The following is a 111,838-nucleotide window of genomic DNA, read 5'->3' on the forward strand; positions in this document are numbered from 1 at the left end:
GAGGTTCCCGGACCGCGACGCGCCCGGCGAGCCGCGCAGCACCAGGACGGCGTCCAGGCCCAGCCGGGCGGCCGCGGCGGCGGTCAGCCGGGCGTGGTTGCTCTGCGGGGCGCCCGTGGTCACCAGGGTGTCCGCGCCCTCGGCGAGAGCCGCGCCCGCGGTCCACTCCAGCTTGCGGATCTTGTTGCCGCCACCGCCCAGACCGGTCAGGTCGTCCCGCTTGACCCAGAGGTCCTCCGGTCCGAGCCCGAGCGCCGCGGCCAGCCGGGGTGCCGGTTCGACGGGGGTGGGGAAGGTGCCGAGCGGCACGTGCGAGTGGGTCATGGCGTACGTCCGTACGGGTGGGTCATGGTGTACGTCCTTGTGGCGCGGGCGATGGGGGGGGCCGGGAGCGGGGCGGGATGAACCAGTCGATCATGCCCGACCGCCACAGCGGCCGCCCGTCACACCGGCAGCAGCCGTCCGATGATCGCGCCGAGCTGGCGGGCCGTGCGGCACTCGTGCATCTCCACCAGCTCGGCGTAGGCGGGCGCGGCGGAGTCGCCGGTGCCCCATTGGGTGCGGGGCTCGGGGTTCAGCCAGTAGACGCGGCGGGCGTGCCGGGCGAGCTCGCGGACGGCGGGCAGGTTCGGGTCGCTCATGTTCGTACGGGCGTCCCCGAGCACGAACACCGTGGTGCGCGGGCCGACCGCGGCACCGTACCGCTCGGCGAACTCCCCGAGCGCGACGCCGTAGTCGCTGCTGCCGTGCCAGCCGGTGAGCGTGGCCTCCGCGCGGATCCGGGTGCTCAGCCCGTCCGGGTCGGCGCGGCCGTGGTCGAGCAGGCCGGTCACCTCGTCCAGGCGGTTGACGAAGGCGAACACCCGCACCTTGCTGAACTGGTCGTGCAACGCCTGCACCAGCAGCATCGTGAAGTCGGAGAAGCCCGACACCGAGCCCGACACGTCGCACAGCAGCACCAGTTCGGGCCGGGCGGGGCGGCGCCTGCGCAGTACCGGCCGCATCGGCACCCCGCCGGTGGACAGCGAGGAGCGCACGGTGCGGCGCAGGTCGATCGTGCCGCGCGCGGCCCGGCGCCGGCGCGCGGCCAGCCGGGTCGCCAGCTTGCGGGCCAGCGGCTGCACGGTCCTGCGCAGCTCGGCGAGCTGGTCCCGGCCCGCGTACAGGAAGTCCACGCGGTCGGTGGTCGGACGGACGGCCCGTCGGGCGATCTGGTCCCGCCCGCGCAGCTCGGCGACCCGGCGCCGCGCCTCCGCCCCGACCAGCCGCCGGAACTCCTCGATACGGCGCCGGAGCTCGTCGTCCAGCAGCCGGTCCGCGAACCCCGGCTCCCCGCCCTGGCCACGGACGTCGGACCGCACCCGGGCCAGCAGGGTCCCCGGGCGGAGCCGCTCCAGGGTCTGGTACGCCGACCAGCCGTCCGAGCCCGGCGAACCCCCGTACCCGCCCATGCTGTCGACCGCCTCCACCGCCAGCCGCGCCATCAGCGACCGGTCGTCGGCGGCCAGCGCCTGCGCGAGCCGGTCGCGCAGCTCCTCACGGTCCGCCCGTTCCGTGCCGGGACCGCCGACGCCGTGCGGGAAGTACAGGTCGAAGACCGGGTCGAACACCGCCCGCTGGTTCTCCCCGTGCAGCAGGGTCGCGGCCAGCCCCTCGCGCAGCAGCTCCCGGTCGGCGAACCCCAGCGCCTCGGCCGCGAGGGCCGCGTCGACGGTCTCCCCGGTGCCGATCCGCACGCCGTGCGCGCGCAGCGCGCCGACCAGACCGGTGATCCGCCCTTCGACACCGCTCACACCGCTCGCATCGTTCATATCGCCCACAATGGTCTTATCGCTCACGGCGCTCGCATCGCTCACGGCGTTCACAGTGCGCTCAGGTCCAGCTTGGCGGCGGCCTTCTGCACGTCGTCCTGGTGCTTGAGGATCACCCCGAGGGTGTCCCGTACGACCATCTCGTCGAGCGTGCCGGCGCCGAGCGCGAGCAGCGTGCGCGCCCAGTCGATCGTCTCGGCGACGGACGGCACCTTGCGCAGGTCCATCGCGCGCAGCGCCCCCACCACCCGCACCACGGACTCGGCCAGCGCCTCGCCGAGCCCCGGCACCTTCAGCCGTACGATCCGCCGCTCCAGCTCCTCCTCGGGGAAGCCGATGTGCAGGAACAGACAGCGGCGGCGCAGCGCCTCGGACAGCTCCCGGCCGGCGTTGGAGGTGAGCACGACGAAGGGGCGGCGGGTCGCGGTGATCGTGCCCAGCTCGGGGACGGTGACCTGGAAGTCGCTGAGCACCTCCAGCAGGAGCCCCTCCATCTCCACGTCGGCCTTGTCGGTCTCGTCGATCAGCAGGACCGTCGGCTCGTCGCCGCGGATCGCGGTCAGCAGGGGGCGGGGGAGCAGGAACTCCTCGCTGAAGATGTCGGTGCGGGTCTCGTCCCAGCTCTCGTCGCGGCCCGCGCTGATACGCAGCAGCTGCTTGGCGTGGTTCCACTCGTACAGCGCGCGGGACTCGTCCACGCCCTCGTAGCACTGCAGCCGCACCAGCCGCGCGTCCGCGACCTGGGCGACGGCCTTGGCCAGCTCGGTCTTGCCGACCCCGGCGGGACCCTCCACCAGCAGCGGCTTGCCCAGCCGGGCGGCGAGGAAGACGGTGGTGGCCACGGCGGGCGAGGCGAGGTACCCGGTCTCGGCGAGACGGGCGGAGACGTCGTCGACGGACGTGAACAACGGGGCCTCCGGCGGGGTCGGGATCTGCGTTCCTTGTACGGGACGTACTCGGTGTCTGGAACCTATCTAAGCGCTTGTTCAGCACCCTGTCACGGAATTCCCCGGGCATCCCCGCCCACCCCGGACGGGTCACGCCAACGCGCCGACCCCCTCGCGCGCCCGGTGGAATGGAGTCGTGACCGCGGCCCCGGACGACTGCCTCGCGCGCAACGAGTGGATCTGCGGGGCCTATCTGAGGACCCGCCGGCAGATCCTGCTCGACGCGGTCGTCCAGCACCTCGAACTGACTGCGGTGTCGGTCCTCATCGGCCTGATGATCGCCCTGCCGCTCGCGGTGCTGGCCCGCCGCTGGGCCCTGGCGGCCGGCCCGGTCCTCGGCGTGACGACGATCCTCTACACCATCCCGTCCCTGGCGATGTTCTCCCTGCTGCTCCCCGTCTACGGCCTCTCGGCCACCCTCGTCGTCGCCGGACTGGTGCTGTACTCGCTCACCCTGCTCGTGCGCAACATCCTCGCCGGACTGCGCGCGGTCCCGCGGGAGACCCGGCAGGCGGCACGCGGCCTCGGCTACGGCCCGATCCGGCTGCTGCTCACCGTCGAACTGCCCCTCGCCCTGCCCGCCGCGATGGCCGGACTGCGCATCGCGGCGGTCTCGGCGGTCTCGCTGGTCACGGTCGGCGCGATCGTCGGCTTCGGGGGACTCGGCAACCTGATCTACGCGGGCATGAACACCTACTTCAAGGCCCAGGTGCTCACCGCGTCCGTGCTGTGCGTGCTGATCGCCGTCGCCGCCGACCTGCTCCTGCTGGGCGTGCAGTGGCTGATCACGCCCTGGGCCCGGGCGGGGGTCCGCGCATGAACACCCTGAACGCCGCATGGGGCTGGCTCGCCGACCCCGCGCACTGGTCGGGCGACGACGGCGTCTGGCACCGGCTGCTCCAGCATCTGGTGCTCACCGTCGTCTGCCTGTTCATCAGCTGCCTGATCGCACTCCCGGTCGCGCTGGTCCTCGGCCACCTCGGCAGGGGCGGCGCGCTCGCCGTCAACATCTCCAACGTGGGCCGGGCCGTCCCCACCTTCGCGGTGCTGGTCCTGTTGCTGCTGACCCCGGTCGGGAGGTGGGGCGAGGGGCCCACGGTGGTCGCCCTGGTCCTGTTCGCCGTACCGCCGCTGCTCACCAACGCCTACGTCGGCATGCGCGAGGTCGACCGCAGCGTCGTACAGGCGGCACGGGGCATGGGGATGACCGGGCGGCAGATGCTGTTTCACGTGGAACTGCCCCTTTCGCTCCCCATGGTGCTCAACGGCGTGCGGATCGCGGCCGTCCAGCTCGTCGCCACCGCCACCATCGCCGCGCTCGCGGGCGGCGGCGGACTGGGCCGGATCATCACGGCGGGCTTCAACCTGGCCAGCACGCCCCAGGTGGTCGCCGGCGCGCTCCTCGTCGCCGTGTTCGCCCTCGTCGTCGAGGCCGTCTTCGAGATCGCCGAACGCCTGGCACCCATGTGGGCCAGGGGCGGCCGATGAGGGGCGGCGCCGTGCCGACGGCGGCCGCGCTCCTCGCCCTGGCCGCCTGCACCACCGGCCCTTCCCTGGAGAACCGGGGCCAGGTCACCGCGCCGCCCGGCGACCGCCACCACCTCACCATCGGCTCGGCCGGCTTCACCGAGAGCGACCTGCTCGCCCAGATGTACGCGCAGTTGCTGAACCAGGCCGGCTACAAGACGTCCCTGATCAGCGTCAACAACCGGGAACTGTACGAGCCCGCCCTGGAGTCCGGCCAGATCGACGTGGTCCCGGAGTACGCGGCCACCTTCGCCGACTGGCTGAACGCCAAGACCCACGGCGCCGACGCGCGGCCGGTCGGCTCACCCGACCTCGACGCCACGATGAAAGCCCTGCGCGCACTCGCCACACCCCGGGGGCTCACGGTCCTGCCGCCCGGCCGGGCCGTGGACCAGAACGCCTTCGCGGTCGCCGGCGCCTACGCCCGGCAGCACCGCCTCAGCACCCTCAGCGACCTCGGCGCCTCGGGACTGAAGGTGCGGCTCGCCGCGGGCGACGAATGCGTGCAACGGCCGTACTGCGAGCCGGGACTGAAGAGGGTGTACGGCATCGACATCACCGGGATCGACCCGAAGGGCGTCGGCACCACCCAGGCCAAGCGGGCCGTGCAGTCCGGCCGGGACCAGATGGTGCTCACCACCACCACGGATGCCACCCTCGACCAGTTCGGCCTGGTCCTGCTCGCCGACGACAAGCACCTGCAGAACGCCGACTACGTCGTCCCCGTCGTCAACCGCTCCCGCGCCGGAAGCCCGAGGGTGGCGAAGGCGCTCGGCAAGCTCAACTCCGTGCTGACGACCGAGGACCTCGCCGACATGAACCGGCAGGTCGACAGCTGGCGCCGGCTCCCCGCCGACGTCGCACGCACCTACCTGAAGGACAAGGGCCTGCTGAAGTAGCGGCCGTGTCAGGCGTCCGAGACCGAGTCGAACGGCACCTGGCCGCGCGTGACGCCCCGTGCGTCCGCGTCCACCGAGCGGCGCAGTGCCTCGTGCAGTTTCGCCGGCGTCAGCACGCCCAGGAACCGCGCGCCGTCCAGGACCGCGACCCACCCGGCGTCGTACTGGAGCATCACTCCGAACGCCTGCTTCAGCGGGGCGCCCACAGGCACCCACGCGGTCATCCGGTGCGCGAGGTCCCCGACGGTGCCGCCGGCGGCCAGCTCGTCGATGCCGACCCAGCCGTGCAGATCGCCCTGCGTGTCGAGGACGACCGCCCACCGGGAGCCCTCGGCCCGCAGCCGCTCCACGGCACCTTCGGCGGGCTCGTCCAGGCGGGCCACGGGAGGCTGTTCCAGATCGTCCGGCTCGATCGCGGTGACCGACAGCCGCTTCAGCCCGCGGTCGGTGCCCACGAACGCGGCGACGTACGGCGTCGCCGGTGCCCCGAGCACCGCCCCCGGCGTGTCGAACTGCTCGATCCGGCCCTGCCCGTACACGGCGATCCGGTCGCCGAGCCGGACGGCCTCCTCGATGTCGTGCGTGACCAGCAGCACCGTCTTGCGCACCGCGTCCTGCATCCGCAGGAACTCGTCCTGCAGCTGCTCGCGCACCACCGGGTCGACCGCCCCGAACGGCTCGTCCATCAGCAGGACCGGCGGGTCGGCCGCGAGCGCCCGGGCCACGCCGACCCGCTGCCGCTGCCCGCCGGACAGCTGTTCCGGGTAGCGGGGCCCGTACGTCTTCGGGTCGAGCCCGACCAGATCGAGCAGTTCGGCGGCCCGCGCGCGGGCCTTGGCCCGCTTCCAGCCGAGCAGGGCCGGCACGGTCGCCGTGTTGTCCAGGACGGTGCGGTGCGGGAAGAGCCCGACCTGCTGGATGACGTACCCGATACGGCGGCGCAGCCGTACCGGGTCGACCTCGGCGATGTTCTCGCCGCCCACGAAGATCCGGCCGGAGGTCGGTTCGATGAGCCGGTTCACCATCATCATGGTGGTCGTCTTGCCGCAGCCGGACGGGCCGACCAGCGTGACGAGTTCGCCCTCGGACACCTCGAAGGAGAGGTCGTCCACCGCGGTCGTACCGTCCGGATACCGCTTGGTGACCTGCTCGAACCGGATCATTCCCTCAAGCTAGCCACTCGGTGTGCCGACCGCGCGCTCAGTCGCCCGAGGCGCTGAGCAGCACCACCTCCAGGGTGCGCGGCCCGTGCACGCCCTCCACCCGGTCCAGTTCGATGTCGCTGGTGGCGGAGGGGCCGGAGATCCAGGTCAGCGGGCGAGTGGGGTCGAGGCGTTCGAGGGCCTGCGGGACGGAGGAGACGACCTGGTCCGGCACCCTGACGACACAGATGTGGTGGTCGGGGATGAGAGAGATGCGGCGCCTGCCCTGGTCCGGGGAGCCGTCGAGGACGATCGTGCCGGTCTCGGCGATCGCCACCGCGCAGCCCGTGACCACGCTGCCCACCTGGTCGAGCCGGTGGGGTGTGACCGACGCCCGGTCGTGGATCCGCACCGGATCGGCGGCGGACAGCCACTCCGGAGGCAGCCATGGCGGCACCAGCATCTCCGGCGAGCCGCGCTCCGCCAGCAGCCGCATGATCAGATACGGCAGCTCCTCCTCGTCGGTGCGGTGCACGATCGCCCGGTAGTCCGCGAGGTTCTCGGCCAGCAGCTCCACCGTCTCCGCGACCGTGCGCTCGCCGTGCTCCCGCAGATAGTCCCTCGGCACAGCCTGCTCGTACGGCGTGTCGTCGGCCGGTACGTCGGCGAGCGCGCGCCGCACCCGGCCCAGGATCCGCTCCCTGCTGCTCATTCCGCCCCGTCCCTGCTGCTCACTTCGCCCGGTCCCTGCTGTTCACTTCGCCTCGTCCTTTCCGCCGCGCGTACGCTGCCACCAGTCCCGGAACGGCTCCTCCGGCACCGGCGGCAGGTCCCGGGTCCCGGTCCACGCCCGGCCGGGGCCGGGCAGCGAGCGCGGAAGCAGCCGGCGGGTGCGGGAGGCGAGCCGCTGGCCGGAGCGGAGCGCGCCCGGATGCGCGAACGTCCAGCGTGCCGCCCGCATGGCCGCGCGCTCGGCCGCGTGCCCCTTGGCCGGCTTCAGCACCACCCGGTTGCCCTGCCGGACCGCCGGACCGCCCTCGACCACCCGCTCCCGCAGATGCACCAGCACCTCGGGGATGTCGATGGCCACCGGGCACACCTCGTAGCAGGCCCCGCACAGCGAGGACGCATACGGCAGCGAGGCATCGATCTCGCTTGCCGTGCCCCGGAGTTGAGGGCTGAGGATGGCGCCGATCGGGCCGGGATACACCGAGCCGTAGGCATGGCCGCCGGCCCGCTCGTACACCGGGCACACGTTCAGGCAGGCCGAGCAGCGGATGCAGCGCAGCGCCTGGCGGCCGACCTCGTCGGCGAGCGTGTCCGTGCGGCCGTTGTCCAGCAGCACGAGGTGGAAGGCGCGCGGGCCGTCCTCGTCGGTCGTGCCGGTCCACATCGACGTGTACGGGTTCATGCGCTCCGCCGTCGAGGAGCGGGGGAGCGTCTGGAGGAAGACCTCCAGGTCCCGCCAGGTGGGCACGATCTTCTCGATGCCGACGACGGAGATCAGCGTCTCGGGCAGGGTCAGGCACATGCGGCCGTTGCCCTCGGACTCGACGACCACCAGCGTGCCGGTCTCGGCGACCATGAAGTTGGCGCCGGAGATCCCGACCTTGGCCCGCAGGAACTTCTCCCGCAGATGCAGGCGGGCCGCCTCGGCCAGGTCGGCGGGCGTGTCGGTCAGGTCCTCGGGGGCCGGGCGGCCCCATGCGCCCATCTCGGCGCGGAAGATGTCCCGGATCTCGCCCCGGTTGCGGTGGATGGCCGGGACCAGGATGTGCGAGGGGCGGTCCTTGCCCAACTGCACGATCAGTTCGGCGAGATCGGTCTCGTAGGCCCGGATGCCCTCCGCCTCGAGGGCCTCGTTGAGTCCGATCTCCTGCGTGGCCATCGACTTGACCTTGACGACCTCCGACTCGCCGGTGGCCTTGACCAGTTCGGCGACGATCCGGTTGGCCTCGTCCGCGTCCGCCGCCCAGTGCACGGTGCCGCCCGCCGCCGTGACCGACTCCTCCAACTCGACGAGATACCGGTCGAGATGGCGCAGCGTGTGGTCCTTGATCCGCCTGCCGGCCTCCCGCAGCGCGGCCCAGTCGGACAGCTCGGCCACGGCCTTCGCCCGCTTGGCGCGGATGGTGTGCGTGGCGTGCCGCAGATTGCCGCGCAGGGTGCGATCGCGCACCGTCTCGCGCGCGGCGACTGGAAACGCCGGCATTCCCACGAACGTCCCGCTCATACGGCCGGTTCCTCCTCCGTGCTCGCCAGGATCTCCGCGATGTGCACCGGCCGCATGCCCGTGCGCAGCCGGCTCATGGTGCCGCTGATGTGCATCAGACAGGAGTTGTCGGCGGCGCACAGCACCTCGGCGTCGGTCGACTCCGCGTTGCGTACCTTGTCCGCGCCCATCGCCGCCGACACCTCGGCGTTCTTCACCGCGAACGTTCCGCCGAACCCGCAGCACTCCTCGGCCCCCGGCAGCTCGACCAGCTCGAGACCCTTGACCGCGCGCAGCAGCCGGAGCGGACGGTCGCCGAGGCCCAAGGAGCGCAGCCCGTGGCAGGTCGGGTGGTAGGTGACGGTGTGCGGGTAGTAGGCACCCACGTCCGTCACGCCCAGCACGTCCACCAGGAACTCCGTCAGCTCGTACGTCTTCGGGACCACCGGCGCCAGGGTGGCCGCCAGCGCGTCCCCGCGCCTCTCGGCCCGCGCCCGCTCGCCCAGACGCGGATACAGCTCCCGCACCATCGCCCCGCACGATCCGGACGGGGTCACGATCGCCTCGTACTCCCCGAAGACCTCGGAGAACCGCCGGGCCAGCGGCTCCGCCTCGTGCCGGTAGCCGGTGTTGTAGTGCGCCTGTCCACAGCAGGTCTGGCCCATCGGGAAGTCGACGTCGACGCCCAGCCTGGTCAGCAGTTTCACCACCGCTCGGCCGGTGTCCGGATAGAGCGTGTCGTTGACACAGGTCAGGAACAGGGCGACACGCATCGCGGCTCCTCGTGGTCTGTCAGCGGACGACTGCAGGGTAAGGGGCGGACGCCGCCGAGGGCGGAGCGAGGCTCACCGCGCGGCGAGCCGGGCCTCCGCCTCCCGCCAGGGCGCGGTGTCGCCCCGGGGCGCGTACCGGGTCAGCGGCTGGGCACGGGTCAGCAGCCGATGTGGAGGAGACCGAGACCGAGGGCGGACCCAGCGCCCATGAGCACCGGCGCGTGGTGCTCCAGCCGGAGCTGGTGTCCGCCGTTCCAGCCTCGCCGGCCGCTGACCGGCTGTTCAGTGACAATCCATGATCCCGGGGGTCGGCCCCCGGCCTTCCATGTGCTGAACTGGGACTCGTCCGTCCCAACCGTCCCGGGAGACCCGTTGAGCCTCAGCTATCGCCAGCCCGGCGTCGTCCTCACCGACCGCCACTTCACCGTGCCCCTCGACCACGCCGACCCCGGCGGCGAGAGCATCGAGCTTTACGCCCGCGAGGCGGTGGCGAGCGACAAGGCGGGGCAGGACGACCTGCCGTGGCTGGTGTATCTGCAGGGCGGCCCCGGCTTCGGGGCGAATCGTTTCGTCGGACGGCAGTCCTGGCTCGACCGGGCCCTGAAGGACTACCGGGTCCTCCTCCTCGACCAGCGCGGCACCGGACGCTCCACGCCCGCCACCCGGCAGACCCTGCCCCTGCGCGGCGGCCCGGCGGAACAGGCCGCCTACCTCGGCCACTTCCGCGCCGACTCGATCGTCCGGGACTGCGAGGCCATCCGCCCCCAGGTGACCGGCGGCGCCCCCTGGACCGTGCTCGGCCAGAGCTTCGGCGGCTTCTGCACGGTGTCGTACCTCTCCCTGGCCCCCGAGGGCATCGACACCGCGATCATCACCGGCGGCCTGCCCTCCCTGCACGCCCACGCCGACGACGTCTACCGGGCCGCCTACCCGCGCATCGAACGCAAGGTGAACGCCCACTACGCCCGCTACCCGCAGGACGCCGAACGGGCCCGCCGCATCGCCGACCACCTGCTCACCCACGACGTCGTCCTGCCCGGCGGCTACCGCCTCACCGTCGAGGCCTTCCAGTCCCTCGGCCTGATGCTCGGCACGAGCGACGGCAGCCACCGTCTGCACTACCTCCTGGAGGACGCCCTCGTCCGCACCCCCGGCGGCATGGAACTCTCCGACGCCTTCCAGGAGCAGGTCCAGAGCCTCCTGTCGTACGCCGGCCACCCGCTGTACGCCCTCGTCCACGAGACGATCTACGGCCAGGACCCCCGCCCCACGGACTGGGCCGCCGAGCGCGTGCGCGCCGAGTTCCCGCAGTTCGACGCGGCCAAGGCACTCGCCGGCGACGCCCCGGTCCTGTTCACCGGCGAGACCGTCCACCCCTGGACCTTCGACAACGACCCCGCCCTGCGCCCGCTGCGGGAGACGGCCGACCTGCTCGCCGCCCGCACCGACTGGGAGCCCCTGTACGACCCCGCGCGCCTCGCCGCCAACGAGGTACGCGTCGCCGCGGCCGTCTACCACGACGACATGTACGTCGACACCGGGCACTCCCTGGAGACCGCCCGCGCCATCCGCGGCCTGCGCACCTGGGTCACCGACGAGTTCGAACACGACGGCCTGCGCACCGGCGCACCGCGGGTCCTGGACCGACTGCTCGCCCTCACTCGCGACGAGGTCTGAAGCACCGGGCACGGCAGCGCCCCTTCAGGGGCGCGGGGCTGTGTCCGATATGCGGCTCCGCCGCGTGGGCGCGACCAGCCACCGACGGCCCGCACCCGCCAGACGGCCGACGTAGGCAGACGATGGTGCGGTCTTTCGCGGCCCGACCCGCGGAGCGAATACGCTGGTCCGCCATGACCGAGGCGAAGATCAGTGAGTTGCAGCCCCTGCCCGACGACTGGCAGCGCGCCCTGGCCGTGGTGGCCCATCCCGACGACCTGGAGTACGGCTGCTCCGCGGCCGTCGCCGCCTGGAGCGACGCCGGCCGCGAGGTCGCCTACGTACTGGCGACCCGCGGCGAGGCCGGCATCGACACCCTCGAACCCGCCGTGTGCGGCCCGCTGCGCGAGCGCGAGCAGCGAGCCAGTGCCGCCGTGGTCGGCGTCACCACCGTGGAGTTCCTCGACCACCAGGACGGCGTCATCGAGTACGGCCCCGCGCTGCGCCGGGACATCGCCGCCGCGATCCGCCGGCACCGCCCCGAACTCGTCATCACCCTCAACCACCGTGACACCTGGGGCGGTGTCGCCTGGAACACCCCCGACCACGTCGCCGTCGGCCGCGCCACCCTGGACGCCGCAGCGGACGCCGGGAACCGCTGGATATTCCCCGAACTCGCCGAGCAGGGCCTCGAGCCCTGGAACGGCGTCCGCTGGGTGGCCGTCGCCGGCTCGAACCGGCCCACCCACGCCGTCGACGCCGGCCCCGGCCTGGAGCGGGCGGTGCGCTCCCTGCTCGAACACCGCACCTACATCGAGGCGTTGACCGCTCAGGACCCGGAGGCGTACGTCCGTGACTTCCTGACCGAGCACACCACGGCCGCTGCCCAGCACTTCGGAGGCAGGCCCGCGGTGACCTTCGAGGTGTTCGGCCGGTAGCACGACGGCCCCGGGGCCGACGCGAGTTGACCCTCCCCTTACGTCAGGCTTGAAGCTGTGAGCGGACGAAAGGGCAGGCACATGGGGTACTCGGTGGGGCAGGTGGCGGCGTTCGCGGGGGTGACCGTGCGGACGCTGCACCACTACGACAAGGCGGGGCTGCTCTCGCCCGGCGACCGCAGCCGCGCCGGCTACCGCCTCTACAGCGACGCCGACCTGGGCCGGCTCCAGCAGATCCTCTTCTACCGGGAACTCGGCTTCCCGCTCGACGAGATCACCGTCATCCTGCGCGACCCGGGGGCCAGCGCCCTGGACCATCTGCGGTCCCGGCAGCGGCAGTTGCGCGAGGAGATCGACCGGCTGGAACGCCTGGCCGAGGTGGCCGAGCAGGCCATCGAGGTGCAGCGGACCGGAGTGACGCTCACGCCCGAGGAACGGTTCGAGGTCTTCGGCGAGATCTCCTTCGACCTCAGCTACGCCACCGAGGCACAGCTGAAATGGCAGCACTCGGCCGCGTACCGCGAGGCCATGGCACGGGCCGGAGCCCACAGCAAGGAGGACTGGCGGCAGCTGATGAGCGAGGCCGCCGCCTGGCGGGTCGAACTGCTCGCCGCCTTCGACACCGGTGAACCCGCCGACGGGAAGCGCGCGACGGACCTCGCCGAGGAACACCGCCGCCACCTCACCCGCTGGTTCACCCCCTGCCCGCCGGACATGCACCGGCGCATCGCCGACGACGTCGCCGCCGACCCGCGCGCCTTCGCCCTCCTCGTCCCGCCGTCACAGCAACGCCCCGGCCTCGCCGCCTATGTGAGCAAGGCGATCCACGCCAACGCCTCCCGCCGTGACGGCTCCCGCACCGATGACGAGGAGCACCCATGAGAATCCTGATCGCCACGGCCGGCTCCCGCGGCGACGTCGCGCCCTACACCGGCCTGGGCGTCGCCCTGGCCGGCGCCGGACACGAGGTCACCCTGGCGACCACCGACACGTTCGCCGCCCTCGCGCACGACGCCGGGCTGGGCTTCACGCGGCTGCCCGCCGACCCGCGGGCCCACGGCGGAGCGGGCAGCGGACGCGAACTGATGCGTACGGCCGCCGCGTTCGTCACCGAACTCGGCCGGGGCTTCGCCGACGCGGTCGCCGAGGGCACGGACCTGCTCGTGCTGTCGGCCACGACGGCCCCGCTCGGCTGGCATCTGTCCGAGGCCGGAGGCATCCCGAGCCTGGGCGCGTATCTCCAGCCGAACGCGCCGACCGGCGACTTCCCGCCCCCCGTCATGGCCGCCCGCCCGCTGGGCCGGGCCGGCAACCGGCTGGCCGGCCGGTTCGCCCTGCGCATGGTCGACCGGATCTACGCGCAGGCGGTCACCGGGCTGCGCCGTGACCTCGGACTGGCGCCCCTGTCCGCGCGTGCGACGCGCCGGCGTCAGGAGCGTGCCGACTGGCCCGTGCTGCACGGCTTCAGCACGGCCCTCGTGCCCCGGCCCGCCGACTGGCGCCCCGGACTGCGGATCGCCGGCACCTTCTGGCCCCATGTTCCCGACGGCGAGCAACTCCCCACCGTCGTCGAGGACTTCCTGCGGGCCGGACCCCGGCCGGTCCTCGTCGGCTTCGGCAGCATGGCGAGCGGGGAGGGCGAACGGCTCGGCGAGATCGTCGTAGGGGCCCTGCGGCGGGCCGGGCTGCGCGGCATCCTGCAGTCCGGAGCCGCCGGGCTCGCCGCCGACGCGGACGACGTGCTCACCGTCGGGGACCTGCCGCACGCCCTGCTGTTCCCACGCCTGGCCGCGGTCGTCCACCACGCCGGGGCGGGCACCACGGCGGCCGCGCTGCGCGCCGGGGTGCCCTCGGTCGCGGTGCCGGTCACCGCCGACCAGCCGTTCTGGGCCGCCCGCCTCGCCGCGCTCGGGGCCGCCCCCGACCCGGTCCCGCTGCGCGCCCTCACCGCCGAGCGCCTCGCCGCCGCCCTGGAGCGGGTGACCGGCTCGCAGTCGTACGCGCGGGCCGCCGTACGGGCCGCGCAGCACATGGCGGGAGAGGACGGAACGGGGCTGGTGGTCAAGGCGATCGACCGGCTCGCCGGGGGATGAGTCCCTCGGATCGCCGGAGGCAGGGCCCGCCGCGGCCGTCGCCGCCGTGAACGGCCCGGCACGGGGCAGCCGCGCAGGTCAGTAGGCTTGACGGCATGCCGGAACAGATACCGACCGACCATGCCGACCTGCGCGGTGACTGCGGCCAGTGCTTCGGCCTGTGCTGCGTCGCGCTGCCCTTCGCGCGCTCCGCCGACTTCGCGCTCGACAAGCCCGCCGGCAAGCCCTGTCCGAACCTCCAGGGCGACCACCGCTGCGGCATCCACAGCGACCTGCGTGAGAAGGGCTTCACCGGCTGCACGGTCTACGACTGCTTCGGCGCGGGACAGAAGGTCTCGCAGATCACCTTCGGCGGGCAGGACTGGCGGACGGGGCCCAATGAGCACGCCCGCACGATGTTCGACGTGTTCCCCGTGGTCCGCCAGCTCCACGAACTGCTCTGGTACCTGACCGAGGCGCTCGGCCTGGACGCCGCCCGGCCCGTTCACGCCGACCTGCGCGCGGCACGGGAGAAGACGGAACGCCTGAGCCTCGGCACACCCGAGGAACTGGCCGCGCTGGACGTGGCCGCCCTCCGGCAGGAGGTCAACGTCCTTCTGCTGCGCACCAGCGAGCTGGCCCGTGCGGGCGTCACCGGCGACGACGGGAACAGGCAGGGCAAGGGAAACAAGCCCGGCAAGGGAAGCAAGGGCAAGAACGGCAACGGCAAGAACGGCAAGGGGAAGGACCGCAGGGGCGCGGACCTGATCGGCGCCCGGCTGCGGGGCGCCGACCTGCGCGGGGCCACCCTGCGCGGCGCCTACCTCATCGCCGCCGACCTCACCGGCGCCGATCTGCGCGACACGGACATGATCGGCGCCGACCTGCGCGACGCCGACCTGACCGACGCGGACCTCACCGGCGCCTTCTTCCTCACCCAGCCCCAGCTGAACGCGGCACGCGGCAGCGCCGGCACCCGGCTCCCGGCGTCACTCACCCGCCCCGTGCACTGGACAGCGCGCGGCTGACCCGGCGCCGTCGTCCGGCACGGTCACCGGGGCAGCGGTGCCAGCGGGCAGGGTGCGTCGCTCCAGGCCCAGCCGCAGCCCCTCCGGCATCACCGTCAGGCGTTCGGTGACCTGGAGCCGGTAGGCCGGGTCGGGCCGCAGCTCGTAGCGGCGCAGCAGCAGGCCGAGCACCAGGGTCGCCTCGTGCAGCGCGAACTGGCGGCCGATGCAGGCCCGCGCGCCGGTGCCGAACGGCTTGAAGGTGTGCGGCTGTCGGGCCCGTACGGCCTTGGCGTCGAACCGGTCGGGGTCGAAGCGCTCGGCGTCCTCGCCCCACACCTCGGGGTCGCGGTGCAGCAGCGGCAGCAGCACCAGCGTCCAGGCGCCCCGGCGCATCGGGTGCTCCCCGGCCAGCACCGTGTCGTGCCTGGCCTCGCGGGCGTAGGCCGGCGCGGTCGGCCACAGCCGCAGCGACTCGTCCAGCACCCGGCGCAGGTAGCGCAGCCTGGCGACCTGGTCGTAGCCCGGTGCGGGCGTGTCGCCCCAGACGCGGTCCACCTCGGCGCGGGCCCTGGCGGCGATCTCCGGATGCCGGGCGAGGTAGTACAGGGCGAAGGAGAGCGCGCCCGAGGTGGTCTCGTGCCCCGCGACCAGGAACGTGATCACCTGCCTGCGGACGTTCTCCGGCGACAGCCGCTCCCCGGTCTCGGGGTGGGCGGTCTCCAGCATGCGGTCCAGCAGGTCCCCGGCGCCGCTGCCGGAGCCGTGCCGGGTGGCCACCAGCTCGTCGACCGTCCGGTTCAGATAGGCGATGTCGGCCGCGTTGCGCCGGGCGGCGCCGCGCAGCAGCAGCGGGGCCAGCGGCCCGGGCACGCTGTTCAGCCGCTGGGCGTAGGTCAGCGTGCCCACCATCGCGGAGACGAAGGGATGCGGCCGGTCCCGCTCGAAGGAGCCGAAGTCGTGCCCGAACCCGGTGCGCGCGATCGTCTCCAGGGTCAGCTTGGTCATGTCCCCGGGCACGTCCACCGTGCGCCCGGCCGCCAGCTCGGTGTCCCAGTGGTCGGTCAGCCGCCCGGCGACCGACAGCATCATCCCGTGGTACGTCTCCATGGCCTCCCGGCTGAACCCGGGCGCGAGGACGTCGTGCGCGAGCTGCCAGTTCGGCTCGTGGTTGTACGCCGTGAACAGCCCGTCCCCGACGACCGGCCGCAGGTTGGCGACCCCGAGGCCCACGTGCTTGGCGAACCGGGACTCGTCCGCGAGGTCGGCGGCGAGCCGCGCACCCCACACGAAGACGAACTCGTTGCCGAACGCCCGGCGCCGGAAGATCGGGCCCAGCTCGCGCCCGAAGCGCATCGAGTCCTGCAGGGGCCGGCGCCGGTCGACGCCCAGCACATCGCCGAGCAGCGGCACCCGGCGCGCCGGATGCGGGATGCGGTGCAGCTCCGGCCATCCCTGCTCCGCGCCGCGGAACCCCTTCGGCAGCCCGGTCTCCGTCGTCTCCGCCATGACGCGATCTCCCTTGATCCAGCGGACGGTCGTACCCCTGACGCGCACGTGTTGTACGTGAGTTCAATAACCTGTTTCAGTCTGGTCCGCTTGTTGAACCGACGTCAAGTAAAGTGGCGGCATGGCCGCGAACGAGGGGGAGCGCGCCCGGCGCCGACTCAGTACCGAGGAGCGCCGTGAGCAGCTGCTGTCGGTCGGGGCGCGGCTGTTCTCGGAGAGTCCGTACGACGACGTGTGGATCGAGCAGGTCGCCGAGATCGCCGGGGTCTCCCGCGGGCTGCTGTACCACTACTTCCCGAACAAGCGGGACTTCTTCGCGGCGGTCGTGGAGCGCGAGAGCGAGCGGATGCTGCGCATGACGGCCGCGGTGCCCGGTGTGCCGGTGCGCGAGCAGCTCACCGCCGGGCTCGACGTCTATCTCGGCTACGTCGAGGCCCATGCCCACGGCTTCCGCGCCTTCCACCGTGCCGACGCGGCCGGTGACCAGGCCGTGCGCCGCGTGTATCAGCGGGCCCTCGCCGCCCAGGAGCAGCAGATCCTCGCCGCCCTGGCCGCCGACCCCGAGTTCGGGCCGGTCCTGGAGGACGGGCCCCAGGTGCGCCTCGCCGTGCGCGGCTGGCTCGCCTTCACCACCGCCGTCTGTCTGGAGTGGCTGCGGGACGGCGAGCCGACCCGGGAGCAGGTCCGGGACCTGTGCGCCCGCGCCCTGCTGGGCGTCCTCGCCTGACCCCTTTCGCCGGCCCCTTCCACTGACTCCTTCCGGCTTGCTCCGTCCGCGTGACTCCCTCCGCCGGTGGGGCGTGGTTGGCGTGCGCCCGGATCTTCGATAGGTTAGGCAAGGCTTACCTAAGGAGGCTCGGGATGGGTGACACGCAGGACTGGGCGGCCGGACCCGGCGCGGCGGAGCGGGCGCGGTCGGTGCTCGCCGCCGCGTGGTCGTGCGCGGTGACCGCGGAGGGTGCCCGCGAGGAGTACGTCGGCGCGCACGCCGTGACCGAGGACGGCGGGGTGCTGCTGGAGGTGCCCGAGGACAGCGCCCTGTTCGCGGCGGCGCTGTGCGCGCCGCGCGGGGAGCCGTCCGCCGTGCTGGAGTTCGCCGACGTGGCCCCCGTCCCGGTGCGGCAGCGGATCCGGGCCCGGCTGTGGCTCGCCGGCTGGTTCAGCCGGGCCGCCGACGGATCGCTGCTCCTGCGGCCCACGCGCGTGGTGCTGCGCCGGCCCTCCGGCGCCGTTCTCGTCGACCTCGACGAGTTCACCGCCGCCCGGCCCGACCCGCTGACCGACGCCGAGGCCGGGCTGCTGACCCACCTCGCCGACGCCCACCCGGACGCCGTCGAGCGGCTCACCCGGCTCGTGCGGCCCGGGAGTCTGCACGCCGCGACCCGGGTGACGCCCCTCGCCGTCGACCGGCACGGCCTCACCCTGCGCATCGAACGCACCCGCGCCCACGGTGACGTGCGCCTGCCGTTCCACACCCCCGCCGACGACGTCACCCAACTCACCGAACGCATGCACGCCCTCCTGGCCCAGGCCGCCACCACCACCTGCCCCCGCGCCCTGCAGCGCCACCGCGCAGACGACGACAGCTGACGCGGAACCGCCGACCTGTCCTACAGCGGCAGCGCGCAGACGGCGACCGGGGAGGGGAACGGCCGGCCCGCGAGGCGGAGTTCGCCGGTGTCGGGGTCGACGTGGAAGACGGTGACCGTGCCGGAGCGCTGGTTGGCGGCGAAGAGGAGGCGGCCGTCGGGGGAGAAGGCGATCTGCCGGGGGAAGTCGCCGGCCACCGGCACCGTGCCGAGGAGGCGCAGGCGGGCGCCGTCGGCCTCGACGGCATAGCGCGCGAGGCTGTTGTGGCCGCGGTTGGCGAGGAAGGCGTACGAGCCGTTCGCCGTCACCAGGATCTGGGCCGGGTAGTTGGTGCCGCCGGCCGAGCCCGTGGACTGCGGGGCGCCGATCGTGAGACGGCCCGCGGCGGGGTCGTAGGCGCAGACGGCGACCGTGTCGTCCACCTCGTTGGCCAGGTAGGCGTACCGGCCGCCCGGGTGGAAGGTCAGATGGCGCGGGCCCGCTCCGGGCCGGGTGTGCGCCTGGGCGACCTCGGTGAGCGTGCCCTTCGACAGGTCCAGGCGGTACGTGTAGACGGTGTCGGTGCCCAGGTCGACGGCGAGGACGTGGCCGCCGTCGGGGCTGGTGATGAACTGGTGTGCGTGCGGGCCCTGTTGGCCCGGTCCCGGCGGCGGGGATGTGTGCGTCACCAGGGCGGTGCGCTCGCCGAGGGCGCCGGAGGCGTCGATGGGGTGCACGGCCACGCTGCCCGACTGGTAGTTGGCGCTCAGCAGCCAGCGTCCACTCGGGTGGACCGACAGATGGCAGGGGCCCGCCCCGCCCGTGCCGCGGCTGCCGAGCACGCGCCGGTCCGCGAGGCGTACGGCGGTGACCGCGCCGTCCGCCCGCTCGTCGACCGCGTACAGCGTGCGGCCGTCCGGGTGCCGGGCGAGGTACGACGGGTCGGGGACGCCGGTCAGCGTCCCCGCGCCGGTGATCCGGCCCGTCGCCGGGTCGTACGAGGCGAGCCCGATGCCGGTGCCGCCGCCCTCGACGGAGGTGTACGTGCCGAAGTAGAGGGGGCGGGGCCCGGAGGGCTTGCGGGGCGGCGGCGCCGCCGTCCGCTCGTCCGGCGCAGGGGCTCGGTTCGCCGGGGTGCTGTCGGTCGAAGCGCCGTCCGTCGGCGGGGCCGCCGGTGCGGGCATCGCCACGACCGCGGCCAGGCCCGCCACGGCTCCGACGAACCGGCGCCGGCTCAGGCCCCCGCCGGGGTCCCGGCCGCCCCGGAGCAGGGGAGACCCCTCTCGCGGCGGCCGCGCGTCCATGTCCATGCCGTACCTCAGGTCGTCCATTGCCCCCGGCCTTGAGGGTCACCTTGGCGTGGATCGGCCCTCAAAGGCAAGACGAGCAACAGGCGTTGCGGAGAGTGCAACGGGCGCCCGTGGCTACCACTCCCCGTCCTCGACCGGCTTTCCGGGCGCGTCCTTCAGCGGCATGACCTGGCCGGGGGACGGCTGCTGCCACGGGTCCAGATCGTCCCCGAGCCAGTCACCGACCGGCTTGACGCCCTCCAGGGTGTCCGTGGGGGCGAGGTCCTCGGCGTCCGCGTCGTAGTAGTCGTACCAGGGCAGTCCCGCGCTGGTGTACGCCGCCCGGTCCACCGGCGACGGCGGGGGTGCCTCGCCGGTGATGCGACGCCACTCCGGGGGCGTGACCAGATGGACGAAGACCCGTCCGGCGGGCGTCTTCGACCAGTCCTTGAGCGGCCGGTCGTCCTGGTACACCTCCTGCCGCATCGAGCCGCCCACGCCGAGGCCCATGGCCGCCGCGCGCCGAGGGGGACCCGCGGCCGGCGGGGCCGAGGGGGCCGGCAGTGCTCCGCCGGGGGCGGCCGCGGCCATCGGCGCGGGACCGCCGTAGGCCGCGGCGGGCGGCGGCCCGCCGTAGCCGGCGAAAGGCCCCGCCGCCCGCGCCCGCTCCTGTTGCTCCCGCTCCCGGCGCCGCCACTCGGCGAGGACGTCCTCCCGCAGCGGGAAGGCCTGGAGCTGGACGCCGCCCCAGGTCTCCTCGCCGGTGACCTGTCCCTCCACGGTCGCGCCGAGCCCGAGCGGTACGGCGACGAACTGGCGGACCGTGCCCTTGCCGGAGTTGATCCCGTCCAGCCAGGGCTGGCGGGGCACCACCACGTAGTTCTGCGGTCGGCGGGTGAGACCGTCGCGCCACTTCTTCCCGGAGACGGCGCACACCTTGCCCACGCCCACCTGGAGGGCGGCCGGTTCCGTCGTACCGCCGAAACTCAGCCACATCGCCTCGCGCAGGTACACCGGCAGCATCACGCCACCGCGTGCCCGCCACTCCGGCGGCACCGAGTCCGCGTAGTCCGCGACCCGCCGGACGGGGAACTCGCCCAGTCCCGGCGGCAGCGGATGCGTGCCCGACTCGGGCAGCCGGAGCGTGCGCACGAACCGCACCGCCACCCCACCGCCCAGCCGCAGCGTGTTCCCGTCGATCCGTACGCCCGTGTCGGCCATCGGCCCGTTCCCTCCCGTACCGGTGATGCCTCGTACCCGGTGACCTCGTTCGCCGAGAACCGTCGCCACCGAGAACGCTCGTCATCGAGAACGCTCGCCGAACCCGGCGCGGTTCCGCCACAGGTCCTCCTGGACGCCGAGGCGCTCCCGCAGCCGGTGCATCCACGGCCGCTTCGACCGCTGCTCCCGGGACACCCGGTCCAGCTCCTCCAGCAGGCGGCGGGTGCGGTGCTCGGTGTCGAGTTCGTCGATGATCCGGGTCACCTCGGTCAGCACCGCGCCCATCAGCTGCCAGTTCGCCCAGTCCTCGCCGACCTCCTCCCGGAGCAGCTCGGCGAGCCGGTCCCGGGTGGCCGCCGCCGTGTGCAGTTCGGCCGTGAGCCGGGCCTCGGCCGACTCGGCGTTCTGGCTCAGATCGGTGGTGACCAGCACCGCGAAGCTCACCACCGCGTCGGCCATCTCGGACAGCAGCTGCTCCACGGTGGCCCCGATCCGGGCCGGGAACAGCTCTTCGGAACCGCGGGCCTTCGCCAGGTCCGTGAAGGTACGGGCCAGCACCCGCAGGACGACCGTGCAGATCTCCAGGGTGTCCAGGCCGGTGCGCAGCACCACCCGGTGCAGCAGGCCCTCCCTGACCCGCGGGTTGAGCCGCAGGCTGTCCTCGGCCTGCCGCAGCGCCGCGTCCACCTGCACGATGTCGTGATCCAGGCGGCGCGCCTCGTGCAGCCGCTCGGCCGCCCGCTGCCAGGGGATGCGGCCCGCGGCCTCCTCACCCATCCGCAGCATCAACTGGCGCACCCGGCGGGCCAGCCCGTCGATCGACCGGGCCGCCTCGTCCACCCACACCGGTGGCGGCAGCAGCAGATTGCAGGCCATTCCGACGACCGCGCCGATCAGCGTCTCCACGATCCGCGCCCATGCGGTGAACCCGACCGTGGTGACCCCGAGCACCAGCATCGCGCTGATCGCGACCTCGGCGACGTACTCGTCGACGCGCACCAGATGGCCCACGGCCAGTGAGGCCACGATCAGCAGTGCCAGGCTCCACCAGGTCAGGCCCACCAGCAGGCTGAAGAGGATCGCGACGAGGACGCCGGCCACCACGGAGTTCACCCGGCGGATGCCGTTGGTGAGGGTGGCGTAGAAGGTGACCTGGACGACCAGCAGCGCGGTCAGCGGGGCGGTGAGCGGGGCCGGCTCCGGGCTCAGCCGCAGCGCGATGACATAGGCGATCGTCGCCGCCGCGGCCGACCGCAGCGTCTGCACGACCACCGGCTCCCTGCGGCGCCCCACCAGGCGCCGCAGTCCCGCGGTCCACTTCCGTACGTCTGGCATCCCTTGGCCTGTTCCCGTTCCTCGCCCGCGTCGAACGCGGCCGAAGGAGGCCCAAGGAGGCCGGGAAGGTTGGGTCAGACGTACAGCTTGTCGACGAAGGCGGACAGATTGCCCGTCGTCCGGGCGATCTGCTCCTCGACGGTCAGGCTCTCCTCGAACCGGGTGCCCGACTGCGGCACCTTCTTCCCGCGGACGTACAGGGAACACGCCAGGTCGGTGCACATGTACACGCCGACCGAGTTGCCCTCGCGGCCGGCGGTGCCCGCTTTGCGCGCCGTCATCAGGGACACCCCGCCGCCGGGGTGGGTCGTCAGGCACACCGAGCACATGCTGCGGTGCAGGAACCCGCGCTGCGAGGCCGGGAAACGCAGGGCCACGCCGACGAGCCGGCCGTCCCGTTCGGTGACCAGATAGCTGCGGTCGGGTGCCCCGGGATCCCGCCAGCCGAGGAAGTCGAGGTCGTCCCACGGACGTTCGTCGAGGTCGCGCGGGACGGCCAGGCGCTTGGCCTCGCCCTTGGAGCAGTTGATGAACGAGGTGCGGATGTCCTGCTCGGTGAGCGATTGCATGGGGGAGTCCCTTCGGATCCGGGTTACCTAGGGTGTCTAGGTTCATGAGCATCTTATTTAGGCAGAAGAGGGTGAGCCAACGGATTTCCCGCCACCACCCCGCCTGCTTAGCTCAGAACATGAAATAAGGGTTGGTATAAAGTCGCCTCCAGCTGCCCGGGGAGGTATGTTGCAGGTCGGGCAGGGGGCGAAGGGAGCCACATGGCGGGGCGGAACGGGCGCACGGTACGCGACCTGAGGCGGGGCAACCGGACGGCCGTGCTGCAACGGCTCTACTTCGACGGCCCGCTCAGCCGCTTCGAGCTGGGCCCGGCCACGGGGCTCAGCTCCGGCTCGGTGAGCAACGTGGTCGCCGACCTCGTCGCCGACGGGCTGGTCGAGGAGGCCGGCAGCGTCGATTCCGACGGCGGACGCCCCCGCACGCTGCTGCGGGTGTCCCCGCACAGCGGCCAGATGATCGGCGTCGACGTCGGCGAGACCCGGGTCCGCGTCGAGCTGTTCGACCTGGCCCTCACCGAACTCGCCCGCACCGAGCGGCCGTTGACCCCCCAGGGTTACGACGTCGACGTCATCGTCGGCCACATCCGCGACGGCATCGCCGAGATCCTCGCGGTCGAGGAGGCCGTTCCCGAGCGGCTGCTCGGCGTCGGTGTCGGCGTCCCCGGCATCGTCGAGCACACCGCCGACCGGGGGGCCGTCGTACACGGCCAGACCATCGGCTGGAGCGCGGTCCCGCTGGAGCGGCTGCTCCGCTCCACCTCCCAGCTCCCGGACACCGTCCCGTACTTCATAGACAACGGCGCCAAGACCCTGGGGCAGGCCGAGATGTGGTTCGGCGCCGGGCGCGGCGCCCGCAACGCCGTGGTCGTGCTCTTCGGCTCCGGCGTCGGCGCCTGCCTGGTCACCCCGGAGGTGGAGCACGGGCGGGCCGTCGAGTGGGGCCATCTGACGGTACGGGTCCGCGGGCGCCGCTGCCGCTGCGGTGCCCCGGGCTGCCTGGAGGCCTACGCGGGCGCCGAGTCGCTGCTGGCCCGCTGGCGCGAGGAGGGCGGCCGGCCGCCGGAGGGCACCGACGAGGAGACCGCGCTCACCGCGATGCTCGCCGCCGCCTACCCGCCCGAGGGCACCGAGCCCGACCCGGTCGCGCTCGCCGTGCTGGAGGAGACCGCCGAGTACCTGGGCGCCGGCCTGTCCGACCTGATCAACCTCTTCCAGCCCGAGCGGATCCTGATCGGCGGCTGGGCCGGACTCCAGCTCGGCACCCGCTTCCTGCCCGCCGTACGCCGGCACGCGGCCACGTACGCGCTGCGCCACCCGGCCGACAAGGTCACCATCGACCTCGGCCGACTGGGTCCCGACGCGGTCACCGTCGGCGCGGCGATCCTGCCCCTCGCCGACTTCTTCGCCCGGGGCGGCCGTCGTGCCGAACAGGCCGCCGACGACCGCCACCCGGTATGGCGGTCCGCGCTGGCGGACCGTGCGCCGCGCTGAGTGCGCACGAGGCCGCACCGAGCGGCATCAGCCCGCGCTGGGTCACATGGAAAGCCCCGGCCGTGACGGGGGAATCACGACCGGGGCGGCCAGGTGGTGGGCACGCATGGCGCTCGCCTCTCGGCGAAAGGCTCCACAGGGCTTCAGCCGAACGATCGTCCCTGTGGGCAAAAGGTGAGGCCCGGGGACACTGTCCCATCCGCACCCACGGTTTGTTCAACGGGCAACCACGTCGTGGTGTTCCACCGGGTGTCGTGATGTGGGTCACGCCCGCGTCCAGTCCAGCAGCTCCTCCGCCGACCAGGTGGTCACCACCCGCTCGGCGGGCACCCCGCACTCCTCGGCGCGGGCGCAGCCGAAGAGCTGCCAGTCCAGCTGGCCGGGCGCGTGCGCGTCGGTGTCGATCGCGAACAGCACCCCGGCCGCGACGGCCTCGCGCAGCAGCCTCCTCGGCGGGTCCAGCCGCTCGGGACGGCTGTTGATCTCCACCGCGGTGCCCGACTCGGCGCAGGCGGCGAACACCTCCTCCGCGTCGAACTCCGACTCCGGCCGGCCGCGGCCCGTGACCAGGCGTCCGGTGCAGTGGCCGAGGATGTCCGCGTGCGGGTTCCGTACGGCGGCCACCATCCGCCGGGTCATCGAGCGGGCGTCCATCCGCAGCTTGGAGTGCACGGACACCACGACGACGTCCAGCCGCTCCAGCAGCTCGGGCTCCTGGTCCAGCGAGCCGTCCTCCAGGATGTCGCACTCGATGCCCGTGAGCAGCCGGAACGGCGCCCACCGCGTGTTCAGCTCTGCCACCACCGCCAGCTGCTCGCGCAGCCGCTCCGGGCTGAGCCCCCGGGCCACGGTCAGCCGCGGGGAGTGGTCGGTCAGCGCCGTCCACTCGTGGCCGAGCCGGGCCGCCGTCCATCCCATCTCCTCGATCGGGCTGCCGCCGTCCGACCAGTCCGAGTGCGTGTGGCAGTCCCCGCGCAGCAGCGCCCGCAGCTCGGTGCCGCCCTCGACGGGGAGCGGCGCCCCCGCCTCCTCCTCCAGCTTCCGCAGATAGCCGGGCACCTCCCCGGCCAGGGCCTCGCGCACCACCTGGGCGGTCTTGGGTCCGACCCCCTTCAGCGACTCCAGCGTCCCGGCCGCCGCCCGCTGGGCGACCTCCTCCTCGGGCAGCTCCGACAGCACCCGGGCGGCGGTGCGGAAGGCCCGTACCCGATAGGTGGGCGCGAGCGCGCGCTCCAGCAGAAAGGCGATCCGGTCCAGGGCCGCGACGGGATCCATGGTCACCTCCAGCTCCCCACGGACCTCTCCAGGGTCTCCCCATGGACCCCTCCAGGGTCTCCCCATGGACCTCCAGGGTTCCCCAGGCCCGCCCCCGCCGCACGACGACGGCCCCGAGCCCGACCCCCCGGCCGGACCCGGTTCCGACCACCTGGACGGGGCCCGAGGACGAGTCGTCCGCCCGCGTCGCGTTCTAGGCTCTATTGCATGACCGAACAATCAGCTCCCCATATCTCGTTCCCGCGGGTCTTGGTGCTCGGGTTGTGTCCCGGCAAGCCGGGCGAGCCACCGTTCCGGATCGTGGAGATCGACGGTCAGGTGGTCGGGGAGGCCACCTCCATCACCGACGTGCTGGAGACGGCCGCCATGCACGGGATCACCATCCACGACCTGGACGACCCGGAGGTGGTCCGCTGGGTGGGAGGCGGCAAGTTCCGCTGGAAGCTGCACTGAGCCGGGGGCGGCTCAGCCGACCGTCCACTTCTGGTTGGCGCCCCCGGTGCAGGTCCAGATCTGCAGCCGGGTCCCGTTGGCCGAGTTGTTCCCGGTCACGTCGAGACACTTGTTCGCCTGTGGATTGACGATGTCGTGCGCCGCCGAGACGGCCCACTTCTGGTTGGGGCCGCCGGTGCAGTCCCACAGCTGGACGGTCGAGCCGTCCGCCGTGCCGTTGTTCGTGACGTCCAGGCACTTGCCGAGCGCCCGGACAGTGCCGTCCGAGCCGACCGTCCACTGCTGGGCGGCGGTGCCGTTGCAGTCGTAGAGCTGGACCGGGGTGCCGTTGGCGGAGTTCGCGCCGGCCACGTCCACACACTTGCCCGCGAGGCCCCGGATGGGCACGCCGGCCGCGCTGTCGCTCGTCCGCACCGAGACCGAGTCGACCACCAGCTGCTGCGGGAACTGCGTCGAGCTGTTCGGGTCGCCGGGCCAGTAGCCGCCCACCGCCAGGTTCAGGATGAGGAAGAACGGCTTGTTGAACACCCAGGTCTTCCCGCCCAGATCGGCCGGCGTGCGCCGCTGGTAGACGTTCCCGTCCACCGACCAGGTGATCGAGTCGGGCGCCCAGTCGACGGCGAAGGTGTGGAAGGCGTCCGCGAAGGCCTGTCCGTTCGGCAGCGAGTAGGGGGCGCCTATGCCGCCCGAGCCGGAGTAGCCGGGGCCGTGGATGGTGCCGTGCACGGTCGAGGGCTCGAAGCCGACGTTCTCCATCACGTCGATCTCGCCCGAGTCCGGCCAGTTCACCGGCGTGCCGAGCATCCAGAACGCGGGCCACATGCCCTGCCCCCGCGGGATCTTCATCCGGGCCTCGACATGGCCGTACTGGGCGTTGAACTTCCCGGCGGTGTTCAGCCGGGCCGAGGTGTACTGACAGCTGCCGTACCAGCACTGGTAGCCCGCCGGGTTCTCCTTGCGGGCCGTGATGACCAGGTGGCCCTGGCCGTCCAGGGCCGCGTTCTTCGTGCCCGAGGTGTAGTACTGCCGCTCGTGGTTGTTGACGTTGTCGCCGGTCTCCAGCGTCCACTTGGAGGAGTCGACCGCGGCGCCCGCGGGCCCGTCGAAGGTGTCGGAGAACGTCGCCACGGCCGCGGCGGTCCGCGCGGCCGGCGCCTCGGTCTGCGCGCGGGCCGGGCCGACGGCGGCCGAGCCGACCAGCGCGGCGGACAGGGCGGCGAAGAGGCAACTGCGGAGCAGGCGTGGGGAGGCCATGACTCTCCGTTCACGGTGGGGGGTGTGATGCCTCTTGATTTAAGGAGTGAGATAAGAGGGCGTCAAGACCTTGGTACAGACCGGTAGTTGAGACCTTGGTACGGGCCGGTGGCCGAGACGTTGGTGCGACCCGGCGGTCGGCACCTCGGTGTGGGCCGGTGGTCGAGCGTCCCTCGCTCTCACAGCGAGCCGGACGCGGCCTCGGAGTGCTCCAGGGCCGCGTCCAGCGTCGGGTGGGGCGGCAGTAACCGGGACAGTCCGGTGACCCGGAAGACGCGGAGGGTCAGCGGGTGGGTGCACACGAGGTGCAGCCGCCCGCCGCGCTCCAGCACCCGGCCGCGGGCCCGGTAGACCAGCCGCAGCCCCGAGCAGTCGAAGAACTCGACGGACCGCAGGTCCAGCACGAGCCGGACCCCCGGCCGGGCGGTCACCCCGTCCAGGTACGGGGCGATCTCGTCGGCCGCCGCGATGTCGATCTCACCCCGGAACTCGAACACGGTGTGCCCGCGGTCCTCACGCACGCGCAGATGCCGGGTGAGCGGTGTGGGCTCCTGTCGCACCGCGGCGTCACCTCCCACCCGCGCCCGGAAATCGCATCCCCGACCGTCAAGTTACCCTCGATGGAAGGAATTTGAGCATGTTCGATTGACATATGTCTTCGAGTTTTCAGTCCATCAGCAGCACCAGCTTGCCCGTCGTGCGCCCGGTGTCGCCCAGCTCGTGTGCCTTCGCGGCCTCGGCGAGCGGGAAGGTCCCCGCGATCGTCGCGCGCAGCTTCCCCGACTCCACCAGCTCCGCGATCGCCTCCATCCCCGACCGGTCGGCGTCCACGAGCATCCGCACCGCCCGCACACCGAGGCGCTCGGCCTCCTCGTGGAACTCCGGCGAACCGACCGGCAGGATCGACACCACGACCCCGCCCGGCCGCAGCATGCGCAGCGACCGTACGGACGTCTCGCCGCCGAGGGTGTCCAGTACGACGTCGACGTCCCGCACGGTCTCGGTGACGTCGGTGGACCGGTAGTCGATCGCCTCGTCCACGCCGATCTCGCGCAGGAAGTCGTGCTTGCCCGCGCTCGCCGTGCCGATCACGTACGCGCCGCGCGCCTTGGCGATCTGCACCGCCACGTGCCCGACCCCGCCGGCCGCGGCGTGGATCAGCACCCGCTGGCCGGGCTGCAGACCGGCGTGCTCGGTGAGCGCCTGCCACGCGGTCAGCGAGACCAGCGGCAGCGCGCCCGCCTGGGCGTGGTCGATCGAGGCCGGCTTGCGGGTCAGGGCGCGGACCGGGGCGATCACGTACTCGGCGTGCGAGCCGTGGCCGAAGGGGTAGGGCAGCATGCCGAAGACCTCGTCGCCGGGCCGGAACGCGGCCACGCCGATCCCGGTCTCCACGACCTCGCCGGAGACGTCCCAGCCCAGGACGAACGGCGGCTCGCCCAGGAATCCACCGGTGGCCCGGTGCTTCCAGTCGGTCGGGTTGACACCCGCGGCCCGCACCCGGACCAGCACCTCGTTCGGTCGCGGCGCGGGCCGCTCCACCTGCACTTCCTTCAGGACCTCGGGGCCGCCGAGGACGTCCTGGCTGATCGCACGCATCGTGTTCATATCGCTCATGGTCACCCAGCCTGCCGGGATCCACCCGCTCAGGAAATGGCACGAATGCCAACCTCCGATAGAATCGTGCCATGTGTGACACGCGGAAGGAGTCGACCGCCCCGGAGCGCGTCGTCGTCCTCGCCCTCGACGGCGTCTACCCCTTCGAGCTGGGCATCCCCAGCCGGATCCTCGGCGCCGCCGACGGCCACTACGAGGTGCTGACCTGCACGGTCGACGGCGGACCGGTGCGCACCAACGCGGACTTCGGCATCACCGTCGAGTACGGCCCCGAGATCCTGGAGACCGCCGGCACCGTGATCGTCACCTCCATGCCGCCCTCGCACATCCCCACCGGCCTCCCCGACGAGGTCGCCGCCGCCCTCGCCCGGATCCGCCCGGACGCGCGGATCGTGTCCATATGCACCGCCGCGTTCGTCCTCGCCGAGGCCGGCCTCCTCGACGGCCGCCGCGCCACCACCCACTGGGAGGTGGCCGACGTGTTCCGGCGCCGCTACCCGCGGGTGGACCTCGACCCGGACGTGCTCTTCGTGCACGACGGCCGGATCCTCACCTCCGCCGGAGCCGCCTCCGGTGTCGACATCTGCCTGCACATCGTCCGCACCGACCACGGCAGCGAGCTGGCCAACAAGGTCGCCCGCCGCTGTGTCGTCCCGCCCTTCCGGGACGGCGGGCAGGCGCAGTACATCGAACAGCCGGTTCCGGAGAGCGGCGCCGCGAGCACGGCCGCCACCCGCGCCTGGGCCCTGGAGCGCCTGGCCGAGCCGCTCACCCTCTCCGACCTCGCCCGGCACGCCCGGATGAGCCTGCGCACCTTCGCCCGCCGCTTCAACGACGAGGTCGGCCTCAGCCCCGGCCGCTGGATCGTCCAGCAGCGCGTCGCCCGTGCCCGGCATCTGCTGGAGTCCAGCGATCTGCCGGTGGACCGGATCGCCGCCGAGGTCGGCTTCGCCACCGGCGCCTCGCTGCGCCAGCACCTGCACGCGGCCATCGGCGTGTCCCCGCAGGCGTACCGGCGCACGTTCCAGCAGGCCCGCTGAGCCGGGCCCGGGCGGGTCCGCCGTGCCTCGACACCAGAAGGCCGCGCCGCTTCCCGAACGTTCCGGTCCGCCCCGGCGTCGAAGGACCGCAAGAGGAACGGAGGAAGGGGCGGGCATGCGCAGAGGTCTGGTGGCGATGGCGGTACTGGCGGCCGTGACGGCGGTGGGGTGCGACGACGGCACGGGTGTGCGCGTGGTGGTCAAGGGCTCGCCGCCCGCCACCCCGTACGGCGGCCCGCTGCACGTGCCCACCAAGTCCCTGGACGAACAGAGCCCCCGCGCCCTGCGGCTGGCCTCCGGGGCGGCGGGCCGGGCGCTGGAGTGCGACGGGGAGATCTTCGAGGGCACGGGTCCCGACGGATGGAGCACGTCGGACGGGGGTGACACACCGGAGGAGGGGCTGAAGCTGTACTTCGACATGTTCGAGCCCGGCCAGCCCGACCACGGCTACCGGGTGGAGCGCCAGGAGACGGACCGGGTGCTGTACTCCTTCGACGTCGGCGGCCGGACCAAGGCGGCCGTCGTGGTGGCCAAGGACCAGAAGGACCGCCCCGGTTGGGGTCCGGAGACGAGCGCGTCCTGCGACCCCGCCGAACTCCCCGCCCGGCTCGCCGCCGCCGACGGCTGGGAGGTCTGGACGGACGGCCACGGCAAGCGGGTACCGGTGAGCCGGCTCAACAGCCAGGCCGGCCCGGAGCACTGCGACTGGGATTCGGCCCACTTCCTCGACCTGGACGACCGCACGTACATCCGTGATCCCGAGGGCGTCCTCGGCCGCGACGGTCTGCTGAAGGCGCCGTACCGCAAGGACGTCCGCATGCCGGCGGACGCCCACGACACCGGGTACCACTACCGCGGCTGGCACCTGTGGCTCACCGACGACCGGGCGACGGCCTACGTCCGCACGCCCGACGGAGTCGAGGCCTGGCCCCAGACCAATCAGGGCGTCGGCTGCATGTGACCGTTCACCACGTCACCCGGGGGTGTCCTGCCCGCTCGCGGCACCCAGGCGCAGCTCCCGCGCCCGCAGGGCGAGCTGGATCTCGAAACGGGCCGTCGGGTCGTCCAGCAACGAGCCGAAAAGCTCGTCCACCTGCCGCATCCGGTAGCGGACCGTCTGCGGATGCACCGCCAGGCGCGCGGCGATCTCGGTGACGCCACGGCCGGACTGGAGCCGGCACAGCAGGGTCTCCGCGAGCCGCTCCCGGTGCGGCGGGCGGACCTGCTCCAGGGGGCGCAGCCACCGCTCGGCCATGGCGTCCAGCAGCGCGTCGTCGCGCAGCAGCAGGAGCGTGGACAGGTGGTCCTGGCAGCGGACCACCCCACCGTCCGCGTCCGCGCCGGGCAGCACCCCGCGCCGGACGAGGTCCAGCGCCTCCAGGGCCCAGCGCAGCGACCGCGCCCCCTCGTGCAGCGCGACCGGCGGCCCCATCGCCGCGCGCAGCCCCTGCAGGGCCCCGGCCACCGCCCGCGCCCGGCCCGGCCCCTCCGGATCGGGCACCACCAGCAGCGCGGGCTGGACGTCGAACCGGGTGAGGAACTCCGGCGGCACGATCGGCCCCGCCCCCGGCCCGGGATCCACGGCCACCACCGCCACCGCGCGCGGCAGCGTCCAGCGCGCGGCGTGCGCGAGATCCGCGATCGCGCCCGCAGAGGCCGGGGGGTCGGCGGTCAGCAGATCGACCAACCGGGCCCTGCGTTGCTGGAGTTCACCGGCCGAGTGCAGCCGGGCCTCGGTGTAGCCCGCGGTCGTCGCGGCCGCCATCTTGTCCAGGTGCAGGAACAGCACCTCACCGAAGGCGCCCAGCACATGGCGGGGCAACAGCCCTTGGTCGACCAGCGCGTTGACCCGGCGCCAGGTCACCCGGGCGCCGAGCCGCAGCGCCGACTGGAACGAGTCGAGGCTGCGCCCCTCCTCCGCCTCCCCCCGTCCGATGCGCTCGTACGTCGCCCTGACCGGCGCCCAGTCGGTGTCCGGCTGGGCCATCCGCTCCAGCAGCCCGCGCAGCGCGTGGTCCACGCCCCGGTGCACGCCCTGCAGATACGTGTCGTCGCTGGGGCGGGCGTACTCCGGGATCCCGGTCCCGATCGCCCGGACGATCTCCTCGGTGATCTCGGCGAGGTACGGGCGGAGACGGTCGGGCAGGCCCGGAGGCAATGCCTTGAACGGGCCGCCCGCGTCGGCGCCCACCGGCGCGGCTCTGTTCGGCACTCCGGTGACGATACCCGCGGGTAACCCACGTGGGCTCATCACCTGAGGACAGTTGTGGGGCCGGAAACTGCGCGCGCGTGACAATCCGTCCGGCTCACTCGTCGGCCGCGTGGACCCGCTCACCCCCCACATAGGTGAGCGCCACCTTCGTCTCCGCGATCGCCTCCGCCGGTCCGGCGAACGGATCGCGGTCCAGCACCACCAGGTCGGCGAGCGCCCCGACGGCCACCCGGCCGGTGTCGTCCAGGTGGTTCACGTACGCCGACCCGGCCGTGTACGCCGTCAGCGCCTCCGCCAGGGTCAGCCGCTCGTCCGGCAGGAACATCGGGCGGTCGCCGCCCGGTTCGACGCGGTTGACCGCGACATGGATGCCCTGGAGCGGGTCGGGGCTGCTCACCGGCCAGTCGCTGCCCGCCGCGAGCCGCGCACCGGAGCGCAGCAGCGCCCCGAACGGGTACTGCCATCCTGCCCGTTCGGCCCCCAGGAAGGGGATCGTCAGCTCGTCCATCTGCGGCTCGTGCGCGGCCCACAGCGGCTGGATGTTGGCGGTGGCGCCGAGCCGGGCGAAGCGCGGCACGTCGTCCGGGTGCACCACCTGGAGATGCGCCAGGTGGTGCCGGGTGTCGCCCGGCCCGTTGGCCGTACGGGCCGCCTCGACGGCGTCCAGCGCGTCGCGTACGGCACGGTCGCCCAGCGCGTGGAAGTGGCACTGGAAGCCGAGCGCGTCCAACTCGGTCACGTACGCGGGCAGTCGGGCGGGGTCGATGAAGCTCTTGCCGCGGTTGGCGGTGGCGCAGCCGCACGTGTCCAGGTAGGGGTCGAGCAGCGCGGCCGTGTGGTTCTCGGCGACTCCGTCCAGCATCAGCTTCACGGTGCCCGCGCGGAACCGGCCGTGGCTCAACGCGGCCCGCTTCTCCACCAGTTCGGGGATCTGCTCGGCCCCGCGCTCCCGGTCCCACCACAGCGCGCCGACCACCCGCGCGGTCAGTGAGCCGTCCCGGGCGGCGGTGAGATACGCCAGGGCCGGGTTGTCCATACCGAGGAAGTCGCCGACCAGCGCGTCCTGCCAGGCGGTGATGCCGAGCGCGTGCAGATGCCGCTGGGCGTGCAAGAGCGCGGCCAGCCGGTCGGCCGCCGTCGCGGGCGGTGCCAGCCGGCCGACCAGCTGCATCGCGCCCTCCTGCAGCGTGCCGCTCGGCGCGCCCGACGCGTCCCGCTCGATCCGCCCGTCGGCCGGGTCGGGTGTGTGGCGGTCGATGCCGGCCAGTTCCAGGGCGCGGCTGTTCACCCAGGCGCCGTGGTGGTCCCGGTTCGGCAGGTACACCGGCCGGTCCGGTACGACCGCGTCCAGCAGCTCCTTCGTCGGCGTACCGCCCTCGAACGCCTCCATCGACCAGCCGCCGCCGAGGATCCACTCCCGCCCGGGGTGGGCCTCGGCGTACGCGCGGACGGCGGCCACGCTGTCCTCGGCGGTCGTCGTCCCGGTCAGGTCGCACTGGGTCAGCTCCAGACCGGCCGGCACCGGATGCACGTGCGCGTCCTGGAAGCCCGGCAGCAGCAGCCGCCCCGCCAGGTCGACCACCTCCGTGCGCGGCCCGGCCAGCTCGCGCAGTTCGTCGTGGCCGACGGCCGTGACGCGGTCCCCGGTGACGGCCACGGCGGTCGCCGTGCGCCCCTCGGGGGTGAGGACGGGGCCGCCGGTGAAGAGCAGATCAGCGTGCATGATGCCTTTCCTGGAAGGTCAGTTGGAAGTGGTCAGAAGCTCGGGTGAGTCGGCGTCGGTGCCCTCGCCGGTGCGGAAGTACGGTGACCTGCGCACCCACTTGGCCCACGCGGCCACCACGAACCCGGACACGATCATCACCAGCGGCATCAGCAGCAGGAACCAGCCGTTGTCCGCGCTGACCTCGAAGTGGTCGGCGGAGGTGTAGAAGGACCAGCCGAGATAGCCGCCGAGGCCGAGCAGGGCGAGGGCGCTCAGGGCGGGCAGGACCACCGCCCGTACCCCCTGCCGCCAGTCCTCGTGCAGCAGGGACCGGAAGCGGGCGGCGGCCGCGAGCGCGGTGAGCGCGTACGACAGCGCGACGACGATGCCCACCGCGTTCACCGTCGCCATGATCATGTCGGCGAGGCGCGGGATCACCAGCGACAGCACCGCGACCACCGTGGCCAGCGCCCCGATCAGCAGGGTCCCGGCGGCCGGCGTCCCGTACCGGGGACTGACCCTGGACCACACCGGCCCAAGGGTACGGTCCCGGCTCATCGCGAACATGCCCCGGGCCGCCGGGATGACCCCGGCCTGGAGCGAGGCCACCGCCGAGAACAGCAGCGCCACCAGGGGCAGCGCGGCCAGCGGCTGGTCGGCCAGCCGGTCCCCGAAGTACGCCAGCCCCTGCGCCCCGTGCCCGGCCAACTCCCCCTCCGACAAAACTCGTTGGAAGGCGATCGAGCCGAACAGGAACAGCCCGAGCATGGTCACCAGGGTGATCGTCCCGGCCCTGGAGGCGTCCCGGGGGTCGCGCACCTCCTCGTTCACGGTGAACGCGGCGTCGAAGCCCCAGTAGCAGAACACCGACAGGAGCAGACCCTGAGCCAGAGCGCTCGTCGAGGGGATCGCGAACGGGTCGAACCAGGAGAGGTCGAACGGATGCGGGCCGGCCGCGATGCCGTATCCGCAGAAGCCCAGCAGGACCGTGTACTCGAAGACCAGCAGCCAGGTCTGCAGCCGGGCCGCGGTACGGACGCCGGTCACGGCGGTGAGCGTGACCGCGGCCAGGGCGACGACACCGACCGCCGTCGTCTGCGCGGTCGAGTCCGGATCCAGGGCGAGCGAGCCGATCCGGTGCAGGCCCGCGTCCCCGGCCAGTTGCAGCAGCGCCGAGCCGGTGACCGCCGTGGTGTACGCGAGGAACGCCACGCTCGCCACGAAGTTGACCCAGCCGACCATGAAACCGAGCCACGGGCTGAGCGAACGCCCCACCCACACATATCCGTTGCCCGCGTTCGGCTCCACGCGGTTCAGCCGGGAGAAGGCGCCGGCGATGCCGAGGATCGGCAGGAACGCCAGCAGCATGATGGCCGGCAGATGGAGGCCGACCACGCCGGCCGTCACCCCGAGCCCGATGCCGATGCTGGTGGTCGCGGCGGTGCTGGACGCGGCGACGGCGACGCCGTCCAGCACGCTCAGGGACTTGCGCAGCTCGGGCTGCGCGGGTGGATCCGCACCGAAGGGTGTCTCGCTCATGGCCGGCTCTCCGCTCGCACCGGGGGGCCTGGTCGGCCCCGGTGACCGCAGATGAAACCGCCCGGGCACTTCACAGGTCAACGGTGTTGTCATAAGGTCCGGGCACACCCCGTCGGGCGCGCCTCGCCGGACACCCGCTCGGGCACACCCCGTCCGGCGCACCCCTGCCGGACACCCCGTCGGGCACATCGCGTCGGGCACATTCCAGGGAGGGCTCCATGAGCGAACGCGTCGTCCCGCCCGCCGAACGGCAGCGCCGGCGCCCGACCAAGCAGGGCGTCGTCCTCTCCGAGGAACTGATCGTCGAGACGGCGCTCCGGCTGATCGAGGAGCACGGCGCCGACGCCCTCTCCGTGCGCCGCCTCGGCCGCGCCCTCGGCGCCGACCCCAGCTCGCTGTACCGGTACTTCCGGCACACCGACGACCTGATGCTCGCCATCGCCGACGAGCTGATCGGCCGTAACCTGCGCGTGTGGCGGACCACCGGCGACTGGCGGGCCGACCTGCGCGACCTGGGCCTGCGCATGCACGCGGGCGCGCTCGCGCATCCCCGGGCCGCCGTGCTCAGCGCCCACCGCGTCACCGGCCGGGCGCACGAGATCCAGGCCGTCGAGAGCATCATCGGCGTGCTCCGCGAGGCCGGCTTCCCGGACCGGGAGGCGGTGCGGATCTACCACGCCTTCGTCGACCAGGCCCTCGCCTTCGGCGCCCTCGACTCCGCCGGCACCGCCCTGCCGAGGGCCGCCCGTGAGGCCGAGGCAGAGGTGTGGCGGGACACGTACGCCCGCCTGCCCGCCGACACCCATCCCCACATCGCGGCCACCGCCCGCCATCTCGTGGCGACCATGCGGCGCAGCTCCTACCCGGCCGCTCTGGACCTGCTGTTGGCCGCCGCGCAGACCCGCCTCGACGAGCTCCGCGCGGAGGGCGGAAGCATGAAGGCGGGCGCACGACCGGCGCACGAAGACGGCCCCGCCGCGACGGGGGAACGCGGCGGGGCCTGACGCACGAGTGCCCGCCCCGGAAGCCGTTCATGCCTCCGGAACGCAGATTTTTCTAAAACGGGCCGCTTCCCGGCCGGAATCAGCTCTCGTCCAGCGGTTCCAGGACGAACACCGGGATCTCCCGGGAGGTCTTCTCCTGGTACTCGGCGTACGGCGGGTAGGCGGCCACGGCCCGCTCCCACCACTCGGCCTTCTCCCGGCCGGTGACCTCACGGGCCCGCATGTCCCGCTTGACCGGGCCGTCCTGCAGTTCGACATGCGGATCGGACGTGACGTTGAAGTACCAGACGGGGTGCTTGGGCGCCCCGCCGAGCGAGGCGACCGCCGCGTACCTGCCGTCGTGCTCCACCCGCATCAGCGGCGTCTTGCGGATCTTCCCGCTCCGGGCGCCCCGGGTGGTCAGCACGATGACCGGCAGCCCGGTGTCGCGCAGCGTCGTCCCCTTGGTTCCGCCGGAACTCTCGTACAGCTCGACCTGCTCGCGCACCCACTGGGTCGGGCTGGGCTCGTACTCGCCCTCAAGAGGCATCGGATCCGTCCCCTTCGTCGGTTGAACGGCTGACTTCATCGTCGGTTGAACGGTCGACTTCCGCGGCCCGGTTCAACACCGGCGGCCGCCCGAATCATCCGTACCGCGGGCGGCTGCCGCCGAGCGGGTGATTACCTCGCGGGTCACCGCATCGACCAGCGATAATGAAAAGGCCGGGACATACGCGTCCAGCGACTGGAACCAGCCGCTCCGGTCTTGACCGGCGGCGCGGTGGTCCGCTGATCCGGGGCACGTCGCCCCGTCACCGGGCCGTCGGATTCCGGCCTGTGACAACCCCCCACCACCCCCTGCTTCGGCCAGATCCACCGGATGGCCGATCTGGCCGAACTTGCCGTCGCCCCATAGATGCCCGAGGCATCTAATGAAGATCGGCACGACGCACTTCTTCGTCTGAGAGGTCTTTCCATGACGGATCTGACGGACATCCCCGGCCCGGCGACGCCGGCCGAACCGGTCACCTTCCCCCAGGACCGCACCTGCCCCTACCACCCGCCCACCGGATACGCCCCGCTGCGCGACGGCCGGGCGCTCTCCCGCGCCACCCTCTTCGACGGGCGGGAGGTCTGGATGGTCACCGGACACTCCGCCGCCCGCGCGCTGCTCGCCGACCCCCGCCTGTCCACCGACCGGCGCCGCCCCGACTTCCCGGCGCCCACCGCCCGCTTCGCCGCCGTCCGCGACCGCCGGGTGGCTCTGCTCGGCGCCGACGACCCCGAGCACCAGACACAGCGCCGGATGATGATCCCGTCGTTCACGGTCAAACGCGCGACCGGGCTGCGGCCCCGGATCCAGGAGATCGTCGACGGACTGCTGGACGCGATGATCGCCCAGGGCCCGCCGGCCGAGCTGGTCTCCGCCTTCGCACTGCCCGTGCCGTCCATGGTGATCTGCGAGCTGCTCGGCGTGCCGTACGCCGACCACGAGTTCTTCGAGGCCCAGTCCCGCACGCTGCTGCGCGGCCCCACCGCCGCCGACACCCAGGCCGCGCGCGACCGGCTGGAGGCCTACATCAGCGATCTCGTCGACCGCAAGGCCGGGGGGACCGAGCCGGGTGACGGGGTCGTCGACGAGCTCGTCCACCACCAGCTGCGCGAGGGCACCCTGGACCGTGACCAGCTCGTCTCGCTGGCCGTCATCCTGCTCGTCGCCGGGCACGAGACGACCGCCAACATGATCTCCCTGGGCACCTACACCCTGCTCCAGCACCCCGACCGGCTGGCCGAGCTGCGCGCCGACCCGGAACTGCTGCCCGCCGCCGTCGAGGAGCTGATGCGCATGCTCTCCATCGCGGACGGGCTGCTGCGCGTGGCCCTGGAGGACATCGAGGTCGACGGCACCACGATCCGGGCCGGCGAGGGCGTGCTCTTCGCGACCTCGGTGATCAACCGCGACGCCTCCGTGTACGAGGAGCCCGACGCCCTGGACTGGCACCGCCCCGCCCGCCACCACGTGGCCTTCGGCTTCGGCATCCATCAGTGCCTGGGGCAGAACCTGGCCCGCGCGGAACTGGAGATCGCCCTCGGCGCCCTGTTCACCCGGCTGCCCGGCCTGCGGCTGGCCGCCCCGGCCCAGGAGATCCCCTTCAAACCCGGCGACACGATCCAGGGGATGCTGGAACTCCCCGTGACCTGGTAAGAGGCTCTGACCATGCACATCGAGATCGACAAGGACACCTGCATCGGCGCGGGACAGTGCGCGCTGGCCGCGCCCGGTGTCTTCACCCAGGACGACGACGGCTACAGCTCACTGATCCCCGGCCGCGAGGACGGCGCGGGCGACCCGATGGTCCGGGAGGCGGTCCGCGCCTGCCCGGTGAGCGCGATCAGCGTCACGGACGGCTGACCGACCCTCGCCCGGCGGCGATGACACCCGGCAGGGACCGGTGACACCCGGCAGGGACCGGCCGGCCCGGGTCTCAGTAGGGTGCCCGCGTGATCGAAGATGCCGAGAAGCCCTTCCTCTACGTCGTCGTCTGCGCCGCCGGGATCGCCGCAGATGTCGGCAAGTTGGTCACCGCCGCCCAGGAACGGGACTGGGAGGTCGGGGTCATCGCGACGCCGGTCGCCATGGGCGGCTTCTTCGACGTCGCCGCCGAGGAGGAGCGCACGGGCCGTCCCGTGCGCTCCGCCTGGCGCTCCCCGGCGGACCCCCGCCCGTTCCCGCCGCCGGACGCCGTGGCGGTGGCGCCCGCCACCTTCAACACCGTCAACAAGTGGGCCGCCGGGCTGGCCGACACCCTCGCCGTGGGCACCCTGTGCGAGGCCGTCGGCCTCGGCGTGCCGATCGCGGCCCTGCCCTGCGTGTCGGACGCGCTGGCCGCCCATCCCGCCTACCAGGACAGTCTGATACGGCTGCGCGGGTTGGGCGTGCGCTTCGGCGAGCCGTTCTCCGGGGAGCCCGACGCGGACGGCTCACGACCGGAGTTCCCCTGGGAGCGGGCCCTGGACCTGCTGGATCGGTACTGAGCCGCCCTCACCGCTCCTTGCGGACGTAACCCGCCGTGCCGGGCGTGGAGACGTTCACGTCCCGGCGGACGATGCTCAGCCGGTCGCCCCAGCGGGCGAGGGCCTTGCGCAGCCCGCTGTCGGTGTACTCGATGTCCACCACCCGGTCGTCGAAGGCCTCGGCGTACACCCCGCACTCGTCGTACTGCCCGCACTCCTCCGCCACCGCGAAGTCCAGCCCCGTCCGCGCCCGCCGGCCGGCCAGTTCGGCCGTGTTCTTCTGCCCGACGGCCAGGTGCCGAGCGTGCGCGTGTCGGGAGAGCAGCCGCATGAACGCGGTCGCGTCGGCGGCGGTGAGCAGGTTCCGGGAGCGGGTGTAGCTGTCGTAGTTGTCGGGCTCGACGGCGTCGAAGCCCTTCTCGGCGCAGTCGTCGATCCAGCCGTTCACCCGCTGGGCCACCCGCTCGCGCTTCTCCGGGGTGCGGAGGTCGAGGAGGGCCTCGTTCCAGTCCTCGTCGATGACGGCCTTGCCGCGCGCGTCGCGCAGCAGCAGGTCGGCGGGCCACGAGGAGCGCTCCTGCGGCTGGGCCTGGAAGGCGTTGACGTAGCAGATGTTGTACAGGCCGGGCGCGGGGGAGTCCGACCGGTCCCGGCTGACGATGCGGACCCCGGCGGGCGGGGGATAGGCGCCGCCGATCTGGTAGTCGAACCCGGCGTGGCGCGGGGGCAGGCGCACCGTGGCCGCCTTCGGTGACGTGGACCTGCCGTTGTCGCCGGGGTCGTCGCAGCCGGTCAGTGCGGCTGCCGTGAAGGCGAGGGTGAGGGCGAGCAGGGCCGCGCCGGCGGTCGTGCCGGGACCTCCGCCGCGGGGAACACCCTTGAGGGGCACGTCCGCTCCAACGATCGCGTGTACGGCCCGCACCGGAACGGAGCAGGACCCGAGCGGGATCCAACCGTTCGCGCGCCGTGATCGTCAAGTCCGCCCGGGGCCACCCCGTAGGCTCGCCGGTGACAACCGTCCCGAAGGCAGGAGCAGCAACGATGCAGTACGTGAAGCTCGGTTCGACGGGTCTGGACGTCTCGCGGATCTGTCTGGGCTGCATGACCTACGGCGAGCCCGACCGCGGCGTCCACGAGTGGACCCTCGACGAGGAGGGGTCCCGGCCGCTGATCCGGCAGGCGCTGGACGCGGGCATCAACTTCTTCGACACCGCCAACGTCTACTCCGACGGCACCAGCGAGGAGATCGTCGGCAAGGCCCTGCGCGACTACGCGAACCGCGACGAGATCGTGCTCGCCACCAAGGTGAACGGCCGGATGCGGCCCGGCCCCAACGGCGGCGGACTCTCCCGCAAGGCCATCCTGTCCGAGATCGACCACAGCCTGCGCCGGCTCGGCACCGACTACGTCGACCTGTACCAGATCCACCGCTACGACCACACCACCCCCGTCGAGGAGACGATGGAGGCCCTGCACGACCTGGTGAAGGCGGGCAAGGTGCGCTACATCGGGGCGAGTTCGATGTACGCGTGGGAGTTCTCCAAGGCGCAGTACACGGCGGACCTGAACGGCTGGACCCGGTTCGTGTCCATGCAGAACCACTACAACCTGCTCTACCGCGAGGAGGAGCGGGAGATGCTGCCGCTCTGCGCGGACCAGGGCGTCGGTGTGCTGCCGTGGAGCCCGCTGGCCCGCGGCCGGCTCACCCGCGACTGGGGCACCGTCACCGAGCGCAGCGCGAACGACGACTTCGGCAGCCGGCTGTACCTGGAGAGCGACCGGTCGATCGTCGAGGCCGTCACCCGGATCGCCGAGGCCCGGGGCGTCAACCGCGCCCAGGTGGCCCTGGCCTGGCTGCTGCACCAGGACACCGTGGCGGCGCCCGTCGTCGGCGCGAGCAAGCCCCACCACCTCCAGGACGCGGTTGCGGCGGTCGATCTGGAGCTGAGCGAGAAGGAGATCGAGGAGCTGGAACAGCCCTACACCCCGCGTGCCATCAGCGGTCACTGACGCCACGTCAGGTACGTGCGGTGTGCAGGCCGCGCGCCGCACGGACCGCGGGTAATAGGCCCTGAAAGCTCTTTCTTGACAATAAGTCAAGAGCAGGTCCATCGTGCGCAATGTTTAAAAGTGAGAGATCCCTTGTTGCGTCGTGCCGGGCTGTGCAAAGGTGTGCGCTGTCGGCGTGCAGACAATTACATTTCCCGCTGCATGCGCCCAGCCGCTCTCGTACGCCCCCCACGCTTCAAAAGAGCTGCTCCAGGCGGACGTTCGAGGTGCTGTGTCCCGTCCCGCACCCGCTGGTATGGACTAATTCCGTCTCGCGTCTGGAGGAATGCAGCCGTGAATTTCGACGCTTCGGACGAACAACTGAGCGCCGAGCTGAAGAAGTGGACGGGCGCGGCCCCCGCACTCCACCCGGTCGGCGAACTCCTCGACCGGCACTGGGAGGCGGCCTTCGCCTACGCCCGGCTGTGCACCGACGGAACCCGCGCCGCGGGCATGCTCACCACCGCCGCCTTCACCCGGCTCTTCGGCGAGACCCTGCGCCAATCCGGGCCCTCCGCCGCCTGGCGGCCCCATCTGCTCGTCACCGTCCGCCGTATCGCGGCCGAATGGGACGGCGACGGCCGCCAGGAACTCCTGCACCCCGCCCTGCGGCCCGCCCCCGGCAGCGCGGAACGCGTCTCCGCCCGGCTCCTGCCCCCGTCCGACCGCCGGCTGCTGTCCCGCGCCTTCCAGTGCCTGCCCCAGTCCGCCCGGGCCGTGCTCTGGCACGCCGAGGTCGAGGGCGAACCCCTCGCCGTCCCCGCCGCCCTGCTGGCCCTGGACGAGGAGGAGACCCGGATCGAACTCCGCCGCGCCCGCGAGCGGCTGCGCGAGGAGTGCCTCCAGGCCCACCGCGAACTCGCCCCGGAGACCGAGTGCCGGCGCTATCTGCGCATGCTCGACGTCACCTTCCGGCGCGGCGGCACCGACATCGACCCGGACCTGCGACAGCACCTGGCCGGCTGCCGCCACTGCCGGGGGACCGCCGACCAGCTCGCCCAGTTCAACGCGGGACTCGGCCTCGCGCTCGCCGAGGCGGTCCTCGGCTGGGGCGCCCGGGCCTACATGGAGTCCCGTGCGGCCCGCACCGACGAGACCGCCCAGCGGGACGGCACGACCGACGAGGCCGCCGCAGCGGCCACCACCCAGCCGATACCGGACCCGTTCTCCCTGGCGGGCGGCGAGGCCTTCACCGCCGGTGCGCCGACAGACCCGGTGGCCCCGGTGGGTCCAGTGGCCCCGACGGGCGCCCTGCCCAGGCCGGCCCCGCGCTCGACACGGCGCACCGCCCCGGACCCCGCCCTGTCGGCCGGCGCCGGAGCCCCCGCCGGCCATCGCCGCTCGCCCCGTTCCGCCCACCGCGCAGCCCGCCGGGCCCGCCGCCGCAATCTCGCCCTGGCCGCCCTCACCGTCAGCGGCCTGGTCGCCCTCCCGCTGGTCCTGTGGTCGGTGCTCGGCTCCGGCGACCACCCCGCCCCCGCCCCCGGCGCCACCCCCTCCGGGTCGCCCGGCACGAAGTCCACGGCACCGGATCCCTCCTGGGCCGGCGCGAGGGGAACCGCCCAGGGCCCGCTGCGCGGCCGGCTGCACAGCCTCGCCTCGGGCCTGTGCGTCGGCGTCGTCGGCAAGAAGGCCGTCACGGGCGCGGAGACCGAACTGGCCCCCTGCTCCGCGACACCGAGCCAGCAGTGGTCGTACGAGACCGACGGACTGCTGCGCAACGACTCCGACCCCGGCCTCTGCCTGGACTCCCACCTCGGCTACTCGGTCCGGCTCGCCCCCTGCTCCGCCACCGGGAAGGCCGCGCGGAACATCCGCTACGACTTCACGCTCCAGGGCGTTTTCGTCCCCCGCTGGAACCAGGACCTGGCCCTCACCCCGGCCGCCACCGACGGTTCGGGCACGCTGGTCCTCAAGAACCGCTCGGGCACGCCCGCCGAACGCTGGACCATCGACACCGCGAAGCCCGACCTCCGGATGGAGATCGTCGACTGGAGCACCGGCAGCACCCCGGCCCCGGCCCGTACCCCGTCGGCGAAGCCCGCCCCCACGGCCACGAAGAGCCCGTCACCCACCCCGACGGCGACCGGGACCGGCCCGGCGCCCTCGGTTTCCCCCACCACCGACTTCTGCACCACCTACCCGGACTACTGCGGCGGATACGGTGTCGGGGGCTACGGCGGCGGCTACGGGGGCCGCCACCGCTGACCAGGGGTGCGCGCGGCTACGACGCCTTGCTGCCCGCCCCGCCCAGGAACTCCGCCCACCCGCCGGCCGGGGCCTGACCCGGCGTCAGCGTGCGCAGTGTGCGCAGCACCGCCGGGTCCTGTGCCTCCAGCCAGGCCACGAGCTGCTTGAAGGAGACGAACCGCACGTCGTCGTACTCGGCCATCCGGCCGATCGCCTCCTCGACCGCGTCCATGTAGATGCCGCCGTTCCAGCGCTCGAAGTGGTTGCCGATGAAGAAGGGGGCGCGGTTGCTCTCGTACGCGCGGCGGAACCCGGCCAGATAGGTGTCCCGGGCCTGCGTGCGCCAGGCGTCGAACTGGGCGCGGTCGCCCAGTGGGTTGCCGCCGGACTGGTTGAACATCATGTTGTAGTCCATCGACAGCACCTGGAAGGAATGGCCGGAGAACGGTATCGACTGCAGCGGGAAGTCCCAGATCCGGCCGCCCTGCACCTTGCCCGGCCAGATCTGCAGCCCGCCGGGGGAGCTGGCGTCGTACTTCCAGCCGAGCGCGGCCGCGGTGGGCAGCAGGTTGGCCTGGCCCTCCAGGCAGGGGGTGCGGCCGCCGACCAGCTCCTTGCGGTAGTCGAACGGCAGGGGTTCGAGGTCGGTGAAGCCGGTGTTCGTCTTCCACTTCGTCACGAAGCCGACGGCCTGGTCGATCTCGCTGCGCCACTCCGCCGGGGACCAGTTGCGCACGCCGGTCGCGCCGCAGAAGTGCCCGTTGAAGTGGGTGCCGATCTCGTGGCCCTCCAGCCAGGCCTCGCGCACCTGCTGGATCGTGGCGTGGATGTGCCGGTCGGCGAGGTAGCCGATGGCGGACGCGCCGACCGCGTGCCGCGGCGGACGATAGAGGTGCTTCTTGGACTCCGGCAGGGTGTAGATCCCGCTGAGGAAGAAGGTCATCTTCGCGCCGTGCTCGGCGGCGACCTTGCGGAAGCGGGAGAACAGACTGTTGCTCAGCTCGCCCGCGCCGTCCCAGGAGAACACCACGAACTGCGGGGGCTTCTGACCCGGCTTCAGCGCCGTGGGCGTCGGCTGGTGCGGCTGGGCGCCGGTGTCGGCGGTGGAGCCGTCCCCGATCGGCTTCACCGGCCGGGCCTGCGCGGTGCCCCCGCCGTACGCCGGGTCCTTGCCTCCGACGGACAGTCCGGTGCCGGAGGAGCAGGCGGACAGGGCGCCGAGGGCGCCCGCCGCCGCCCCGGCCGTCAGCACACGCCTGCGTGAGATCCCGCTCATCTTGTTCCCCGATTTCCTCGTCCCGGCCCCGTGCGGGGCCTGCTCGCTGTGCGGTCGACGGGTTCGATGAGGGGCCGGGGCGGAAAGATCGGGGCGACCGGCTGGTGTTGCCGTCCTGTGACAGTTGTGGCGCGCTCATGACCAACGTGGTGCGGTGGGGCGCGCATGACGAACCCCGCCGCCCGGAGGTGGGCGGCGGGGCTGGTCGGTGGAGTCAGGTGGTGGAGTTCGCCGGTGGCGTTCGGTCAGGCGCCGGTGCCGGCGTTGAGGACGGTCAGGAAGACCGAGGAGGAGTTTCCGGCGACGGGGACCGGGCCCGCCGTCCACGCCACCTTCAGCGAGCCCTTCTCGTCCGGCGGGGTGATCAGCAGCGCCGCCGGGGTGGCCGTCTCGGCCTCGCTGATCTCCGGGTTGGAGAAGGTCAGCCCCGCCCAGGCGCTCTGTCCCGGCTTGAGCGTGACCGTGACCGGCGAGCCCGGGGAGCGCTTGGGGTCCGGGCCCAGCTGGGTGCCGGAGGCGTTCACGAAGGCCGCGCCGGGATAGCCGCGCACGGTGCAGGTCCGGGCGGACTTGTTGGTGAGCACCAGGGGGAAGTTCTCCTGGCCGGCGCCCGGGTCGTTGCGGCCCACGGAGGCGCTCAGGTCGGAGCTGTGGCAGCGGCTGCCGGTGGTGCCGCCGGTCTTGGAGCCGGTGCCCGAGGAGGCCGGCGCCTGCCCCGCGGGGGACGACGGCGTACCGGCCGGTGTGGCCGCGCCGGCGGAGGTCCCGGGCGTGGCGGAGGTCCCGGATGTGGAGCCCTGCGAGGCCTCGGTCGCCGGGGCGGCCGTACCGGACGCCGTCTTCGCCGGCTCGACCCGGGCGTCGTGGCTGCCGCACGCGGTCAGGAGGCCCAGTACGGCGACCGTTCCCGCGAGCAGGGCTCCGCGCCGCAGGGGCTGGGATGAGTACGCCATGTCGCTCAACACTCCTGGATGTTCACGGCACGTGACGATCGCGTGCCTCGGGCGCCGGGTGCGCCGTCACCCCATAGGGATGCACGGCCCACCGGAAAAGTTCGGGACGTACGGGAATCGGATGTACGGGAATCGGACGCACGGGAATCAGCCGACCCGCAGCGAGCGGAGTATCCCATCGGTCGGGTCGCCGTCACCCTGCCCTCGCACCTGCACGTACACCTGCGGGCGCGCCGAGCCGGTCGCGGGGCGCAGCGCGGACTCGGTGACCGAGCCGCCGTCCGGGCAGGCGGTCCAGGTGCGGACCGTGCCGCGCCAGCGGGCGTCCGCGAAGGCCCGGTCGGCGGCGTGGTGACAGCCGGGGTGGGCGAGGGCGGCCACCCGGGCGGCCACGTCGCCGCTCTCGCCGACCCCCACGAACACCCCGTTCACTGGGGCCTTCAGGTCGGACCAGTCGGCCAGGCGGTCGGCGACCACCAGCCCCGGCGCGTGCCCCGCCGGCAGCCCCAGCGCGTGCGGGTCCCAGCCGGAGTCGCGCAGCTCCCGGGCCCAGCCGGCGGGCACCTCTACGGTCACCCGGCCGGTGGCGTCCCGCACCGTCGCCTCCTGCGCGCCGGCCGGCCGGTGGAGCACCAGCGTCACGGCAGCGGCAGCCACCCCGGCGGCCAGCACCCCGGCCACGACCAGCGTCACGCCGCTCAGCCGGCCCCGGACACCGTCGAGCCGCTTCACCCGCCGGGTGCCGGATCCCGCCGCCAGCCCCTCCAGCTCCTGGGCGAACGCCTGCGCGCTCGGCCAGCGCCGCTCCCGGTCCGGCTCCAGGGCCCGCAGCAGCGCCCGCTCCACGTCCTCGCCGAGGTCCGGCCGCAGCCGCCGGGGCGGTACCACCTTCCCCGGGGACCCCGGCACGGTCCCGGTGACGAGTTCGTAGCCCACCGCGCCCAGGCTGTAGACGTCGGCCCGCGCGTCGATGCCCTCCCCGGGCTCGGCCTGCTCCGGCGGCTGGTAGCCCGCCGAGCCCGCGGCCAGGGTCAGCACCGAGGCCTGCGCGAGGCTCTTGGCCAGCCCCAGGTCGGCCAGCAGCAGCCGCCGCCCGCCGTCCGGGGCGGTGTGCAGCAGCACGTTGGTCGGCTTGATGTCCCGGTGCACGATGCCCGCCTCGTGCAGCGCGGCGGCGCTCCGCGCGGCCAGCGCCGTCAGCGTCAGCGCCTGCGGCACCGGCAGCGGACCGTCCGCCAGCAGATCGGCGAGGGTCCCGGCGTCGGCGTACTCCATCACGAAGTACGGCCTGCCGTCCGGGAGCTCACCGATGTCGTAGACCTGCACCACCCGGCTGGAGCCGGCCCGGCGCAGCAGCCGGGCCTCGGACAGGAACCGGTCCCGGATGTCCAACCGGTGCGCCCAGTTCTCGGCGAGGACCTTCACGGCCACCGGGGCCTGCAGCTCGTCGTCGTGGGCGAGCCACACCGTGGCGAAGGCGCCGGAGCCCAGGCGCCTTTGGAGGCGGTAGCGGCCGATCCGCTCCAGGGAGTGCATACGACTATCATGCCTGCCCTGAGATCGACTCCGAGGGGGACCCTGACGTGCAGGAGCCGGCAACGGCCGAAGACCTCGCCCGGCGTGCCGCCGCGGGCGACCGGGCGGCCCTGGACCGCCTGCTGGCCGAGCTGCGGCCCGAGGTGGTGCGCCGCTGCGGACGCTTCCTGCCGTGCCGGGAGGACGCCGAGGAGGCCGCCCAGGACGTGCTGCTCCAGGTGGCCCGGCACATCTCCGCCTTCGAGGGCCGCAGCCGCTTCAGCACCTGGCTCTACACGGTCGTCGCCAACTGCTGCCGGCAGAAGTACCGCGAGCTGAAGCGGCGGGCGGCCGAGCAGCCCGCGGCCATCGAGCCCGCCGAGCACATCGACCCGCGCACCACCAGTGTCATCGCGGGCTCCCGGATCGATCTGCTGGACGCCCTGGACCGGCTGGAGCGCGAGCATCCGCACCTGGTCGCGCCCCTGGTCTACCGGGACATCTGCCAGCTGGAGTACGCCGAGGTCGCCGAACGCGTCGGCATTCCGCTCGGCACCCTCAAGTCCCGGCTGCACGAGGCCCGCAAGCAGGTACGGCCCTGGCTGCGGGGCTACTGACCGACGCCGCCACCGATCGCCCCGGCCACCGCCTCCTCCAGCAGGCCCAGCTCCGCCCAGATCGTCTTGCCCTCCGGGGTGTGCCTGCTGCCCCAGCGCTGGGTGAGCTGGGCGACCAGCAGCAGCCCGCGGCCCCCCTCGTCGAAGGTCCTGGCCCGCCTCAGGTGCGGGGCGGTGGCGTTGGTGTCGGACACCTCGACGATCAGCGTGGCGGCGTCGTGGATCAGCCGCAGCCGGATCGGGCGAGAGCCGTACCGGATGGCGTTGGTGACCAGTTCGCTCACCACCAGCTCCGCCGTGAACCCGACCAAGGTCAGCGACCAGCGGTCCAGCTGCTCCCCGACCTGTTTGCGGATCGGCGCGACCAGTGCCGGGTCGGCGGGGATGTCCCAGGTCGCCACCTGGGAGGCGGGCAATCCCCGGGTGCGGGCCAGCAGCAGTGCCACGTCGTCCGCGGTGCCGCCCGGCGGCAGCAGTGTGTGCAGGACGCGGTCGCAGGTCGCGTCCAGGGAGCCTTCGTACGTTCGCAGCGACTGGAGCAGCGACCGTCCGTCGCTCTGCCCGGTGCGTTCCCTGGACCACAACAGGCCGTCCGTGTAGAGGGCGAGGACGGTCCCCTCGGGCAGCTCCAGCTCGGTGGACTCGAACGGCAGCCCGCCCAGGCCCAGCGGGGGACCGGCGGGCAGGTCGAGCATCTCGGGCTCGCCGCCCGGACGCAGCAGCACGGGCGCCGGATGCCCGGCCCGGGCCAGCGTGCAGCGCCGCGAGACCGGGTCGTACACGGCGTACAGGCAGGTGGCACCGACCTCGCCGGGGCTGTCCTCGACGGCGTCCCCGCCGGGGGCGAAGGCGCCGCCCGACTCCTCCGAGAGCCGGACCACCAAGTCGTCCAGGTGGGTGAGCAGTTCGTCCGGAGCCAGGTCGATGTCCGCGAGCGTACGGACGGCCGTCCGCAGCCGGCCCATGGCCGCCGAGGCCTGGATGCCGTGCCCGACGACGTCCCCGACGACCATCGCGACCCGCGTCCCGGACAGCGGGATCACGTCGAACCAGTCACCGCCCACGCCCGCGCGGGCCGCAGGAAGATAGCGGGAGGACGCGTCCAGGGCGGCCGTGCTCGGCAGGCTGCGGGGGAGCAGGCTGCGCTGCAGGGCGAGCGCGGTCTCCCGCTCGCGCGAGTACCGGCGGGCGTTGTCGATGCAGACGGCGGCGCGGGCGGTGACCTCCTCCGCCAGCAGCATGTCGTCCGCCGTGAACGGGTCCGGGCGCCGGTGCCGGGCGAGCACCGCGACGCCGAGGGTCAGCCCGCGGGCCTGGATCGGGACGGCCATCGCGGAGTGGATGGCGAACTGCCGCACCCGCTCGCGGCGCGCGGTGTGCCAGGTCAGCCACTGGTGCAGGTCGCCCTCGGCCATGGTGGTCCGGATGGTGCGGCCCACGGTCAGCGCGTCCGCCTGCGGGGAGAACGCCGGGTAGGCCTCGGACTCCCCCGGCGCGCCCACCGCCTCCGGAACACCCGGCAGCACCGACTGCTGAGCCGTCCGGCGCAGCCTGACCGGCGCCGTGACGCGGGCCGGCGGCTCACCGCCGTACTCCTGCGGGTCCAGCAGGTCGATGGTGACGAAGTCGGCGAGCACGGGCACGCACACGTCCGCCAACTCCTGCGCCGTACGGGTCACGTCCAGCGTGGAGCCGATGCGCAGGCTCGCCTCGTTCACCAGCTGCAGCCGCTGCCGGGCCCGCCGGCTCTCGGTGACGTCGTGCACGGCCATGGACACGCCCCGCACCCGGCCCTCGGAGTCGACGACCGGGGCCATCCGGGCCCGCCAGGCGTGCGCCCGCCGGTCGTCCCCGGTGTACATGTCCGACTCCGCGTCCTGCGCCTGTCCTGTGGTGAGGACCTGGAGCATGCGCTGCTCCAGGTGCTCGCTCTGCGGCTTCCCGCCGATCTCCGCGAGCCGCAGGCCCCGCAGCCGCTCCTCGGTCAGGCCCATCATCTCGACGGTCACGCCCAGCACCTTGGCCATCGCGTCGTTCATCCGACGCAGCCGCAGCCGCTCGTCGTACACGGCCACGGCGCACGGGGACTGGATCAGGCCCGCCGTGGCCAGCGCGTCGTCCTCGGGGGGCGGCTCCTCGCCGGGCAGCGGGGTGACCACCAGCCAGTCGCCGCCGTGGTCGTCGCGCCGGGGCCGGTGGTGGGCGAGCAGCCACACCGAGACCGTACGACCGTCCCGGTGGCGCAATCCGACCGTTCCCTGCCAGCGCGGGCCGGAGGGGGCGGGCGCGCGGTCGGGTCCGGCGAGCAGTTCGGCGGCCGGGCGGCCCAGTACGGCGTCGGCGGGGTGGCCGAGCAGACGCCGGGCGCCCTCGTTCCACTCCACCAGCGTTCCGTCGTCGGCGACGACAGCCCGGGCCGTCGCCGCATCGTCGAACGGATAGACCCGGCTCATCGTCGCCACTCCCAAGCGCACACGCAGAGTCAACAGGCGCATCACTCGTGCTCCAGCCTAGTGCGTCGCGCCCGTCCGCGAACGGCGACCCCCGGCCACCGGGCCCGTCGGCGCACCGGCGTCAAGGGGCAATTCCGGCCGGCGTGAGGTCCGAGGAGAGGCCGAGGGAGAGACCGAGGTGGTGCCCGTGGCGGGGCGGGGGGGAATCGAGGCCTTCCCGCGCCGCCTGCCACGGTCAGGTGCGGTAGCCGATGACCGTCATCATGCCGCCCTCCGAGTGGTACTGGTTGTGGCAGTGCAGCATCCACAGGCCGGGGTTGTCGGCGTCGAAGTCGAGGACCAGCTTGCGGTGCGGCAGGACGATGGCGGTGTCCTTGCGCGCGCCGAGGCCGTCCAGGCCGTGGACGGCGAAGGTGTGGCCGTGCAGGTGCAGCGGGTGCCACATGTCGGTGGCGTTGAGGAGGGTGAGCCGCACCCGCTCGCCGGCCCGCACTGCGTGGCGCTGGCTGGAGTCGTACGACTTGTGGTCGAAGCCCCAGTCGTACTTCTTCATGGTGCCGGTCACCCTGATGCGCAGCTCGCGGTCCGGTTCGCGGTCGTCGAGGGCCACCGAGTCGTCCGGGATGAGGCGCCGGGCCGGGACGACCTCCCCGTCGAGCTCGCGCGGCCGGACCTCGCGAGACGGAACGGTTCTTCCCTTGTCGGTCCGCAGCACCGCGAGCGCCTGCCCGTTCTTGCCCTCGGCCAGCGCGACAAGGGGGAAGACGCCGTCCCTGGCGGTGATGAGGACGTCGTAGCGCTCGGCCATGCCGACGAGCAGGGCATCGGTGCGCTTGTGCTTCACGGGGTAGCCGTCGGTGTGCGTGACGGTCATGGAGTGCCCGCCCAGCGCGACGCGGAAGGCGGTCTCGGAGCCGGCGTTGATGATGCGCAGCCGGATGCGCTCGCCGGCGCGGCACCGGAACACGGAAGGAGCGGCGGGCAGACGGCCGTTGATGAGGTAGTAGGGGTAGGCGACGCTGCCCGCCTCCCCGTGCAGCATGCGGCTGTGGGAGTCGTGCAGCACGCGGCTCGGCCCGGCCGGCTTGCGGGGCGCGTGACCGGAACCCGAGTGGTCGGATCCGGGGCCCATGGCCATGCCGCCCATCTTCATGGACGAGCCCGAGTTCCGCTTGAGCTGGGCGAGCACGTCATCGGGGGTGGAGCCGTCCACCCCGTCGAGCCAGTCGTCCAGCATGATGATCCATTCCTTGTCGTAGCCGAGGGGCTCCCTGGGGTCGTCGACGATGAGGGGGGCGTACAGACCACGGTCCGGCTGCATCCCGACGTGGGAGTGCAGCAGATAGGTGCCCGGGTGGGCGACGGTGAAGCGGTGAGTGAAATCCGCCCCGGAGGCGATGGCCTTCTGGGTCAGATCCGGCACGCCGTCCATGTCGCAGCGCAGCCGGATGCCGTGGGAGTGGAGCGTGGTGGTGGTCGGCAGCCGGTTGGCGAGCGTGAGGCTGAGGACGTCACCCGCGGTGACCCGCACCAGGGGTCCGGGCAGCGTGTCGTGGTAGGCCCAGGTCCGCACGTGCTTGCCGCCCAGGTCCAGGGTGGTCTCGGCGGCGGTGAACTTGAGCATGCGCACCGGGCCCGAGCCACGCTTGCGCTCGGCGGCACGGACCTCCGGACCCGATGGCTCGACATATCCCTTGGGCCCAGGGGGAACGAAGTTCCCCTCGCCGCTCGCCGTGCGCTGCGGGCCGGAGCGCGGGTCGGGGCCGGAGTCGCTGCAGGCAGCCAAAAGTCCCGCGCCCGCGGCAACGAACGGGGCACGGAGCAGGGTACGCCGCGAAGGTGTGTGCATGTAGGAAATAAGACACGTTTTGTGCTCATATGCGATGTATCTGCGGCGGCGCGTCTGATGATGACGGGTGTCGGAGGGTGTCCGGGCCCCGCGGAGCCGTCGCCTGTGCCCCGGCATGCCCGCGCACGCCCGTCGATACCCGCAGGTACCAGCGTGAAGGGGGCTTGACCTGGTGATATTTACGGGTAAGTACCCTCGCGGTACCGTGATGCCATGCCAGCTCTCAATGTGGAGTTCAGCGAACGCGAACTTGAGGACCTGCGGCAGATCGCCAAGGAGCGCGGTACGTCGATGAAGGCCCTCGTGCGCGAGGCCGCCGCCGCCGACATCGCCCGGCACCGGGCGCTGCAGGAGGGCGCGGAGGCGTTCCGGAGCTTCTTCACCGCCCACGCCGAGGAGTTCGCGGCCGCGTTCCCCGAGGACGAGGCCCCCGCCAAGGGCGAGGCCGCCTGAGCGATGCCCTCCGTCATCCATATCGACGTCCCGTGGCTGCTCCAGCGCCACGAGGAGGTTCTGCCCGACCAGCCCACGGTGGACGACTTCTCCGCGCTGGTCGCCGCCGTCGCCCGGCACCGCGTCGACCCGCCGCGGCTCGGCGTGGACTCCGACCCCGCCTGGCGGGCCGCCGCGCTGCTGCACACCCTCGCCGTCCTCAAGCCGCTGCCCACGGCCAACGCCCGCTTCGCCTGCGCGACCGCCGTGGCCTACATGTTCGTCAGCGGCGTCGGCATCGACCCGCCCTACGGCGCCCTCGTCGACCTCGCCCGCGACCTGATGTCCGGCAAGGCCGACGTGTACCGCGCGGCCGACCGGCTGCGCTCCTGGCAGATCTGACACGGTCCCGGCCGGCGGGGGAAGCCGCCGGGGCCGCCGGCCGGGAGAGGGGGCCGCCGGCCGAGGGCGGGAGGAACGGGGCCGGCGGCCCGTTTCGCGCAGAAGAACCCACCGTCCTGCGCGGGGCCTTCCGAGAGGGCCGATTCCCAGTCCACTCCCGGCCGCCGCGACAGGGGAGCGTGCGCGGCAGGCCGGTACGTGCGCGCGCTTCACACGGGGCGCATGAAAAGCCGAAAGCCGCCGCACAGAACCGGGTTCCGTGCCGGTTCCGCACCCGTTTTCTGACTTTCTTTCAAACGGCCTGATGTGGACGAGTGCCTTGTTGCTTGTGTGGATGTTGTGCAAGGGTTGAAACGTCCGTGCGGGGGGTAATGTCCCGGGTCTTCTTCGCAGTTGAGAACCGGGGCGGCACGAGATCGGTGAATTCCCGCTCCCCGCACGCACATCCCCGTTGCGCACCGACGCACCACACGCGCCAAAGGAACCCGCACAGTGTCCACCCCCCACCCCCCTCGTCCCGCCTACCCGCCTCCCGGCGCCGACCCCGCGGAGTCCGACGAATCCGTCGCCGCCCCGCTGCGCGCCGGTTCCGACGCGGAGGCCTCGCGCTCCGCCGCCCTGCTGATGGCCCGGCACTGGCAGCCCGCGCACGACTACGCCGTCATCTGCCTGGCCACGCCCGGTCCGCTCGCCCACATGGTCACCGCCGCCGCCTTCCACCAGGTCCTGGACCGGCTCACCCTCGGCGAACCCGCCGAGGCGCTCAGGCCCCGGCTGCTGGTCGCCGTCCGGGACACGGTCGTCGACTGGGCGGCCACGGAACGCATAGCCGCCGTCCTGCCCGGCCTCGAGAAACCCGCCGGCGGACGCGGTATGCGCGCCGCGAAGTCCCTGATACCGGAAAACCGCGCACTCTCCGACCGGTCATTCCACAGCCTTCCCCGACTCGAACAGGCGCTGCTCTGGCACACCGAGGTCGAGGCCGAGCCGATAAACGTGCCCGCCGGACTGCTCGGCCTGGACGGCGACAGCGCGGCGATCGCGCTCGACCAGGCCCGCGAGAAATTCCGCGAAGGCTGTGTCCGCGCGCACCGGGAACTCGCGCCGAGTGCCGAATGCCGCCACTACAACCGCCTGCTCGACGTGCCGATCCGGCGGGGCGGCGGCCTGCTCCCGGACGTCCGCCAGCACCTCGCCGGCTGCCCCTACTGCCGGCACGCGGCCGAGCAACTCGGCCAGATCGAGGCCGGGTTGGGTGTGCTGCTCGCCGAGGCGGTGCTCGGCTGGGGCGCCCGCCGGTACCTCGACTCGCGCCCCGGGCGCGGACGGCCGGGCCCCGCCCGCTCCCGCACCGCCGCCCGGCGCTCACGCGGACGCCGCCGCGGCGGTGGCGGACCCGGACTGCTGGCCCGGGTCACCGGTCCCGGGGGCCGTCGGCGGGGCGGCGCCGAGCCCGGAACGCTCGCCAGGATCGCGGTGCCGGCGCGCCCGCTCGGCACCGGCTGGTCGTCCAGGACGCTGCTCACCGGTGTCGGCGTCGCCTCCGCCGGACTGCTCGCCGTCGTCCTCGCCGTCAGCCTCTGGCCCGACGGCGGTGACGGCACCGCCCCGGTCGTGTCCACCGGCGCCGCCCCCGGTACCGACGCCACGTCCCCGCCGGCCTCCACGACGGCACCCGGCACCGCGGGCCTGCCTTCGGCGGGCCGGCCGACCCGGCTGCGCAACACCGGCACCGGCCTGTGCCTGGACGTCAAGGGCACGCCCCAGCCCGGCGCGGGCGCCGTGCTCGCCGCCTGCTCCTCGGCGGCGACCCAGCAGTGGACGTACGACGCCGACGGGCTGCTGCACAGCGCGGCCGACTCCGGCCTGTGCCTGGACTCGCACGCCGACGGCGGTGTCGTCATCCTCGGCACCTGCGCCGACTCCGGCAGCCCGCGCGGCGACGACGTGCGCTACGACCTCACCGTGCAGGGCGAGTTGCTGCCCCGCTGGGACCAGACCCTCGCCCTCGCGCCGTCCGGCACGGATCCCGGCTCCGACCTCGTTGTCAAGGTCCGCGACCGCTCCGCCGGCCAGCGCTGGCGGACCGACACACCGTCACCCGGCTCGGGCTCCCTCTCGGTCGCCGGCAGCGACGGCCCGTCCGCCCAGCCGGCCCAGCTGACGGGCCAGGGCACCTAGGGCCTGTCCGGCGGATCAGCTCGCAGGAGCGCACCGGCGCCTTGTCGGCGCCGGCGAGTGGGGTCTGGTGCGCGCAGCTGCAAGGCGGAGGAGTGAGTCGACGCGATGGGGGTCCCCCCCCCGCGCGAGCGAAGCCGAGCGTGGGGGAGTCGGCGAGTGACGACAGCGCCGCAGATGTGCGTGCCAGGCCCCGCGTCTGCGACAGGATCCGCCGGACAGGCCCCAAGCGCCCGTCGGCAGTGCCGTGACGGACCGTCGATGGTCCGCGGCTCCGCCGCGTGGCCGGTAGCGCCCACGCGGCTGAGCCGCATGTCGACACAGTCTCGCGCCCCTTCGGGGCGCTGCCGAACCGTGCCGGACTTCGTCAACTCCGCTGAGCAGCCATGGGCCGCGTCCCGCCGTGAGACGACGACGGGACGCGGCCGCAGGCCTGCTCGGGGTCCTACTCGGCGGCGTCGAGAACGTCGTCCGCCGTGACCGTGGCCGGAGTGGAATGGCCGGACAGGGCGAGCGTGAGGTCGAACTCGGCGAGGACACAGCGGATGACGTGGTCGACGCCCGCCTGTCCGTCGAGTCCGAGGCCGTACACGTACGGGCGTCCGAGCAGGACCGCCCGCGCGCCGAGGGCGAGGGCCTTGAAGACGTCGTCGCCGGTGCGGACCCCGCTGTCGAAGAGCACGGCGAGCCGGTCGCCGACCGCCTCCGCGACACGCGGCAGCGCGTCGGCCGCCGCGACGGAACCGGCCACCTGGCGTCCGCCGTGGTTGGAGACCACGACCCCGTCCATCCCGGCATCGGCGGCGAGCCGCGCGTCGTCCGGGTGCAGCACGCCCTTGAGGACGATCGGGCCGTCCCAGTGCTCGCGCAGGAAGGCCAGGTCCGGCCAGGTGTGGCTCGCGTCCCCGAACAGGCCGAGGAAGTGCAGCACCGCCGCGTTGGGGTCCTCGTGGACCGGCTTGGCGAGGCCCGCCTGGAAGGCGGGGTCGGTGAAGTAGTTGGCGGTGCCCACCCCGTGCAGGAACGGCAGGTACGCCTGGTCCAGGTCGCGCGGCCGCCACGCCAGCAGCGGGGTGTCCAGGGTGACGACCAGCACGCTGAACCCGGACGCCTTCGCGCGGGCGAGGAAACTCCGCGTCACCTCGGGGTCCTTGCCCCAGTACAGCTGGAACCACCGCTCGGCGTCCCCCATCGCCTCCGCCACCTGCTCCATCGGGGTGCTGGAGGCGGAGGAGAGGGTGTACGGCACGCCGTGGGCGGCGGCGGCCCGGGCGGCGGCGAGTTCGGCGTCCGGATGCATGATGGACAGCACGCCCACCGGGGCCAGGGCCAGCGGCGCCGGCAGGGCGCGGCCCAGCACCTCCACCGACAGGTCGCGCTCGTGCACGTCCCTCAGCATGCGCGGCACGATCCGGCGCCGGTCGAGCGCCGCCCGGTTGGCGCGCGCCGTGCTGCCCGAGCCGGCGCTGCCCGCCACATAGCCCACCGGGCCCGGCCCGAGCCGGTGTTCGGCCAGTTCCTCCAGCCGGGTCAGGTCGGTGGGGAGCCGGGGCACGGCACCCGTCATCCCGTTCAGATAGATCTCGTACTGGAAGTCCGCCATGTGCCTGGCCATCCGGCCTCCCGCCGCTCGTCGCTGAGGTGCGCTGGGGGCCGACGATACGGGCCGGTGACCACGGCTGTGCAGGTGCCCTCGGGCGGGAGGCCTCGCGTGCGGAGTCTCGCGTGCGGGGCCCCGGACGCGGGGGCCTCGGGCGCGAGGTCTCGGGCGCGGGGCCTCGGGTGCATGGCCGTGCTCAGGCGCGGGCGGCCGCCTCGCGCAGGATGCCGGCGAGCTCGTGGGGCGTGGAGAACATGGGCCAGTGACCGGTGTTCAGCTCCACCAGGTCCCAGCGCCCGCCCTGGAGCGCCTCGGTCACGGCGGGCAGCGGCGGCCGGCCGTCCAGCACACACTTCACGTACGTCGCCGGCAGTTCGGCGAGCGGGCGCTTCAGCACGGCCGGTTCGGTGAGCGTGGCGGCCGGGTGCGGGGTGCCCTCGCCGATGAGCCGGGCGATCTGCTCGTCCGTGAGGTCCTGGTTCGCGTAGGCCGCCGGGGCGAGGAGCGGCCACACGCCGTCGTGCTCGGCGAGAGCGGCGCGGATGTGGTCGCTGGGGAAGCCGTCGAGGAACGACACCCCGTCCGCGGGCAGGTTGGAGTCGACGAACACCACGCGGCGCAGCCGGTCGCCGATCCGCTCGGCCGCCTGGCCGACCGGCACGCCCGAGTAGCTGTGCCCGACCAGGACGACGTCCCGCAGGTCCCGTCGCTCGACCTCGTCGACGACGTCCTGGACGTGGATTTGCTGCCCCGCGGGCAGCTCCTTCTTCTCGGCCAGCCCGGACAGGGTGAGCGCGTGCACCTCGTGGCCGGCGGCGCACAGATCGGCCGCCACCTCGTCCCACGCCCACGCCCCGAGCCAGGCGCCCGCCACCAGTATGAAGTCGGTCATGGTCGTCAACGTACCGGACGGATCGACCAACTCCCCGTCAAAAGCACGGAGTTGGCCATTCCGTCGGCAGGCCGGCCCGGTGCGTGGCGTTCAGCCGACCCGGGCGACCGCCCGGACCGGGGCACCGTCCGCGCCGGGGAGCCGCAGCGGGAAGAGGAACACCTCGACCTGCTCCGCGCCCACCAGTCGCTCCAGCCCGGTCAGATTCTCGGCGATCACCCCGCCCGCGCCGCACAGCACCCGGTGCGCGGGCAGCTCGAAGTCCGCGACGGCATCGCCCGGTCGGGGCGTCGGGTCGACGCTGAGCGCGTCCACCGCCACCGTGCGCACCCCCGCCGCCACGACGGCCCGGGCCGCCTCGGGGGTGAGCCAGGGGTGGGCGAGGTACGCGTCCGTGCCCCAGTGCGCCGACCAGCCCGTGGCGAGCAGCAGCAACGCGCCGGGCGCCGCCGCGAGCGCGTCCAGCGCGGGGGCCAGCAGGGCCGGCGTGATCGGGGCCCTGGCGGGCAGCCCCCGTACGTCGGCCACGACCGCGCGCCCGGCGAACCGGTCCAGCGGCAGCTCGTCCAGGCGCGGCCAGGCGTCGTCGACGTGGTACGGCGCGTCGACGTGCGTGCCGGACTGCGAACCCAGGTGCAGGGAGAGGACGTTGACACCGTCGGCCGGGGCCCGCAGGGCGGACGAGACCGTGACCTCCGGGTCACCGGGATACACGGGCATCCCGGTGACCACGGGCACCGACAGATCGATCCAGCCGGTCATCGCCCGCCCTCGGTCACGAGCGCGGCCGGCGTGTCGTCCGCCGGGGCACCGGGGCCGGTGATCGGCGGCACCGGCGTGTCGACGGTACGGGCCAGGCGAGCGCCCTCGGGTCCGTACGCCGCCCGGGGTTCCGGGAACAGGCGCAGCAGCGCCAGGAACAGGAGGGCGGCCACGGCGAGCGACAGCGGCAGGCTGATGTCGACGCCGTTCGCCAGGTCGCCGAGCGGTCCGACGAACTGCCCCGGGATGTTGGTGAACAGCACACCGATCACCGCCGACACCCACCAGGCGGTCATGCCGCGCCAGTTCCAGCCGTGCGCGAACCAGTAACGGCCGCCGCGCTGGCGGCGGTTGAAGACCTGGAGGGCGTCCGGGTCGTACCAGCCGCGCCGGGTGTAGAAGCCGAGCATCATCACGACCATCCAGGGCGTGGTGCAGGTGATGATCATCGTGGCGAACGTCGAGATCGACTGCACCAGGTCGAGACCGAACCGGCCGATGAAGATGAACGCGATGGACAACACGCCGACCAGCAGCGTCGCCTGGACCCGGGACAGCTTCGGGAACACCGACGAGAAGTCGAGGCCGGTGCCGTACAGCGAGGTGGTGCCCGTGGACATGCCGCCGATGAGGGCGAGCAGGCACACCGGCAGGAAGAACCAGCCGGGCGAGATCGCGAGCAGCCCGCCCACGAAGTCGGGCGCGGCCGGGTCGACGTACTTCGGTGCCTTCGTCGCGATGATGCTCGCGGTCGCCAGGCCGAACACGAACGGCAGCAGCGTGGCGATCTGGGAGAGGAACGCGGCCCCGACCACCTTGCGGCGCGGGGTGTTCGCCGGGATGTAGCGCGACCAGTCTCCGAGGAACGCGCCGAACGACACCGGGTTGGACAGCACGATCAGCGCCGCGCCGATGAACGACGGCCAGAACATCGACCGCGTCGCCGCGTCCGCCGAGGCCGTGAACACACCCGCGTACGACGGGTCGAAGTCACCGGCGAAGGCGATCGCGCCGAGCAGGAACAGCACGGTCGCCGAGGTCACCGCGATCTTGTTGACGAACAGCATGAACCGGAAGCCGTACACGCACACGGCGAGGACCAGTCCGGCGAACAGCGCGTACGCGACGACATACGACAGCGTGCCGCGCTCCAGGCCGAACAGCCGGTGCGCGCCGCCGACCAGGGCGTCGCCGGAGCTCCACACCGAGATGGAGAAGAACGCGACGGCGGTCAGCAGCGACAGGAAGGAGCCGACCACACGGCCGTGCACGCCCAGGTGCGCGGAGGAGGCGACGGCGTTGTTGGTGCCGTTGACCGGGCCGAACACGGCCATCGGACACAGGATCAGGGCACCGGCGACGACACCGAGGAGGGTGGCCGCGAGTCCCTGCCAGAAGGACAGTCCGAACAGGATCGGGAACGCGCCGAGGACGCAGGTGGAGAAGGTGTTGGCGCCGCCGAAGGCGACCCGGAACAGGTCGAGCGGGGTCGCGGTGCGGTCCGCGTCGGGGATGCGCTCGACACCGTAGGGCTCGACCTCGGTGAGGGACGGCGGCGGCGCGGTGGGGGAGTCGGGGGACCCGGCGGGGGAGTTGGCGGACTCGGCGGGGGAGGTGGCGGACTCGGTGGGGGAGTCGGGGGTCTGAGGGGTCAAGGCGGGCTCCAGCGAGGGCGCGGCGGTGGAGCGCGCGGTGGCGCGGCGGTGAGGGACGGGAGCCGGTGCCGCGGGATGGGCGGCGACGGTGTGGGACGTCCTGGAGGGGTCTGCCGACGGTAAGGCCCCGGGGAAGACCCCTGCCAGGGGATGATTCATCCATCTTCACCGTCGTCGCTGGAGGATTCGCCCACCTCCTCGCTGTCCGGTCCCTGCGCCCGTACCCGCTGCACGTGTTCCAGGGACTCGCGCAGTTCGGTGAGCCAGTCGTCGGTGTGGCGCTGGACCAGCCGGACGCACCAGGCGAGCGCGTCACTGCGGCTGCGCGCGACGCCCCCGGCGATGAGGGTGTCCAGCACCTGCCGCTCGGGCTGCCGCAGCCGGGTCATCACCGGGGCCGCGACATGGGTGAACAGGGCGCGTTCGGTGCCGCACACCACGCCCCAGGACACCTTCCGGCGGAAGTGGTGCTCGGCCTCCCGGGCCACTTCCATCCGGGCCTCGCGGGTGCGCTCCCGGAACTCCTGGATCCGTGCTCGTACGGCGGACTCCCGCTCGGCGTCCGAGGCGCCCCCGGCGAGCCGGGGCTCCGGGATGCGGCCGATCACCGTGATCTCCTCCCGGTCGGGAGTCACCTCGACCAGTTCCTCGAAGAGATCGTCGGGCAGCCGGCCGGCGAACCAGCCGCGCAGCTTCTCTCTCTGCTCTGCTGTAATCATGTAATGAGCATTACTCGGCACTCTTCATGAACGCAAGGAGTCGTGAAGGAGGCGTGAAGGGGTTCGCCGGAGGCGAAGTCGGAATGTTTCAGGCCGATTAACGAAGCGGTGATTTTCGGCCATCTGGCCGCTTCCTGCGATCAAGAACCGCTCAGTTGTGCGGTAGACCTGCTCGGATTCCGTGACTTCACGCCACTGATTCAATACGCAATGTTACTGAAACACGTGGGTTCGATGTGTGTTTCGCGGGCGGACTCGGCAGAGTGGCGCTCGCCGCTCCGGCATCGACCGATCCGGAGCGGGCGCCCTGTCTTTTTCGAGCGGAAGGATGCACACAATGCGGACCACCGCGCGCCGGGCAGCGACCCTCGGCCTCACGGCCGTCGCCGTCTGCGGATCCCTGACCGGGGCCGCCGTCGCCGTACCGAGCGCCCCCGCGCCGTCCCTCTACGCCCCCTCGGCGCTGGTGCTCACCACCGGCCACGGCAACGACGCGGCGACCGCGACCCCCGAGCGCGCCGTCACCCTGAACTGCGCCCCGACGGCCTCCGGAACTCATCCGGACCCGGCCCGGGCCTGCGCCGAACTGCGCGGTGTGGGCGGCGACTTCAGCGCCCTCAAGACCCGCGACGACGTCTGGTGCACCAAGCTGTACAACCCCGTCGTGGTCACCGTGCAGGGCGTCTGGCAGGGGCAGCGCGTCTCGTACGAGCGGACCTTCGGCAACAGCTGCGTGAAGGACGCGCTGGACAGCGCCGTCTTCGCGTTCTAGGACCGGGATCGCAGGTCCCCGTGACGCCGGATCAGGTTCGCAAATGGGGAGTGCGGCCCCTGGAGCGGGGAACCAGCGATCTCGCACCGGGGCCGGCGGGCGGAGTGGGGCCTCCCGCCGGCTCCCGGTGACACAGCCGCTCCCCGGGCAGGCCCGTGGGGGGCCTTCCCGGGGAGCGGCGAAAAACGACCGGTTTGAGAGAAAACCGTTTGAAGAGGGGACCGGCCGGCGCTTCTAGCCGGCGTCCCGCCAGGCCCTGTGCCGAGGCCACCAGGCCGGTACGGCCCTCCGGTAGCGCTCGTACTCCGCGCCGAACCGGCGCACCAGGCCCGGCTCCTCGTACCAGCGCACGAACGCCCAGCTGACCACCCAGGCGCAGGCCGCGTACGCGAACAGCACCGGGCGGGCCAGCAGCAGGCCCTGGCCGGTCAGTACGGCGACGACCGCGACGTAGATCGGATTGCGCAGGTAGCGGTACGGACCGCTCACCACCAGCCGGGTGGGAGGAGCGACGGGGGCCGGGGTGCCGAGGCCCTCCAGCGCGAAGCGGGCGAAGGCGTCGAGGATGACCGCCGCGCCCGCCGCGAGAGGCAGCAGCCCGAACAGCCGCAGGGGCGGCCACCAGTGGCCGGCCCGCCACCCGCCGGTCAGCCACCAGGGCACCAGCACGGATGCGCTGCCCGAGACCACGACGAGGAACAGGGCGGTGCCCAGCGCCGCCGACGCCTTGCGCATACCCACACCATGACACCGGCGAGGGGCTGCCGTCTCCCTGCTGACGGCGGCCCCTCGGACCCGATCCGGCGGTCACACGGGGTGGTTCACATGTGGACCACCGGTGCGGCCTCGGTGTTCTGCTGTGGCACCCCGCGCCGGTACAGCAGGAACGCGATCACCGTGCCCGCGGCGAAGAACGCCGCCGACCACCAGAACGCGGTGGTGTAGCTCTCGATCGTCGCCTGCGCCCGGGCCTGCTTGCCGGCCGGGTTGTGGCCCGACAGGTAGTCGGTGGCGGCGCTCGCGGCGAGGGTGTTGAGCAGGGCCGTACCGATCGAACCGCCCACCTGCTGCATGGCGTTGACGGTCGCCGAGGCGACACCCGCGTCCTCGGCCGCGACCCCGCCGGTGGCCAGCTGCATCGCGGGCGGCATGACCAGGCCGAGGCCGACACCGATCACGATCAGCTGCGGCAGCACCGCGCCGGCGTAGTGGGAGCCGAGGCCGATGCCGGTCAGCCAGGCCATGCCGGCCGTGGCGATCGCGAAGCCCAGCGGGATGACCGCCTTCGGGCCGATCCGCGGGATCAGCACCGTGGTGCCGACCTGCGCGGTCACCATCAGCGCGCCGACCATCGGCAGGAACGCCACGCCCGTCTTGGTGGGGCTGAAGCCGAGGTTGAGCTGGAGGTAGTAGGTCAGGAAGAGGAACACGCCGAACATGCCCGCGCCGGTGATGAGCACCGCGAGGAACGAGGCGCCGCGGTCGCGGTCCAGCAGGATGCGCAGCGGCAGCAGCGGGTGCGCGGCCCGGGTCTGCCACCAGGCGAAGGCCGCCAGCAGCAGTCCGCCCGCGATCAGGAAGCCCCAGGTCAGCGGCGAATCCCAGTCGTGGGTCTCGGCGTTGGAGAAGCCGTACACCAGCGCGAACAGACCACTGGCGACCAGGATCGTGCCCGGCATGTCCAGCTTGGCGTCCGCCGCGTCGCGCTGGTTGCCCAGCAGCACCCAGCCGCCGGCGAAGGCGACGACCGCGATGGCCACGTTCACGTAGAGGGTCCAGCGCCAGTCCAGGGCGTCGGTCAGCACACCGCCGAGCAGCAGGCCCACCGCGCCGCCGGCGCCGGCGATGGCGCCGTACACGCTGAACGCGCGGGCCCGTTCCCGGGCGTCGGTGAACGTGGTGTTGAGCAGCGACAGCGCGGCGGGCGCGAGCAGCGCGCCGAAGGCACCCTGCAGGGCGCGGGCGGTGACCAGCATGGTGAAGCCGTTCGCGGCACCGCCGAGCGCGGAGGCCGCGGCGAAGCCGACGACGCCGACGAGGAAGGCGGGCTTGCGGCCGAACAGGTCGGCGATCCGGCCGCCGAGCAGCAGCAGCGAGGCGAACGCCAGTGCGTACGCCGTCACGATCCACTGCCGGTTGCCGTCCGAGAAGCCGAGGTCGGCCTGGGCGGACGGCAGGGCGATGTTCACGATCGTGGCGTCGAGCACCACCATCAGCTGGGCTATGGCGATGATCGCGAGGATCCACCACCGCCGGGGCGAGGCCGCGGCGGTGGCCTTCGCCAGGACCCCGGTGGGGGAGGCGTCGGCCAGGGTCTTCTGGGACATCGGGGAACTCCAGGGAAGTCGTCCAGCTCGTAAACGAAACTGTTTCGTACGCGTAGAACGCTAGAGGACTTCGAGCGAAACGGCAACGTTTCGTTAGGGTGAGGGCTTGTATGCCTTGTATGCCTTGACAGGCATATAACTGCCGAGGCATATTGCCTGTATGTCCGATGCCGCACTGTGGACCGCCCTCGCCGATCCCCACCGGCGGGCCATCGTCGCGCTCCTCCTGGAGCGCCCCCGGCCCGTCGGGGAGATCGGCGAGGCCTGCGGACTGAGCCAGCCGAGCACCTCCAAGCATCTGAAGGTGCTCCGGGAGGCGGGCCTGGTCCGGGTCCGGCAGGACGCGCAGCGCCGCGTCTACGCGCTCGACCCGGCACCGATCGCCGACCTCGACGCCTGGCTCGAGCCCTACCGCCGGCTGTGGAACCGCAGCCTGGACGCCCTGGGCCGGCGCCTCGACGAGACGTCGGACGACACCTGACACCCCCCACAGCGAAGGACCGAAACACCATGCCCGTCGACCTCACCGGCACCTATCTGACCCTGGACGACGGCCGCCCGGCCGTCCGGTTCACCCGCACCTACGACCACCCGATCGACCGCGTCTGGCACTTCGTGACCGACCCCGACGAACTCGCCGCGTGGTTCCCCTCCCGCGCCGAGATGGACCTGCGCCCCGGCGGCGCCATCCGCTTCAGCGGCGACCCGAACATGCCGGAGTCCACCGGCCGGGTCCTCGCCGTCGACCCGCCCCGGCACCTGTCCTTCGAGTGGGGCGGCGACGAACTCCACTTCGACCTGGAGGAGGCGGGCGAGGGCCGCACCCGGTTCACGCTCACCAACGTCCTCGTGGCGGAGAACACCGCCGCGCGCAACGGCGCCGGCTGGGAGGTGTGCCTGGCCGCGCTGGACGCCAAGGCGCGCGGCGAGCGCTTCGAAGGCCCGCACGCCGGGGTGAGCACGCCCTGGAAGGAGTTCTACGACACCTATGTCGAGGCCGGTGTTCCCTCGGGCGCGCCGGTGCCGGGCATGGACTGAGCGGAACCTGGGCCCGGTCCCGCCTCAGGCCAGCTGCCTGCGCACCAGTTCGTGCAGTCGACCCCCGGTGTCCGCGAGCAGCTGCGCGGGAGGGCCCTGCTGGATGACCTTGCCGTCCTCCATCACGATGACCCGGTCCGCGTCCAGCACCGTCGACAGGCGGTGGGCGATGACGATCCGGGTGGCGTTCAGCTTGCGGGTGCTCTCGATGACCGTGCGCTGGGTGTCGTTGTCCAGCGCGCTGGTCGCCTCGTCGAAGAACAGGATGCGCGGGCGCCGGATCAGCGCCTGGGCGATCATCAGGCGCTGCCGTTGCCCGCCGGAGATCGCTCCGTTGCCCGCGACGATCGTGTGCAGGCCCATCGGCATGCGCTTGATGTCCTCGGCGAGGCCCGCCAGTTCGGCCGCCGCCATCGCCTCCTCCGGCGTGTACGGCTCGGCGCCGCAGATGACGTCCAGGATGGAGCCGGTGAACGGCTGCGCGTGCTGCAGCACGACCCCGCACTGGCGGCGCACCGCCGACTGGTCGAGGGCCGCCAGGTCCTGGCCGTCGTACAGGACACTGCCCGAGACCGGCTTGTCGAAGCCGATGAGCAGGCGCAGCAGGGTGGACTTGCCGCAGCCGCTCGGGCCGACGACCGCCACGAACTCGCCCGGGCGGACGGCGAAGGACACGTCGTCCAGGACGAGCGGGCCGTCGTCGGCGTACCGGAAGGACAGGCGCCGGGCCTCCAGCGCGCCGGAGAGCGGGCTCGGGCGGGTGCTCGCCGTGCGCACCTCGGGGGTGGCGTCCAGGACCGGCCTGATCTCCTCGAACAGCGGCAGCGCGGCCACCGCCGAGACGAAGGAGCCGGTGAGCTGGGTGACCGAGGTCAGCACCATCGTCACCGCGGTGTTGAAGGTGAGGAAGGCCGCCGCCGACATCGCGCCCCTCGCGGGCCCGGCCAGCAGCATGAACATCAGCAGGGTGCACACCGGCAGATAGACCGCGCCGAGCACCGAGGTGAGGTTCTTGATCCGGCCGACCTTCTGCTGGAGTTCCCGGCTGCGCGCGAACTCCCGCGCCCAGGCGGCGTACGCGTAGTTCTCCGCCGCCGCCACCCGCAGCTTGGGCAGGCCCCGCAGGGTCTGGAAGGCCTGGTTGTTCAGCTTGTTGCCGAGCACGACGAGCCGCCGCTGCCAGCGCACCTGCCACAGCCCCAGCCCCAGGAACACGGCGGCGATCACGACGAGCATCCCGATCGCCGCGAGTGCCATCGGCACGCTGTACCACAGCAGCAGACCGAGGTTCATCGCGCCGACCGTCACGGACTGCGCGACCACCGGGCCGACGCCCGCCAGCAGCCGCCGGATGGCGCTGATGCCCATGGCGGCACTGGCGAGTTCACCGGTCGAGCGCTGGGTGAAGAACCGGGTGGGCAGGCGCAGCAGCCGGTCCCAGACGGCCGGTTGCAGCGCCGCCTCGATCCGGCCCTCCAGACGCAGGATGGTCAGGTTCTCCAGCAGGGTGAACGCGGCCGACACGACCCCGCTGATCATCACGGCCAGGCAGACCTGGGCGATCAGGCCCGTCTGCGCCTTCGGCACATACTCGCCGAGCACCTTGCCCGTCGCGATCGGCACCAGTGCGCCGATCGCCACCGTCACCAGCCCGGCGAGCATGAGGTTCAGCAGGTCGCCCCGGGTGCCGCGCAGGCTGAACCGCAGCAGTCCGAAGGGGGTCAGCCGGCGCTCGGGCAGCGGCCGGTAGAACATCACGGCGCGCGGCTCGAACTCCTCCGCGTTCGCCTTCTCGATGGGCGTCTCGCGTCCGGTGCCCGGGTGGACGGCCACATAGCCGGCGCGCCGCCACAGCAGTGCGACCGGGGCCCCGGACAGCGCCCGGTGCCCGACCAGCGGACCCACGTTCTCCCGCCACCAGCGCCCCTCCAGCCGTACCGCGCGGGTACGCACCCGGGAGGCCAGGGCCACCCGCTCGACCGGGTCGAGCCGCTCGCTCTCGGTGCCGCTCTGCGCGGGCTCGGCGAGGGTGATCCCGGCCGCCTCGGCGACCAGCTTGCACGCCGCGTAGCCGGCGTCGGCGTCGGCGGCCGTCGTACGGCGGTTCGAGCGCTTGCCGATGGAGGCCAGCAGCGTCCGGTCGGCCTGGGCGCGGACCGCCTCGCCGGCCTTGATGCCGGCCGCCGTACGGGTCTCGTGGGTGCGCTCCAGCTGTTCGATCCAGCGGTCCAGCGCGGTCAGCAGCCGGTACTGCTGGTCGACCATGCTCTGCCACAGCGCGGGGTCCATCAGCAGATCGGCCGCCGCCTCCGCGCCGTACAGGGAGCCGTACTGCACACTGCCCGGCGGCACCTGCATCCAGAACACGTCGTCGTCGGACGGGGCCGCGGACCGCTCCTCGGCCATCGGCGCCTGGAAGAGGACCGACAGACCGCGGCCGACGCCCAGCGCGAGGGCGTACTCCAGCGGGCTCGACGTCGGGGGGACGTATTGGGGGTTGCCCCACTCGTCGTACGACCAGGTCTGGGTGTCGGCCGTCTGGTACAGCTCGCGCAGGTTGACGCGGTGCACGACGCAGTCGCGAACTGGGCGGGCCACCAGGGTGTGCTGTGGTCCGGCGACGGGGCCGAGAAGCAGCGCGCCCGCCTGCAGCCGGCCGAGGTGGTGCCAGTGGCCCTGCTGGGCGGCGTCCACCGCGAACAGGTCCAGGGCGCCGGCCGCGACCAGCCACAGCACCTGCGGGCCTTCCAGGTCCAGCCGGTTGAGGCCCGCGCAGTCGATGCGCGCGCCCATGGACCCCAGCGCACCGAGCACGAGGTCGCCTTCGTACCCCTCCTGAACGGTCGTCATCTCATCGCTCCCTGACCAGCGCCGCGTACGCGCCGCCGCGCGCCACCAGCTCCTCGTGCCGCCCGCGCTCGACGACCGTGCCGTGCTGGAGCACCACGATCTCGTCGCTGTCCCGGACGGTGCTCAGCCGGTGGGCGATCACCACGCAGGCGCAACCGCGTCGGCGCAGGTTGTCCATCACGACCAGCTCGGTCTCCGCGTCCAGCGCGGAGGTCACCTCGTCCAGGACGAGGATGCTCGGCCGCCGCACCAACGCCCGGGCGATCTCCAGGCGTTGGCGCTGCCCGCCGGAGAAGTTCCGGCCGTCCTGCTCGACCTTGCTGTGGATGCCGCCGGGCCGGCGCATCACCACGTCGTACAGGGCCGCGTCCTTCAGCGCCTCCACCACGGCCTCGTCGGGGATCGACGGGTCCCACAGGGCGACGTTGTCGCGGACCGAGCCCTCGAAGAGGAACACGTCCTGGTCGACGAAGGAGACGGAGGCGGCGAGCGCGCCGCGCGGGATGTCGTCCAGGCGGCGGCCGTCGATGCGGATCACGCCGTCCCAGGGCGCGTACAGGCCCGAGATCAGCCGGGAGACGGTGGACTTGCCGCTGCCCGAGCCGCCCACCAGCGCCACCTGCTGCCCGGGGCCCACGGTCAGGTCGAACCCGGTCAGCAGCGGCTGGTCCAGCGGGCTGTAGCCGAAGGTGACGTTCTCCAGTTCGACGTGCCCCTGCAGCCGGCGCGTGGAGTCGGTCCCGCCCCGGCGGGCGTAGAGCGGGTCGGCCTGGAAGTTCTCCACGTCCTTCAGCCGGGCCACGTCGGCCGCGAAGTCCTGGATGCGGCCAGCGACGCCGTTGAGCCGGGTCAGCGGGGCCGTGAACCGGGTGACCAGCGCCTGGAAGGCGACGAGCAGACCCACCGAGATGTGCCCCTCGACCGCCCGCATTCCGCCGATCCACAGGATCAGCGCGCTGTTGAGCGTGGCGAGCGTCGGCGCGACCACCCCCAGCCAGGCGCTCGGCACGCCGAGGCGCTGCTGCTCCTCCAGCGTGGTGGCGTGCTGCCCGGCCCACTTGCGGAAGTAGCCGTCCTCGCCGCCGGTCGCCTTCATCGTCTCGATCAGCTGGAGACCGGTGTACGACGTGTTGGTGAGCCGTGCGGTGTCCGCGCGCAGCTTCGCCGTCCGGGTCGCGCGCAGCCGTACGACCAGCCGCATGGCCACCACGTTCAGCAGGGCCACACCGATGCCGAGGAACGTCAGTTGCGGGTCGTAGGTGTACAGCAGCACGGCGTAGAGCACGACGACGATCGCGTCCACGCCCGCCGCCGCCAGGTCGCGGGCCAGCGTCTCGGCGACCTGGTCGTTGGACTGGAGCCGCTGCACCAGGTCGGCCGGGGAGCGCTGGGAGAAGAACGTGACCGGCAGCCGCAGCAGATGGCGCAGGAAGCGGGCGCTGGAGAGGGTGGAGGAGATGATCCGGCCGTGCAGCAGGTTGGCCTGCTGGAGCCAGGTCAGGACGAGGGTGAGGAGGACGCAGGTGGCCATCGAGGCGAACAGCACGCCGAGCAGCGAGGTCTGGCCGCCGATGAGGAACATGTCGATGTAGGTACGGCTGAGCGCGGGCAGCGCCGCGCCCACGGCGACCAGCAGCAGGCTGGCCAGCACGGCGGCGGGGAGGGTGCCCGCGGTGCCGCGCAGCCGGGCCGGCATCGCGCCGAGCACGCCGGACTTGCGACCACCCTTGCTGAAGCCGTCGCCGGGCTCCATCACGAGCACCACACCGGTGAAGCTGCCGTCGAACTCCTCCATGGGCACGAACCGGCGGCCCTTGGCGGGGTCGTTGATGTACACGCCGCGCCGGCCGAAGCGGCGGCCCATGCCGTCGTAGACGACGTAGTGGTTGAACTCCCAGAAGAGGATGGCCGGCGCCCGCACGTCGGCGAGGGCGGCCAGGTCCATCTGCATGCCCTTGGCCGTGAGGCCGTAACTGCGGGCCGCCTTCAGCAGGTTGCTCGCGCGTGAGCCGTCGCGCGAGACACCGCAGGCGATGCGCAGCTCCTCCAGCGGGACGTGCCGGCCGTAGTGGCCGAGGACCATCGCGAGGGAGGCGGCGCCGCACTCGACGGCCTCCATCTGGAGCACGGTCGGCGTACGGACCGTGCCGCCACTGGACTTGGGGACGGGGCGCCGAGCCGGGGCGGCCCGTCTGCGGCCGCGGGTTTCCTGAGTGGTGCTCACGGCAGCAGCCAATCGACGGGACGCTGGTCGGTCAGCCGGATCGAACCGGAGGCGAGGGTCATGGAGTCGAGCTGGTACGGCGGCCCGTCGGCGGAGGACCACCGCAAGCCGCTCTTCGTGCCGGACGACTTGTCGAGCGCGACCAGGACCGCCACCGGGCGGCCCTTCTTCGTGAACTGCTCGCCCAGCTGGCTGTCCCCGAGGAACGCGGCGATCGACTGGGCGGACTGGGCGGTCCGGTCCACCGACTTCACATGCCCGCGCAGCACGCCGTACCTCTGGGTCGGCACCGAGGACACGGTGAGGTCCACGGCGGCGTGCGCCGGGATGGCGGCGGCGTTCTCCGCGGGGACGTAGACGGTGGCGTACAGCGGGTCGGAGGCGTGGGCGACCTTCTCCACCGCCGCGATGTTCGCGCCGGTCCGGATGATCTGCCCGATGGTGGCGGCGAGCGCGGTGACGCGGCCCGCGGCGACCGTGCGGACCACGGAATCGCCCTGACTCGTGCGCACTTCGAGGACGGGAGCGTTCGCGGGCAGCCGTTCGCCCTGCTTCGCGAGTACGGCCGTGACCTGGCCGGCCACGGGGCTCTGCAGCAGATAGCTGCCCTGCCCGTGGGTGAGGATGGCCTGCGCGCTCACCGTGGAGGCGACCGAACCGGTCACCGCCCACACGGAGGCCGCCGCCATGACGACGACGGTGACACCCAGCGCGAGCCAGCCCTGAGGGCGCGCCAGACGCACCGGAAGGTCCAGCTCCTCCGGCGACTGGAGCTTGGCGAGGGCCTGTTGGCGGAACTGCACGGAACTTCCCTCACCCGAGGAGAGACATCGTTACGACCTGCTTCGGGCACCCACGGGCACCCGAGAGTCCCGGAGCCGGGGGGCGGCTCCGGGACTTCGGCGACACCGAGGTGCGATCAGAGACCGGCGACCGTGGCGGTCAGCGGCGCGGTGTTGATGCCGGCGACGCCCGTGACGGTGCCGAGAGCGGTGTTGACCAGGCCGTTGACGCCCGGGGCAACCTCGTTCGCGGTGGCGAGGGTGCTGTTGAGGGTGTTCACGGAAAGACCGCCGGAGACGTTGTCCAGCTCGGCGTCCGAGATCTCGACGGTCTCAACCTGGGGGGTGGAGTTCATGGTGGAACTTCCCTTCGTATGGATATTTCACAAGGGGGGAAGCGGCCCCCTCTGGGGACAGACGACGGCCGCGACCGCGGTTGCCGGAATCCCCGTGTCCGGGAGCCCGGGACGACCCCGCGGTGCGATGGATCAAAGCACGCACGCGGCGCCCGCTTCCAATCAACCAGGCCTCTCACCAGGCAACTTGGCCCGTGCGCCGGGTCATCCGTGCAGGCGTGCGCACGCCGTGTCGGCGACTCCTTCACAAGCCGCACCGCATCGGCGCAGACCGCCTCTTGCCGTCGCGACGGCGAATCCGGCACTCCGTACCAAAGGTGTGACCGGCGGTAAGTGGTTGTGCGGATCCGCCGACTCCGGTGACGTGCTTGGGCATTCGATGTGCAGATTCCCTGAAGCCGGGATTCCGTTACGAGTCGGGAACGGACCGCTGTCGATCAGTAGCCGAACGTGTCAGCCCAGAATCGCGTACACCGTGCTCGCCCGGGCCGCGAGCGCGCCCGACGAGGCCTCGCTCAGCGTGATGTCGGCGAAGGCCATCCGGCGGCCCAGCTTGGTCAGCACCGCCTCGATCAGGACGTCCGAACCAGTGACGGCCCGCTGGAAGGACGTCGATTGCTGCACGGTCGTCATCGGCACGAAGCCGCCCCGCGCAGCCGACACCGCAATCACCGTCGCCGTGTCGGCGGCCGCCATCAGGGCCTGGCCCGACAGGCCGCCACCCTCCCGGGCCAGCCGGTCCGACCAGGGCAGACGGAGCACCGCGCGATCCTCGCCCAGCCCCTCCACCGTGAGGCCGAGATCGAGGACCCACGGCGCGAAGTTGGCGGAGAGGATCTTGTCGGCTTCGGTGGTGGTCATCGCCATACGGCCGATTGTTCCCGCCCGCGAGGCGCGACACGCGGGGGTTGGCCGAATCGCGGTGCCACGCCGGTGGCCGGCGAGCGGAATTGAACGCACCGGATGACGCGCCCGTACCTAGGGCCATCCAGGCGCCCCCATCCACTGCCCGACAGCGGCAGAACTCCGTTCCCAGGAGGTCGAGAAGTTTGAGTCACAAGCGAATGCCCAAGCGCAAGGCCGCGATAGCGGTGGGCGGTGTCGCGGCGCTCGGAGCGGCGGCCCTCCTGCTGCCGCACGCGAACGCGTCCCAGGACGACGCCTCGGCCGCCGGCACCGCGAAGACCCTGAAGGCCGCGGACGCCTCGGACCTCGCCGCGCAGTTGCAGAAGGCACTCGGCGACGCCATCGCCGGGTCCTACTACGACAGCGCCAGGCAGCAGCTCGTCGTCAACGTGGTCAGCGGCGACGACAACGTGATCGTGCAGGCGAAGAAGGCGGGCGCGGCCGTCCGTCAGGTCGAGAACAGCACCGCCGAACTCAAGGCGGCCGCAGGGACGCTGCGGACCAAGGCGACCATCCCGGGCACCGCCTGGGCCGTCGACCCGCGCACCGACAAGGTCGTGGTCACCGCCGACTCCACCGTCACCGGCGCCAAGTGGGACCGGCTCCAGTCGACCGTGCGGAGCCTCGGCTCGGGCATGGCGACCCTGAAGAAGTCCGGCGGCACCTTCAAGACCTTCGTCTCGGGCGGCGACGCCATCTTCTCCCAGGTGCAGGGCGGCACCGTGCGCTGCTCCCTGGGCTTCAACGTCAAGGCCTCCGACGGCAGCCCCGCCTTCCTGACGGCCGGTCACTGCGGGGTCGCCGCCAAGGACTGGTCCGACTCCCAGAACGGGCAGCCCATCGCCACCGTCGACCAGGCCACCTTCCCCGGCAACGGCGACTTCTCCCTCGTCAAGTACAACGACCCCGCCACGCAGGCGCCCAGCGAGGTCAACACCGGCAACGGCCAGACCGTCCAGATCAACCAGGCGGTCGACGCCACCGTCGGCGAGACCGTGTTCCGCATGGGCTCCACCACGGGCCTGCACGACGGCCAGGTGACCGGCCTCGACGCCACCGTCAACTTCCAGAGCGAGACCGACCCGAACGGCGTCGACACCGTCACGGGCCTCATCCAGACCAACGTCTGCGCCGAGGCCGGCGACAGCGGCGGCTCCCTGTTCACCCAGGACGGCGGGGCGGTCGGCCTCACCTCCGGCGGCAGCGGGGACTGCACCAACGGCGGCGAGACCTTCTTCCAGCCCGTCACCACCGCCCTGCAGGCCACCGGCGCCACCCTCGGCGACGGCGGAGCCGGCGCGGGTGGCCAGGCGGGCGCGGGTGATCAGGCCGGTGCCGGTGATCCCTCGGCATCGGCCGGTGGTCAGGCGGGCGCGGGTGACCAGTCCGGTGCCGGTGATCCCTCGGCATCGGCCGGTGGTCAGGCGGGCGCGGGTGACCAGTCCGGTGCCGGTGATCCCTCCGCGTCGGGAGGGGACCAGGCGGGTGGCGGAGACCCGGCGGGCACCGGAGAGCAGGCGGGTGGCGACCAGATCGGCGGCTCCGACACGCCGTGAGCCGTAGCGCGACTCCCCGCCGGCCCCACCGCGGTTCCGGTCCGACGGGGACGGTGGTCCGGCCCTCCGGCGGGAGGGCCGGACCCCGGTGTCCGCGCGGCATTCCGCGGCGTCGGAGCCCCGGGAGACTGAGCGGAGTCTCGGGGCCGCGTGGCTCAGGGATGTCCCGGGTCCGCGCGGGCTCAGGGAAGCTGCGGAGCCACGCGGGCTCAGGGAAGCCTCGGGTCCGCGTGGGCTCAGGGAAGCCTCGGGTCCGCGTGGGCTCAGGGAAGCCTCGGGTCCGCGTGGGCTCAGGGAAGCCTCGGGTCCGTGCGGCTCAGCGGCGCTTTGAGCCCTGCGCGGCTCAGTGGGGCCCTGGACCAGCGCGGGCCAGCGGAGCCTTGGGTCAGCGCGGGTCAACGGCGCCTTGGACCAGCGCGGGTCAACGGCGCCTTGGACCAGCGCGGGTCAACGGCGCCTTGGACCAGCGCGGGGCGAGGGAGCCCTGGACCAGTACGGGTCAACAGCGCCTTGAGCCCGCGTCGCTCAGTCCCCGTCTCCCGCCCGGAGCAGCAGCAGGGCCACGTCGTCCGCCCGTTCCCGGGCCGCCAGGCTGTGCCGCAGCAGTTCGTCGGCGAGATCGGACAGCGGACGCTCCCCGGCGTCGGCGAGCACGTCGCCGAGTCCGGTGAGGGAGTCCTCGATGTCCACACCGCGGGACTCCACGAGACCATCGGTGTAGAGGGCGAGGACGGAGCCCGGGGCGAGAGACACCTCGGTGGTCGGGTATCGGGCCGCCGGGTCGATCCCGAGCAGCGGGCCCCCGGCCAGGTCCAGCACCCGCACCCGTCCGTCCGGGCGCCGCAGCAGGGGCGGCGGGTGCCCGGCACGCGCCATCACGGCCCGCCCCCGCACCGGATCGAGCCGCAGGTACACACAGCTGACGAACAGTTCGGAACCGAGGTCGATGAGCAGCCGGTTGGTGCTGCGCATCACCTGCTGGGGCGCCTGCCCCACCGTGGTGTACGCCCGTACCGCGGTGCGGATCTGCCCCATCAGCGCGGCCGCCGTCACGTTGTGCCCCTGGACGTCGCCGATCACCGCGGCCGGTGACGGCCGGGCGGGCACGAGGTCGTAGAAGTCGCCGCCGATGTCCATGCCGTGTGTGGCCGGCAGATAGCGCGCGGCCGCCTCGACGCCGGGCAGCCGCGCCAGCGAGTGCGGCAGCAGCGCCGCCTGCAGCCCGTGCGCCAGCCGGTCCTTGGCGTCGTACAACTGGGCCCGCTCCAGCGCCTGCGCGATCAGGCCGCCGAGGCTGGTGAGGACCGCCCGTTCCTCGGCGGGGAAGCGGTGCGGTTCGGCGTACGCGAGGACGCAGGTGCCCACCGGCCGCCCGGAGGCCATCAGCGGGAGATACGCCCAGGCCGCGAATCCGTCCGGCGTCTCGCGCCGGGCCGGATACATCCGCTCCAGCTCGTCCTGCGAGGCGAAGAACGCCGGCACCCCGGTGTTCAGGACCTGCGTGCCCGGGGTCCGCTGGGTGAGGGGCAGCCCGTCGAACCGCTCCACGACGTGCGGGTCCGGATAGCCGCGGTGCCCCAGCACATGCAGCCGCCCGGCCCGGCTGCCCAGCATCGCCAGCGCCTGCCCGCCGACCGCCGGGACGACCTGGTCCGCGACCAGTTGCACCACGTCCCGCACCTCCACCGCCTCGGTCAGCGCCCCGGCGAGACTGAGCAGTTGAGAGATCGTCACCAGCCGTGTCGGCGTCGCCTCGTGCTCCGGCTCCGGTGTCATCTCCGCCACCGCCCGGATCCGGCCGATGCGCACGCTGAGCCCGGTGGTGCTGGGATACAGCCGGAACGACAGCCACTCGCCCGGCGGACGCAGCGCCACGAAGGAGGTCACCTGCTGGCTGAGCAGCGCGGCCCGGTAACGGTCCTCGTACATCGGGTCGTTCAGCCACGGCACCGACACCCACGGCAGCGTGCCCAGCAGTTCCCCGGCGGGCCGGCCGAGCAGCTCGGCGGCCGCCGCGTTGACGAAGCCGATCCGGCCGTGCAGATCCAGCGACATCAGTCCGTACGGCAGCCGGGACACCAGCCGCGTCGCCTCCAGCGACCCCAGCGTGTCGGGCACGCTGGATCCCGGTATCCCCACCAGGTCGTCCTCGGGTCCGGGCGGCAGGTCCGCCGCGGCGGAGCGCTCCAGCCGCAGCGCCAGCCGTGCGCAGGCCGCCGTCAGCTGTTCGCGCTCCGCGTCGGACAGCTCCGGGGGGTGCGCGCCGGGCCAGGTCACGAACACGGCGCCGTACACGGTGCCCGGCGTCGCCACCGGCAGCGCGGCCAGCGCGAACGGATACGGCAGCACCACCGCGATCCGCGGAAAGCGGCGCGCCATCTCCTGCTCCCCGCCCACCCACACCAGCCGCCGCTCGCGCACCGCCTCCGCGACCGGGATGGGCGCGTTCAGCCCGACCCGCTCCCAGGGTGCCGCGAACGCCCGCGGCATGCCCGCCGTCACCGCCATCTCCAGCATCGGCTCATCGGGCCGGAGCAGATACACCGCGCCGGCGTGGGCCCCCACGTCCTCCATCATCGAGGCCAGGGCGAGCGACAGCAGCGGCCGACCGACCGGCGTCCTCGCGGCCGCCGGCGCCTGCGCGGGCCCCGGCTCGTCGGGCACGCCGACCACCTCCTCGTACGGCCGCGCCTGCGCCTCGTACGGCCGCACCTCCATTCAGGAATCAGGCTCCCTCGTGCCGCCGCCCCGCGCACGGCGAACGCCCCCGCCCGCCCCCCGTACGGCCCGATCCCGCCGCCCCGACCACCCCGGCTTGCGCGTCCCGCCGCCCCTGGCCGGTGCGCCCTGACCGATACGACCCGACGCGGACGGCCCGGGCGGGCCGGCTCGGTTCAGCCGCCCCGACCGGTGCGCTCCGACCGCCCCGACCGGTGCGCCTCGACGCGGGACGGCCCGCGCGGCCCGTCCCGGTCCAGCCGCCCCGACCGGTGTGCCCCGATGTTTCTCCGGCCGATGCGCCTCGCCCCCTGACCGGTGTTCCGACCGCGCTGACCTATGTGTCCCGCCGCCCCTGGCCTATGCGTTCTGACCAATACGACCCGAAGCGGAATGGCACGCGCGGCCGGCCCGATGCAGCCGCCCCGACTGTGCCTCGACTGCCCCGACCTGTGCGTCCCGACCGGTGCGCGTCGGCCGCCGTTTGCGGTGCGTGTCGACGGCCCGTTGCGGTGCGCTCCGACCCCCTGACCGGTGCACCCCAACGCCCCCCAGGCCGATGCGCCTCGCCCCCCCCTGACCGGTGCTCCGACCGCCTGACCTGTGTGCCCCGCCGCCCCCGGCCGGTGCGCCCTGGCCGATGCGACCCGACGGAGGACGGTACGCGCGGGTATCGAGAGGTTCGCCGGATTGCGAGCTGAGTGGTGTCGGGCGTACACGGTCCGTTCACAGGGGCTGCGCGGGCGGCTCATAAGCGCTGTAATGGCGGACGTGGCGAGTGAGGGTGCTGCGGTACGCAGAACGAGGACCGAGCGTGCCGAACTTGCCCTCGACACGCTCAGCGCCGCGCCCCCGTCCCCCGACCGGCTGCGGCGCGTCCTCGAACAAGGTCTCGTGCTGGCCGGGGCGGCGTTCGTCGGGGCCTACGTGCCCGGGCGCGACCCGTCTGCGCTGTACCTGGCCGAGTCGGTGGGGCTGCCGCGCACGCTGTTCGGCCTGCGGGACGGCTATCCGGTCACGGGCGGCTCGCCGGTCGCCGAGGCGCACCGCACCGGGCGGAGCCTGTGGCTCGGCCCGCAGGAGCTGGCCGACTGCCCCGACTCACGGCGGACACCGTCCCCGGACTTCTCCCTGGCCGTCCTCCCGCTCGGCCCGGCCGCCGGCTGCCTGCTCGCCGTCAGCGAGCAGCCCGGCGGCTTCGGCACCGACGACCGGGCCTGCCTGGAACTGATCGCCCGGGCGGTCGCCGTACCCGCCCCGGCCGGCCCCGCCCCCGAGACCGGAGAGCTGCCCGCCGACGCGTTCAGCCTGGCCATGGACACCGGCCGGATCGAGGTCGGCGACGAGATCCTGCGGCTGTTCGAGATCGAGCGGGAGGACTTCGACGGCAAGGTGGAGACCCTGCTCGGGCTCACCGTGCCCGAGGACCTGCCCGCCCTGATGTCGGTGGTCGAGGCCGACCACATGTCCATCGGCGAGCGCGAGCTGGAGTTCCGCGTCCTGCAGCCGTCCGGGCCGCCCAAGTGGCTGCGGCTCAGCGGCCGGTTGCTGGAGGGCGGGGAGGGCCGCCCGGCGCGGCTCGTCGGCACCGTCGCGGACGCCTCCACCCTGCGCTCCGAGGTCACCGACGTGGCCCGGGTGCAGCGCCTGGCCGCCGCCCTCGCCACCGCCGGCACCGTCAAGGACGTCGGCAAGGCCGTCGTCGCCGCGCTGCGCAAACCCCTCCAGGCCGACCGCATCGCCCTGGCCGAACTGGAGAACGACCGTCTCGTCGTCACCGTCCTCGACCCGCCCGAACCCGATGCCTGGCCCGAACTGTGGCGCACCGAGTGGCGCACCGAGTGGCCCGACGCGCCCGTGCGCGCCATGCCCACCCTCGCCGCCGCCCTGCGCGAGGGCCGCGCCCGGATCTGGCCCGCCGGCTCCCCGCTGGAGCCCGCCCTCGCCGACGTCGGACCAGGCGGCCTCGCCGTGCTGCCGCTGCCCGCCGACGGCCGGATGGCCGGCGCCTGTCTGATCGGCTGGGACCGGCCGCACGAGTTCGCCCCCGACGAACGCGCCCTGCTCACCGCCTGCGCGGGCCTGGCGGGCCAGGCCCTGCTGCGCGCCCACGCCTTCGACGCCGAGCACGAACTCGTCGGCATGCTCCAGCGGACCCTGCTGCCCCGCCGCCTGCCCCGGCTGCCCGGCGGGGTCGCCGTCGCCCGCTACCTGCCCACCACCGAGGGCCTCGAGGTCGGCGGCGACTGGTACGACGTGATCCCGCTGACCGACAACCACGTGGCCCTCGTCATCGGCGACGTCCAGGGCCACAACGCGGGCGCCGCCACCCTGATGGGCCAGATGCGCACCGCACTGCGCGCCTACGCCGCCGAGGGCCACTCCCCGGACGTGGTGGTCGCGCACGCCAACCGGCTGCTGCTCGACATGGAGACCGACCTCTTCGCCACCTGCTGCTACGTCGACCTCGACATGGAGCAGGGCACCGCGCTGTGCGTGCGCGCCGGCCATCTGCAACCCGTGCTCCGCAACCCGGACGGCTCCACCGAGATCGTCCAGGCCGAGGGCGGCCCCCCGCTCGGCGTGCTCACCCAGGCCGACTTCCCGATGACCCCGCTCAGGCTCCAGACCGGCACGGTCCTCGCGCTCACCACCGACGGCCTGGTGGAGTCCGCCGACGCCGACATCGACGAGGGCATGGACCGGCTCGCCCGCGAACTCGCGGCCGCCGACCCCGCCCACCTCAACCTGGTCGCCGACGCCCTGCTCACCGGCGCCCACCGCGGCGACGACGTCGCCCTGCTGCTCATGCGCTACGACGGCATGGCCGTACGCCCGCTGCGGGAGAGCTGGACCGTGTGGCGGCTGCCGGAGGCCGTGCGGCACGCCCGCCGCTTCACCGGGCGCACCCTGCGCTCGTGGGGCGTGTCCCGGGACACCATCGACGTGGCCCTGCTGGTCGTCTCCGAGCTGGTCACCAACGCGCTCGTGCACACCGACGGGCAGGTCCGCCTCGACATGAGCCTGGTCAACCACCGGCTCCGGCTCGCCGTCACCGACGCCTCGCCGCGCAGCCCCGTCAAGCCCACCAACATCGGCTGGGAGGCCACCGGAGGCCGCGGCATCCTGCTGGTGGAGGCCGTGTCGGAGGACTGGGGGACGGTCCCGGTCAGCGGCGGCAAGCAGGTGTGGGCGGATCTGGTGCCGCATGCCTGACCGCCCGGCCGACCCGCCACTCGGGTACCGGTCGGTGTCCGTTCCGGCAGGTCGGAGCGGTCGCGTCACGGTGCCTGCCTAGGGTCGGTCGCTGTGGCACACACCTTCGAGGAACTGGTGCAGAAGCAGCGTGCGGCCGTCGCGGCCCACGCCACGGTCGAGGAACTGCGGGACGCGTACGGCCCACCGGCCGAGCGGGGCATGACGGGCGCGCAGTCGGGCACCTACGAGACGGCCCTGCGCGCCTGGCGCGACCTGGCCCGGGACGTGCAGACCGCCGTGAGCGAGTACGCCAAGGAGACCGGCCGCCCGCGCGCCGAGGTGGAGGCCGAGGTGGAGCGGGCGGCGGCGCAGCCCCCGGCGGGCGAGGAAGCCTGACCCGGGGCCGTCAGACGTGCGTCTCGGCAGACGGCCGTCAGGCGTGGCTCTCGTCCGACGGCCGTCAGGCGTGCGTCTTGGCCAGCAGCTCCAGGATCTCCGCCGTCGTGCCGCTCTCGCCGAGCCGCGGGAAGATCCGCTCGACGCTGCCCCGGTGCGCCTCACCGTCGCTGTCGGCCATGGCGTCCGTGGCGAGGGTGACGTGGTAGCCGTGGGCGTAGGCGTCACGCGCGGTGGACTCGATGCCGATGCTGGTGGCGATGCCGGTCAGCACGATCTGGGTGATGCCGCGACGGCGCAGCTGGACCTCCAGGTCGGTGCCGTGGAAGGCGCTCCAGTTGTGCTTGGTGACGCGGATGTCGCCGGGGTGGCCGGACAGCTCGTCGACGAGGACGTCCCAGCCCTCCGGGAAGGCGAGACCGCGGGCCTGGCGCTCGGTCCGGCCGGGGACGGCGTCCGCCCAGTCGGGAGCGAAGGAGACCCGCACCAGGACCACGGGAAGGTCCCGGGCCCGGAAGGCCTCGGCGAGCTCGGCGGTACGGGCCACCACGTCCGAGGCGGCGTACGGCTCGGTGGGCATGCCCACGATGCCGCGCTGCAGGTCGATCGCGACGAGGGCGGTGCGGGGGTCCAGGGTGGTGAGGGACATGGGGGATCAGGCCTTTCGGGGGACGAGCCGGCCGAGGGAACGGCCGGGAAGGGTCACCGTCGGCAGCAGGAGCGAGCCGGCGAGCATGGACAGAGGGCGACGAAGCCGGCGGGGGAGGGGCGGCCGCCGGCCCGGTGTCGCGCGGTGAGCCTCGGTGTCACGGCTGCGAGAGCCGTTCCATCAGCTCCAGCGCCGTGAGGACCGTCTGCCGCTCCTCCTCGGTGTACCGGTCCTGGAAGGCACGGGCCAGCCACTCCTCGCGCAGCCGCTTGTTGCCCTCCACGCGGGCACGGCCCGCGTCGGTGAGGGTGACCAGCTGGCGGCGGCCGTCGTCGGGGTCGGGGGTCCTGCGGATCAGCCCGTGCTGGTCGAGCCCGGCCAGCGTGGTCGCCATCGACTGCGGCCGCACGCCCTCCGCCGCGGCCAGGGCGCTGGCCGTTGCCGCGCCGTGCTTGCCGACCAGGGAGAGCGCCGACTCCTGCGACGGGGTCAGATCGGTGTCCTGCGCGACCTCGCGGATACGGCGCCGCAGCCGGCTGAACACCACGCGCAGCTCGCGGGCGGCGCGGTCGGCGGAATCCGAGATGTGGGCCATGCCGGTCAGCCTAGGACGGTCAGATCCAACTGTCCAGCTCGAACTGTTCAGCTTCGCCTGTAGACCTGTCCGAGGCTCGCGCCACCCGGGACGGACGCTCCGGGTTCCCTAGGCTGGTCGCATGCGCCTCCTGCTGATGTCCGACACCCACCTGCCCCGGCGCGCCAAGCGACTCCCCGAGGAACTGCTCGCCGAACTCCCGCACGCGGACGTCGTGTTCCACGCCGGTGACTGGGTCGACACCGCCACCCTCGACCTCCTGGAGAGCCGCAGCCGCCGCCTCATCGGCGTGTACGGCAACAACGACGGTCCCGGCCTGCGCGCCCGGCTGCCCGAGGTGGCGTACGCCGAACTGGACGGCCTGCGCTTCGGTGTCGTGCACGAGACCGGCCCCGCGCAGGGCCGCGAGGCCCGCTGCGCCGCCCGCTTCCCCGACCTGGACGTCCTGGTCTTCGGCCACAGCCACATCCCCTGGGACACCGTCGCCCCCGGCGGCCTGCGGCTGCTCAACCCCGGCTCCCCGACCGACCGCCGCCGGCAGCCGCACTGCACGTACCTCACGGCGACCCTCGAGGACGGCAGGCTCACCGAGGTCACCCTGCACCGGCTGCCGGGCGGCAAATCAGTGGCGTAGCCGGGGACCGGCCGTGACAGGATGCCGAAATGATCTCTGACGCAGGCATACCCGCAGGCCAACCCGCAGGCCAACCGACAGGCGCACCCGCGGCCGTCCCGGCGGACGTCGTTCCCGCGGGCCGCATGGCCCGGAGCGAGCAGCCCGTCCTCGCGCTGCCCGGCGGCCTGGAGCTGCGGCCGTGGCGGCCGGACGACGCCGACGCCGAGGCCCTCGTGGCCGCCGGGCAGGATCCCGCGATCCGCCAGTGGAACCGGTTCACCGTCGCCGGCCCCGAGGAGGCGCGCCGCAGGATCGAGCGGATGCACGAGCGCTGGCGGGCCGAGACCGCCGCCGTGTGGGCCATCGCCAGGCCCGGCGGCCCGGCCCTCGGACTCGGCGCCTGGGGCGACATCGACCTCGCGGAAGGCGCCGCCGAGATCGTCTACTGGGTCCTGCCCGAGGCACGCGGCGCCGGCATCGTCGCCGAGGCGACCCGACGGCTGACCCGGTGGGCCCTGGACGACCTGGGCCTGCACCGTCTGCGGCTGTGCCACTCGGTCGCCAACCCCGCCTCCTGCAGGGTCGCCGAGAAGACCGGCTACGCCTACGAGGGCACCCAGCGCAGCGCCCTGCTGCACGCGGACGGCTGGCACGACCAGCATCTGCACGCCCTCGTGAAGGGCGACGTCTGAGCGCGGCGAGGGACAGTGCCGGATTGCCAGTGCTGGATGTCAGTGCCGCGCGGTACTCGTGATGCATGGGTGACACCCCGGCAACGCTCCTGCGGCGCGTGGTGAACCCGGCCCGGTACTCCGGCTCGCCCCGCACCGTGCTCGTCGTCATGTGCGTCGGGTACTTCCTGGTCCTGCTCGACGTCACGATCGTCAACGTCGCGCTGCCCGCGATCGGTTCGGGTCTCCACACGGACGTGCGCGGACTCCAGTGGGTCGTCGACGGCTACGCCCTCGCGCTCGCCTCGCTCATGCTCACCAGCGGCACGGCGGGGGACCGGTACGGGCACAGACGGATCGTCCTCGCGGGCCTCACCGTTTTCGGCATCGGCTCCCTGGCCTGCGGACTCGCCTCCACAGTCCCCTTCCTCGTCGCCGCGCGCGTGGCCCAGGGCGTCGGCGCCGCCCTGCTGCTGCCGGGCACGCTGGCGATCATCGGCCGTGCCTTCCCGGACGAGGCCGAGCGGGCCCGGGCGATCGGCGTCTGGGCCGGCATCGGCAGCCTGGCGCTGCCCGCGGGACCGCTGCTCGGCGGCGCGCTCACCGACGGACTGGGCTGGCGCGCGATCTTCCTGCTCAACGTGCCGATCGTGCTCGCCGCCCTGGTCTGGTCGACGGCGGTCGTCGAGGAGAGCAAGGAGTCCCGGGCCCGGCCGCTCGACCTGACCGGCATGCTGCTCGGCGGGCTGCTCCTGCTGGCGACGACGTACGCCTTCATCCAGGGCGGCCGCTCGGGCGCCACCGCCCCCGAGGTCCTCGCGGCGGCGAGCGTCGCGGTCGCCGCCCTCGTCGCCTTCGGCGCGGCCGAGCTGCGGCGCGGCGACGACGCGATGCTGCCGCCGGCCCTGCTCCGCCGGCCCGCCTTCGACGCGGCCAACGCGACGGCGGGAATCATGAACCTGTGCACCCTGGGCACGCTGTTCGTGCTGATGCTGTACCTGCAGTCGGTCCAGCACCGCACACCGCTCATGGCCGGCCTGGCCGTGCTCCCCCTGTTCGCCCCGCTCGCGATCATCGCGCCGTTCGGCGGGCGGATCACCAGCCGGATCGGGGCACGGCTGCCGGCCGCCGCCGGGGTGTTCCTCGCCGCGGTCGGGCTCGCCCTGCTGACCCGCGCCGCACCGGACTCCCCGTACCTCGTCCTGCTGCCGGCGTTCCTGCTGTGGGGCATCGGGCTCGGCCTCCTGACCCCGGCCGTGGTCGCCGCCGCCATCGCGGCCGTCCCCGGCGAGCGTTCCGGACTGGCCTCGGCCGTCAACAACACCGCGCGCCAGACGGGCGGAGCGATCGGCATCGCGGTCGCGGGCGCGATCGCCGGAGGCCCCGGCGACCAGGACCGCTTCCTGCGCGGCTTCCACGCCGTCGCCCTCGGCTCCGCCGGCCTCTACACGGCCGCCGCCGTCCTCGCCCTGGCCCTGCTGCCGGGCTCGCTGCTGCCCTGGCGGAGGTGACCCGCGCCGGAAACCGCGTGGGCAGCGGGTCCCAGGGGCCGGAAATTCCGTGGACAGCGGATCCCGCGCCCCGGTGGGATGAGCCGCGTGCAGATCGACGCCACGCTCGTACGCCGCCTGATCGCCGCCCAGTTCCCGCGCTGGGCCCACCTGCCCGTCGCCCCGGTGCCGCGCTCCGGCATGGACAACGCCACCTTCCGGCTCGGCGACGACCTCTCCGTCCGGCTGCCGCGCTACGCCCACTGGGCCGGGCAGGTCGCGCGCGAGCACCGCTGGCTGCCGCGTCTCGCCCCGCACCTCCCGCTCGCCGTCTCCGAGCCGGTCGCGCAGGGCGAACCGGGCGAGGGCTACCCCTACCCGTGGTCCGTGTACCGCTGGCTCGAAGGGGAGCCGGCGACCACCGGCTCCCTCGCCGACCCGCGGGCGACCGCCCTCGACCTCGCCGGATTCGTCACCGCCCTGCAGGGCGTCGACCCCACGGGCGGACCCGGCCCCGAGCAGAGCAACGCCTTCCGGGGCGTGCCGATGGGCGACCCGCGTGACTCCCTGGCCGCCGAGGCCCGCGTACGGCCCAAGCTGGAGGCGCTGAAGGGGACCGGCCTCGTCGACACCGGCCTGCTGACGGAGGTGTGGGAGGCGGCGCTCGCGGCCCCCGCCTGGGAGAGCGAACCCGTCTGGATCCACGGCGACCTCGACGCCGGCAACCTCCTGGTGCGCGACGGCCGGCTGAGCGCCGTCATCGACTTCGGCACGCTCGCGGTGGCCGACCCGGCGGTGGACCTGCTGCCCGCCTGGAAGTTCCTGCCCGCCCGGGCACGGGACGTGTTCCGGGAGGCCGTCGGCGCCGACGACGCGACCTGGGCACGCGGACGCGGCTGGGCCCTCGCGGGCTCGCTCCCCGTACCCGCCGATCCGTACTTCCGGCAGGACCCGGCCCGGGTGACGGCGGCCCTGCACCACCTGGAGCAGATCGTCGCGGACTACCGCCGCGAGGCCGCGTGACGCGTCCGCCTGCGCCGCAGCAGGCGCCCGGCCGTCACCACCAGCACCACGACGGCCGCCAGCGCGCCCGCCCGCTTGGCCACCGGCACCCCGGCCGTCCGGAAGAGGTCGAGCGGCTCCTGTTCCTCCGGGCCGGGCGCCCCGGGCAGTCCTTCGCCGGAGACCTCGGGCCGCTCGCCCAGCCGCTCCGCCAGACACGCCGCGAACTGCCCCACCAGCCGGTCGCCCACCTCCGCCATGACCCCGCGCCCGAACTGCGCCGGGCGCCCGGTCACCGTCAGATCGGTGCGCACCGACACCGCCGTGCCGCCGTCGCGTTCCGTCAGCGTGCCGGTCACCGTGGCCCGGGCCGTGCCCTGTCCCCGGGTCTCCCGGCCGCTGGCGGCCAGCACCATCCGGTGCGCCTCCTCGTCCTGTTCCTCGAAGACGGCGGTTCCCCGGTAGGTGACCGTGATCGGGCCGACCTTGACCTTCACCGAGCCGGTCACGGTCTTGCCGTCGTAGTCCTCCACCGTGGCCCCCGGCAGACAGGGCGCGACGCGTTCGATGTCGAGGAGCGCCCGCCAGGCGTCGTCGACCGGGACGGGGACGGTGAACTCGTGGTGCAACTCCATGACTTCCTCCAAGCGCTCAGGCGGTGGCGGGCTGGTGGATGGCCCCGCTGGTCTCGGTCAGCGGGGCTCCGCTGCCGCCCCAGCGCAGGGCGACGATCTCGGCGGCGACGGACACCGCCACCTCCTCCGGCGTACGGGCCCCGAGGTCCAGGCCGAGCGGCGAACGCAGCCGGGACAGCTCCGCCTCCGTCAGACCGGCCTCGACCAGCCGCTTGCGCCGCTCGTCGTGGGTACGGCGGCTGCCCATCGCCCCGATGTACGCGGCCGGCCGACGCAGCGCCTCCTCCAGGAGCGGCGCGTCGAACTTCGGGTCGTGGGTGAGGACGCAGATCACCGTGCGCTCGTCGGTGTCCGTGCCGGCGAGATAGCGGTGCGGCCAGTCGACGACGACCTCCACGCCCTCCGGGAAGCGCTTCGGCGTGGCGAACACCGGGCGGGCGTCGCACACGGTGACCCGGTAGCCGAGGAAGTCGCCGATCCGGGCCACCGAGGCCGCGTAGTCGATCGCGCCGAAGACCAGCATGCGCGGCGGCGGGGCGAAGGACTGCAGGAACACCGTGACCGCGTCCTCGCGGCGCTCCCCGTGCGGCCCGTAGTGCCTCAGGACCGAGGCGCCGAGGGCGAGTTCGCCCCGCGCGTCGGCGCTTACCGCGACGTCCAGACCGGCCGTGCCGAGCGTTCCGGCCACGCTGTCCGGCCAGACGGCGAGCATGGCACCGCGCGGGGCGGGCCCGTCGACCACCGTCGCCATGGTCACCGGCTCACCCGCGGCGACCGCCGTGGCGAGCGCGCCGAACGCCGGGTCCGACTCGGGCGTCACGGGGCGCACCAGCAGGGTGATCTCGCCGCCGCAGGTGAGTCCGACCGCGAACGCGTCCTCGTCGCTGTACCCGAAGGTCTCCAGCCGCGACTCGCCGCTCGCCACCACCTCCTGCGCCAGCTCGAACACCGCCCCCTCCACACAGCCCCCGGACACGCTCCCCACGACCTCGTCGCCGGGCCTCACCGCCATGGCCGCGCCGGGCCCGCGCGGCGCGCTGCGGCTCACCGCGACGACCACGGCCAGCCCGAACGGGACCCCCGCCGTGTACCACCGGTCCAGCGCCGGGAGAATCTCACGCACGCTCCGCTCCTTTCCCGTACGTACCGGCGACGGAGACCGCGTCGGCCTCCGCCCCCGCCTCCGCACCGCGCACCACCGCGGCCAGCCGTTCCAGCGCCGCGAGACTGTGCCCCTCGACGAAGGCGTCCACGCTCGGCAGGGCCGCCGCCATCCCCGCGGCGAGCGGCGCGTAACCGGGGCGCGCCTTGCGCGGGTTGGCCCAGATCACCCGGTGCGCCAGCGCGTGCAGGCGGCGCATCTGCGCGCCGAGCAGCTCGGGATCGCCCCGCTCCCAGCCGTCCGAGAGCAGTACGACGACGGCGCCGCGCGCCATGCCGCGCTGTCCCCAGCGGCTCAGGAACTCGCGCAGCAGCTCGCCCAGCCGGGTGCCGCCGCGCCAGTCCGGCACGGTCGCCGCGAGAGCCGTCATCGCCATGTCCGGGTCGCGGTGCGAGAGTTCCCGGGTCACCCGGGTCAGCCGGGTGCCGATGGTGAAGACCTCCGTACGGCCCCCGCGCACCGCCGCGTGCGCGAACCGCAGCAGCGCGTCGGCGTACGGCGCCATCGAACCGCTCACATCGACGAGCAGCACGACCCGGCGGGGCCGCCGCACGCGCGTGTGCCGCAGCAGCAGGGCCGGTTCGCCGCCGCGCCGCAGCAACTCCCGTACCGTGCGGCGCGGATCGACCTCACCGCGACGGGCGGGCCCGCGCCGCGCCGAGCGGCGGGTCTGCCCCTCCAGCGCGAACGCGGCCAGCAGGCGGCGCAGTTGGTCCCGTTCGGCGGCGTCCAGCTCGGCCACGTCACGGTGCCGCAGCACCTCGGCCCGGCTGGCCAGCGTGGCGGTGGGCGGGCCCGAGGGCTCGTTCTCACCGGGCGCACGCGGGCCGGCCGACGCCTCCCGTACGGCCATCGGCCGCCGCCGGGGCGGGGGAGCGGTGCGCACCACACGCGGGGCGTTTTCCCAGGCCGGCCCGAAGTACGCGGCGAACACCCGCTCGTACCGCTCCAGATCGTCGTGCTCGCCGCACAGCGTCGCCCGCCCCGCCCAGTACACGTCCGCCCGCATCCCCGGCCGCAGCACGTCCACGGCACGCAGAAACGCGTGCACCCGCTCGGCACCGGCATCGAGCCCCGCCGCCCGCAACGCCCTTACGAAGCCGAGCAGCACGGCATCGGCACCGAGGACCTCCGCCTCGGCTCCGGGAGGCCCGGCATTCCCGCCGAGGGGCGTCGTGTCGGTCCTGGGTGGCTCGGTACGCGCCTGGGGCGGTCCGGTTTCTTGGCCGGGGGGTGTCGCGTCGGTGCCGGGTGGCTCGGCCCGCGGCTCGGGAGGCCCGGCATCCCCGCCGAGGGGCTTCGCGTTGGCCCCGGTCGGCTCGGCCCGCGTCTGGGGCGGTTCGGTACCCCGGCCGGGGGGTGTTGCGTCGGTCCCGGTCGGCTCGGCCCGCGGCTCGGGAGGCCCGGCATCCCCGCCGAGGGGCGTCGTGTCGGTCCTGGGTGGCTCGGTACGCGCCTGGGGCGGTCCGGTTTCTTGGCCGGGGGGTGTCGCGTCGGTCTTGGGCAGCTCAGAACGCGCCTGGGGCGGTTCTGTTTCCCGGCCGGGGGGCTTTGCATCGGTCCTGGGAGGCTCGGTACGCCTCTCGGGTGGTTCTGTTTCCCCGCCGGGGGGCTTCGCGTCTGCCCCGGGCAGCACTCCACGCGACCCGGGCGGCACGGCACGCGCCCCCGGGGGCACGGCGTCCGTCCCCGCCGGTCGGCCCGCCCCGCTTCCCACTGGTCGGCCCATCCCGTTTCCCGCCGGTCGGTCCGACCCGTTTGCCGCCGGTCGGTCCGCCCCGTTACCCCTCGGTCGGCCCGTGCCGTTTCCCGTCGTTCGCATCGTCGTCACGTCCCTCGGGCCGCCAGGACCGCTCCGAGATCGAGCCCACGGGCCCGGTCCGTGTCCTCCCGGTACTTCAGGACGGACCCGAGCGTCGCCACGGCCAGTTCCGCGTCGACCTCGTTCGCGCCCAGCGCGTCGAGCGCCTCGGCCCAGTCGATGGTCTCGGCGACACCGGGCGGCTTGAGCAGGTCCGCGCCCCGCAGGGCCTGCACCAGCGCGGTGACCTGCTCGGCCAGCCGCGCCGACACCTCCGGCAGCCGACGCCGCACGATGGCGAGTTCCCGGGCGAAGGTGGGGTGGTCGAACCAGTGGTACAGGCACCGCCGCTTCAGCGCGTCGTGCACCTCCCTGGTCCGGTTCGAGGTCAGCACGACCACGGGCGGCTCCTCGGCGCGCAGCGTGCCCAGCTCGGGGATCGTGACGGAGTACTCGGACAGCAGCTCCAGCAGGAACGCCTCGAACTCGTCGTCGGACCGGTCGATCTCGTCGACCAGCAGCACCGACGGCTGGGTCTGGAGGGCGCGCAGCAGCGGCCGGGCGATGAGGAAGCGCCGGTCGTACAGCTCGCTCTCCAGCCGGTCCGCGTCCTGCACGCCGGCCGCCTCGGCGGCCCTCAGGTGCAGCAGCTGGCGCGGGAAGTCCCAGTCGTACAGCGCCTGGGAGGCGTCGATGCCCTCGTGGCACTGCAGCCGGATCAGCGGGGCGCCGAGCGCCTCGGCGAGGGCGGTCGCGAGCGCGGTCTTCCCCACGCCCGCGTCGCCCTCGCAGAAGAGCGGCCGGTGCAGCCGCAGGGCCAGGAAGCAGGTGACGGCCAGCCCGTCGTCGACGAGGTACCCCGTCTCCTCCAGGCGGGCCCGCACCTGCTCCGGGTCGTCCATCCGGGTGATCGGCGCTCACCCCATTCCGGTGGCGGTCAGGACCGCCCGCTCGGTCAGCACGCGCGCGAGGTGCTCCCGGTACTCGGGCGAGCCGGACAGATCCTGCGAGGGCTGGGTGCCCTCGGCCGCGGCCTCGGCGGCCCGGGCGACGGCTCCCGGATCGTCGGCGCCCGCGAGCGCCTCCTCGGCCGCCGTGGCCCGCAGCGGGGTCGAGCCCATGTTGGTGAGCCCGATACGCGCCTCGGTGATACCCCCGCCGTCCCGCCGCACCAGGGCGGCGACGCCGACGATGGCCCAGGACTGGGCCACCTGGTGGAACTTCTCGTAGTGGAAGGTCCAGCCGTCCGTCTCGGGGACCTTGGGGACGCGCACCTCCACCAGCAGCTCGTCGGGCGACAGCGCGGACTGGAGGTAGTCGACGAAGAACTCCCGGGCCGGGATCGTGCGCCGGCCCCCCGGTCCGGCGGCGACCAGTTCCGCGTCCAGGGCCAGCGCCACGGCCGGCAGGTCCCCCGCCGGGTCGGCGTGCGCGAGGGAGCCGCCGAGGGTGCCCCGGTGCCGTACGGCCGGGTCGGCGACGGTGGCGGTCGCCTCCGCCAGCAGTCCGGCGTGCCGGCGGACCAGCGGGTCGCGGATCACGTCGTGGTGCGTGGTCATCGCGCCGATGACGAGCGCCTCGCCGTCCTCGCGGACCCCGCGCAGCTCGGGGATCCGGCCCACGTCCACGACGAGTTCCGGGAAGGCCAGCCGCAGCCGCAGCAGCGGCAGCAGGCTCTGCCCGCCGGCCAGCACCTTCGCGTCCTCGCCGGCGTCCGCGAGCATCCGCACCGCCTGGTCCACGCTCATCGGACGCGCGTACTCGAATGCGGGAGGAATCATGCCGAGGCCTCATTTCCAGACGGGCCGGCCGCACCGGACCTGGCCGAGCGGATCGTCTCCCACACGCGCTGCGGCGAACACGGCATCCGCACGTCCCGCACGCCCAGCGGCCTGAGCGCGTCCACCACGGCGTTCACGACGGCCGGCGTCGAGGCGATCGTCCCCGCCTCCCCGACCCCCTTGACCCCCAGGGGGTTGGAGACCGCGGGCGTCTCCGTCCGGTCGGTCACGAAGTCCGGCAGGTCCGCCGCCGACGGTACGAGATAGTCGGCCATGGTGCCGGAGACGAGGTTGCCCTGGTCGTCGTACACGGCCTCCTCGTACAGCGCCTGCGCGATGCCCTGGGCGAGTCCGCCGTGCACCTGGCCCTCGACGATCATCGGGTTGACGACCCGGCCGACGTCGTCGACGCAGACGTACGACCGGATCCGCGTCCGCCCGGTCTCCGTGTCGACCTCCACCGCGCACAGGTGGGTGCCGTGCGGGTAGGAGAAGTTCTCCGGGTCGGCGAGGTGACCGGCGTTGATGCTGGGTTCCATGCCGTCGGGCAGGTCGTGCGAGGTGAACGTCTCGAAGGCGATCTCCTGGATGGTCCTACGGGCCTCCGGGGAGCCCTTCACGGAGAAGACGCCGTTCGTGAACTCCAGGTCCTGCTCGCTCGCCTCCAGCAGGTGCGCGGCGACCTTCCGGGCCTTGTCGACCACCTTCGTCGCCGCCCGGTACACGGCCTCGCCGCCCACCACCAGCGACCGCGAGCCGTAGGTGTCCATGCCCTGCGGGGCCGCCTTGGTGTCGCCGTGGACCACCTCGACGTCCTCGAACGGCACGCCCAGCACGTCGGCCGCGATCTGGCTCCAGCACGTCACATGACCCTGCCCGTGCGGACTGGTGCCGGTGACGACCTCGACCTTGCCGGTGGGCAGCATGCGGATGCTCGCCGCCTCCCAGCCGCCGGCCGCGTACCTCAGGTCGCGCAGCACCCGGCTCGGCGCCAGCCCGCACATCTCGGTGAAGGTCGACACGCCGATGCCGAGGCGTACGGGGTCGCCGCGCTCGTTGCGTTTGTGCTGCTCGGCGCGCAGGTCGTCGTACCCGAACAGGGCCAGGGCCTTCTCGGTCGCGGCCTCGTAGTTGCCGCTGTCGTAGGTCAGCCCGGCGACGGTGGTGTACGGGAACTCCTCGTGCCGGATCCAGTTCCGGCGCCTCAGCTCGACCGGGTCCAGGCCGAGTTCGGCGGCCAGTTCGTCCATGATCCGCTCGATGGCGAAGGTGGCCTCCGGGCGGCCGGCGCCGCGGTAGGCGTCGGTGGGGGTGCGGGTCGTGAAGACGCCGGTGCAGGTGAACTCGTAGGCGTCCATCTTGTAGATCGCCGGGTACATGAAGGCGCCGAGGATCGGGATGCCCGGAGTGACCAGCATGAGATAGGCGCCCATGTCGGCGATCAGGTCCACCTTCAGGCCGAGCAGCCGGCCCTCCCGGGTGGCGGCGACCTCGATGTCCTGGATCATGCCGCGCCCGTGGTGGGTCGCGAGATAGCCCTCGGAGCGGGACTCGGTCCACTTCACCGGCCGGCCCAGCCGCCGCGCCACCGCGAGGGCGAGGGCCTCCTCGCCGTAGACCTGGAGTTTCGAGCCGAAGCCGCCGCCGACGTCCGGGGCGATCACCCGAAGCTTCTGCTCGGGGATCCCGGTGACCGTCGCGAGCATGATCCGCAGGATGTGCGGGATCTGGGTCGCCGAGTACACGGTGTACTCGCCGGAGGCGGGGAGCGGGGTGACGACGACCGCGCGCGGTTCCATCGCGTTGGGGATGAGCCGCTGCTGGTGGTAGCGGCGCCGGACCGTCACGTCGGCGCGCTCGCGGACCGACTCGAAGCTGTCGCCGGTCGCCAGCGGCCACACGTAGCAGCGGTTGGTGCCCTTGTCGGCGTGGACCAGCGGGGCGTCCTCGGCGAGCGCGGCCTCCAGGTCGAGCACCGGGGGCAGCGGCTCGTAGTCGACCTCGACCGCCTCCAGCGCGTCGGCGGCGGCGTACCGGTCGCGGGCCACCACGACCGCCACCGGGTCACCGGCGTAGCGGACCTCGTCGACGGCGATCGGCGGGTGGTCGGGCAGCACGATGTCCTCGGTGACCGGCCAGGCGCAGGGCAGCGAGCCCATCCCCTCGGCGAGGTCTGCGCCGCTGAACGCGGCGACGACACCGGGGCGTTCGAGAGCGGGGGAGACGTCCACACGGGTGATCCGGGCGTGGGCCATCGGGCTGCGCAGGACGGCCAGGTGCAGCAGCCCGGCGACCTGGATGTTGTCGGTCCAGTTGGTCTGCCCCGTGATCAGCCGGGCGTCCTCCTTGCGTGGCCGGGCGCGGCCGACCTCGGGTTCCACGGCCTGATCGGTCATCGGGTGACCTCCTCGGCGACCTCTTGGGCTCCTTGGGCCGATTGGGCTTCTTGGGCCTCTTGCCCGGAGGCGGCGAGCACCGCGCGGACGATGTTCTGGTACCCCGTGCACCGGCAGAGGTTGCCCTCCAGGGCCTGGCGGACCTCCTCGGAGGTGGGCCGCGGGTTCTCCCGCAGCAGATCCCGTGCCGCCATGATCATCCCCGGGGTGCAGTAGCCGCACTGCAGACCGTGCCGCTCGTGGAAGGCCCGCTGCAGCGGCGTCCACTCGCCGTCCTGGGCCAGCCCCTGGACCGTGGTCACCTCGCTCCCGTCCGCCTGGACGGCCAGCACCGAGCAGCTCTTGACGGTCGCCCCGTCGAGATCGACGGTGCACGCCCCGCAGTTGGAGGTGTCGCAGCCGATCGGGGTCCCGGTGAGGCCGAGGCGGTCGCGCAGGTAGTGGACCAGGAGGAGACGGGGCTCCACGTCGTCCTCGTACGTCGTGCCGTCCACGAGCACCTTGATATGGGTCATGTGCCCTCCAGACCGTGCGGGCGGGAGCGTGGGAAGAGCGGGGACAATTCAGACCAGCGTGACGTAGGTCACTCTAGGGCCGCGCCGTGGAGGCGGCGAGTGCTGCGACCGGGTTTTGTTGAGGATTAATCCATTGCCGAGGTGGGGGCGGCCCTGCTGCACTGCCGGGACCCGACGTCACACGGAGAGGACCTCAGATGCGCACTGCGTGCATGTCCACCCAGGAAGGAATCCCACCCATGCCGAAGGACATCACGCTCAGTGCCTCTGCTCAATCTCGGAATCCTCGCCCATGTCGACGCCGGTAAGACCAGCCTGACCGAACGGCTGCTGCACTCCGCCGGAGTGACCGACGAGATCGGCAGCGTCGACGCCGGCAGCACCCGGACGGACACCCTCGCGCTGGAGCGGCAGCGCGGCATCACCATCAAGTCGGCGGTCGTGTCGTTCCCGCTCGACTCGGTGACCGTCAACCTCATCGACACCCCCGGCCACCCCGACTTCATCGCCGAGGTGGAGCGCGTCCTCGGCGTGCTCGACGGCGCCGTCCTGGTCGTCTCGGCCGTCGAGGGCGTCCAGGCGCAGACCAGGGTGCTCATGCGCACCCTGCGACGGCTGCGCATCCCCACCCTCGTCTTCGTCAACAAGATCGACCGGCGCGGTGCCCGCGACCAGGCCCTGCTCCACGAGATGGCCCGCAGGCTCGCCGTACCGCTGGTCCCGATGGGAACGGCGGCCGGGCTCGGCACCCGCGCCGCCCGCTTCGTCCCCGGGCTCGGCCCGACCGCGCTGGACGCGCTCGCCGACCACGACGACGACCTGCTCGCCGCCTACGTCAACGGCGGTGTGTCCCGCCGGCGCCTGCGTGCCGCCCTGGCCGGACAGACCCGCGAGGCCCTGGTCCACCCGGTCTACTTCGGCTCCGCCATCACCGGTGCCGGAGTCACCGAGCTGATGAGCGGCATCGAGCAGCTCCTGCCCACCGCCGACGGCGACCCGGACGGCCCGCTGTCCGGCACGGTGTTCAAGGTCGAACGCGGCCCGGCCGGCGAGAAGATCGCCTACGCGCGGATCTTCACCGGCACCCTGCGCGTACGCGACCGCGTCCCGTTCGGGGACGGTCGCGAGGTGTCCGGGAGCGGTCGTGGGCTGTCCGGGGACGGCCGTGGGGTTCGTGGGGACGGCCGTGGGGTGTTCGATGACGGCCGTGGGGCGTTCGGGGGCGGTCGCAGGGCGTTCGAGGATGGCCGTGAGGAGGGCCGGGTCACCGCGCTCACCGTCTTCGACCAGGGTGCGGACCCGCGCCAGGACAGCGTGGCGGCGGGCCGGATCGCCAAGGTGTGGGGCCTCGGCGGCATCCGGATCGGCGACGCGCTCGGGCTGCCGGGAAAGGCGCCCGAGCACCACTTCGCGCCGCCCACCCTGGAGACCGTCGTCGTGCCCGGCCCCGGCACCGACCGGCGCTCCCTCCACCTCGCCCTCACCCAGCTGGCCGAACAGGACCCGCTCATCGGCGTCCGCCACGACGAACTGCGCGGGGAGACCTCCGTCTCGCTCTACGGCGAGGTGCAGAAGGAGGTCGTCCAGGCCACCCTCGCCGACGAGTACGGCCTTGACGTCACCTTCCGGGAGACCACCACCCTGTGCATCGAACGCCCGGTCGGCAGCGGGCGGGCCGTGGAGTTCAACAAGAAGGACCCCAACCCCTTCCTCGCGACCGTCGGCCTGCGCGTCGACCCCGCCCCGACCGGAGCGGGCGTGGAGTTCCGGCTGGAGGTGGAGCTCGGGTCCATGCCGTACGCCTTCTTCAAGGCCGTCGAGGACACCGTCCGCGAGACCCTCGGCCAGGGGCTGCACGGCTGGCAGGTCACCGACTGCACCGTCACCATGACCCACTCCGGCTACTCGCCCCGGCAGAGCCACGCCCACCAGGGCTTCGACAAGAGCATGTCCAGCACCGGCTACGACTTCCGGGGCGTGACCCCGCTGGTCCTGGTCGAGGCGCTGCGCCGGGCGGGCACCCTGGTGTACGAGCCGATGCACCGCTTCCGCCTCGAGGCCCCGGCGGACACGCTCGGCGCCCTGCTGCCGGTGCTCGCCCGGCTGGGCGCGGTACCGGAGACGACCGGCACGCACGGCCAGGCCTGCGTTCTGGAGGGTGCGGTGCCCGCCGCCCGCGTCCACGAACTGGAGCAGCGGCTGCCCGGACTGACGCGGGGCGAGGGCGAGCTGGAGACCGCGTTCGACCACTACGCGCCCATCACCAGGGGCCCGGTCCCCGAGCGGCCGCGCACCGACCACAACCCGCTGAACCGGAAGGAGTATCTGCTGAACGTGACGCGCCGGGTGGGTGATTGAGCCACGAAGTTGGTTGGCTTTGGCTGGCTGGTCAGAGCTCTGACTGAGAGTCGATCGCTGACTGATAGTCACCTTACTTCTGAGTCAGCAGTATTGACGCTCTCCCCGTGTCCCCGGACCGTGGAGTGCATGTCCACCGTCAGGGCGCGTCTGTTTCTTGTCCTGGTCGTCCTCTGCGGACTCCTGACGGCGGCGGGCACCCGGCCCGCCACCGCCGGCACCCCCACCACCCCCCTCAACCCCACCACCCACGCCGCACCCTCCGACTCCCTCTGGTTCGACGGCGCCCCGCTCACCGTCCGGAACGGCCGCTTCACCGATGGCCAAGGCCGCGAGATCGTGCTGCGCGGCTACAACGTCTCCGGCGAGACCAAGCTGGAGGAGAACGGCGGCCTGCCCTTCGCATCGGTCGCCGACGCCCGCACGTCGGCGACCGCGCTGCGCGCCCTGGGCGGCGGCAACGCGGTCCGCTTCCTGCTCTCCTGGGCGCACGCCGAACCCGTGCGCGGCCAGACGGACACCGCCTACCTGGCCGCCGTCACGGAGCAGATGCGCGCCTTCCTGGACGCCGGCATCCGGGTGTACCCGGACTTCCACCAGGACCTCTACTCCCGCCACCTCTTCAACACCGGCAGCTGGTACACGGGCGACGGCGCCCCCAAGTGGGCGGTGGATGCGGGGAGTTATCCGAAGGAGTACTGCGGGATCTGCCTCTTCTGGGGGCAGAACATCACCCAGAACGCGGCCGTGCAGAAGGCCCAGTACGACTTCTGGCACAACGCGCACGGCCTCCAGGACGCCTTTTTGACCACGGCCCAGTCGGCCATGACGTACCTCCGACAGCACCTCGACGAGGGCGAGTTCGCCGGCATCGTCGGCTTCGACCCGTACAACGAGCCGTACGCGGGCAGCTACGACTCCGGGCAGACCTCCCGTGTCTGGGAGCGCGACTTGCTATGGCCGTTCTACGCGAAGTTCCGCGCCCGTATGGACGCGGCCGGCTGGCAGGACAAACCCGCCCTCGTCGAGCCCAACCTCTTCTGGAATGCGAACATCTCCACCCAGAAGCAGGAGGGCGGCCTGCTGGACGCGGGCACGCTCGGCCCCCGCTATGTCTTCAACACCCACTTCTACGACCAGAAGGCCATCTCCGGCATCCTGATGTGGGGCAAGGCGGCCGACGGACAGTACGCCTCCGACTTCGGCGCCGTCCGCGATCGCGCCTCGGCGGCCGGGACCGCCGCCGTGGTCAGCGAGTTCGGGCACCCGCTGTCCGGCACGGTCTCCGACAAGGCGCCCACCGTGCTCAAGGCGATGTACCAGGCGCTCGACTCCCGTATCTCCGGGGCGAGTTGGTGGACGAACCCGGCCGCCTCCGGTCCCGTGCTGTCCGGCTCGCAGTGGCAGTGGGACCTCTACAGCGGCCGCCACCACGAACTGATGAACGGCAACCCGGACAAGGTCCGCACGACCGGCGACGCCTGGAACGACGAGGACCTCTCCGCCGTCCGGCTCGACGACTCAGGACACGCGACCCTCCGTCAGGACGGTCGCCTCCTCGACCGGGTCTACCCGAGCGCCACCGCCGGCACCGCCCTGGCCTTCACCTACGAGGACCGTTCCCGGGACGGCTCGACCACGCTGACCTGGAACCCGGTGCCGAGCGCGCTGCCGAACGTGGCACGGCTGGTGGGGTCGGGTCAGTACGGGCTGCTGGTGTGGCGCTCCGGCAACGGCACCGCACCCACCGAACTGCACCTCCCGGCCACCTTCCCCACCTCGGCGACCACCGTCGTCTCCGACCTGGGCACGGCCTACGGGCCGCCTGCCTACGGCCCCTCCACCCCGCTCGGCGTGGCCCCCGAACCGGGCGGCACCGGCAGCCGACGGCTGCTGCTCACCGGCACCGGCACCGGCACCGGGACCGAGGCCGGCACAGGCGCCCTGCACTACGCCCTGGTGACCAACGGGGCCACGGCGCCCTCGGCGGACCTGCTGGGCGCGGCGCGGTCCGAGCTGGCCGCCTGGGCGGCGGCGCGCTTCTGACAGGCGGGGGCACGGCCTCCGGGGCGAGTGGGGGCACCCCGGAGGCCGTACGACAAAGGCTCAGCTTCCGGCCGGGCCGGTCCAGTCGGACTGGACGTGCCCCAGGCGGACGCGCTGCGGGTGGTCGCCGACCGGGACGGACGTCACCTTGCGGCCGGTGGCGAAGTCGATCGCCGTGACCTGGTCGGCGCCGCTCTCGGAGACGACGCAGTCCTTGCCGTCACCGCTGACCGTGGCCCAGTACGGTTTGGACGTGGTGACCAGCGGGCCCTCCTGGAGGGAGGCCCGGTCGACCACGGTGGCGTAGTCGTCCATGGTGCCCGCGACGCACAGCTTGGTGCCCTCGGGGTTCATCGAAAGGCCGTGGTGGCGCGAGTCGTTGACCCAGGTGGTGCGGTCCTCGCTGGTGGCCGGGTTCTTCGGCAGCGTCTTCATCCGGGTGATCTTGTCGGCGGCGACGTCGTACTCCAGGAAGCCGTTGAAGAACGACACCTGGAAGTACAGCTTCGACTCGTCCGGGGAGAAGACGGCCGGACGTACGGCGTCGGAGAAGGTCTTCAGCCCGTAGGCGTCCAGCCGCTGCCGCATGTCGATGACCTTGACCTGCTTGTACGTCGTCGCGTCCACGACCGTGATGTGCCGGTCGCCCTTCGTCCAGTCCCAGACCGGGTCGTCCAGGGCGGTGTTGACGTCCCCGATGGACATGTTCCAGATGTACTTGCCGTCCTTGCTGAAGATGTTCTCGTGCGGCTTGTCGCCGGTCGCGAACGACCCCAGCTGTTGACCGGTGTTGATGTCCAGCACGTGCACGGTGTTCGCGGTCGAAGCGGAGACGGCCACGCGGGTGCCGTCCGGCGAGACCGCCATGTGGTCGGCGCGGTAACCGGCCACCGGGAAACGCCAGTTGACCTTCCCGGACGCCAGGTCGATGGAGACGACATCGGCGAAGCTCGGCCGGGAGACCACGACCGACCGGCCGTCCGGGGTGGAGTACATGTCGTCGGCGAACTGGTCGTGGCCCTCGCCGACGCCGTTGCGGATCGCCATGAAGTAGATCCACTTGATGGGGTCGGCGTTGATCTCCGCCATCCGCTGGTCCTTGTCGGGGATGACGTTGATCCGGCCGACCTTCGCGAAGTTGCCGGAGGACTTGATGACGTCGGCGGTGCCGTCCCAGTTGTTGCCCACGAACAGCACCTCGCGCAAATCCGCGGCACCGGACGAGGCGGACGGTTCAGCGGAGGCGGCGGATGCTGCGGGGGCGGCGGAGGCGGCGGTCGCCGGGACGGCGACGGTCAGGGCGAGGGCGGCGGCCACGGAGCACAGGTGCCTGGTTCTGGAGGCAGGCATGACTGCTCTCTTTCCTCGGGAGAATCTGAACACGGGCGCTTTCACAGTGAACTTACTGAAAAGTAAGGAAGGGGCGGCCTTCTCGACAAGATGTGTGCACGACAGGATTGGGGTACCGGTGGTGAGGGGATCGGGGCACCGGTGGGCGGACGGTGGATGGACGGAACGGAGGGGGATGCGTGACGGGCAGACTCAGGGCAGCGACGGGCCGCTACGGCGGCAGGTCCGCCGAGGAGCGGCAGGCCGAGCGGCGCCGCCGCTTCCTCGACGCGGCGCTCCGGCTGTTCGGCGACACCCCCGGCTACCGCACCACGACGGTCGCCGCGCTGAGCCAGGCCGCGGGCCTGTCCACCCGCCAGTTCTACGAGGAGTTCCGCACCCTGGAGGACGTCCTCGCCGCGCTGCACCTGGAGGTCAACGGCTGGGCGGAGCAGGCCGTGCTCGACGCCCTCGCGGCGGCCGAGGGGCTGCCGCTCGCCGAGCGGGTCGCCGTGCTGTTCCACGCCTACGCCCGCGACGTCACCTCCGACCCGCGCCGTATCCGCATCGCCTTCGTGGAGATCATCGGCGTCAGCCCCCGCCTGGAGGAGCAGCGGCTCGCCCGCCGGGCCCGCTGGGTCGACCTGATCCGCGCCGAGGCCGACGCCGCCGTGGACCGCGGCGAGGCGGCCCCGCGCGACTACCGGCTCGCGGCCACGGCCTTCATCGGCAGCGTCAACGGCCTCCTGCACGACTGGAGCGCCGGCTGGGTGGACGCGAGCCTCGACGAGGTCGTCGACGAACTCGTGCGTCAGCTGCTGGGCCTGCTGCGGCCGGAGGGCTGGCGCCCCGAGGCCGGGTGAAGCTCCTCCCGCTTCACGTCGTCCCAGGTCAGCAGCCGTACGACCGCCGGTCGCGGGTCGTTCGGCGCGCGCGATCCGCCCGGAGCTGGTGTGCTGGACCGAGGCCGTGTAGGGCCCGACTGGGGCCGTCGAGGGGCCTTCGTACCCGTTCTCCGGAGAGGCGCATGAGTACCTATCGAGTCGCGCAGGTGACCGCCGCCGGCGGCACGTTCGAGCTGGTCGAGCGAGAGGTGCCGCAGCCAGGGCCCGGCGAGGTGAGGATCGCCGTGGAGGCCTGCGGGATCTGCCACAGCGATGCCATCTTCGTGAACGCGGCAGTGCCGGGCGTGATGTTCCCGGTGGTGCCCGGGCACGAGGTCGCCGGGCGTGTCGAGGAGCTGGGCGCGGGAGTCGGCGACCGGGGCTGGCAGGTCGGAGACCGGGTGACGGTCGGCTGGTTCGGCGGCAGCTGCGGTTACTGCACACAGTGCCGCAAGGGCGACTTCATCGTGTGCGAGCGCCTGAAGGTTCCCGGGTGGGCCTACGACGGCGGCTTCGCCGAGAAGATGATCGCGCCCTGCGACGCGCTGGCCCGCATCCCGGACGCGCTGTCGGCGGTCGACGCCGGGCCCATGGCCTGCGCGGGCGTGACCACGTTCAACGGCCTGCGGCGCAGCTCCGCGCGGCCGGGGGACCGGGTCGCCGTCGTCGGTCTCGGCGGCCTCGGACACCTCGGCGTGCAGTACGCGGTCGCGATGGGCTTCGAGACCGTGGCGATCGCCCGTGGCCCCGAGAAGGCCGACTTCGCCAAACAGATCGGCGCCCACCACTACGTCGACAGCACCTCCGGCACCCCCGTCGCCGAGGCACTGCAGGCCCTGGGCGGAGCCGATGTCGTCCTGGCCACCGCAGGGAACTCCGAGGCCATGGCCGCCACCTTGGACGGCCTCGCCCCGCGCGGACAGCTCGTGGTGATCGGGGCGGACGCCGAGCCGATGCCCATCACCCCCTTCCAGCTGATCATGGCCGCCCGTGGCGTCCACGGCCACCCGTCCGGCACCGCGCAGGACGTGCAGGACACCATGGAGTTCAGCGCCCTGCACAACATCCGCCCGATGACCGAGCTCGTGCCGCTGGACCGCGCGGAGGAGGCGTACCAGAAGATGATGGCCGGCAAGGCCCGCTACCGGATGGTGCTGACCCCGGGGTGAGGCCACCGGCTGCCGACGACTGGCGGCACTGGTTGAGGCCGCCAGTCGGGGCTGCCGGGTGAAGGCCGCCGTTTGGGGCTGCCCGGCGAAGGGCGGCGAGGGCCGACAGGGCCATACGAGGGTCGGCGAGGGTCAGCCGCCCAGCGCGTTCACCGCGTTCAGCACCGGTGTCACGCCGTCCTCCGCGCGGATGCGCTCGCCGAGCGCCCGGGCCCGTGCGCCGTACGACGCCTCGCGCGTCGCCCGGCGCGGGGCCGTGGCCAGGGCCTCCACGGTGAGTCCGCGCAGGGGTACCGCGGCCGGGGCCACGCCCAGTGACACCAGCCGCGCGGCCCAGAACCTCTCGTCGAACTGGATGGGTACCGGCACCGCCGGCACCCCCGCGCGCAGCCCCGCCGCGGTCGTGCCGGCCCCGGCGTGGTGGATCACGGCGGCCATCCTCGGGAACAGCGCCGCGTGCGGCACCTCGCCGATGGTCAGCATGTCGTCGCCGTCCGCCGCGAGGCCGCCCCAGCCGCGCTGGATCACCCCGCGCAGCCCGGCCCGCCGCAGTGCCGCCACGACCTGCGCGCTGAGCCGGCCGGCGTCCGGCACGGTGGCGCTGCCCAACCCGACGAACACCGGCGGCGGCCCCGCTTCGATGAACTCCTCGACGGCGCACGGCAGTCCGGGCTCGACGTCGTACGGCCACCAGTAGCCGCACACGCCCAGACCCGGCCGCCAGTCCCGGGGCCGGGGCACCACCAGCGGGCTGAAACCGTGATGCACCGGCCACAGCCGGCGCTCCACGGCGAGGTTCACGCCGTGCCCGGCGAGCCGGTTGCCGGGCGCGCCGAAGGTTCCGCCGCCGAGCACCGGGGGTGCGAACTCCCGGGCGGGGGCCAGCGGTTGAAGGTACAGGCCCATGCTCGGCAGCCGCAGCCCCTCGGCGATGGCGTGCCCGAGTGGGGCCAGCGACGCCGACAGCAGCAGCACGTCGCTCTGCCGCGCCGCCGCCAGCAGGTCGTCGGTCATCCGCCCGACCAGCCGCCGGGCCAGCTCGACCACCCGCACCAGCTTCCCGGTGCCGCTGGCGCTGCGGTGCAGCCCCCGGCCCCGGGGCGACTCCAACTCCGCGCGCGGATCGACCGGCAGTGGGTGGAATCCCACCCCGGAGCCCGCCACGAGCGGCTCGAAGCAGCCGTGCGTGACCAGTGTCACCTGGTGCCCGGCCCGGCGTAGGGGGGGCACGTCACCCCGCCGCCATGATCGCAACCCGAATGGCGGGCAGTATGGCGGGACTGCGGCCCGCGCAGGCCCAACTCCGCGACCGCGACGGCCAGGAGAACCGGAACAGGGCCGTCACCCGGCCGCGCGTGGCTTGGCCCGTCCGGGTGGACCCCGTCGTCGTACGCCCCCGGAATGATCGAAAACCGTCCGGCCTCCGGCGAGCATGGGGCCGGCGGGACCGCGGAGGTCTCCGCGCACGCGCATCCGAGCGGAGACACACATGCTCAGCAGGCTCACCACGACTGGCGGGGTACGTCAACCGGGGCGGCTCGCCGCCCTGCTGACGGCATGTCTGCTGGCGAGCGCCATGACCGTACCGTCGTCCCGCGCCGCGGAACACCGGGCGGACGAGACCACCGTCTCCCAGGACACCCTCCGCACCGGCTGGGACGCGAACGAACCGGGCCTCGCGCCCGACCAGGTCTCCAGCTCCGACTTCGGCCAGCAGTTCTCCACCACCGTGGACGGCCAGGTCTACGCCCAGCCGCTGGTCGTGGGCTCGAGGGTCATCGTGGCCACCGAGAACAACAAGGTGTACGGGCTCAACTCGGCGACCGGCGCGATCAACTGGACGAAGGACCTGGGCCCCGCCTGGCCCGCGTCCGCCATCGGCTGCGGTGACCTGACCCCGAACATCGGCGTCACCTCGACCCCGGTGTACGACTCGGCCACCGGCACCGTGTATCTGACCTCGAAGGTCAACGACGGCGCCGACGCCCAGCACCCCAACTGGTACGTGCACGCTCTGGACGCCTCCAGCGGCGCCGAACGCAGCGGCTGGCCGGTGAAGGTGGCGGGCGCACCGGTCAACGACCCGGCCCACCCCTTCAACGCGTTCACCGCGGGCCAGCGTCCCGGTCTGCTCCTGATGGGCGGTTCGGTCTACGTGGCCTTCGCCTCCCACTGCGACCACGACCCGTACGTCGGCTACGTCCTGGGCGTCAACACCTCCACCCGGAGCACCACGCTGTGGGCCACCGAGAACTCCGCCGCCAACGGCAGGGCCGGAATCTGGATGAGCGGCGGCGGCCTCGTCTCCGACGGCCCCGGCCGGATCATCCTCTCGACCGGCAACGGCATCAGCCCGGCACCGGGTCCGGGTTCGCAACCACCGGGACAGTTGTCCGAGTCCGTCGTCCGCCTCGGCGTCAACAGCGACGGCACCATGTCCGCCCAGGACTTCTTCAGCCCGAGCGACGCCCCCACCCTCGACCAGAACGACAGGGACCTCGGCTCCGGCGGCCCGGTCGCGCTGCCCGCGCCCACGTTCGGTACCGCCCAGCACCCCCACCTGCTCGTCCAGATCGGCAAGGACGGACGCCTGTTCCTGCTCGACCGCGACAACCTCGGCGGACGCAACCAGGGCCCGAACGGCACCGACAAGGTCGTCGGCACCTTCGGACCGTACGAGGGCGTGTGGGGACACCCCGCGGCGTACGGCGGCGAGGGCGGCTACGTCTACACCGTCGGCAACGGCGGCCCCCTGCGCGCCTTCTCCTACGGCCTCTCCGGCAGCGGCCAGCCCACACTGACCAACACCGGCTCCAGTACCGGCACCTTCGGCTACACCTCCGGCTCGCCCGTGATCACCTCCACCGGCACGACCCCGGGATCGGCCGTGGCCTGGTCGATCTACGCCGGTGGCTCCAACGGTGCCAACGGGCAGCTGCGTGCCTACAACGCCGTACCGGCGAACGGGACGCTGAAGATGCTGTGGTCCGCGCCGATCGGCACCGCTTCCAAGTTCAGCGTGCCGGCCACCGACGGCGGACGCGTCTACGTCGGCACCCGGGACGGGAAGGTGCTGGCCTTCGGCCGCCCCTCCACCACCGCGCTGACCGGTAACGCGGTGGACTTCGGCCAGGTGGCCGTGGGGTCCACCGGTCGGGCCACGGCGACCGTGACCGCGACCCGGGACGTGACCATCAACGGGGTCAGCACACCTGCGGGCAGTCAGTTCTCCGCCGCACCCACCGGGCTGCCCCGCACCCTGCGGACCGGCGACACCTACTCCGTACCGGTCTCCTTCTCGCCCACCAGGCAAGGACCGGACAACGCCGTGCTCACCTTCTCGACCAATCTCGGTGACAACGGCCTCGGCCTGACCGGATACGGCACGCAGCCCGGCCTGCACGCCACACCGTCCCAGCTCAACTTCGGCACGGTCGCCACGACGACGTCCAAGACCCTGGGCGTCAGCTTCACCAACACCGGGACCGAACCCGAGACCGTCACGTCGAGCGCCCCGCCGAACGCCCCCTTCAGCGCCGCCGGCCTGCCCGCCAACGGCACCGTCGTCCAGCCCCAGCAGTCCTTCACCGTGCAGGTGAAGTACGCCCCGACCGCCGCCGGCAACAACACGGGGACGTTGTCGGTCACCGGGCAGCACGGCACGGCCACCGTGAACCTGACCGGCACGGCGGTCACCGGCCAGGCCCACCTGACCATCACGCCCACGTCGACCGACTTCGGATCGGTCCCGGTCGGCCAGTCGGTCACCAAGACGTTCGACATCAGCAACACCGGCAACATCCCGCTGACCATCACCAAGGCCAAGGCACCCGCGGCCCCCTTCAACGTCACCACCCCGATCAGCGAGGGCCAGGTCCTCGGCCCGGACGACGTGGTGCACCAGGCGGTCACCTTCTCCCCGACCTCGGTCGGCGCGGCCAGCGGCCTCTACGAACTCACCGCCGACGACGGCAGCGGACCGCACAACGAGACCCTGACGGGCACCGGAACCACGGGCACCAGGGTGACGGTTCCGGCGCCCGGAGCAGGCGGCTGGCAGCTCAACGGATCCGCCCAGCTCTCCGGCGGCGACCTCCAGCTCACCCAGGCGACCGCCAATCAGGCGGGCTCGGGCGTCTTCCCGGTACCCGTCCTCACCGATGGCCTGGCCGCCTCCTTCACCACCGTCATCGGCGGCGGCACCGGCGCCGACGGCCTCACCTTCAGCCTGCTCGACCCGGCCAAGGCCACGCCCAAGGCGCTCGGCGGGAAGGGCGGCGGGCTCGGCTGGTCCGGGGTGCCCGGCGTGGCGGTCACCTTCGATACGTACCGCAACGGGAACGATCCCTCGGCGAACTTCGTCGGCATCGCCACCGCGGGAAGCGGTTCATCCCTGACGTACGCCTCGACCACCACGGCCGTGCCCAACCTCCGCTCGGGCCCGCACGCGGTCGCCGTGTCCGTCTCCGGGAAGACCCTCACCGTCTCCATGGACGGCACCCAGGTGCTGAAGACCACGGTGGCGTCGCTGACGCCGACGGCGTACCTGGCCTTCACCGGCGGCACCGGCGACAGCACCGACATCCACACCGTGCGGAACGTGGCCCTCAGCGCCAACTCCTACGCGGTGCCGCCGCCCGGGCCCAACGGCTGGACGTACAACGGCACGGCCGCCCTGTCCGGCACCGACCTGGTCCTCACCCAGGCCGTGACCGACGCCAAGGGATCCGGCATCCAGAGCACTGCCGTGCCGTCCGCCCGGCTGCGGGCCAGCTTCACCGCCACGATCGGCGGCGGCAGTGGCGCCGACGGCCTCGCCCTGCTCCTCCTCGACGCCTCCCAAGCGACCCCGACGGCGCTGGGCGTGGGCGGCGGCGGGCTCGGCTACGCGGGGCTGCCCGGCATCGCGGTCGCCCTGGACACCCACAGGAACAGCACCGAGCCGTCGAGCAACTTCGTGGGTGTGGCCACCGGCGGTACCACGCTCCCGAACTACGTCGCCACCTCGACCGCGGTGCCCAACCTGCGGACCGGCACGCACACCGTCGTCGTGACCGTGACCAGCGCGGGACACCTGCTGGTGAGCATCGACGGCACCCAGGTCATCGACAAGGCGGTGACCCTGCCGAAGAACGTGCTGGTCGGCTTCTCCGGCGCCACCGGCGGCCTGACCGACAAGCACAGCGTCTCCGGCGTCACGATCGGATACTGACGGTGGGGGAGCCGATCGTCCGCCGAGGGCACGAGGAGAAGACCACATGCGTGGACCGCTGACCTGCTTCCTGGCCGCCGCGGCCGTCGCCACGTGCCTCGGCGCCGCCGCCCCCGCCACGGCACCCGAGCCACCGCCGCTGACTCTCATGGTCGGCGACAGCCAGACCATGGGCCCGGTCTACACGGACCCCGACGGCCACACCGTCTACCGGTACGACCGGGAGACGGCGACCGGAACCGTTGCCTGTACCGGCGCGTGCACCGTCACCCGCAAGCCCCTGCTCGCCCAGCCCGGCACCGAACTCCGGCTGCCTCCCGGCCTCGCGGGCACCCTCGGCACGGTCACCCGGCCCGACGGCCCCGGCCGGCAGGTCACCTACGACGGCTCTCCGCTGTACACGTACACCGGCGACACCCAGCCGGCCGACACCGTCGGAGTGAACCTCGACTGGCATGTCATCGCCCCCCGGGATGCCTGATCCGGAGGAAAGGCCCTGGCCGAGTGCGGCGCCGGGACGCGCTGATCAGTCCCCGAGCTGTCGGGCGGCCGCGTCGACGGTCTGCTCCAGCAGCGTCGCGATCGTCATCGGGCCGACCCCGCCCGGCACCGGCGTGATCAGCGAGGCGCGCTCCACCGCCGAGTCGAAGTCGACGTCACCGACGTTCCCCGGGTTGTAACCGGCGTCGACGACCACCGCGCCCGGCTTGATGTCCTGACCCCGGATCAGCCGCGGCCGGCCCACGGCGGCGACCACGATGTCCGCCTCGCGGACCGCGGCCGACAGGTCGGCGGTGCGCGAGTGGCAGTACGTCACCGTGGCGTCCCGGCCCAGGAGCAGCATGCCCACCGGCTTGCCGAGGATCGCGCTGCGGCCCACCACCACGGCCCGCTTCCCGGCCGGGTCGACGTCGTACTCGTCGAGCAGCCGCATGATGCCGCCCGGCGTGCAGGAGACGAAACCCGGCAGGCCGAAGCTCATCGTCGCGAAGGACGCGAAGGTGACGCCGTCGACGTCCTTCTCCGGGGCGATCGCCTCGAACGCGGCCCGTTCGTCGATGTGGTCGCCCACCGGGTGCTGGAGCAGGATGCCGTGCACGGCCGGGTCGGCCGACAACTCCCGCAGCGCGCCGACGAGTTCGGCGGTGGTTGTGGTGGCGGGCAGCGCCACGTGCCGGGACTCGATGCCCGCCGTGCGGCAGCGGTTCTGCTTCATCCGGACGTACGTGACGGACGCCGGGTCCTCGCCGACCAGCACGGTGGCCAGACAGGGCGCGCTGCCCGTCCGCTCGGTGAGATCGGCGGCCTTCTTCGCGGTCTCCTCGACGACGCGGCGGGCGAGGGCGGTGCCGTCCATGAGGCGGGCCTGAGTCATCTGCGCTCCTGAGCTGGTTGACCTTCATCGCCCAGGCGCGCGGCATCCACCAAGGACCGCTCCCCGGTGGTACTCCACCTCAGCGCCAGTCACGGCCCGCGTACAGGGTAACCGAGGGCGCGGGCGGCGCTCAGTCCGCGTCAGAGGGCGGGAGTGCCGTGGGATCCGTCCCGGCGAGGAACGCGTCCGCCTGGGCGGCCAGCCGGTCCGCGCCGATCGCCCCGGCCCAGCGGGCGATCTCCGCCGCCAGCGCGACCGCGCCCGCCTCGTCGCCCGCGTCCCGGGCCAGCACGGCCAGCAGCAGCTGCTGGGAGAGGGTGCCGGGCACCGTGCCGGCCCGGGCGCCCAGCGCGGTGGCCCGCCGCCAGCGCTCCCCGGCCCGCTCGTCGTCGCCCGAGTCGTGGTCGTGGCCGCCGAGATGCCGCAGCGCCTCGCGGGCCAGCAGACCGTCGGCGCCGTCGTCCCCGGCACGCAGCGCGGCCGAGTAGAGCGGGGCGGCGGCCGCCTGGTCGGCGAAGTGGTTCTCCGTGATCAGCCCGCGGTACATCGACGCCCAGCCCCGCCGCACCGCGTCCGGGGCGCTGTCGTACAACTCCCGCGCACGGTCGAGGAGGGCGGCGAGCGCCTCGGGGTCCTTGCCGGCCGGGCCGATGCGCAGCGTGCCGTCGACGAGGAGCAGCCGGCCGTAGGTGTGCCTGAGCCGGAGGAAGCCGGTGTCCCAGTCGCCGTCCGGGAACTCCTTCTCGGCCGCCTCGATCCGCTCGGCCGCGGTGTCCGTCCCGGCGAACCAGTCCCGGTCCAGGGCGACTTCGGCCGCGGCCCGGGTGATCCGTGCGCGGGCGGCGGACTCGTCGGTGCCGGCCGCGTCGAGCAGCCGCGCGGCCCGCTCCCAGCGGCCCGCGACACTCAACTCGCGAGCGGAATCGAGGAGTTCATCGAGGTCGACGAAGGTGTGCGTTTCAGAGGTCATGCCGGGCAAGGTAGTTATACGAAAAATGATCCACAAGAAAACTGATCCAGAGGAAAACTACTGTGGGAGGCAGGAAGTGCGGGACTCGGTGGACCGGCATGTGGCCGTCTGGGCACGGGAACTGGAGTGGCTGGACCCGGTCAAGGAGGCGATCATCGCCCGGCTGGCGATCCTGGCCCGGCACACCGCCCAGGTCCGCCGGGACGTCCTGGACTCCGACGGCCTGAAGTACGGGCAGTACAAGGTGCTGTTGATGCTCCGCAGGTCCGGACCGCCGTACGAGTCCAGCCCCTCGGCGCTCGCCGACCGGCTCGGGCTGACCCGGGGCGCCCTGTCGGCGCGGCTCGGCCCCGTCGAGGAGGCCGGCCTGATCACCCGCGTCCACGAGACCGGCGACCGCCGGCGGGTACGGGTGCGGCTCACCGACGCCGGCCATGCCGCGTTCGCGGCGCACGCGGCAGCGGAGGATGAGGGTGAGGGTGCGCTGCTCGCAGCACTGACCGAAGAAGAGCGGCGGACGCTCGCAGACCTGCTGCGGAAACTGGTACTGGCTGCCGAGGGCGGGGCGGACGCGCCCTACCCAGCCCCGCCCGGGCCGGGAAGGTCCAGGTCAGCCGGGAGGTGACCTGGACCCTCGCGGCCTTCCTTCCTACTCGTCCCACGCCTGGATCAGGATCTGCTCGGCGATCTTCCCGTCACGCAACGTGATCATCGACTCGGCGAGGACTCGGGTGCCGTCCTCGTACTCGCAGGACTCGGTGAAGGCGGCGTGGTCGCCCTGGATGACGCACTGGTCGAGGTGGTGGGTCATGTCACGGCTGTAGACGTCGTCGAGCATCTCGGCTATCTGGCCGCGGCCCTGCAGGATCTTGGGATGGCTCGGCTGGCTGTTGCGGTCGATGATGCGGATCTGCGCGTTGTCCGCGTACAGGGCCAGCAGCGTGTTCCCGGTGTTGCCCTCTATGCCCCGGCGCAGTGTGTCGGTGTCGAAGGTGGAGCCTGTCGCGGTTCCCATCGGGACCTCCTTCCGGCGCCCGCGGCCCGGCCGAAGCGGACCGCACGGGCCCACCTCCGAGACTCCTCCGCCCCGGCGGCCACGGCAAGCGCAGGCCAGGTGCTCCGCCTCACGGGTGAGCGCCGGCCGGCGCCCGTGTCCGACCGGCGTCCGCCGCCGTTGCTGAAGGCATGATCTCAACACGACGTATCGTCGCCGCCGTCGGTCTGGCCGTCGGTGTCACCGGCCTCGCCGCACCGCTGGCGAACGCGGCCGACGCGGGCGCACCGAACACCGGGCAGATCAACCCGATGACCATGCTGGACTCGCTCGCCGTCAGCGACATCCCCGCGGAGCACAGGGCCGAGGTCCCCAGCGTCACCGAGCAGGTGCGCGGGCTGAACCAGGTCGGCGACCTGAACCAGCTGAACCAGCTGCACCAGCTCACCGACCTCGTGGCACCCGTGACCGGCCTGCTCCCCGCGGTCGAGGCCTGAACCGTCCGCCTGCCGGGTCTCCGTCGACATACCCGATCCGCCCGCGCACCCGAGGGCCGTCCCCGCGCCGGGGCGGCCCTCACCGCTGCCCGACCAGGGTCTCCTCGCCACCGGCGGTCGGCCGGAAAGATCCACTGCCGCCGTCGTGTCCGTGCCGCTACCGATCGGTCGCGCGTAGGGTCGGAACCGAAGGCAATTCGACGAAGAGGGGCCAGGCCATGGCGCAGGAAGTACGCGGCGTGATCGCACCGGGCAAGGACGAACCCGTACGGGTCGAGACGATCGTGGTCCCGGATCCGGGGCCCGGCGAAGCCGTCGTACGCGTCCAGGCCTGCGGGGTCTGTCACACCGATCTGCACTACAAACAGGGCGGTATCACCGACGAGTTCCCGTTCCTGCTCGGCCACGAGGCCGCCGGTGTCGTGGAGTCGGTAGGCGAGGGAGTCACCGATGTGGCACCGGGCGACTTCGTCGTCCTCAACTGGCGTGCGGTGTGCGGGAACTGCCGGGCCTGCCTGCGCGGCCGGCCCTGGTACTGCTTCAACACCCACAACGCGAAGCAGAAGATGACCCTCGCCGCCACCGGGCAGGAGCTCTCCCCGGCCCTCGGCATCGGCGCCTTCGCCGAGAAGACGCTCGTCGCGGCCGGCCAGTGCACCAAGGTCGACCCGGCCGTCTCCCCGGCCGTGGCAGGGCTGCTCGGCTGCGGCGTGATGGCCGGCCTCGGCGCCGCGATCAACACCGGGAACGTCGGCCGCGGCGACAGCGTCGCCGTCATCGGCTGCGGCGGGGTCGGCGACGCGGCCGTCGCCGGATCCCGCCTGGCCGGCGCGGCGAGGATCATCGCCGTCGACATCGACGACCGCAAGCTGGAGAAGGCCCGGGCCCTCGGCGCCACCCACACCGTCAACTCCAAGGACACCGACCCGGTCGAGGCCATCCGCGAGCTGACCGGCGGCTTCGGCGCCGACGTCGTGATCGAGGCGGTCGGCCGCCCCGAGACGTACCAGCAGGCCTTCTACGCCCGCGACCTGGCCGGCACCGTCGTCCTCGTCGGCGTCCCCACGCCCGAGATGAAGCTCGAACTGCCCCTGCTGGACGTCTTCGGCCGCGGCGGCGCCCTCAAGTCCTCCTGGTACGGCGACTGCCTGCCCTCCCGTGACTTCCCCATGCTGATCGACCTGCATCTGCAGGGCCGCCTGCCGCTGGACGCGTTCGTCTCCGAGACCATCCAGCTCGACGAGGTGGAGAAGGCGTTCGACCGGATGCACCGCGGCGAGGTGCTGCGCTCGGTGGTGGTGCTGTGATGACCACCCGCATCGAACGCCTCGTCACCACCGGCCAGTTCACCCTCGACGGGGGCACCTGGGACGTCGAGAACAACGTGTGGATCGTCGGCGACGAACGTGAGGTGATCGTCATCGACGCCGCCCACGACGCCGAGGCCATCGCCGAGGCCGTGGCCGACCGCCGGCTCACCGCCATCGTCTGCACCCACGCCCACAACGACCACATCGACGCCGCGCCCGCCCTCGCCGGCCTCACCGGCGCCACCATCTGGCTCCACCCCGACGACCTGCCGCTGTGGAAGCTCACCCACCCGCACCGCGAGCCGGACCGTCATCTGGTCGACGGCCAGGTCCTCGAGACCGCCGGCGCCGACCTCACCGTCCTGCACACCCCTGGTCACTCCTTCGGGGCGGTCTGCCTGTACGACCCCGGGCTGGGCGTCGTCTTCACCGGCGACACCCTCTTCAAGGGCGGCCCGGGCGCCACGGGACGCTCGTACTCCGACTTCCCGACGATCATCGAGTCCATCCGCGAGCGCCTCCTCACCCTCCCGCCGGACACCAAGGTCCTCACCGGCCACGGGGAGTCCACCACCATCGGCGCCGAGGCACCCCACCTGGAGGAGTGGATCGCGCGCGGGCACTAGGGCGCGTATCGGGCCCCGCTGCCGCCGGGG

The 111,838-nt window shown here is 73.0% G+C and carries 98 protein-coding genes and 1 riboswitch (1 of these 99 running past the window's edge); of the genes, 44 read left to right on the plus strand and 54 right to left on the minus strand.

Annotated features, from left to right (window positions below; translation table 11 throughout):
• The 3 genes from ABZ865_RS21555 to ABZ865_RS21565 all read right to left on the minus strand — a co-directional run.
• A protein-coding gene (locus ABZ865_RS21555; protein ID WP_361232444.1) for a pyridoxal-phosphate dependent enzyme crosses the window boundary here: on the minus strand, positions 1-324 show its 5' portion. 651 nt of this gene lie to the left of the window's left edge; the window shows 324 of its 975 coding nt (coding positions 1-324); it begins with the start codon at positions 322-324; its stop codon lies beyond the left edge, outside the window.
• Positions 325-443: 119 nt separating this feature from the next.
• On the minus strand, positions 444-1,811 hold the full coding sequence (locus ABZ865_RS21560; protein WP_361232447.1) for a VWA domain-containing protein: 1,368 nt from the start codon (positions 1,809-1,811) through the stop codon (positions 444-446).
• Between the two features lie 50 nt (positions 1,812-1,861).
• Positions 1,862-2,719: a MoxR family ATPase gene (locus tag ABZ865_RS21565; protein ID WP_361232450.1), complete on the minus strand. Its 858-nt coding sequence runs from the start codon at positions 2,717-2,719 to the stop codon at positions 1,862-1,864.
• A gap of 175 nt (positions 2,720-2,894) precedes the next feature.
• Here ABZ865_RS21565 and ABZ865_RS21570 point away from each other — a divergent pair, with 175 nt between their 5' ends.
• Genes ABZ865_RS21570 through ABZ865_RS21580 form a run of 3 tightly spaced genes read left to right on the plus strand, consistent with a single transcriptional unit; the run spans position 2,895 to position 5,184 of the window.
• Complete coding sequence (locus ABZ865_RS21570; RefSeq protein ID WP_361232454.1) at positions 2,895-3,578, plus strand: ABC transporter permease; 684 nt, start codon at positions 2,895-2,897, stop codon at positions 3,576-3,578.
• Positions 3,575-4,246 carry an ABC transporter permease gene (locus ABZ865_RS21575; protein ID WP_361232458.1) on the plus strand — a complete coding sequence of 224 codons (672 nt, stop codon included), beginning with the start codon at positions 3,575-3,577 and terminating at the stop codon, positions 4,244-4,246. Before ABZ865_RS21570 ends, ABZ865_RS21575 begins: the two co-directional genes overlap by 4 nt.
• Positions 4,243-5,184 (plus strand): ABC transporter substrate-binding protein, encoded by a 942-nt coding sequence (locus ABZ865_RS21580; RefSeq protein ID WP_361232461.1) that lies wholly within the window; start codon positions 4,243-4,245, stop codon positions 5,182-5,184. Before ABZ865_RS21575 ends, ABZ865_RS21580 begins: the two co-directional genes overlap by 4 nt.
• Before the next feature lie 8 nt (positions 5,185-5,192).
• Here the strand turns inward: ABZ865_RS21580 and ABZ865_RS21585 are convergent, their stop codons facing one another.
• The 4 genes from ABZ865_RS21585 to ABZ865_RS21600 are packed head-to-tail and all read right to left on the minus strand — an operon-like array spanning position 5,193 to position 9,311.
• On the minus strand, positions 5,193-6,347 hold the full coding sequence (locus tag ABZ865_RS21585) for a betaine/proline/choline family ABC transporter ATP-binding protein (RefSeq protein ID WP_361232464.1): 1,155 nt from the start codon (positions 6,345-6,347) through the stop codon (positions 5,193-5,195).
• A gap of 37 nt (positions 6,348-6,384) precedes the next feature.
• Positions 6,385-7,038: a lactate utilization protein C gene (locus ABZ865_RS21590; protein ID WP_361232467.1), complete on the minus strand. Its 654-nt coding sequence runs from the start codon at positions 7,036-7,038 to the stop codon at positions 6,385-6,387.
• Between the two features lie 42 nt (positions 7,039-7,080).
• Positions 7,081-8,559 (minus strand): LutB/LldF family L-lactate oxidation iron-sulfur protein, encoded by a 1,479-nt coding sequence (locus tag ABZ865_RS21595; protein ID WP_361232471.1) that lies wholly within the window; start codon positions 8,557-8,559, stop codon positions 7,081-7,083.
• On the minus strand, positions 8,556-9,311 hold the full coding sequence (locus ABZ865_RS21600) for a (Fe-S)-binding protein (RefSeq protein WP_361232474.1): 756 nt from the start codon (positions 9,309-9,311) through the stop codon (positions 8,556-8,558). The genes ABZ865_RS21595 and ABZ865_RS21600 overlap by 4 nt, the downstream gene beginning before the upstream one ends.
• 372 nt (positions 9,312-9,683) lie before the next feature.
• Between ABZ865_RS21600 and ABZ865_RS21605 the strand changes: the two genes are divergently transcribed.
• The 5 genes from ABZ865_RS21605 (at position 9,684) to ABZ865_RS21625 (ending at position 15,005) form a co-directional block, all read left to right on the plus strand.
• A complete protein-coding gene (locus ABZ865_RS21605; protein ID WP_361232477.1) occupies positions 9,684-10,988 on the plus strand; it encodes an alpha/beta fold hydrolase in 1,305 nt (434 codons plus the stop codon).
• Positions 10,989-11,161: 173 nt separating this feature from the next.
• Positions 11,162-11,905, plus strand: a complete 744-nt coding sequence (locus tag ABZ865_RS21610; RefSeq protein WP_361232481.1) for a PIG-L deacetylase family protein — start codon at positions 11,162-11,164, stop codon at positions 11,903-11,905.
• Positions 11,906-11,986: 81 nt separating this feature from the next.
• The gene (locus ABZ865_RS21615; protein ID WP_361233605.1) at positions 11,987-12,787 is read left to right on the plus strand and encodes a MerR family transcriptional regulator; all 801 of its coding nucleotides are present in this window, start codon (positions 11,987-11,989) and stop codon (positions 12,785-12,787) included.
• A complete protein-coding gene (locus ABZ865_RS21620) occupies positions 12,784-13,998 on the plus strand; it encodes a glycosyltransferase (RefSeq protein ID WP_361232484.1) in 1,215 nt (404 codons plus the stop codon). Before ABZ865_RS21615 ends, ABZ865_RS21620 begins: the two co-directional genes overlap by 4 nt.
• A gap of 95 nt (positions 13,999-14,093) precedes the next feature.
• Entirely contained in the window at positions 14,094-15,005 is a 912-nt protein-coding gene (locus ABZ865_RS21625; RefSeq protein ID WP_361232487.1) for a pentapeptide repeat-containing protein, read from the plus strand.
• On the opposite strand, the gene ABZ865_RS21630 is transcribed toward ABZ865_RS21625, so the two are convergent.
• On the minus strand, positions 14,967-16,493 hold the full coding sequence (locus tag ABZ865_RS21630; RefSeq protein ID WP_361232490.1) for a cytochrome P450: 1,527 nt from the start codon (positions 16,491-16,493) through the stop codon (positions 14,967-14,969). The two genes, ABZ865_RS21625 and ABZ865_RS21630, sit on opposite strands and share 39 nt — an antisense overlap.
• A gap of 121 nt (positions 16,494-16,614) precedes the next feature.
• Between ABZ865_RS21630 and ABZ865_RS21635 the strand changes: the two genes are divergently transcribed.
• Both ABZ865_RS21635 and ABZ865_RS21640 read left to right on the plus strand, forming a co-directional pair.
• Positions 16,615-17,220, plus strand: coding sequence for a TetR/AcrR family transcriptional regulator (locus tag ABZ865_RS21635; RefSeq protein WP_361232493.1), 606 nt, complete (start codon positions 16,615-16,617; stop codon positions 17,218-17,220).
• Positions 17,221-17,354: 134 nt separating this feature from the next.
• Positions 17,355-18,083: a DUF2470 domain-containing protein gene (locus ABZ865_RS21640; RefSeq protein ID WP_361232495.1), complete on the plus strand. Its 729-nt coding sequence runs from the start codon at positions 17,355-17,357 to the stop codon at positions 18,081-18,083.
• A 20-nt stretch (positions 18,084-18,103) separates the two neighbouring features.
• Here ABZ865_RS21640 and ABZ865_RS21645 read toward each other — a convergent pair whose 3' ends face one another.
• The 4 genes from ABZ865_RS21645 to ABZ865_RS21660 form a co-directional block, all read right to left on the minus strand.
• Positions 18,104-19,246, minus strand: coding sequence for a lactonase family protein (locus tag ABZ865_RS21645; RefSeq protein ID WP_361233607.1), 1,143 nt, complete (start codon positions 19,244-19,246; stop codon positions 18,104-18,106).
• 240 nt (positions 19,247-19,486) lie between these two features.
• Complete coding sequence (locus tag ABZ865_RS21650; RefSeq protein WP_361232498.1) at positions 19,487-20,572, minus strand: hypothetical protein; 1,086 nt, start codon at positions 20,570-20,572, stop codon at positions 19,487-19,489.
• 81 nt (positions 20,573-20,653) lie between these two features.
• Entirely contained in the window at positions 20,654-21,907 is a 1,254-nt protein-coding gene (locus ABZ865_RS21655; protein WP_361232501.1) for an aromatic acid exporter family protein, read from the minus strand.
• Positions 21,908-21,981: 74 nt separating this feature from the next.
• Positions 21,982-22,476 carry an FBP domain-containing protein gene (locus tag ABZ865_RS21660; RefSeq protein WP_361232504.1) on the minus strand — a complete coding sequence of 165 codons (495 nt, stop codon included), beginning with the start codon at positions 22,474-22,476 and terminating at the stop codon, positions 21,982-21,984.
• 201 nt (positions 22,477-22,677) lie between these two features.
• Between ABZ865_RS21660 and ABZ865_RS21665 the strand changes: the two genes are divergently transcribed.
• Positions 22,678-23,967: an ROK family transcriptional regulator gene (locus tag ABZ865_RS21665; protein WP_361232507.1), complete on the plus strand. Its 1,290-nt coding sequence runs from the start codon at positions 22,678-22,680 to the stop codon at positions 23,965-23,967.
• A gap of 264 nt (positions 23,968-24,231) precedes the next feature.
• On the opposite strand, the gene ABZ865_RS21670 is transcribed toward ABZ865_RS21665, so the two are convergent.
• Entirely contained in the window at positions 24,232-25,242 is a 1,011-nt protein-coding gene (locus ABZ865_RS21670) for a PHP domain-containing protein (protein WP_361233610.1), read from the minus strand.
• 207 nt (positions 25,243-25,449) lie between these two features.
• Here ABZ865_RS21670 and ABZ865_RS21675 point away from each other — a divergent pair, with 207 nt between their 5' ends.
• A complete protein-coding gene (locus ABZ865_RS21675) occupies positions 25,450-25,695 on the plus strand; it encodes a hypothetical protein (protein WP_361232510.1) in 246 nt (81 codons plus the stop codon).
• 12 nt (positions 25,696-25,707) lie between these two features.
• Here ABZ865_RS21675 and ABZ865_RS21680 read toward each other — a convergent pair whose 3' ends face one another.
• The 3 genes from ABZ865_RS21680 to ABZ865_RS21690 all read right to left on the minus strand — a co-directional run bounded on the left by ABZ865_RS21680 (position 25,708) and on the right by ABZ865_RS21690 (position 28,566).
• On the minus strand, positions 25,708-26,949 hold the full coding sequence (locus ABZ865_RS21680) for a family 16 glycosylhydrolase (protein ID WP_361232513.1): 1,242 nt from the start codon (positions 26,947-26,949) through the stop codon (positions 25,708-25,710).
• A 179-nt stretch (positions 26,950-27,128) separates the two neighbouring features.
• Complete coding sequence (locus ABZ865_RS21685) at positions 27,129-27,509, minus strand: anti-sigma factor antagonist (RefSeq protein ID WP_361232516.1); 381 nt, start codon at positions 27,507-27,509, stop codon at positions 27,129-27,131.
• A 106-nt stretch (positions 27,510-27,615) separates the two neighbouring features.
• Positions 27,616-28,566 carry an NADP-dependent oxidoreductase gene (locus ABZ865_RS21690; RefSeq protein ID WP_361232519.1) on the minus strand — a complete coding sequence of 317 codons (951 nt, stop codon included), beginning with the start codon at positions 28,564-28,566 and terminating at the stop codon, positions 27,616-27,618.
• Between the two features lie 71 nt (positions 28,567-28,637).
• Here ABZ865_RS21690 and ABZ865_RS21695 point away from each other — a divergent pair, with 71 nt between their 5' ends.
• Both ABZ865_RS21695 and ABZ865_RS21700 read left to right on the plus strand, forming a co-directional pair.
• On the plus strand, positions 28,638-29,606 hold the full coding sequence (locus ABZ865_RS21695) for a helix-turn-helix domain-containing protein (RefSeq protein ID WP_361232521.1): 969 nt from the start codon (positions 28,638-28,640) through the stop codon (positions 29,604-29,606).
• A gap of 115 nt (positions 29,607-29,721) precedes the next feature.
• A complete protein-coding gene (locus ABZ865_RS21700) occupies positions 29,722-30,567 on the plus strand; it encodes a hypothetical protein (RefSeq protein ID WP_361232524.1) in 846 nt (281 codons plus the stop codon).
• A gap of 12 nt (positions 30,568-30,579) precedes the next feature.
• Here the strand turns inward: ABZ865_RS21700 and ABZ865_RS21705 are convergent, their stop codons facing one another.
• The 3 genes from ABZ865_RS21705 to ABZ865_RS21715 all read right to left on the minus strand — a co-directional run bounded on the left by ABZ865_RS21705 (position 30,580) and on the right by ABZ865_RS21715 (position 35,062).
• Complete coding sequence (locus tag ABZ865_RS21705) at positions 30,580-31,818, minus strand: helix-turn-helix domain-containing protein (protein ID WP_361232527.1); 1,239 nt, start codon at positions 31,816-31,818, stop codon at positions 30,580-30,582.
• A gap of 94 nt (positions 31,819-31,912) precedes the next feature.
• A complete protein-coding gene (locus tag ABZ865_RS21710) occupies positions 31,913-33,541 on the minus strand; it encodes an amidohydrolase (protein WP_361232530.1) in 1,629 nt (542 codons plus the stop codon).
• A gap of 18 nt (positions 33,542-33,559) precedes the next feature.
• Positions 33,560-35,062, minus strand: a complete 1,503-nt coding sequence (locus tag ABZ865_RS21715; protein ID WP_361232533.1) for an APC family permease — start codon at positions 35,060-35,062, stop codon at positions 33,560-33,562.
• A 218-nt stretch (positions 35,063-35,280) separates the two neighbouring features.
• On the opposite strand from ABZ865_RS21715, the gene ABZ865_RS21720 reads away from it, so the two are divergent.
• Positions 35,281-36,066, plus strand: coding sequence for a TetR/AcrR family transcriptional regulator (locus tag ABZ865_RS21720; protein ID WP_361232536.1), 786 nt, complete (start codon positions 35,281-35,283; stop codon positions 36,064-36,066).
• A gap of 79 nt (positions 36,067-36,145) precedes the next feature.
• On the opposite strand, the gene ABZ865_RS21725 is transcribed toward ABZ865_RS21720, so the two are convergent.
• Positions 36,146-36,595, minus strand: a complete 450-nt coding sequence (locus ABZ865_RS21725; protein ID WP_361232540.1) for a nitroreductase family deazaflavin-dependent oxidoreductase — start codon at positions 36,593-36,595, stop codon at positions 36,146-36,148.
• A 72-nt stretch (positions 36,596-36,667) separates the two neighbouring features.
• On the minus strand, positions 36,668-36,991 hold the full coding sequence (locus ABZ865_RS21730) for a hypothetical protein (protein WP_361232543.1): 324 nt from the start codon (positions 36,989-36,991) through the stop codon (positions 36,668-36,670).
• Positions 36,992-37,021: 30 nt separating this feature from the next.
• On the opposite strand from ABZ865_RS21730, the gene ABZ865_RS21735 reads away from it, so the two are divergent.
• The 3 genes from ABZ865_RS21735 (at position 37,022) to ABZ865_RS21745 (ending at position 39,081) form a co-directional block, all read left to right on the plus strand.
• Entirely contained in the window at positions 37,022-38,251 is a 1,230-nt protein-coding gene (locus tag ABZ865_RS21735) for a cytochrome P450 (RefSeq protein ID WP_361232546.1), read from the plus strand.
• A 12-nt stretch (positions 38,252-38,263) separates the two neighbouring features.
• Positions 38,264-38,458 (plus strand): ferredoxin, encoded by a 195-nt coding sequence (locus tag ABZ865_RS21740; protein WP_361232549.1) that lies wholly within the window; start codon positions 38,264-38,266, stop codon positions 38,456-38,458.
• Positions 38,459-38,547: 89 nt separating this feature from the next.
• Positions 38,548-39,081 (plus strand): flavoprotein, encoded by a 534-nt coding sequence (locus ABZ865_RS21745; protein WP_361232552.1) that lies wholly within the window; start codon positions 38,548-38,550, stop codon positions 39,079-39,081.
• A gap of 7 nt (positions 39,082-39,088) precedes the next feature.
• Here the strand turns inward: ABZ865_RS21745 and ABZ865_RS21750 are convergent, their stop codons facing one another.
• Complete coding sequence (locus tag ABZ865_RS21750) at positions 39,089-39,856, minus strand: endo alpha-1,4 polygalactosaminidase (protein WP_361233612.1); 768 nt, start codon at positions 39,854-39,856, stop codon at positions 39,089-39,091.
• Positions 39,857-40,101: 245 nt separating this feature from the next.
• Here ABZ865_RS21750 and ABZ865_RS21755 point away from each other — a divergent pair, with 245 nt between their 5' ends.
• Together ABZ865_RS21755 and ABZ865_RS21760 are read left to right on the plus strand one after the other, a co-directional pair.
• The gene (locus ABZ865_RS21755; RefSeq protein WP_361232555.1) at positions 40,102-41,070 is read left to right on the plus strand and encodes an aldo/keto reductase; all 969 of its coding nucleotides are present in this window, start codon (positions 40,102-40,104) and stop codon (positions 41,068-41,070) included.
• Between the two features lie 333 nt (positions 41,071-41,403).
• Positions 41,404-43,317, plus strand: a complete 1,914-nt coding sequence (locus tag ABZ865_RS21760) for a ricin-type beta-trefoil lectin domain protein (protein WP_361232558.1) — start codon at positions 41,404-41,406, stop codon at positions 43,315-43,317.
• A 16-nt stretch (positions 43,318-43,333) separates the two neighbouring features.
• On the opposite strand, the gene ABZ865_RS21765 is transcribed toward ABZ865_RS21760, so the two are convergent.
• From ABZ865_RS21765 to ABZ865_RS21775, 3 genes are all read right to left on the minus strand, one after another.
• Positions 43,334-44,575 (minus strand): hypothetical protein, encoded by a 1,242-nt coding sequence (locus tag ABZ865_RS21765; protein ID WP_361232561.1) that lies wholly within the window; start codon positions 44,573-44,575, stop codon positions 43,334-43,336.
• 245 nt (positions 44,576-44,820) lie between these two features.
• Complete coding sequence (locus ABZ865_RS21770) at positions 44,821-45,528, minus strand: DUF4232 domain-containing protein (protein ID WP_361232565.1); 708 nt, start codon at positions 45,526-45,528, stop codon at positions 44,821-44,823.
• 147 nt (positions 45,529-45,675) lie between these two features.
• Positions 45,676-47,064: a serine/threonine-protein kinase gene (locus tag ABZ865_RS21775; protein WP_361232568.1), complete on the minus strand. Its 1,389-nt coding sequence runs from the start codon at positions 47,062-47,064 to the stop codon at positions 45,676-45,678.
• Between the two features lie 47 nt (positions 47,065-47,111).
• Between ABZ865_RS21775 and ABZ865_RS21780 the strand changes: the two genes are divergently transcribed.
• A complete protein-coding gene (locus ABZ865_RS21780) occupies positions 47,112-47,660 on the plus strand; it encodes an RNA polymerase sigma factor (protein WP_361232571.1) in 549 nt (182 codons plus the stop codon).
• Here ABZ865_RS21780 and ABZ865_RS21785 read toward each other — a convergent pair.
• Entirely contained in the window at positions 47,654-50,113 is a 2,460-nt protein-coding gene (locus tag ABZ865_RS21785) for a SpoIIE family protein phosphatase (RefSeq protein ID WP_361232574.1), read from the minus strand. The two genes, ABZ865_RS21780 and ABZ865_RS21785, sit on opposite strands and share 7 nt — an antisense overlap.
• A 235-nt stretch (positions 50,114-50,348) precedes the next feature.
• Entirely contained in the window at positions 50,349-51,962 is a 1,614-nt protein-coding gene (locus tag ABZ865_RS21790; RefSeq protein ID WP_361232578.1) for a multicopper oxidase family protein, read from the minus strand.
• A gap of 213 nt (positions 51,963-52,175) precedes the next feature.
• On the opposite strand from ABZ865_RS21790, the gene ABZ865_RS21795 reads away from it, so the two are divergent.
• The 3 genes from ABZ865_RS21795 (at position 52,176) to ABZ865_RS21805 (ending at position 54,977) form a co-directional block, all read left to right on the plus strand.
• Positions 52,176-52,415: a hypothetical protein gene (locus ABZ865_RS21795; RefSeq protein WP_361232580.1), complete on the plus strand. Its 240-nt coding sequence runs from the start codon at positions 52,176-52,178 to the stop codon at positions 52,413-52,415.
• Between the two features lie 3 nt (positions 52,416-52,418).
• Complete coding sequence (locus tag ABZ865_RS21800) at positions 52,419-52,796, plus strand: toxin Doc (protein WP_361232583.1); 378 nt, start codon at positions 52,419-52,421, stop codon at positions 52,794-52,796.
• A 492-nt stretch (positions 52,797-53,288) separates the two neighbouring features.
• Entirely contained in the window at positions 53,289-54,977 is a 1,689-nt protein-coding gene (locus tag ABZ865_RS21805; protein WP_361232586.1) for an RICIN domain-containing protein, read from the plus strand.
• Positions 54,978-55,419: 442 nt separating this feature from the next.
• Here the strand turns inward: ABZ865_RS21805 and ABZ865_RS21810 are convergent, their stop codons facing one another.
• The 5 genes from ABZ865_RS21810 to ABZ865_RS21830 all read right to left on the minus strand — a co-directional run bounded on the left by ABZ865_RS21810 (position 55,420) and on the right by ABZ865_RS21830 (position 60,602).
• Positions 55,420-56,589: a lactate 2-monooxygenase gene (locus tag ABZ865_RS21810; protein WP_361232589.1), complete on the minus strand. Its 1,170-nt coding sequence runs from the start codon at positions 56,587-56,589 to the stop codon at positions 55,420-55,422.
• Positions 56,590-56,770: 181 nt separating this feature from the next.
• Positions 56,771-57,466: an alpha/beta fold hydrolase gene (locus tag ABZ865_RS21815; protein WP_361232592.1), complete on the minus strand. Its 696-nt coding sequence runs from the start codon at positions 57,464-57,466 to the stop codon at positions 56,771-56,773.
• A 90-nt stretch (positions 57,467-57,556) separates the two neighbouring features.
• Positions 57,557-58,228 (minus strand): cyclase family protein, encoded by a 672-nt coding sequence (locus ABZ865_RS21820; RefSeq protein ID WP_361232595.1) that lies wholly within the window; start codon positions 58,226-58,228, stop codon positions 57,557-57,559.
• Positions 58,225-59,742, minus strand: a complete 1,518-nt coding sequence (locus tag ABZ865_RS21825) for a cytosine permease (RefSeq protein WP_361233615.1) — start codon at positions 59,740-59,742, stop codon at positions 58,225-58,227. The genes ABZ865_RS21820 and ABZ865_RS21825 overlap by 4 nt, the downstream gene beginning before the upstream one ends.
• 296 nt (positions 59,743-60,038) lie before the next feature.
• Positions 60,039-60,602 (minus strand): hypothetical protein, encoded by a 564-nt coding sequence (locus tag ABZ865_RS21830; protein WP_361232598.1) that lies wholly within the window; start codon positions 60,600-60,602, stop codon positions 60,039-60,041.
• A gap of 337 nt (positions 60,603-60,939) precedes the next feature.
• Between ABZ865_RS21830 and ABZ865_RS21835 the strand changes: the two genes are divergently transcribed.
• Positions 60,940-61,374: a subtilase-type protease inhibitor gene (locus ABZ865_RS21835; protein WP_361232601.1), complete on the plus strand. Its 435-nt coding sequence runs from the start codon at positions 60,940-60,942 to the stop codon at positions 61,372-61,374.
• Positions 61,375-61,608: 234 nt separating this feature from the next.
• On the opposite strand, the gene ABZ865_RS21840 is transcribed toward ABZ865_RS21835, so the two are convergent.
• Entirely contained in the window at positions 61,609-62,109 is a 501-nt protein-coding gene (locus tag ABZ865_RS21840; RefSeq protein WP_361232604.1) for an isoprenylcysteine carboxylmethyltransferase family protein, read from the minus strand.
• Positions 62,110-62,195: 86 nt separating this feature from the next.
• Positions 62,196-63,701, minus strand: coding sequence for an MFS transporter (locus ABZ865_RS21845; protein WP_361232607.1), 1,506 nt, complete (start codon positions 63,699-63,701; stop codon positions 62,196-62,198).
• A gap of 160 nt (positions 63,702-63,861) precedes the next feature.
• Here ABZ865_RS21845 and ABZ865_RS21850 point away from each other — a divergent pair, with 160 nt between their 5' ends.
• Both ABZ865_RS21850 and ABZ865_RS21855 read left to right on the plus strand, forming a co-directional pair.
• Positions 63,862-64,182, plus strand: a complete 321-nt coding sequence (locus tag ABZ865_RS21850) for a metalloregulator ArsR/SmtB family transcription factor (RefSeq protein WP_361232610.1) — start codon at positions 63,862-63,864, stop codon at positions 64,180-64,182.
• 29 nt (positions 64,183-64,211) lie between these two features.
• Positions 64,212-64,739: an SRPBCC family protein gene (locus ABZ865_RS21855; protein ID WP_361232613.1), complete on the plus strand. Its 528-nt coding sequence runs from the start codon at positions 64,212-64,214 to the stop codon at positions 64,737-64,739.
• A gap of 24 nt (positions 64,740-64,763) precedes the next feature.
• On the opposite strand, the gene ABZ865_RS21860 is transcribed toward ABZ865_RS21855, so the two are convergent.
• The 5 genes from ABZ865_RS21860 to ABZ865_RS21880 all read right to left on the minus strand — a co-directional run bounded on the left by ABZ865_RS21860 (position 64,764) and on the right by ABZ865_RS21880 (position 71,818).
• Complete coding sequence (locus tag ABZ865_RS21860; protein ID WP_361232617.1) at positions 64,764-67,589, minus strand: NHLP bacteriocin export ABC transporter permease/ATPase subunit; 2,826 nt, start codon at positions 67,587-67,589, stop codon at positions 64,764-64,766.
• A gap of 1 nt (position 67,590) precedes the next feature.
• Positions 67,591-69,813: an NHLP family bacteriocin export ABC transporter peptidase/permease/ATPase subunit gene (locus ABZ865_RS21865; protein WP_361232620.1), complete on the minus strand. Its 2,223-nt coding sequence runs from the start codon at positions 69,811-69,813 to the stop codon at positions 67,591-67,593.
• Positions 69,810-70,616, minus strand: a complete 807-nt coding sequence (locus ABZ865_RS21870; RefSeq protein WP_361232623.1) for an HlyD family efflux transporter periplasmic adaptor subunit — start codon at positions 70,614-70,616, stop codon at positions 69,810-69,812. Before ABZ865_RS21870 ends, ABZ865_RS21865 begins: the two co-directional genes overlap by 4 nt.
• Before the next feature lie 116 nt (positions 70,617-70,732).
• The gene (locus ABZ865_RS21875; protein WP_100829770.1) at positions 70,733-70,951 is read right to left on the minus strand and encodes a type A2 lantipeptide; all 219 of its coding nucleotides are present in this window, start codon (positions 70,949-70,951) and stop codon (positions 70,733-70,735) included.
• 453 nt (positions 70,952-71,404) lie between these two features.
• Entirely contained in the window at positions 71,405-71,818 is a 414-nt protein-coding gene (locus ABZ865_RS21880; RefSeq protein ID WP_361232627.1) for a PaaI family thioesterase, read from the minus strand.
• A gap of 197 nt (positions 71,819-72,015) precedes the next feature.
• On the opposite strand from ABZ865_RS21880, the gene ABZ865_RS21885 reads away from it, so the two are divergent.
• Positions 72,016-73,413 carry a S1 family peptidase gene (locus ABZ865_RS21885; protein WP_361233618.1) on the plus strand — a complete coding sequence of 466 codons (1,398 nt, stop codon included), beginning with the start codon at positions 72,016-72,018 and terminating at the stop codon, positions 73,411-73,413.
• Positions 73,414-73,938: 525 nt separating this feature from the next.
• On the opposite strand, the gene ABZ865_RS21890 is transcribed toward ABZ865_RS21885, so the two are convergent.
• On the minus strand, positions 73,939-76,131 hold the full coding sequence (locus tag ABZ865_RS21890) for a SpoIIE family protein phosphatase (protein WP_361232631.1): 2,193 nt from the start codon (positions 76,129-76,131) through the stop codon (positions 73,939-73,941).
• A gap of 762 nt (positions 76,132-76,893) precedes the next feature.
• On the opposite strand from ABZ865_RS21890, the gene ABZ865_RS21895 reads away from it, so the two are divergent.
• Together ABZ865_RS21895 and ABZ865_RS21900 are read left to right on the plus strand one after the other, a co-directional pair.
• Positions 76,894-79,347, plus strand: a complete 2,454-nt coding sequence (locus ABZ865_RS21895) for a SpoIIE family protein phosphatase (protein WP_361232634.1) — start codon at positions 76,894-76,896, stop codon at positions 79,345-79,347.
• A gap of 93 nt (positions 79,348-79,440) precedes the next feature.
• Positions 79,441-79,725, plus strand: coding sequence for a hypothetical protein (locus ABZ865_RS21900; protein ID WP_361232637.1), 285 nt, complete (start codon positions 79,441-79,443; stop codon positions 79,723-79,725).
• 64 nt (positions 79,726-79,789) lie between these two features.
• Here ABZ865_RS21900 and ABZ865_RS21905 read toward each other — a convergent pair whose 3' ends face one another.
• The gene (locus ABZ865_RS21905) at positions 79,790-80,374 is read right to left on the minus strand and encodes a hydrolase (protein WP_361232640.1); all 585 of its coding nucleotides are present in this window, start codon (positions 80,372-80,374) and stop codon (positions 79,790-79,792) included.
• A 157-nt stretch (positions 80,375-80,531) separates the two neighbouring features.
• Positions 80,532-80,969 carry a MarR family transcriptional regulator gene (locus ABZ865_RS21910; protein ID WP_361232644.1) on the minus strand — a complete coding sequence of 146 codons (438 nt, stop codon included), beginning with the start codon at positions 80,967-80,969 and terminating at the stop codon, positions 80,532-80,534.
• Between the two features lie 121 nt (positions 80,970-81,090).
• On the opposite strand from ABZ865_RS21910, the gene ABZ865_RS21915 reads away from it, so the two are divergent.
• The 4 genes from ABZ865_RS21915 to ABZ865_RS21930 all read left to right on the plus strand — a co-directional run bounded on the left by ABZ865_RS21915 (position 81,091) and on the right by ABZ865_RS21930 (position 84,769).
• Entirely contained in the window at positions 81,091-81,603 is a 513-nt protein-coding gene (locus ABZ865_RS21915) for a metallophosphoesterase (protein ID WP_361232647.1), read from the plus strand.
• A 29-nt stretch (positions 81,604-81,632) separates the two neighbouring features.
• Positions 81,633-82,277, plus strand: coding sequence for a GNAT family N-acetyltransferase (locus tag ABZ865_RS21920; RefSeq protein ID WP_361232650.1), 645 nt, complete (start codon positions 81,633-81,635; stop codon positions 82,275-82,277).
• A gap of 65 nt (positions 82,278-82,342) precedes the next feature.
• Complete coding sequence (locus ABZ865_RS21925; RefSeq protein WP_361232653.1) at positions 82,343-83,767, plus strand: MFS transporter; 1,425 nt, start codon at positions 82,343-82,345, stop codon at positions 83,765-83,767.
• A 78-nt stretch (positions 83,768-83,845) separates the two neighbouring features.
• The gene (locus tag ABZ865_RS21930; RefSeq protein ID WP_361232656.1) at positions 83,846-84,769 is read left to right on the plus strand and encodes an aminoglycoside phosphotransferase family protein; all 924 of its coding nucleotides are present in this window, start codon (positions 83,846-83,848) and stop codon (positions 84,767-84,769) included.
• Here ABZ865_RS21930 and ABZ865_RS21935 read toward each other — a convergent pair.
• The 7 genes from ABZ865_RS21935 to ABZ865_RS21965 form a co-directional block, all read right to left on the minus strand.
• A complete protein-coding gene (locus ABZ865_RS21935) occupies positions 84,748-85,383 on the minus strand; it encodes an SRPBCC family protein (RefSeq protein WP_361232659.1) in 636 nt (211 codons plus the stop codon). The genes ABZ865_RS21930 and ABZ865_RS21935 overlap by 22 nt on opposite strands.
• Before the next feature lie 16 nt (positions 85,384-85,399).
• Positions 85,400-86,506: an XdhC family protein gene (locus ABZ865_RS21940; RefSeq protein WP_361232662.1), complete on the minus strand. Its 1,107-nt coding sequence runs from the start codon at positions 86,504-86,506 to the stop codon at positions 85,400-85,402.
• Positions 86,499-87,656: a VWA domain-containing protein gene (locus ABZ865_RS21945; RefSeq protein ID WP_361232665.1), complete on the minus strand. Its 1,158-nt coding sequence runs from the start codon at positions 87,654-87,656 to the stop codon at positions 86,499-86,501. The genes ABZ865_RS21940 and ABZ865_RS21945 overlap by 8 nt, the downstream gene beginning before the upstream one ends.
• Positions 87,657-88,372: 716 nt before the next feature.
• Entirely contained in the window at positions 88,373-89,248 is an 876-nt protein-coding gene (locus ABZ865_RS21950) for a MoxR family ATPase (RefSeq protein ID WP_361232669.1), read from the minus strand.
• Positions 89,249-89,263: 15 nt separating this feature from the next.
• On the minus strand, positions 89,264-90,127 hold the full coding sequence (locus ABZ865_RS21955; protein ID WP_361232672.1) for a xanthine dehydrogenase family protein subunit M: 864 nt from the start codon (positions 90,125-90,127) through the stop codon (positions 89,264-89,266).
• On the minus strand, positions 90,124-92,523 hold the full coding sequence (locus ABZ865_RS21960) for a xanthine dehydrogenase family protein molybdopterin-binding subunit (RefSeq protein ID WP_361232675.1): 2,400 nt from the start codon (positions 92,521-92,523) through the stop codon (positions 90,124-90,126). The genes ABZ865_RS21955 and ABZ865_RS21960 overlap by 4 nt, the downstream gene beginning before the upstream one ends.
• On the minus strand, positions 92,520-93,038 hold the full coding sequence (locus ABZ865_RS21965) for a (2Fe-2S)-binding protein (RefSeq protein ID WP_361232678.1): 519 nt from the start codon (positions 93,036-93,038) through the stop codon (positions 92,520-92,522). Before ABZ865_RS21965 ends, ABZ865_RS21960 begins: the two co-directional genes overlap by 4 nt.
• 261 nt (positions 93,039-93,299) lie before the next feature.
• Here ABZ865_RS21965 and ABZ865_RS21970 point away from each other — a divergent pair, with 261 nt between their 5' ends.
• Positions 93,300-95,396, plus strand: coding sequence for a translation factor GTPase family protein (locus ABZ865_RS21970; RefSeq protein WP_361232681.1), 2,097 nt, complete (start codon positions 93,300-93,302; stop codon positions 95,394-95,396).
• Positions 95,397-95,525: 129 nt separating this feature from the next.
• On the plus strand, positions 95,526-97,442 hold the full coding sequence (locus tag ABZ865_RS21975) for a cellulase family glycosylhydrolase (RefSeq protein WP_361232684.1): 1,917 nt from the start codon (positions 95,526-95,528) through the stop codon (positions 97,440-97,442).
• A 60-nt stretch (positions 97,443-97,502) separates the two neighbouring features.
• On the opposite strand, the gene ABZ865_RS21980 is transcribed toward ABZ865_RS21975, so the two are convergent.
• The gene (locus ABZ865_RS21980; protein ID WP_361232687.1) at positions 97,503-98,792 is read right to left on the minus strand and encodes a YncE family protein; all 1,290 of its coding nucleotides are present in this window, start codon (positions 98,790-98,792) and stop codon (positions 97,503-97,505) included.
• Between the two features lie 179 nt (positions 98,793-98,971).
• Between ABZ865_RS21980 and ABZ865_RS21985 the strand changes: the two genes are divergently transcribed.
• Together ABZ865_RS21985 and ABZ865_RS21990 are read left to right on the plus strand one after the other, a co-directional pair.
• On the plus strand, positions 98,972-99,634 hold the full coding sequence (locus ABZ865_RS21985) for a TetR/AcrR family transcriptional regulator (protein WP_361232690.1): 663 nt from the start codon (positions 98,972-98,974) through the stop codon (positions 99,632-99,634).
• 164 nt (positions 99,635-99,798) lie between these two features.
• Complete coding sequence (locus ABZ865_RS21990) at positions 99,799-100,824, plus strand: alcohol dehydrogenase (protein WP_361232693.1); 1,026 nt, start codon at positions 99,799-99,801, stop codon at positions 100,822-100,824.
• Between the two features lie 132 nt (positions 100,825-100,956).
• Here the strand turns inward: ABZ865_RS21990 and ABZ865_RS21995 are convergent, their stop codons facing one another.
• Positions 100,957-102,054, minus strand: a complete 1,098-nt coding sequence (locus tag ABZ865_RS21995; protein ID WP_361232696.1) for a glycosyltransferase — start codon at positions 102,052-102,054, stop codon at positions 100,957-100,959.
• 259 nt (positions 102,055-102,313) lie between these two features.
• Between ABZ865_RS21995 and ABZ865_RS22000 the strand changes: the two genes are divergently transcribed.
• Positions 102,314-106,036: a choice-of-anchor D domain-containing protein gene (locus tag ABZ865_RS22000; protein WP_361232698.1), complete on the plus strand. Its 3,723-nt coding sequence runs from the start codon at positions 102,314-102,316 to the stop codon at positions 106,034-106,036.
• Positions 106,037-106,082: 46 nt separating this feature from the next.
• Entirely contained in the window at positions 106,083-106,517 is a 435-nt protein-coding gene (locus ABZ865_RS22005) for a hypothetical protein (RefSeq protein WP_361232701.1), read from the plus strand.
• Between the two features lie 45 nt (positions 106,518-106,562).
• On the opposite strand, the gene ABZ865_RS22010 is transcribed toward ABZ865_RS22005, so the two are convergent.
• Both ABZ865_RS22010 and ABZ865_RS22015 read right to left on the minus strand, forming a co-directional pair.
• Positions 106,563-107,411, minus strand: coding sequence for a bifunctional 5,10-methylenetetrahydrofolate dehydrogenase/5,10-methenyltetrahydrofolate cyclohydrolase (locus ABZ865_RS22010; RefSeq protein ID WP_361232704.1), 849 nt, complete (start codon positions 107,409-107,411; stop codon positions 106,563-106,565).
• Between the two features lie 22 nt (positions 107,412-107,433).
• Positions 107,434-107,514, minus strand: a riboswitch (ZMP/ZTP riboswitch).
• A 27-nt stretch (positions 107,515-107,541) separates the two neighbouring features.
• Positions 107,542-108,381 carry a hypothetical protein gene (locus ABZ865_RS22015; RefSeq protein WP_361232707.1) on the minus strand — a complete coding sequence of 280 codons (840 nt, stop codon included), beginning with the start codon at positions 108,379-108,381 and terminating at the stop codon, positions 107,542-107,544.
• Positions 108,382-108,457: 76 nt separating this feature from the next.
• Here ABZ865_RS22015 and ABZ865_RS22020 point away from each other — a divergent pair, with 76 nt between their 5' ends.
• Entirely contained in the window at positions 108,458-109,006 is a 549-nt protein-coding gene (locus ABZ865_RS22020) for a MarR family transcriptional regulator (protein ID WP_361232710.1), read from the plus strand.
• A gap of 24 nt (positions 109,007-109,030) precedes the next feature.
• Here the strand turns inward: ABZ865_RS22020 and ABZ865_RS22025 are convergent, their stop codons facing one another.
• On the minus strand, positions 109,031-109,396 hold the full coding sequence (locus tag ABZ865_RS22025; protein ID WP_361232713.1) for a nuclear transport factor 2 family protein: 366 nt from the start codon (positions 109,394-109,396) through the stop codon (positions 109,031-109,033).
• A gap of 170 nt (positions 109,397-109,566) precedes the next feature.
• On the opposite strand from ABZ865_RS22025, the gene ABZ865_RS22030 reads away from it, so the two are divergent.
• From ABZ865_RS22030 to ABZ865_RS22040, 3 genes are all read left to right on the plus strand, one after another.
• Positions 109,567-109,872, plus strand: coding sequence for a hypothetical protein (locus tag ABZ865_RS22030; protein WP_361232717.1), 306 nt, complete (start codon positions 109,567-109,569; stop codon positions 109,870-109,872).
• 218 nt (positions 109,873-110,090) lie between these two features.
• A complete protein-coding gene (locus ABZ865_RS22035; protein ID WP_361232720.1) occupies positions 110,091-111,179 on the plus strand; it encodes an S-(hydroxymethyl)mycothiol dehydrogenase in 1,089 nt (362 codons plus the stop codon).
• Positions 111,179-111,808: an MBL fold metallo-hydrolase gene (locus tag ABZ865_RS22040; protein ID WP_361232723.1), complete on the plus strand. Its 630-nt coding sequence runs from the start codon at positions 111,179-111,181 to the stop codon at positions 111,806-111,808. The genes ABZ865_RS22035 and ABZ865_RS22040 overlap by 1 nt, the downstream gene beginning before the upstream one ends.
• Positions 111,809-111,838: the final 30 nt, after the last annotated feature.

The organism is Streptomyces sp. NPDC047085 (assembly GCF_040643735.1).
In the GTDB taxonomy this organism is placed as follows: Bacteria; Actinomycetota; Actinomycetes; order Streptomycetales; family Streptomycetaceae; genus Streptomyces.

Excerpts from the sequence above, each read along its gene's own strand:
- ABZ865_RS21560 (WP_361232447.1), bottom strand. The coding sequence starts at position 1,811 with ATGAACGATGCGAGCGGTGTGAGCGGTGTCGAAGGGCGGATCACCGGT.
- ABZ865_RS21575 (WP_361232458.1), top strand. The coding sequence starts at position 3,575 with ATGAACACCCTGAACGCCGCATGGGGCTGGCTCGCCGACCCCGCGCAC.
- ABZ865_RS21580 (WP_361232461.1), top strand. The coding sequence starts at position 4,243 with ATGAGGGGCGGCGCCGTGCCGACGGCGGCCGCGCTCCTCGCCCTGGCC.
- ABZ865_RS21585 (WP_361232464.1), bottom strand. The coding sequence starts at position 6,347 with ATGATCCGGTTCGAGCAGGTCACCAAGCGGTATCCGGACGGTACGACC.
- ABZ865_RS21590 (WP_361232467.1), bottom strand. The coding sequence starts at position 7,038 with ATGAGCAGCAGGGAGCGGATCCTGGGCCGGGTGCGGCGCGCGCTCGCC.
- ABZ865_RS21595 (WP_361232471.1), bottom strand. The coding sequence starts at position 8,559 with ATGAGCGGGACGTTCGTGGGAATGCCGGCGTTTCCAGTCGCCGCGCGC.
- ABZ865_RS21600 (WP_361232474.1), bottom strand. The coding sequence starts at position 9,311 with ATGCGTGTCGCCCTGTTCCTGACCTGTGTCAACGACACGCTCTATCCG.
- ABZ865_RS21610 (WP_361232481.1), top strand. The coding sequence starts at position 11,162 with ATGACCGAGGCGAAGATCAGTGAGTTGCAGCCCCTGCCCGACGACTGG.
- ABZ865_RS21615 (WP_361233605.1), top strand. The coding sequence starts at position 11,987 with ATGGGGTACTCGGTGGGGCAGGTGGCGGCGTTCGCGGGGGTGACCGTG.
- ABZ865_RS21620 (WP_361232484.1), top strand. The coding sequence starts at position 12,784 with ATGAGAATCCTGATCGCCACGGCCGGCTCCCGCGGCGACGTCGCGCCC.
- ABZ865_RS21625 (WP_361232487.1), top strand. The coding sequence starts at position 14,094 with ATGCCGGAACAGATACCGACCGACCATGCCGACCTGCGCGGTGACTGC.
- ABZ865_RS21630 (WP_361232490.1), bottom strand. The coding sequence starts at position 16,493 with ATGGCGGAGACGACGGAGACCGGGCTGCCGAAGGGGTTCCGCGGCGCG.
- ABZ865_RS21635 (WP_361232493.1), top strand. The coding sequence starts at position 16,615 with ATGGCCGCGAACGAGGGGGAGCGCGCCCGGCGCCGACTCAGTACCGAG.
- ABZ865_RS21640 (WP_361232495.1), top strand. The coding sequence starts at position 17,355 with ATGGGTGACACGCAGGACTGGGCGGCCGGACCCGGCGCGGCGGAGCGG.
- ABZ865_RS21645 (WP_361233607.1), bottom strand. The coding sequence starts at position 19,246 with ATGCCCGCACCGGCGGCCCCGCCGACGGACGGCGCTTCGACCGACAGC.
- ABZ865_RS21650 (WP_361232498.1), bottom strand. The coding sequence starts at position 20,572 with ATGGCCGACACGGGCGTACGGATCGACGGGAACACGCTGCGGCTGGGC.
- ABZ865_RS21655 (WP_361232501.1), bottom strand. The coding sequence starts at position 21,907 with ATGCCAGACGTACGGAAGTGGACCGCGGGACTGCGGCGCCTGGTGGGG.
- ABZ865_RS21660 (WP_361232504.1), bottom strand. The coding sequence starts at position 22,476 with ATGCAATCGCTCACCGAGCAGGACATCCGCACCTCGTTCATCAACTGC.
- ABZ865_RS21665 (WP_361232507.1), top strand. The coding sequence starts at position 22,678 with ATGGCGGGGCGGAACGGGCGCACGGTACGCGACCTGAGGCGGGGCAAC.
- ABZ865_RS21670 (WP_361233610.1), bottom strand. The coding sequence starts at position 25,242 with ATGGATCCCGTCGCGGCCCTGGACCGGATCGCCTTTCTGCTGGAGCGC.
- ABZ865_RS21675 (WP_361232510.1), top strand. The coding sequence starts at position 25,450 with ATGACCGAACAATCAGCTCCCCATATCTCGTTCCCGCGGGTCTTGGTG.
- ABZ865_RS21680 (WP_361232513.1), bottom strand. The coding sequence starts at position 26,949 with ATGGCCTCCCCACGCCTGCTCCGCAGTTGCCTCTTCGCCGCCCTGTCC.
- ABZ865_RS21690 (WP_361232519.1), bottom strand. The coding sequence starts at position 28,566 with ATGAGCGATATGAACACGATGCGTGCGATCAGCCAGGACGTCCTCGGC.
- ABZ865_RS21695 (WP_361232521.1), top strand. The coding sequence starts at position 28,638 with ATGTGTGACACGCGGAAGGAGTCGACCGCCCCGGAGCGCGTCGTCGTC.
- ABZ865_RS21700 (WP_361232524.1), top strand. The coding sequence starts at position 29,722 with ATGCGCAGAGGTCTGGTGGCGATGGCGGTACTGGCGGCCGTGACGGCG.
- ABZ865_RS21710 (WP_361232530.1), bottom strand. The coding sequence starts at position 33,541 with ATGCACGCTGATCTGCTCTTCACCGGCGGCCCCGTCCTCACCCCCGAG.
- ABZ865_RS21715 (WP_361232533.1), bottom strand. The coding sequence starts at position 35,062 with ATGAGCGAGACACCCTTCGGTGCGGATCCACCCGCGCAGCCCGAGCTG.
- ABZ865_RS21720 (WP_361232536.1), top strand. The coding sequence starts at position 35,281 with ATGAGCGAACGCGTCGTCCCGCCCGCCGAACGGCAGCGCCGGCGCCCG.
- ABZ865_RS21725 (WP_361232540.1), bottom strand. The coding sequence starts at position 36,595 with ATGCCTCTTGAGGGCGAGTACGAGCCCAGCCCGACCCAGTGGGTGCGC.
- ABZ865_RS21735 (WP_361232546.1), top strand. The coding sequence starts at position 37,022 with ATGACGGATCTGACGGACATCCCCGGCCCGGCGACGCCGGCCGAACCG.
- ABZ865_RS21740 (WP_361232549.1), top strand. The coding sequence starts at position 38,264 with ATGCACATCGAGATCGACAAGGACACCTGCATCGGCGCGGGACAGTGC.
- ABZ865_RS21755 (WP_361232555.1), top strand. The coding sequence starts at position 40,102 with ATGCAGTACGTGAAGCTCGGTTCGACGGGTCTGGACGTCTCGCGGATC.
- ABZ865_RS21765 (WP_361232561.1), bottom strand. The coding sequence starts at position 44,575 with ATGAGCGGGATCTCACGCAGGCGTGTGCTGACGGCCGGGGCGGCGGCG.
- ABZ865_RS21770 (WP_361232565.1), bottom strand. The coding sequence starts at position 45,528 with ATGGCGTACTCATCCCAGCCCCTGCGGCGCGGAGCCCTGCTCGCGGGA.
- ABZ865_RS21775 (WP_361232568.1), bottom strand. The coding sequence starts at position 47,064 with ATGCACTCCCTGGAGCGGATCGGCCGCTACCGCCTCCAAAGGCGCCTG.
- ABZ865_RS21785 (WP_361232574.1), bottom strand. The coding sequence starts at position 50,113 with ATGAGCCGGGTCTATCCGTTCGACGATGCGGCGACGGCCCGGGCTGTC.
- ABZ865_RS21790 (WP_361232578.1), bottom strand. The coding sequence starts at position 51,962 with ATGCACACACCTTCGCGGCGTACCCTGCTCCGTGCCCCGTTCGTTGCC.
- ABZ865_RS21795 (WP_361232580.1), top strand. The coding sequence starts at position 52,176 with ATGCCAGCTCTCAATGTGGAGTTCAGCGAACGCGAACTTGAGGACCTG.
- ABZ865_RS21800 (WP_361232583.1), top strand. The coding sequence starts at position 52,419 with ATGCCCTCCGTCATCCATATCGACGTCCCGTGGCTGCTCCAGCGCCAC.
- ABZ865_RS21810 (WP_361232589.1), bottom strand. The coding sequence starts at position 56,589 with ATGGCCAGGCACATGGCGGACTTCCAGTACGAGATCTATCTGAACGGG.
- ABZ865_RS21815 (WP_361232592.1), bottom strand. The coding sequence starts at position 57,466 with ATGACCGACTTCATACTGGTGGCGGGCGCCTGGCTCGGGGCGTGGGCG.
- ABZ865_RS21820 (WP_361232595.1), bottom strand. The coding sequence starts at position 58,228 with ATGACCGGCTGGATCGATCTGTCGGTGCCCGTGGTCACCGGGATGCCC.
- ABZ865_RS21830 (WP_361232598.1), bottom strand. The coding sequence starts at position 60,602 with ATGATTACAGCAGAGCAGAGAGAGAAGCTGCGCGGCTGGTTCGCCGGC.
- ABZ865_RS21835 (WP_361232601.1), top strand. The coding sequence starts at position 60,940 with ATGCGGACCACCGCGCGCCGGGCAGCGACCCTCGGCCTCACGGCCGTC.
- ABZ865_RS21840 (WP_361232604.1), bottom strand. The coding sequence starts at position 62,109 with ATGCGCAAGGCGTCGGCGGCGCTGGGCACCGCCCTGTTCCTCGTCGTG.
- ABZ865_RS21845 (WP_361232607.1), bottom strand. The coding sequence starts at position 63,701 with ATGTCCCAGAAGACCCTGGCCGACGCCTCCCCCACCGGGGTCCTGGCG.
- ABZ865_RS21850 (WP_361232610.1), top strand. The coding sequence starts at position 63,862 with ATGTCCGATGCCGCACTGTGGACCGCCCTCGCCGATCCCCACCGGCGG.
- ABZ865_RS21855 (WP_361232613.1), top strand. The coding sequence starts at position 64,212 with ATGCCCGTCGACCTCACCGGCACCTATCTGACCCTGGACGACGGCCGC.
- ABZ865_RS21860 (WP_361232617.1), bottom strand. The coding sequence starts at position 67,589 with ATGACGACCGTTCAGGAGGGGTACGAAGGCGACCTCGTGCTCGGTGCG.
- ABZ865_RS21875 (WP_100829770.1), bottom strand. The coding sequence starts at position 70,951 with ATGAACTCCACCCCCCAGGTTGAGACCGTCGAGATCTCGGACGCCGAG.
- ABZ865_RS21880 (WP_361232627.1), bottom strand. The coding sequence starts at position 71,818 with ATGGCGATGACCACCACCGAAGCCGACAAGATCCTCTCCGCCAACTTC.
- ABZ865_RS21885 (WP_361233618.1), top strand. The coding sequence starts at position 72,016 with ATGCCCAAGCGCAAGGCCGCGATAGCGGTGGGCGGTGTCGCGGCGCTC.
- ABZ865_RS21890 (WP_361232631.1), bottom strand. The coding sequence starts at position 76,131 with ATGGAGGTGCGGCCGTACGAGGCGCAGGCGCGGCCGTACGAGGAGGTG.
- ABZ865_RS21895 (WP_361232634.1), top strand. The coding sequence starts at position 76,894 with ATGGCGGACGTGGCGAGTGAGGGTGCTGCGGTACGCAGAACGAGGACC.
- ABZ865_RS21905 (WP_361232640.1), bottom strand. The coding sequence starts at position 80,374 with ATGTCCCTCACCACCCTGGACCCCCGCACCGCCCTCGTCGCGATCGAC.
- ABZ865_RS21910 (WP_361232644.1), bottom strand. The coding sequence starts at position 80,969 with ATGGCCCACATCTCGGATTCCGCCGACCGCGCCGCCCGCGAGCTGCGC.
- ABZ865_RS21915 (WP_361232647.1), top strand. The coding sequence starts at position 81,091 with ATGCGCCTCCTGCTGATGTCCGACACCCACCTGCCCCGGCGCGCCAAG.
- ABZ865_RS21920 (WP_361232650.1), top strand. The coding sequence starts at position 81,633 with ATGATCTCTGACGCAGGCATACCCGCAGGCCAACCCGCAGGCCAACCG.
- ABZ865_RS21925 (WP_361232653.1), top strand. The coding sequence starts at position 82,343 with ATGGGTGACACCCCGGCAACGCTCCTGCGGCGCGTGGTGAACCCGGCC.
- ABZ865_RS21930 (WP_361232656.1), top strand. The coding sequence starts at position 83,846 with ATGAGCCGCGTGCAGATCGACGCCACGCTCGTACGCCGCCTGATCGCC.
- ABZ865_RS21935 (WP_361232659.1), bottom strand. The coding sequence starts at position 85,383 with ATGGAGTTGCACCACGAGTTCACCGTCCCCGTCCCGGTCGACGACGCC.
- ABZ865_RS21950 (WP_361232669.1), bottom strand. The coding sequence starts at position 89,248 with ATGGACGACCCGGAGCAGGTGCGGGCCCGCCTGGAGGAGACGGGGTAC.
- ABZ865_RS21955 (WP_361232672.1), bottom strand. The coding sequence starts at position 90,127 with ATGATTCCTCCCGCATTCGAGTACGCGCGTCCGATGAGCGTGGACCAG.
- ABZ865_RS21960 (WP_361232675.1), bottom strand. The coding sequence starts at position 92,523 with ATGACCGATCAGGCCGTGGAACCCGAGGTCGGCCGCGCCCGGCCACGC.
- ABZ865_RS21965 (WP_361232678.1), bottom strand. The coding sequence starts at position 93,038 with ATGACCCATATCAAGGTGCTCGTGGACGGCACGACGTACGAGGACGAC.
- ABZ865_RS21975 (WP_361232684.1), top strand. The coding sequence starts at position 95,526 with ATGTCCACCGTCAGGGCGCGTCTGTTTCTTGTCCTGGTCGTCCTCTGC.
- ABZ865_RS21980 (WP_361232687.1), bottom strand. The coding sequence starts at position 98,792 with ATGCCTGCCTCCAGAACCAGGCACCTGTGCTCCGTGGCCGCCGCCCTC.
- ABZ865_RS21990 (WP_361232693.1), top strand. The coding sequence starts at position 99,799 with ATGAGTACCTATCGAGTCGCGCAGGTGACCGCCGCCGGCGGCACGTTC.
- ABZ865_RS22000 (WP_361232698.1), top strand. The coding sequence starts at position 102,314 with ATGCTCAGCAGGCTCACCACGACTGGCGGGGTACGTCAACCGGGGCGG.
- ABZ865_RS22005 (WP_361232701.1), top strand. The coding sequence starts at position 106,083 with ATGCGTGGACCGCTGACCTGCTTCCTGGCCGCCGCGGCCGTCGCCACG.
- ABZ865_RS22010 (WP_361232704.1), bottom strand. The coding sequence starts at position 107,411 with ATGACTCAGGCCCGCCTCATGGACGGCACCGCCCTCGCCCGCCGCGTC.
- ABZ865_RS22015 (WP_361232707.1), bottom strand. The coding sequence starts at position 108,381 with ATGACCTCTGAAACGCACACCTTCGTCGACCTCGATGAACTCCTCGAT.
- ABZ865_RS22025 (WP_361232713.1), bottom strand. The coding sequence starts at position 109,396 with ATGGGAACCGCGACAGGCTCCACCTTCGACACCGACACACTGCGCCGG.
- ABZ865_RS22030 (WP_361232717.1), top strand. The coding sequence starts at position 109,567 with ATGATCTCAACACGACGTATCGTCGCCGCCGTCGGTCTGGCCGTCGGT.
- ABZ865_RS22035 (WP_361232720.1), top strand. The coding sequence starts at position 110,091 with ATGGCGCAGGAAGTACGCGGCGTGATCGCACCGGGCAAGGACGAACCC.
- ABZ865_RS22040 (WP_361232723.1), top strand. The coding sequence starts at position 111,179 with ATGACCACCCGCATCGAACGCCTCGTCACCACCGGCCAGTTCACCCTC.